This is a genomic window from Polynucleobacter sp. AP-Reno-20A-A9 (genome assembly GCF_018882085.1).
Lineage (GTDB): Bacteria > Pseudomonadota > Gammaproteobacteria > Burkholderiales > Burkholderiaceae > Polynucleobacter.
In genome coordinates, this window is the sequence record NZ_JACVPB010000007.1 from 1 (window position 1) to 111,888 (window position 111,888).

General features: G+C 45.9%; 125 protein-coding genes, 1 other RNA gene and 2 pseudogenes (1 of these 128 only partly in view). 40 read left to right on the plus strand and 88 right to left on the minus strand.

Annotated elements, in window-relative coordinates:
- From ICN39_RS07320 to ICN39_RS07335, 4 genes are all read left to right on the plus strand, one after another.
- Window positions 1-1,178 (plus strand): hybrid sensor histidine kinase/response regulator (locus ICN39_RS07320; protein WP_216233404.1); only part of this gene is annotated, 1,178 nt, incomplete at its 5' end.
- Window positions 1,179-1,203: 25 nt separating this feature from the next.
- Window positions 1,204-1,908: an outer membrane protein gene (locus ICN39_RS07325; RefSeq protein ID WP_216233405.1), complete on the plus strand. Its 705-nt coding sequence runs from the start codon at window positions 1,204-1,206 to the stop codon at window positions 1,906-1,908.
- A 190-nt stretch (window positions 1,909-2,098) separates the two neighbouring features.
- The gene (locus tag ICN39_RS07330; protein ID WP_216233406.1) at window positions 2,099-2,257 is read left to right on the plus strand and encodes a hypothetical protein; all 159 of its coding nucleotides are present in this window, start codon (window positions 2,099-2,101) and stop codon (window positions 2,255-2,257) included.
- A 188-nt stretch (window positions 2,258-2,445) separates the two neighbouring features.
- Window positions 2,446-2,622: a hypothetical protein gene (locus ICN39_RS07335; protein WP_216233407.1), complete on the plus strand. Its 177-nt coding sequence runs from the start codon at window positions 2,446-2,448 to the stop codon at window positions 2,620-2,622.
- Between the two features lie 46 nt (window positions 2,623-2,668).
- Here the strand turns inward: ICN39_RS07335 and ICN39_RS07340 are convergent, their stop codons facing one another.
- The 7 genes from ICN39_RS07340 to ICN39_RS07370 form a co-directional block, all read right to left on the minus strand.
- Window positions 2,669-3,604: a hydroxymethylglutaryl-CoA lyase gene (locus ICN39_RS07340; protein ID WP_216233408.1), complete on the minus strand. Its 936-nt coding sequence runs from the start codon at window positions 3,602-3,604 to the stop codon at window positions 2,669-2,671.
- Between the two features lie 49 nt (window positions 3,605-3,653).
- Window positions 3,654-4,847, minus strand: a complete 1,194-nt coding sequence (locus ICN39_RS07345) for a CaiB/BaiF CoA-transferase family protein (RefSeq protein ID WP_216233409.1) — start codon at window positions 4,845-4,847, stop codon at window positions 3,654-3,656.
- Between the two features lie 118 nt (window positions 4,848-4,965).
- On the minus strand, window positions 4,966-5,571 hold the full coding sequence (locus ICN39_RS07350; RefSeq protein ID WP_216233410.1) for a glutathione S-transferase N-terminal domain-containing protein: 606 nt from the start codon (window positions 5,569-5,571) through the stop codon (window positions 4,966-4,968).
- A gap of 6 nt (window positions 5,572-5,577) precedes the next feature.
- Window positions 5,578-5,889, minus strand: a complete 312-nt coding sequence (locus ICN39_RS07355; RefSeq protein WP_216233411.1) for a hypothetical protein — start codon at window positions 5,887-5,889, stop codon at window positions 5,578-5,580.
- 110 nt (window positions 5,890-5,999) lie between these two features.
- The gene (locus tag ICN39_RS07360; protein ID WP_216233412.1) at window positions 6,000-6,155 is read right to left on the minus strand and encodes a DUF2256 domain-containing protein; all 156 of its coding nucleotides are present in this window, start codon (window positions 6,153-6,155) and stop codon (window positions 6,000-6,002) included.
- A 7-nt stretch (window positions 6,156-6,162) separates the two neighbouring features.
- Window positions 6,163-7,710 (minus strand): cryptochrome/photolyase family protein, encoded by a 1,548-nt coding sequence (locus ICN39_RS07365; protein WP_216233413.1) that lies wholly within the window; start codon window positions 7,708-7,710, stop codon window positions 6,163-6,165.
- Window positions 7,707-7,976 (minus strand): TIGR03643 family protein, encoded by a 270-nt coding sequence (locus ICN39_RS07370; protein WP_216233414.1) that lies wholly within the window; start codon window positions 7,974-7,976, stop codon window positions 7,707-7,709. The genes ICN39_RS07365 and ICN39_RS07370 overlap by 4 nt, the downstream gene beginning before the upstream one ends.
- Window positions 7,977-8,017: 41 nt before the next feature.
- On the opposite strand from ICN39_RS07370, the gene ICN39_RS07375 reads away from it, so the two are divergent.
- From ICN39_RS07375 to ICN39_RS07380, 3 genes and pseudogenes are all read left to right on the plus strand, one after another.
- Window positions 8,018-8,365, plus strand: a complete 348-nt coding sequence (locus ICN39_RS07375) for an HNH endonuclease (RefSeq protein WP_216233415.1) — start codon at window positions 8,018-8,020, stop codon at window positions 8,363-8,365.
- Window positions 8,366-8,379: 14 nt separating this feature from the next.
- Window positions 8,380-8,639, plus strand: a pseudogene (locus ICN39_RS11190) (Crp/Fnr family transcriptional regulator); the annotation flags it as partial.
- Between the two features lie 136 nt (window positions 8,640-8,775).
- A complete protein-coding gene (locus tag ICN39_RS07380) occupies window positions 8,776-9,468 on the plus strand; it encodes a Crp/Fnr family transcriptional regulator (protein WP_216233416.1) in 693 nt (230 codons plus the stop codon).
- 1 nt (window position 9,469) lies between these two features.
- Here the strand turns inward: ICN39_RS07380 and ICN39_RS07385 are convergent, their stop codons facing one another.
- Window positions 9,470-9,973 carry a hypothetical protein gene (locus ICN39_RS07385; RefSeq protein ID WP_216233417.1) on the minus strand — a complete coding sequence of 168 codons (504 nt, stop codon included), beginning with the start codon at window positions 9,971-9,973 and terminating at the stop codon, window positions 9,470-9,472.
- A 158-nt stretch (window positions 9,974-10,131) separates the two neighbouring features.
- On the opposite strand from ICN39_RS07385, the gene ICN39_RS07390 reads away from it, so the two are divergent.
- Both ICN39_RS07390 and ICN39_RS07395 read left to right on the plus strand, forming a co-directional pair.
- Entirely contained in the window at window positions 10,132-10,287 is a 156-nt protein-coding gene (locus ICN39_RS07390; protein ID WP_216233418.1) for a DUF3309 family protein, read from the plus strand.
- A gap of 310 nt (window positions 10,288-10,597) precedes the next feature.
- Complete coding sequence (locus ICN39_RS07395; protein ID WP_216233419.1) at window positions 10,598-10,816, plus strand: hypothetical protein; 219 nt, start codon at window positions 10,598-10,600, stop codon at window positions 10,814-10,816.
- Window positions 10,817-10,825: 9 nt separating this feature from the next.
- Here ICN39_RS07395 and ICN39_RS07400 read toward each other — a convergent pair whose 3' ends face one another.
- The 3 genes from ICN39_RS07400 to ICN39_RS07410 all read right to left on the minus strand — a co-directional run bounded on the left by ICN39_RS07400 (window position 10,826) and on the right by ICN39_RS07410 (window position 12,745).
- Window positions 10,826-11,203, minus strand: coding sequence for a hypothetical protein (locus tag ICN39_RS07400; protein ID WP_216233420.1), 378 nt, complete (start codon window positions 11,201-11,203; stop codon window positions 10,826-10,828).
- On the minus strand, window positions 11,203-11,430 hold the full coding sequence (locus ICN39_RS07405) for a hypothetical protein (RefSeq protein ID WP_216233421.1): 228 nt from the start codon (window positions 11,428-11,430) through the stop codon (window positions 11,203-11,205). The genes ICN39_RS07400 and ICN39_RS07405 overlap by 1 nt, the downstream gene beginning before the upstream one ends.
- An 85-nt stretch (window positions 11,431-11,515) precedes the next feature.
- Window positions 11,516-12,745: a dicarboxylate/amino acid:cation symporter gene (locus ICN39_RS07410; protein WP_216233422.1), complete on the minus strand. Its 1,230-nt coding sequence runs from the start codon at window positions 12,743-12,745 to the stop codon at window positions 11,516-11,518.
- 128 nt (window positions 12,746-12,873) lie between these two features.
- Here ICN39_RS07410 and ICN39_RS07415 point away from each other — a divergent pair, with 128 nt between their 5' ends.
- Window positions 12,874-13,539, plus strand: coding sequence for an alpha/beta hydrolase (locus ICN39_RS07415; protein ID WP_216233423.1), 666 nt, complete (start codon window positions 12,874-12,876; stop codon window positions 13,537-13,539).
- Here ICN39_RS07415 and ICN39_RS07420 read toward each other — a convergent pair.
- From ICN39_RS07420 to pmbA, 4 genes are all read right to left on the minus strand, one after another.
- The gene (locus tag ICN39_RS07420) at window positions 13,532-14,317 is read right to left on the minus strand and encodes a sulfite exporter TauE/SafE family protein (protein ID WP_216233424.1); all 786 of its coding nucleotides are present in this window, start codon (window positions 14,315-14,317) and stop codon (window positions 13,532-13,534) included. The two genes, ICN39_RS07415 and ICN39_RS07420, sit on opposite strands and share 8 nt — an antisense overlap.
- A gap of 9 nt (window positions 14,318-14,326) precedes the next feature.
- Window positions 14,327-15,604 carry an NRAMP family divalent metal transporter gene (locus ICN39_RS07425; protein WP_216233425.1) on the minus strand — a complete coding sequence of 426 codons (1,278 nt, stop codon included), beginning with the start codon at window positions 15,602-15,604 and terminating at the stop codon, window positions 14,327-14,329.
- 112 nt (window positions 15,605-15,716) lie between these two features.
- A complete protein-coding gene (locus ICN39_RS07430) occupies window positions 15,717-16,799 on the minus strand; it encodes a TRAP transporter substrate-binding protein (RefSeq protein WP_216233426.1) in 1,083 nt (360 codons plus the stop codon).
- A gap of 73 nt (window positions 16,800-16,872) precedes the next feature.
- Window positions 16,873-18,219: a metalloprotease PmbA gene (gene pmbA / locus ICN39_RS07435; protein ID WP_216233427.1), complete on the minus strand. Its 1,347-nt coding sequence runs from the start codon at window positions 18,217-18,219 to the stop codon at window positions 16,873-16,875.
- A gap of 26 nt (window positions 18,220-18,245) precedes the next feature.
- Between pmbA and mog the strand changes: the two genes are divergently transcribed.
- Window positions 18,246-18,878, plus strand: a complete 633-nt coding sequence (gene mog / locus ICN39_RS07440) for a molybdopterin adenylyltransferase (protein ID WP_216233428.1) — start codon at window positions 18,246-18,248, stop codon at window positions 18,876-18,878.
- Window positions 18,879-18,942: 64 nt separating this feature from the next.
- Here mog and orn read toward each other — a convergent pair whose 3' ends face one another.
- Window positions 18,943-19,539 carry an oligoribonuclease gene (orn, locus tag ICN39_RS07445; protein WP_216233429.1) on the minus strand — a complete coding sequence of 199 codons (597 nt, stop codon included), beginning with the start codon at window positions 19,537-19,539 and terminating at the stop codon, window positions 18,943-18,945.
- 15 nt (window positions 19,540-19,554) lie between these two features.
- On the opposite strand from orn, the gene ICN39_RS07450 reads away from it, so the two are divergent.
- Together ICN39_RS07450 and rsgA are read left to right on the plus strand one after the other, a co-directional pair.
- Window positions 19,555-20,808 carry a M48 family metallopeptidase gene (locus ICN39_RS07450; RefSeq protein ID WP_216233430.1) on the plus strand — a complete coding sequence of 418 codons (1,254 nt, stop codon included), beginning with the start codon at window positions 19,555-19,557 and terminating at the stop codon, window positions 20,806-20,808.
- Window positions 20,809-20,810: 2 nt separating this feature from the next.
- Window positions 20,811-21,824, plus strand: coding sequence for a ribosome small subunit-dependent GTPase A (rsgA, locus tag ICN39_RS07455; RefSeq protein WP_216233431.1), 1,014 nt, complete (start codon window positions 20,811-20,813; stop codon window positions 21,822-21,824).
- On the opposite strand, the gene ICN39_RS07460 is transcribed toward rsgA, so the two are convergent.
- The 6 genes from ICN39_RS07460 to rpsP all read right to left on the minus strand — a co-directional run bounded on the left by ICN39_RS07460 (window position 21,769) and on the right by rpsP (window position 25,729).
- On the minus strand, window positions 21,769-22,728 hold the full coding sequence (locus ICN39_RS07460; RefSeq protein WP_216233432.1) for a CobD/CbiB family protein: 960 nt from the start codon (window positions 22,726-22,728) through the stop codon (window positions 21,769-21,771). The genes rsgA and ICN39_RS07460 overlap by 56 nt on opposite strands.
- Window positions 22,725-23,462, minus strand: coding sequence for a CoA pyrophosphatase (locus ICN39_RS07465; protein ID WP_216233433.1), 738 nt, complete (start codon window positions 23,460-23,462; stop codon window positions 22,725-22,727). The genes ICN39_RS07460 and ICN39_RS07465 overlap by 4 nt, the downstream gene beginning before the upstream one ends.
- Before the next feature lie 64 nt (window positions 23,463-23,526).
- Window positions 23,527-23,919 carry a 50S ribosomal protein L19 gene (rplS, locus tag ICN39_RS07470; RefSeq protein ID WP_216233434.1) on the minus strand — a complete coding sequence of 131 codons (393 nt, stop codon included), beginning with the start codon at window positions 23,917-23,919 and terminating at the stop codon, window positions 23,527-23,529.
- 136 nt (window positions 23,920-24,055) lie between these two features.
- Window positions 24,056-24,802, minus strand: coding sequence for a tRNA (guanosine(37)-N1)-methyltransferase TrmD (gene trmD / locus ICN39_RS07475; RefSeq protein ID WP_216233524.1), 747 nt, complete (start codon window positions 24,800-24,802; stop codon window positions 24,056-24,058).
- Between the two features lie 22 nt (window positions 24,803-24,824).
- On the minus strand, window positions 24,825-25,391 hold the full coding sequence (gene rimM, locus ICN39_RS07480) for a ribosome maturation factor RimM (protein ID WP_216233435.1): 567 nt from the start codon (window positions 25,389-25,391) through the stop codon (window positions 24,825-24,827).
- Between the two features lie 92 nt (window positions 25,392-25,483).
- A complete protein-coding gene (rpsP, locus tag ICN39_RS07485; RefSeq protein ID WP_011902362.1) occupies window positions 25,484-25,729 on the minus strand; it encodes a 30S ribosomal protein S16 in 246 nt (81 codons plus the stop codon).
- Between the two features lie 224 nt (window positions 25,730-25,953).
- Between rpsP and ICN39_RS07490 the strand changes: the two genes are divergently transcribed.
- Both ICN39_RS07490 and ICN39_RS07495 read left to right on the plus strand, forming a co-directional pair.
- On the plus strand, window positions 25,954-26,484 hold the full coding sequence (locus ICN39_RS07490) for an META domain-containing protein (RefSeq protein ID WP_216233436.1): 531 nt from the start codon (window positions 25,954-25,956) through the stop codon (window positions 26,482-26,484).
- Window positions 26,485-26,522: 38 nt separating this feature from the next.
- Window positions 26,523-26,969, plus strand: a complete 447-nt coding sequence (locus tag ICN39_RS07495; RefSeq protein WP_216233437.1) for a hypothetical protein — start codon at window positions 26,523-26,525, stop codon at window positions 26,967-26,969.
- Between the two features lie 56 nt (window positions 26,970-27,025).
- Here ICN39_RS07495 and ICN39_RS07500 read toward each other — a convergent pair whose 3' ends face one another.
- The 5 genes from ICN39_RS07500 to ICN39_RS07520 form a co-directional block, all read right to left on the minus strand.
- On the minus strand, window positions 27,026-28,813 hold the full coding sequence (locus ICN39_RS07500) for an acyl-CoA dehydrogenase (protein WP_216233438.1): 1,788 nt from the start codon (window positions 28,811-28,813) through the stop codon (window positions 27,026-27,028).
- A gap of 62 nt (window positions 28,814-28,875) precedes the next feature.
- Window positions 28,876-29,811: an electron transfer flavoprotein subunit alpha/FixB family protein gene (locus tag ICN39_RS07505; protein WP_216233439.1), complete on the minus strand. Its 936-nt coding sequence runs from the start codon at window positions 29,809-29,811 to the stop codon at window positions 28,876-28,878.
- Window positions 29,812-30,561 carry an electron transfer flavoprotein subunit beta/FixA family protein gene (locus ICN39_RS07510; protein WP_216233440.1) on the minus strand — a complete coding sequence of 250 codons (750 nt, stop codon included), beginning with the start codon at window positions 30,559-30,561 and terminating at the stop codon, window positions 29,812-29,814.
- 55 nt (window positions 30,562-30,616) lie between these two features.
- Entirely contained in the window at window positions 30,617-32,269 is a 1,653-nt protein-coding gene (locus ICN39_RS07515) for an acyl-CoA synthetase (protein ID WP_216233441.1), read from the minus strand.
- Window positions 32,270-32,315: 46 nt separating this feature from the next.
- On the minus strand, window positions 32,316-33,236 hold the full coding sequence (locus tag ICN39_RS07520; protein ID WP_216233442.1) for a histone deacetylase family protein: 921 nt from the start codon (window positions 33,234-33,236) through the stop codon (window positions 32,316-32,318).
- An 89-nt stretch (window positions 33,237-33,325) separates the two neighbouring features.
- On the opposite strand from ICN39_RS07520, the gene ICN39_RS07525 reads away from it, so the two are divergent.
- A complete protein-coding gene (locus ICN39_RS07525) occupies window positions 33,326-34,576 on the plus strand; it encodes a lytic transglycosylase domain-containing protein (RefSeq protein WP_216233443.1) in 1,251 nt (416 codons plus the stop codon).
- Here ICN39_RS07525 and cysM read toward each other — a convergent pair.
- The 15 genes and pseudogenes from cysM to gyrA all read right to left on the minus strand — a co-directional run bounded on the left by cysM (window position 34,573) and on the right by gyrA (window position 51,839).
- Window positions 34,573-35,484, minus strand: coding sequence for a cysteine synthase CysM (gene cysM, locus ICN39_RS07530; protein ID WP_216233444.1), 912 nt, complete (start codon window positions 35,482-35,484; stop codon window positions 34,573-34,575). The genes ICN39_RS07525 and cysM overlap by 4 nt on opposite strands.
- A 41-nt stretch (window positions 35,485-35,525) precedes the next feature.
- Window positions 35,526-35,900 carry a helix-hairpin-helix domain-containing protein gene (locus tag ICN39_RS07535; RefSeq protein WP_255532375.1) on the minus strand — a complete coding sequence of 125 codons (375 nt, stop codon included), beginning with the start codon at window positions 35,898-35,900 and terminating at the stop codon, window positions 35,526-35,528.
- A 142-nt stretch (window positions 35,901-36,042) separates the two neighbouring features.
- Window positions 36,043-37,062 carry an ADP-glyceromanno-heptose 6-epimerase gene (gene rfaD / locus ICN39_RS07540; protein WP_216233446.1) on the minus strand — a complete coding sequence of 340 codons (1,020 nt, stop codon included), beginning with the start codon at window positions 37,060-37,062 and terminating at the stop codon, window positions 36,043-36,045.
- The gene (gene rfaE1 / locus ICN39_RS07545) at window positions 37,059-37,988 is read right to left on the minus strand and encodes a D-glycero-beta-D-manno-heptose-7-phosphate kinase (protein WP_216233447.1); all 930 of its coding nucleotides are present in this window, start codon (window positions 37,986-37,988) and stop codon (window positions 37,059-37,061) included. Before rfaE1 ends, rfaD begins: the two co-directional genes overlap by 4 nt.
- Window positions 37,989-37,999: 11 nt before the next feature.
- A complete protein-coding gene (locus tag ICN39_RS07550; RefSeq protein ID WP_216233448.1) occupies window positions 38,000-39,364 on the minus strand; it encodes a UDP-glucose/GDP-mannose dehydrogenase family protein in 1,365 nt (454 codons plus the stop codon).
- 17 nt (window positions 39,365-39,381) lie between these two features.
- The gene (gene lapB / locus ICN39_RS07555) at window positions 39,382-40,593 is read right to left on the minus strand and encodes a lipopolysaccharide assembly protein LapB (RefSeq protein ID WP_216233449.1); all 1,212 of its coding nucleotides are present in this window, start codon (window positions 40,591-40,593) and stop codon (window positions 39,382-39,384) included.
- A gap of 66 nt (window positions 40,594-40,659) precedes the next feature.
- Window positions 40,660-40,998: pseudogene (locus ICN39_RS07560) on the minus strand (integration host factor subunit beta); the annotation flags it as partial.
- A 52-nt stretch (window positions 40,999-41,050) separates the two neighbouring features.
- A complete protein-coding gene (rpsA, locus tag ICN39_RS07565) occupies window positions 41,051-42,724 on the minus strand; it encodes a 30S ribosomal protein S1 (protein ID WP_072583667.1) in 1,674 nt (557 codons plus the stop codon).
- Window positions 42,725-42,861: 137 nt separating this feature from the next.
- Window positions 42,862-43,524: a (d)CMP kinase gene (gene cmk, locus ICN39_RS07570; RefSeq protein WP_216233450.1), complete on the minus strand. Its 663-nt coding sequence runs from the start codon at window positions 43,522-43,524 to the stop codon at window positions 42,862-42,864.
- A gap of 16 nt (window positions 43,525-43,540) precedes the next feature.
- Window positions 43,541-44,869: a 3-phosphoshikimate 1-carboxyvinyltransferase gene (gene aroA, locus ICN39_RS07575; RefSeq protein WP_216233451.1), complete on the minus strand. Its 1,329-nt coding sequence runs from the start codon at window positions 44,867-44,869 to the stop codon at window positions 43,541-43,543.
- The gene (locus tag ICN39_RS07580) at window positions 44,869-45,750 is read right to left on the minus strand and encodes a prephenate dehydrogenase/arogenate dehydrogenase family protein (protein WP_216233452.1); all 882 of its coding nucleotides are present in this window, start codon (window positions 45,748-45,750) and stop codon (window positions 44,869-44,871) included. Before ICN39_RS07580 ends, aroA begins: the two co-directional genes overlap by 1 nt.
- Window positions 45,750-46,868, minus strand: coding sequence for a histidinol-phosphate transaminase (hisC, locus tag ICN39_RS07585; protein ID WP_216233453.1), 1,119 nt, complete (start codon window positions 46,866-46,868; stop codon window positions 45,750-45,752). The genes ICN39_RS07580 and hisC overlap by 1 nt, the downstream gene beginning before the upstream one ends.
- 53 nt (window positions 46,869-46,921) lie before the next feature.
- Entirely contained in the window at window positions 46,922-48,001 is a 1,080-nt protein-coding gene (gene pheA / locus ICN39_RS07590) for a prephenate dehydratase (RefSeq protein WP_216233454.1), read from the minus strand.
- Window positions 48,001-49,098, minus strand: coding sequence for a 3-phosphoserine/phosphohydroxythreonine transaminase (serC, locus tag ICN39_RS07595; protein WP_216233455.1), 1,098 nt, complete (start codon window positions 49,096-49,098; stop codon window positions 48,001-48,003). Before serC ends, pheA begins: the two co-directional genes overlap by 1 nt.
- A 26-nt stretch (window positions 49,099-49,124) precedes the next feature.
- Window positions 49,125-51,839: a DNA gyrase subunit A gene (gene gyrA / locus ICN39_RS07600; RefSeq protein ID WP_216233456.1), complete on the minus strand. Its 2,715-nt coding sequence runs from the start codon at window positions 51,837-51,839 to the stop codon at window positions 49,125-49,127.
- Between the two features lie 159 nt (window positions 51,840-51,998).
- Between gyrA and ompA the strand changes: the two genes are divergently transcribed.
- The 4 genes from ompA (at window position 51,999) to ssrA (ending at window position 54,462) form a co-directional block, all read left to right on the plus strand.
- The gene (gene ompA / locus ICN39_RS07605) at window positions 51,999-52,568 is read left to right on the plus strand and encodes an outer membrane protein OmpA (RefSeq protein ID WP_216233457.1); all 570 of its coding nucleotides are present in this window, start codon (window positions 51,999-52,001) and stop codon (window positions 52,566-52,568) included.
- Between the two features lie 96 nt (window positions 52,569-52,664).
- Complete coding sequence (ubiG, locus tag ICN39_RS07610; protein WP_216233458.1) at window positions 52,665-53,354, plus strand: bifunctional 2-polyprenyl-6-hydroxyphenol methylase/3-demethylubiquinol 3-O-methyltransferase UbiG; 690 nt, start codon at window positions 52,665-52,667, stop codon at window positions 53,352-53,354.
- Between the two features lie 8 nt (window positions 53,355-53,362).
- Complete coding sequence (locus ICN39_RS07615; protein ID WP_216233459.1) at window positions 53,363-54,043, plus strand: HAD family hydrolase; 681 nt, start codon at window positions 53,363-53,365, stop codon at window positions 54,041-54,043.
- A gap of 60 nt (window positions 54,044-54,103) precedes the next feature.
- Window positions 54,104-54,462, plus strand: a transfer-messenger RNA (tmRNA) gene (gene ssrA / locus ICN39_RS07620).
- A 70-nt stretch (window positions 54,463-54,532) separates the two neighbouring features.
- Here ssrA and ICN39_RS07625 read toward each other — a convergent pair.
- The 7 genes from ICN39_RS07625 to ICN39_RS07655 all read right to left on the minus strand — a co-directional run bounded on the left by ICN39_RS07625 (window position 54,533) and on the right by ICN39_RS07655 (window position 61,263).
- Window positions 54,533-56,611: a TonB-dependent receptor domain-containing protein gene (locus ICN39_RS07625; protein WP_216233460.1), complete on the minus strand. Its 2,079-nt coding sequence runs from the start codon at window positions 56,609-56,611 to the stop codon at window positions 54,533-54,535.
- A gap of 84 nt (window positions 56,612-56,695) precedes the next feature.
- Complete coding sequence (gene hemP / locus ICN39_RS07630) at window positions 56,696-56,875, minus strand: hemin uptake protein HemP (protein ID WP_370623706.1); 180 nt, start codon at window positions 56,873-56,875, stop codon at window positions 56,696-56,698.
- Between the two features lie 3 nt (window positions 56,876-56,878).
- A complete protein-coding gene (locus ICN39_RS11270; protein ID WP_370623710.1) occupies window positions 56,879-57,370 on the minus strand; it encodes an energy transducer TonB in 492 nt (163 codons plus the stop codon).
- A gap of 234 nt (window positions 57,371-57,604) precedes the next feature.
- Window positions 57,605-58,777: a methyltransferase gene (locus tag ICN39_RS07640; RefSeq protein WP_216233462.1), complete on the minus strand. Its 1,173-nt coding sequence runs from the start codon at window positions 58,775-58,777 to the stop codon at window positions 57,605-57,607.
- Window positions 58,778-59,632 (minus strand): pirin family protein, encoded by an 855-nt coding sequence (locus ICN39_RS07645; protein ID WP_216233463.1) that lies wholly within the window; start codon window positions 59,630-59,632, stop codon window positions 58,778-58,780.
- A gap of 30 nt (window positions 59,633-59,662) precedes the next feature.
- Window positions 59,663-60,214, minus strand: a complete 552-nt coding sequence (locus ICN39_RS07650) for a carboxymuconolactone decarboxylase family protein (protein ID WP_072583683.1) — start codon at window positions 60,212-60,214, stop codon at window positions 59,663-59,665.
- Window positions 60,215-60,249: 35 nt separating this feature from the next.
- Complete coding sequence (locus ICN39_RS07655) at window positions 60,250-61,263, minus strand: tripartite tricarboxylate transporter substrate binding protein (RefSeq protein WP_216233464.1); 1,014 nt, start codon at window positions 61,261-61,263, stop codon at window positions 60,250-60,252.
- Window positions 61,264-61,352: 89 nt separating this feature from the next.
- Between ICN39_RS07655 and ICN39_RS07660 the strand changes: the two genes are divergently transcribed.
- From ICN39_RS07660 to ICN39_RS07690, 7 genes are all read left to right on the plus strand, one after another.
- Entirely contained in the window at window positions 61,353-62,129 is a 777-nt protein-coding gene (locus ICN39_RS07660; RefSeq protein WP_216233465.1) for a sulfurtransferase, read from the plus strand.
- A gap of 76 nt (window positions 62,130-62,205) precedes the next feature.
- Entirely contained in the window at window positions 62,206-63,210 is a 1,005-nt protein-coding gene (locus tag ICN39_RS07665) for a tripartite tricarboxylate transporter substrate binding protein (RefSeq protein ID WP_255532376.1), read from the plus strand.
- Window positions 63,211-63,265: 55 nt separating this feature from the next.
- Window positions 63,266-64,639 (plus strand): MmgE/PrpD family protein, encoded by a 1,374-nt coding sequence (locus tag ICN39_RS07670; protein WP_216233466.1) that lies wholly within the window; start codon window positions 63,266-63,268, stop codon window positions 64,637-64,639.
- A 24-nt stretch (window positions 64,640-64,663) separates the two neighbouring features.
- Window positions 64,664-65,641, plus strand: coding sequence for a D-2-hydroxyacid dehydrogenase family protein (locus ICN39_RS07675; protein WP_216233467.1), 978 nt, complete (start codon window positions 64,664-64,666; stop codon window positions 65,639-65,641).
- 23 nt (window positions 65,642-65,664) lie between these two features.
- A complete protein-coding gene (locus ICN39_RS07680; RefSeq protein WP_216233468.1) occupies window positions 65,665-66,204 on the plus strand; it encodes a chromate transporter in 540 nt (179 codons plus the stop codon).
- A complete protein-coding gene (locus tag ICN39_RS07685; protein ID WP_216233469.1) occupies window positions 66,201-66,722 on the plus strand; it encodes a chromate transporter in 522 nt (173 codons plus the stop codon). The genes ICN39_RS07680 and ICN39_RS07685 overlap by 4 nt, the downstream gene beginning before the upstream one ends.
- Before the next feature lie 19 nt (window positions 66,723-66,741).
- Window positions 66,742-67,719: a tripartite tricarboxylate transporter substrate binding protein gene (locus ICN39_RS07690; protein WP_216233470.1), complete on the plus strand. Its 978-nt coding sequence runs from the start codon at window positions 66,742-66,744 to the stop codon at window positions 67,717-67,719.
- A gap of 45 nt (window positions 67,720-67,764) precedes the next feature.
- Here the strand turns inward: ICN39_RS07690 and crcB are convergent, their stop codons facing one another.
- The 4 genes from crcB to ICN39_RS07710 are packed head-to-tail and all read right to left on the minus strand — an operon-like array spanning window position 67,765 to window position 69,293.
- Entirely contained in the window at window positions 67,765-68,142 is a 378-nt protein-coding gene (gene crcB / locus ICN39_RS07695; protein ID WP_216233471.1) for a fluoride efflux transporter CrcB, read from the minus strand.
- A gap of 12 nt (window positions 68,143-68,154) precedes the next feature.
- The gene (gene ygiD / locus ICN39_RS07700) at window positions 68,155-68,934 is read right to left on the minus strand and encodes a 4,5-DOPA dioxygenase extradiol (RefSeq protein WP_216233472.1); all 780 of its coding nucleotides are present in this window, start codon (window positions 68,932-68,934) and stop codon (window positions 68,155-68,157) included.
- A 9-nt stretch (window positions 68,935-68,943) separates the two neighbouring features.
- Entirely contained in the window at window positions 68,944-69,081 is a 138-nt protein-coding gene (locus tag ICN39_RS07705) for a hypothetical protein (RefSeq protein WP_169709848.1), read from the minus strand.
- Between the two features lie 44 nt (window positions 69,082-69,125).
- The gene (locus ICN39_RS07710) at window positions 69,126-69,293 is read right to left on the minus strand and encodes a hypothetical protein (RefSeq protein ID WP_158009059.1); all 168 of its coding nucleotides are present in this window, start codon (window positions 69,291-69,293) and stop codon (window positions 69,126-69,128) included.
- Between the two features lie 28 nt (window positions 69,294-69,321).
- Between ICN39_RS07710 and ICN39_RS07715 the strand changes: the two genes are divergently transcribed.
- Window positions 69,322-69,984, plus strand: coding sequence for a site-2 protease family protein (locus ICN39_RS07715; protein ID WP_216233473.1), 663 nt, complete (start codon window positions 69,322-69,324; stop codon window positions 69,982-69,984).
- Between the two features lie 69 nt (window positions 69,985-70,053).
- Window positions 70,054-70,506 carry a cytochrome c gene (locus tag ICN39_RS07720; protein WP_216233474.1) on the plus strand — a complete coding sequence of 151 codons (453 nt, stop codon included), beginning with the start codon at window positions 70,054-70,056 and terminating at the stop codon, window positions 70,504-70,506.
- A 17-nt stretch (window positions 70,507-70,523) separates the two neighbouring features.
- Here the strand turns inward: ICN39_RS07720 and ICN39_RS07725 are convergent, their stop codons facing one another.
- Window positions 70,524-71,204: a cytochrome b/b6 domain-containing protein gene (locus ICN39_RS07725; RefSeq protein WP_216233475.1), complete on the minus strand. Its 681-nt coding sequence runs from the start codon at window positions 71,202-71,204 to the stop codon at window positions 70,524-70,526.
- 43 nt (window positions 71,205-71,247) lie between these two features.
- On the opposite strand from ICN39_RS07725, the gene ICN39_RS07730 reads away from it, so the two are divergent.
- A complete protein-coding gene (locus tag ICN39_RS07730; protein ID WP_216233476.1) occupies window positions 71,248-72,453 on the plus strand; it encodes an MFS transporter in 1,206 nt (401 codons plus the stop codon).
- 22 nt (window positions 72,454-72,475) lie between these two features.
- Here the strand turns inward: ICN39_RS07730 and ICN39_RS07735 are convergent, their stop codons facing one another.
- The gene (locus ICN39_RS07735; RefSeq protein WP_216233477.1) at window positions 72,476-73,417 is read right to left on the minus strand and encodes a 3-hydroxyacyl-CoA dehydrogenase family protein; all 942 of its coding nucleotides are present in this window, start codon (window positions 73,415-73,417) and stop codon (window positions 72,476-72,478) included.
- 85 nt (window positions 73,418-73,502) lie between these two features.
- On the opposite strand from ICN39_RS07735, the gene ICN39_RS07740 reads away from it, so the two are divergent.
- From ICN39_RS07740 to ICN39_RS07755, 4 genes are all read left to right on the plus strand, one after another.
- Window positions 73,503-74,432 (plus strand): 2-hydroxyacid dehydrogenase, encoded by a 930-nt coding sequence (locus ICN39_RS07740; protein WP_216233478.1) that lies wholly within the window; start codon window positions 73,503-73,505, stop codon window positions 74,430-74,432.
- A 13-nt stretch (window positions 74,433-74,445) separates the two neighbouring features.
- On the plus strand, window positions 74,446-75,372 hold the full coding sequence (locus ICN39_RS07745; protein WP_216233479.1) for a dihydrodipicolinate synthase family protein: 927 nt from the start codon (window positions 74,446-74,448) through the stop codon (window positions 75,370-75,372).
- 28 nt (window positions 75,373-75,400) lie between these two features.
- The gene (locus ICN39_RS07750; RefSeq protein ID WP_216233480.1) at window positions 75,401-76,351 is read left to right on the plus strand and encodes a TAXI family TRAP transporter solute-binding subunit; all 951 of its coding nucleotides are present in this window, start codon (window positions 75,401-75,403) and stop codon (window positions 76,349-76,351) included.
- Window positions 76,352-76,448: 97 nt separating this feature from the next.
- Window positions 76,449-78,461, plus strand: a complete 2,013-nt coding sequence (locus tag ICN39_RS07755) for a TRAP transporter fused permease subunit (RefSeq protein WP_216233481.1) — start codon at window positions 76,449-76,451, stop codon at window positions 78,459-78,461.
- 86 nt (window positions 78,462-78,547) lie between these two features.
- Here ICN39_RS07755 and ICN39_RS07760 read toward each other — a convergent pair whose 3' ends face one another.
- Window positions 78,548-79,681 carry a mandelate racemase/muconate lactonizing enzyme family protein gene (locus tag ICN39_RS07760; RefSeq protein WP_216233482.1) on the minus strand — a complete coding sequence of 378 codons (1,134 nt, stop codon included), beginning with the start codon at window positions 79,679-79,681 and terminating at the stop codon, window positions 78,548-78,550.
- 360 nt (window positions 79,682-80,041) lie between these two features.
- Between ICN39_RS07760 and ICN39_RS07765 the strand changes: the two genes are divergently transcribed.
- Window positions 80,042-81,493, plus strand: a complete 1,452-nt coding sequence (locus ICN39_RS07765) for a M23 family metallopeptidase (protein WP_370623707.1) — start codon at window positions 80,042-80,044, stop codon at window positions 81,491-81,493.
- Between the two features lie 69 nt (window positions 81,494-81,562).
- Here the strand turns inward: ICN39_RS07765 and ICN39_RS07770 are convergent, their stop codons facing one another.
- Window positions 81,563-82,003 (minus strand): universal stress protein, encoded by a 441-nt coding sequence (locus ICN39_RS07770; RefSeq protein WP_216233483.1) that lies wholly within the window; start codon window positions 82,001-82,003, stop codon window positions 81,563-81,565.
- Between the two features lie 86 nt (window positions 82,004-82,089).
- Between ICN39_RS07770 and ICN39_RS07775 the strand changes: the two genes are divergently transcribed.
- Window positions 82,090-82,491, plus strand: a complete 402-nt coding sequence (locus ICN39_RS07775) for a DUF2177 family protein (RefSeq protein ID WP_216233484.1) — start codon at window positions 82,090-82,092, stop codon at window positions 82,489-82,491.
- Window positions 82,492-82,511: 20 nt separating this feature from the next.
- The gene (locus ICN39_RS07780; RefSeq protein WP_216233485.1) at window positions 82,512-84,137 is read left to right on the plus strand and encodes a SulP family inorganic anion transporter; all 1,626 of its coding nucleotides are present in this window, start codon (window positions 82,512-82,514) and stop codon (window positions 84,135-84,137) included.
- A 7-nt stretch (window positions 84,138-84,144) separates the two neighbouring features.
- On the opposite strand, the gene ICN39_RS07785 is transcribed toward ICN39_RS07780, so the two are convergent.
- On the minus strand, window positions 84,145-84,864 hold the full coding sequence (locus ICN39_RS07785) for a sulfite exporter TauE/SafE family protein (RefSeq protein WP_216233486.1): 720 nt from the start codon (window positions 84,862-84,864) through the stop codon (window positions 84,145-84,147).
- A gap of 76 nt (window positions 84,865-84,940) precedes the next feature.
- Here ICN39_RS07785 and fnr point away from each other — a divergent pair, with 76 nt between their 5' ends.
- The gene (fnr, locus tag ICN39_RS07790) at window positions 84,941-85,711 is read left to right on the plus strand and encodes a fumarate/nitrate reduction transcriptional regulator Fnr (protein ID WP_216233487.1); all 771 of its coding nucleotides are present in this window, start codon (window positions 84,941-84,943) and stop codon (window positions 85,709-85,711) included.
- Here the strand turns inward: fnr and ICN39_RS07795 are convergent.
- From ICN39_RS07795 to ICN39_RS07840, 10 genes are all read right to left on the minus strand, one after another.
- Window positions 85,708-85,968 (minus strand): hypothetical protein, encoded by a 261-nt coding sequence (locus ICN39_RS07795; protein WP_216233488.1) that lies wholly within the window; start codon window positions 85,966-85,968, stop codon window positions 85,708-85,710. The genes fnr and ICN39_RS07795 overlap by 4 nt on opposite strands.
- A complete protein-coding gene (locus ICN39_RS07800; RefSeq protein WP_216233489.1) occupies window positions 85,965-86,168 on the minus strand; it encodes a FixH family protein in 204 nt (67 codons plus the stop codon). Before ICN39_RS07800 ends, ICN39_RS07795 begins: the two co-directional genes overlap by 4 nt.
- A 26-nt stretch (window positions 86,169-86,194) precedes the next feature.
- Entirely contained in the window at window positions 86,195-87,652 is a 1,458-nt protein-coding gene (gene ccoG / locus ICN39_RS07805) for a cytochrome c oxidase accessory protein CcoG (RefSeq protein ID WP_216233490.1), read from the minus strand.
- Window positions 87,653-87,664: 12 nt separating this feature from the next.
- The gene (ccoP, locus tag ICN39_RS07810; RefSeq protein WP_216233491.1) at window positions 87,665-88,588 is read right to left on the minus strand and encodes a cytochrome-c oxidase, cbb3-type subunit III; all 924 of its coding nucleotides are present in this window, start codon (window positions 88,586-88,588) and stop codon (window positions 87,665-87,667) included.
- Window positions 88,585-88,752, minus strand: coding sequence for a cbb3-type cytochrome C oxidase subunit 3 (locus ICN39_RS07815; RefSeq protein ID WP_072583709.1), 168 nt, complete (start codon window positions 88,750-88,752; stop codon window positions 88,585-88,587). Before ICN39_RS07815 ends, ccoP begins: the two co-directional genes overlap by 4 nt.
- Before the next feature lie 19 nt (window positions 88,753-88,771).
- Window positions 88,772-89,422, minus strand: a complete 651-nt coding sequence (ccoO, locus tag ICN39_RS07820; protein WP_216233492.1) for a cytochrome-c oxidase, cbb3-type subunit II — start codon at window positions 89,420-89,422, stop codon at window positions 88,772-88,774.
- 10 nt (window positions 89,423-89,432) lie between these two features.
- Complete coding sequence (gene ccoN, locus ICN39_RS07825) at window positions 89,433-90,875, minus strand: cytochrome-c oxidase, cbb3-type subunit I (protein ID WP_216233493.1); 1,443 nt, start codon at window positions 90,873-90,875, stop codon at window positions 89,433-89,435.
- Between the two features lie 166 nt (window positions 90,876-91,041).
- Window positions 91,042-91,221 (minus strand): cbb3-type cytochrome oxidase assembly protein CcoS, encoded by a 180-nt coding sequence (gene ccoS, locus ICN39_RS07830; RefSeq protein WP_216233494.1) that lies wholly within the window; start codon window positions 91,219-91,221, stop codon window positions 91,042-91,044.
- A 9-nt stretch (window positions 91,222-91,230) separates the two neighbouring features.
- Window positions 91,231-93,699 carry a heavy metal translocating P-type ATPase gene (locus ICN39_RS07835; RefSeq protein ID WP_370623708.1) on the minus strand — a complete coding sequence of 823 codons (2,469 nt, stop codon included), beginning with the start codon at window positions 93,697-93,699 and terminating at the stop codon, window positions 91,231-91,233.
- Window positions 93,696-94,931 (minus strand): MFS transporter, encoded by a 1,236-nt coding sequence (locus ICN39_RS07840; protein ID WP_216233496.1) that lies wholly within the window; start codon window positions 94,929-94,931, stop codon window positions 93,696-93,698. The genes ICN39_RS07835 and ICN39_RS07840 overlap by 4 nt, the downstream gene beginning before the upstream one ends.
- Before the next feature lie 85 nt (window positions 94,932-95,016).
- Here ICN39_RS07840 and ICN39_RS07845 point away from each other — a divergent pair, with 85 nt between their 5' ends.
- The gene (locus tag ICN39_RS07845; protein ID WP_255532381.1) at window positions 95,017-96,000 is read left to right on the plus strand and encodes a tripartite tricarboxylate transporter substrate binding protein; all 984 of its coding nucleotides are present in this window, start codon (window positions 95,017-95,019) and stop codon (window positions 95,998-96,000) included.
- Between the two features lie 11 nt (window positions 96,001-96,011).
- Here the strand turns inward: ICN39_RS07845 and ICN39_RS07850 are convergent, their stop codons facing one another.
- Genes ICN39_RS07850 through ICN39_RS07860 form a run of 3 tightly spaced genes read right to left on the minus strand, consistent with a single transcriptional unit; the run spans window position 96,012 to window position 99,080 of the window.
- A complete protein-coding gene (locus ICN39_RS07850) occupies window positions 96,012-96,767 on the minus strand; it encodes a 2OG-Fe dioxygenase family protein (RefSeq protein WP_216233497.1) in 756 nt (251 codons plus the stop codon).
- 32 nt (window positions 96,768-96,799) lie between these two features.
- On the minus strand, window positions 96,800-97,765 hold the full coding sequence (locus ICN39_RS07855; RefSeq protein ID WP_216233498.1) for a tripartite tricarboxylate transporter substrate binding protein: 966 nt from the start codon (window positions 97,763-97,765) through the stop codon (window positions 96,800-96,802).
- Window positions 97,766-97,778: 13 nt separating this feature from the next.
- A complete protein-coding gene (locus tag ICN39_RS07860; RefSeq protein WP_216233499.1) occupies window positions 97,779-99,080 on the minus strand; it encodes a TAXI family TRAP transporter solute-binding subunit in 1,302 nt (433 codons plus the stop codon).
- A 114-nt stretch (window positions 99,081-99,194) separates the two neighbouring features.
- Between ICN39_RS07860 and ICN39_RS07865 the strand changes: the two genes are divergently transcribed.
- Complete coding sequence (locus tag ICN39_RS07865) at window positions 99,195-99,956, plus strand: SDR family oxidoreductase (protein ID WP_370623711.1); 762 nt, start codon at window positions 99,195-99,197, stop codon at window positions 99,954-99,956.
- 4 nt (window positions 99,957-99,960) lie between these two features.
- Here the strand turns inward: ICN39_RS07865 and ccmI are convergent, their stop codons facing one another.
- The 17 genes from ccmI to ICN39_RS07950 all read right to left on the minus strand — a co-directional run.
- Entirely contained in the window at window positions 99,961-101,151 is a 1,191-nt protein-coding gene (ccmI, locus tag ICN39_RS07870; protein WP_216233501.1) for a c-type cytochrome biogenesis protein CcmI, read from the minus strand.
- A gap of 5 nt (window positions 101,152-101,156) precedes the next feature.
- A complete protein-coding gene (locus ICN39_RS07875; RefSeq protein ID WP_216233502.1) occupies window positions 101,157-101,627 on the minus strand; it encodes a cytochrome c-type biogenesis protein in 471 nt (156 codons plus the stop codon).
- Window positions 101,624-102,154 carry a DsbE family thiol:disulfide interchange protein gene (locus ICN39_RS07880; RefSeq protein WP_216233503.1) on the minus strand — a complete coding sequence of 177 codons (531 nt, stop codon included), beginning with the start codon at window positions 102,152-102,154 and terminating at the stop codon, window positions 101,624-101,626. Before ICN39_RS07880 ends, ICN39_RS07875 begins: the two co-directional genes overlap by 4 nt.
- Entirely contained in the window at window positions 102,151-104,070 is a 1,920-nt protein-coding gene (locus ICN39_RS07885; protein ID WP_216233504.1) for a heme lyase CcmF/NrfE family subunit, read from the minus strand. Before ICN39_RS07885 ends, ICN39_RS07880 begins: the two co-directional genes overlap by 4 nt.
- Window positions 104,067-104,501 carry a cytochrome c maturation protein CcmE gene (gene ccmE / locus ICN39_RS07890; protein ID WP_216233505.1) on the minus strand — a complete coding sequence of 145 codons (435 nt, stop codon included), beginning with the start codon at window positions 104,499-104,501 and terminating at the stop codon, window positions 104,067-104,069. The genes ICN39_RS07885 and ccmE overlap by 4 nt, the downstream gene beginning before the upstream one ends.
- On the minus strand, window positions 104,498-104,686 hold the full coding sequence (gene ccmD, locus ICN39_RS07895) for a heme exporter protein CcmD (protein ID WP_216233506.1): 189 nt from the start codon (window positions 104,684-104,686) through the stop codon (window positions 104,498-104,500). Before ccmD ends, ccmE begins: the two co-directional genes overlap by 4 nt.
- Window positions 104,686-105,456 (minus strand): heme ABC transporter permease CcmC, encoded by a 771-nt coding sequence (gene ccmC, locus ICN39_RS07900; protein WP_216233507.1) that lies wholly within the window; start codon window positions 105,454-105,456, stop codon window positions 104,686-104,688. Before ccmC ends, ccmD begins: the two co-directional genes overlap by 1 nt.
- The gene (gene ccmB / locus ICN39_RS07905; protein ID WP_216233508.1) at window positions 105,453-106,118 is read right to left on the minus strand and encodes a heme exporter protein CcmB; all 666 of its coding nucleotides are present in this window, start codon (window positions 106,116-106,118) and stop codon (window positions 105,453-105,455) included. The genes ccmC and ccmB overlap by 4 nt, the downstream gene beginning before the upstream one ends.
- Window positions 106,115-106,762, minus strand: coding sequence for a cytochrome c biogenesis heme-transporting ATPase CcmA (gene ccmA, locus ICN39_RS07910; protein WP_255532382.1), 648 nt, complete (start codon window positions 106,760-106,762; stop codon window positions 106,115-106,117). The genes ccmB and ccmA overlap by 4 nt, the downstream gene beginning before the upstream one ends.
- 194 nt (window positions 106,763-106,956) lie before the next feature.
- Complete coding sequence (locus tag ICN39_RS07915; RefSeq protein ID WP_216233509.1) at window positions 106,957-107,529, minus strand: YceI family protein; 573 nt, start codon at window positions 107,527-107,529, stop codon at window positions 106,957-106,959.
- A gap of 70 nt (window positions 107,530-107,599) precedes the next feature.
- Window positions 107,600-108,187, minus strand: coding sequence for a YceI family protein (locus ICN39_RS07920; RefSeq protein ID WP_215320687.1), 588 nt, complete (start codon window positions 108,185-108,187; stop codon window positions 107,600-107,602).
- Window positions 108,177-108,725: a cytochrome b gene (locus tag ICN39_RS07925; RefSeq protein ID WP_215320689.1), complete on the minus strand. Its 549-nt coding sequence runs from the start codon at window positions 108,723-108,725 to the stop codon at window positions 108,177-108,179. Before ICN39_RS07925 ends, ICN39_RS07920 begins: the two co-directional genes overlap by 11 nt.
- Window positions 108,725-109,279, minus strand: coding sequence for a flavodoxin family protein (locus ICN39_RS07930; protein ID WP_216233510.1), 555 nt, complete (start codon window positions 109,277-109,279; stop codon window positions 108,725-108,727). Before ICN39_RS07930 ends, ICN39_RS07925 begins: the two co-directional genes overlap by 1 nt.
- Before the next feature lie 28 nt (window positions 109,280-109,307).
- Entirely contained in the window at window positions 109,308-109,721 is a 414-nt protein-coding gene (locus ICN39_RS07935) for a MarR family winged helix-turn-helix transcriptional regulator (protein ID WP_216233511.1), read from the minus strand.
- 118 nt (window positions 109,722-109,839) lie between these two features.
- Window positions 109,840-110,694, minus strand: a complete 855-nt coding sequence (locus tag ICN39_RS07940; RefSeq protein WP_216233512.1) for a metal-dependent hydrolase — start codon at window positions 110,692-110,694, stop codon at window positions 109,840-109,842.
- Window positions 110,695-110,785: 91 nt separating this feature from the next.
- A complete protein-coding gene (locus ICN39_RS07945) occupies window positions 110,786-111,196 on the minus strand; it encodes a carboxypeptidase regulatory-like domain-containing protein (RefSeq protein ID WP_216233513.1) in 411 nt (136 codons plus the stop codon).
- A gap of 77 nt (window positions 111,197-111,273) precedes the next feature.
- Window positions 111,274-111,888: the 3' portion of a zinc-binding dehydrogenase gene (locus ICN39_RS07950; protein WP_216233514.1), read on the minus strand. 366 nt of this gene lie beyond the right edge of the window; the window shows 615 of its 981 coding nt (coding positions 367-981); its start codon lies off the right edge, out of view — the gene reads right to left on this strand; the stop codon is at window positions 111,274-111,276.

A 111,888-nucleotide genomic window follows, 5' to 3' on the forward strand; every position in this document is an offset into this window, starting at 1 on the left:
ATCTGCCTCTTGCAATATCCGAACAATCTGTTCGTCTGAAAACCGTGCTCTCTTCATACCTGCTCCTTAGGTTGAAGGAGTCATTATCTCTAAAAGCTTTTGGTCTGAAAATCCCAGGACAGGTCACCGTCAATATTTATCTTGATTTGTTTGAACCAAATAAACTGAGTCAAAAGGAAAAAATAAACTTCCTACAGATTAGAAAAAGCATTCAAACCTTAAACTCGATGTTTAAGTCACTACTAGATTTAAGTAAGTTAGATGCAAATAGCTCAGACAATCATGAACAATCATTTGAACTGATAGAGCTTGTTGGATTTTTATCAAATACCTACACCCCTATTGCCTCAAACAAGAACTTAGTTCTGCAATTTGACTTTATGAACATGGGGATTAATGGGGATAAGTTGCTATTACAGCAGCTACTTGGAAACCTGATCTCTAACGCGATCCAATACACGGCTTCTGGAGCAATATCCGTCAAGTTTTCAACTCAAAATCATTGTCTTCATGTTTTGATAGAAGACACTGGCTACGGAATTGAGCCTGCTCTACTGGATAGGATTTTTGATGAATTTTTTAGAGTAGACAGCACCAGGAATATGCATGACGGTCTTGGTCTAGGCCTCTCCATTGTGAAAAGGCTTTGCAAAATATCCAATACCGAGCTCACTGTTAAATCCACCCCAGGGGCTGGAACCATCTTCACACTTCAAACTCAATACTTAGCCCTTACTTTGTATGATGCAGCGGAGTCCTCCACCCACAATACTTTAAATGAGCATTTAAACCCACAAGAGACACTTTGGGAAACTAAAACCATCGCCGTATTCGAAGATGACCATACTATTTTTGAAGCCTACAAACAGGCTTTAACCCAAAATGGCTTTGAAGTTCTCTCGCTATCTGAAAACAGCCAAGACTTAATGAAACAGCTAGCGAACATTAATCATATTGATTGCATCCTGAGCGACTACCGCCTTGAAACTACGACAGGCGATTTCATTATCCAACATTTAAGAGATAGTTTTAGTGTGGATATACCAGCCATCATCATTACCGCCGATACCTCTCCTCAGCATATCCAACTTTTCAAAGAGCTTGATATAGAGGTGCTCTATAAGCCAATCGGCTATAGCGACATTGTCAATGCCATTAAATTACTTTTAAACAAATAACTCGTAAAAAAACAGAAGGTCTCAAATGAAAGTTTTCCAATTTAGTCTCATAGCATCCATAGTTTCCTTATTGTGTTTAGCAAACGCAAATGCCCAATCTAAAGCCAACCCTTGGGAAGGTGCTTACGGACAAGTTGGCTTAATTGGATATGAGAGTTATATCCCCAAAGGAGCAAGTGGAACAACTACAGCGGGTGGCATCACCTACCCCAACACCTCAACAGCAAATCATGCTAATGGTCCCGCTGCAAATATTGGAATTGGCTATAACTTTGATATTGGTAAAAACTATTTGCTGGGTATTGGTGCGGCGCTATATCCAGGACACTCTAGATCTGCTAGCTCAACGCTGGTAACAACTACACCTGCCGGGGCTTCAGTGAAAACCGGCACGTACGATGTTTCCAACCTCTTTAGCTTCTCCATACTCCCAGGTTATGTGATTGATGAAACACGCTTAGTCTATGCAAAGATAGGGTACGCAGGATCAACAATCAACGCCAATTCACCCGGAAACTACCCTCAGCAATCTAATCGAGTAAATGGAACGGTTTATGGCATTGGATATAAGCAATTCATCACAGGATCAATCTATGCCTTTGGTGAAGGCAACTACGCCGTGAATCGAGCAAAGGCAGTCACTGTTCTTACAGATAGCGGCGCTACAGTGAAATCGACTGCCGATGCCACTGGTTATGACATTATTTTTGGAGTTGGCTACCACTTCTAAAGCCGCGCTGATTGAATAAAAAAAACCACCCCGAGGGGTGGTTGTCAATATTCAAAAGACCGTCATGGACATTTGAATAGCTACTGGAAATCATTTATAAAAGCTGTTATCAAGATGATGCTTGACATAGATCAAGTAATCAACAGCGCTAGTACTAAAGTACTAGTCCTGATTTTCTACAGCATTTCCCATGGCATCCGTCTTAACGATTGATGTCAGCTTCATTAAGCCGTCAGAACCAATCTGGTTCAATGCCGAAGCACTTGCTAAGCCCATTAAAAATGCTGCCAACGCTACGATTAAATTAGTTCCAAATCTTTTCACTGAATTTCCCTTTGCAAATTATTAAATAAAGCTAATCCTGTTTAGCCAGCGAGATCTTAATCCAAGAATCTCTATAAATTATTCAAAATAGGTCTTCATAGAACCAAAGTATTAGAGAAGAAATAAAATCTTTAGAGCTAAAGTTTTATATCCAAATGATTTTGGGATTCTTATGATGAATCACGATCTAGTCATCAATAAAAGGAGCGCTCAATGCATATTAAAGATGAACCGAATCAGGAATTTTATTTATCCCGAATGATGATGAATCCACGCCTTCATGAGCTAACTCGTGTTGTTGAATTAGACACTCAAATAATTGCGCAAAAAGAAATTGCCCCAATAAATCAAATTGGAATTGCTGAGCTGAACTTAGCCGTCCTTGTTTAACTTTCGCCATCTCAATAGACGGTAAGCCAATCATTTCATGTGGCGCTTATTGTGCACGGCGTAATGCATCTACGTAATCCGGCTCTGGATGTAATGTGTAGATGGTGCCGGCCTTTGCTACCTGTCCAGGGACCTCGTGCCCTACAATCTTTGGCAATTCTCTAGCTAGTTGTATTAACTTGGGGATATTCATGCCGGTGTCATAACCCATGGCATCGAGCATATGGATCGCATCCTCACTAGAAATATTGCCACTAGCTCCAGGCGCGTATGGGCAGCCACCTAAACCACCCAGCGAGCCATCAAAGCGGACGATGCCAGACTGTGCTGCAGCCAATACATTGGCCAAGCCCATTCCTCTGGTGTTATGGAAATGCAATGTCAGCTGAATGCCGGGGAATTGCTTTTGCAAGGAGTCGCACATCTTCTTTACTTGATCAGGATTTGCCATGCCTGTGGTGTCACAGATTGTCAGGCCTCTTACGCCTAGATCTGCAAAACGTTTCGCGTATTCTTCGACCACCGCTTGAGGCACTTCACCCTCCATGGGGCAGCCAAAACTGGTAGATAGCGAAACATTAATGGGCGTTCTGCCATCAACATATTGAATGACTTCTGCCAATCCTGAAAAACTCTTTTCTCTGCCCATTCTGAGATTAGCTAAGTTATGCGTCTCTGAAGTCGACATCACCAGGTTGAACTCATCAGCTTTAGATTCCAAGGCACGCTCTGCGCCCCTTAAATTAGGAACTAAGACTGTGTATTCCACTCCAGGCACGCGCTTAATTCGCCCCATGACTTCCTCAGCATCTCGCAGCATCGGAATAGCCTTAGGCGAGGTAAATGAGGTCACCTCAATTTTGGCAAAACCACATTCACTAAGTTCATCAACCAGACTCACCTTATCGTCTGTTGGTACAAAATTTGGCTCAATCTGAAAGCCATCCCGCATTACGACATCATTGAAATAAATTCTAGTCATGTTCTTCGCTTATTCTCTTGATTGATTCTATTTTTCTTCTAATGTTTATTTATTTGGTAAATGCAATACCGCGCTCTTTTAAAGAGGCGACCTGATCATCACTCAAGCCAATGCTCTTTAATATTTCGTCAGTATTCTGACCGATCTCTGGGGCAAGCGTCTTGATGGACCCTGGTGTGCGAGATAACTTTGGAATCACGCCAGGTACATCCAACTTGGTACCATCTGGCATCTGAATCGTTTGAATATTATCTCTAGCCTTGTAGTGGGGATCGTTTGCAATATCGGCAACGGTATAAATTCGACCGGCCGGTACCGCTACGGAATCAAGCACCTCTAGCGCCTTGGAAGTGCTGACTGTTATGGTCCACTCACCAATAGCCTGATCAAGCTCAGCGACTCGCTTTACACGACCATCATTGTTTTCTAACTGTGGATCGCTACCCAAGTCATCACGCCCAATGACTGTCATGAGGCGCTTGAATATGCTATCTCCATTACCAGCAACCAATACATAGCCGCCATCCGCACACTGGTAGGCATTGGTTGGGGCAATGCCAGGCAAGGCGCTACCCGCTGCTTGGCGAATTTCACCAAAGGCGCTGTATTCAGGCAAGAGGCTTTCCATGCAATTAAAGACTGCTTCATACAGAGCGATATCAATGATCTGACCTTTGCCACTGTTATGACGCTCTTGCAGGGCCAGCAAGATACCAATCACACCATGCAATGAAGCTAAGGTATCGCCAATGCTGATACCTACGCGTACAGGCACTCGGCCTGGCTCGGCAGTGAGGTGACGTAAACCACCCATGGCTTCTGCAACAACTCCAAATCCTGGTTTATCTCTGTACGGCCCAGTCTGACCGTAACCGCTAATGCGAAGCACAATCAACCTAGGATTAAGTTGGAGTAGTTTTTCTGGATCAAGACCCCACCCTTCTAGCGTTCCAGGACGAAAGTTTTCGATCAATACATCCGCCTCAGATACCAAGGTTCTCACAATGTCTTGAGCTTCTGCTTGCCTCAAATCTAAGGAGAGTGATTTCTTATTCCGTGACTGCACTTGCCACCAAACTGAAGTGCCATCTTTTAGAAGACGCCACTTACGTAATGCATCACCCTCTTTAGGCGGTTCGATCTTGATAACATCAGCACCAAAATCAGCCAAGGTCTTAGCGGCAAATGGCCCGGCAATGAGTTGCCCCATCTCCACGACTTTTAACTTTGATAACGGCTCCATCAAATCCCCTGAAATATGCTTTTATGCCCCAAACAAGTACTTTAAATCAATCGGCAATTGATCTAAAAAAAGGCCATTATCCGGTTCTAAAACTTCGCTATTTGTATGTTGGGGCAGCTCAATCTTTCCAGATTGGATGTTTTTGCATCACCGAATCAAATAATTCAGATTCAAGGCGCTCAGTGAGCCATCTTTTAACTGCAGGTATGGGCAACTTCTCAAACCTGTTTGGATTAACCATTGAAAACTGCCTAATGAATGGGAAGATAGCAATATCTACCCAAGTTAACCTGCTCCCCAATAGGTATTGGGATTGTTGCAGAGCCTGCTCCATTGGAAACAACATGAGTTGTAATGCTTCATCAAGAACCGCCTCTGGCTCTAGCTCCAGAAATCGATTGGGGTATTTGTATTGATCCAATAGGATCTTAAATGGTCCATCATTTTTTTCAATCCAAGCTTTCGCAATAGACTCATCAATATCCGTCCACCCATGAGGGTCAGACTGCTGTAATGCCCAGCGCATAATATCCAGACTTTGATCTAAAACGAGATCATTAATACATAAAACGGGAACCGTTCCCTTGGGAGAGATCTGCAACATAGACTGCGGCTTATTACGCAATTCAATCTCTCGGTGCTCAACCTGAATGCCCGCATACTTCAATGCCATACGAGCTCGCATGGCATATGGACAACGGCGGTATGAATATAAGATGGGCATTAAGACTTAATAAGTTACTCGTTGCCAACCACTTGGGCAGGCCTGTGTTTGTGGATAGTAAAGCCCATTCTCAGGGCAATACGCAGCAGTTTCAGGTTGTGGCGGATAAACGTATTGTGGGGCGTAATAAACACGTGGAGGCCTGTAGTACGCATTGGCAACAGCCACTCCCGCTACAGCACCAACCGCAAAAGGCGCCCAACCACCACGCCAACCGCCATATCCACCATACCAACCTCTACCACCATGAGCGCTGGCTGATGTAGCCATGCCTGCAAGCATGATTCCTGTAAGCAGGCTTATTAGCATCTTTTTCATATAGACCCCCATTTATAAAGGCATTAAGCCCTTTACTACATAACGGATCAGCTTAAAGGTGGGTTGACGCTACCAAATTAAATACTTTCGTAAGTAATTATGATCAGGTCTTATGGGAGTTTTTTCTTCCTACAAGCATCAGAACAATATTTGACTGATTCCCAATTTTTGGCCCAGGACTTTCTCCAAGTCATTTCTTTTTTGCAGACCATGCAAATCTTGCTTGGGAGAGAACTTTTATTCCCCTTAAATGTTAGCTTCGTCATGAAGTCTCTACAGATCGTTGAGATGATTCAGAATGTATTGAGCATGCAACACAATCTCTTTTTGATCTTCATCACTAATTCTTTTGAGATTTGCCGTCATTAACTTAGTTCGAGGGCTAGATTCAAATTGAGTGCGATGCTTGATCAAGAAGTTCCAATACAAATTCGTGATAGGGCATGCCTCTTCCCCATAACGTATCTCAGGCTTGTATTTACACGAGCCGCAATAATTACTCATTCGCTTAATGTAAGCACCACTAGCGATATAAGGCTTACTAGTAAACCGCCCACCATTGGCAAATAGGGCCATCCCAGCTGTATTGGGCAACTCAACCCACTCAATCGCATCCACATAAATTGCCAAATACCACTCACACACTTCCTGGGGAAGTATTTCTGCTAGAAGTGCAAAGTTACCTGTCACCATTAAACGCTGAATATGGTGCGCATACCCATATTGCAGTGTTTGACCAATAGCATCTTTCATGCAAGCCATCTGGGTCTGCCCAGTCCAATACCATTTGGGTAATGAGCGCTGATGTTGATAGTAGTTATCCTGAGCCATCTTTGGCATATCTAGGTAATACATACCCCGGACAAATTCACGCCACCCTAATATTTGTCGAATAAAGCCCTCTACCGTCGAAAGATCTAAAGCATACTTTTTCCAAGCAAGAATGGCCGCTTCAATCACCTCACGTGGATTTACTAGCTTCAGGTTTAATGCGCTCGACAAGATGGAATGCCAGCCAAATGGGGTGTCTGTCCACATTGCATCTTGGTAAACACCAAAGTTTCTGAGGCGATATTCGACAAAATACTCAAGAGCTTGGAGGGCCTGGTCTCGGGTAACGGGCCAGTTAAATGACTCCAGAGATCCAGGATGCTCTGGGTAAGTCTTTGCAACGAATTCTAAAACGTCTTTTGTTATCTCATCAACCTCAAACGCTGCAGGAGCATCGATGATGCCAGGCCCTTTTTTTGGATAGGGCTTGCGATTATCTTGATCAAAATTCCACTGCCCACCCTCGGGGTTGCCATCTATATCGACCAACACATGGTGCTTCTTACGCATTAAGCGGTAAAAATACTCTAGCCTGAGCTCTTTCTTATTTTCGACCCACTCAACAAACTCTTGGCGCGAGCAATAGAAATGCTCATCCTCAAGCATCTCCAGCCGGATATTGAGCTCTTCCGCCAACGCTTCAAGGGCCTGCTTAAGGCGCCATTCCCCAGGCTCGATACAAACTAGATGCTGGATATTCTTTTGAAGGATGTGCTCTTTGAGGACCCCAACAATCGGGAGAGGTGAGCCTTGAATATAGGTCAGCGGGTATTTCAGCTTCTTAAGCTCTACTGCAAAGTGACGCATCGCCGAGAGAAATAAAGCAATTTTGGCTTTATGAGACCAAACATACTGAGCTTCATTGGCCGATTCAATCATGATGATTTCATCTGCGCTGGGATCAAAGCTTCGTAATGCGGCACTCTGTAAATCGAGCTGATCACCCAGGATCAGAATAAAACGCTGAGGTCGATCCTTTGGTTGCTTCATTTGTTTTTATATTGAGTGGGGCAATAGGCCCGAGTCACATCTTCGCTACGTAAGGCGCTATGTTTTGTTGCTCGTCCAGCAACCCTCTTGCGCCAAAGCTCGAAGGAGCCGCGCTTCAACTCTTTGCGCATGATGGCTATAACCTGTGGCTCACCCAGGCCAAAGGTTTTTTCGATAGCATCAAATGGCGTGCGATCTTCCCAGGCCATTTCAATAAGGCGGGATAAATCGGGTTCTGCGAGGGTCTTGGGGGCTAGTTTTTGCACCCTGCAAGTTTAAGACTTATTTAATAAACTAGCTTGAGCCCATGATTGGAAAAATTCGTCAAAAACTGATTTCTCAAGAGATTCCGGCCATACAAAAGCCGGAAGCAATCATTTGCCCAATCTGTGATCGATGTATTCCAGATTCACAGAGGGATGCCCACCACCTTATTCCCAAATCCAAGGGCGGGAAGATTACTGAATACCTTCACCGTATTTGCCACAAGCAAATACACGCCTTGTTTACAGAATCAGAATTAGCCCAGCAATACCATCACGCTCAGATCCTGAGAGAGCATCCGGAAATGAAGAAATTTATTCAATGGGTAGAAGGTAAACCGGATGCCTTCTATGAAAAAACACGCAAAAGTAGTCGAATCAAATCTACCTAAAAGGTAAAAAATAGCGCCCATTGCTTTTTAGTCTAGATCGCTTATCTAGCAATCAGTTGAATATGACTCAAGAGCTCATCGCTAATATGCTTGGCGTTCGCAGAGAAGGGGTTACTGAAGCAGCATTCAAGGTTCAAAAGCTGGATTGATTCAGTACTCCCGTGGGCACATCACCATCTTAGAGCGTGCAGGCCTAGAAAAACGCACTTGTGAGTGCTACCAAGTTGTCAAAACTGAATATGAACGGCTACTTCCAAGTAAGTTGGCGATTTAGTTCGATCTATAGTTCGTTATCAGACAGACAAATGATTACAATTTCTAGAAACTGAACTTGGGATAGTTATTACTTAAGTCATTTGGACCCTACTGCCCGGGCAAGGGTTCCGCAATGAACTACGGGGTTAAGGCTGATGAATAAAAATAGGTTAATAGAATTACTTCCAAAGAAGATTCAAGAGTCAATTTTTTACAAGGGTGAGCTCATTGAGCTTACCCTATCAAAGATTGTCTGTATTGCGGATGAGCCCATTGAATACATCTACTTTCCAACGGATGGGTTTATATCGCTAGTTCAGAGGCTGGATCAACACCCTCCCCTAGAGATTGGAATGATTGGCAGAGAGGGTGTATTGGGAGCAGAGGTTGCCATGGATATTCAAAAAAATCTTTTTGGTGCGCTGGTTCAAGGCTCTGGTAACGCCTGGAAATTAGAAAAAAATGATTTTCTAGACATTATTGGCACCAACATAGAACTTAAGAACATCATTATGTCTTACATGGCCGTGCGAATAAAACAGCTCAGCCTCTCAGCAGCCTGCGAACACTTTCATGAGATAGGTCCTCGACTTGCAAAGTGGCTTCTGATGAGTGAAGATCGCGCCCAATCTCCAACCTTCCTCATGACTCATGAATTTATTTCGCTCATGTTGGGAGTAAGACGCGTTGGAATTACTACCGCTGCTGCAGAATTTAGAAGAAATGGCCTAATTGAATATCATCGAGGCGAAATGAAAATTCTCGATAGACCCGCTTTAATGGCGGCATCGTGTAGTTGCTATCTACAGAATCGAAAGATTTACTCTACGTTTATTGGCGAACCTTGACTTAATCAAACGCTTTAATCTTCAGTTGAAATGATAGAGATCCTGCTACTCTATCTGCTATGGAGGGAATAACAATGAGATTGAGGCCAACCCGCTCACCTTCAAGTGAAATTACCGGAAGAATTGCCGGAAACCAGCCACCATTTTGAGTGTTAGGGTACCCATTAAATCCTCCCGCTACCATCCCAACGTGAAAGGGCCCTACAGCCAATGGCATCCAGTAGGCACCCACATAATTCGATGTCTGGTAATAGCTATTGCGATAGGTGCCAACGGTTATAGAAGCTACTGTTGAAAATTGATACTCTAGTCCCAATCCATAATTTACCGAATTGAAACCCCTGCCCTGATCAAAGTGATATGAATAGAGCCCTGGATTAATCCATAGAGAATTTTTCTCGGCAGGAGTAATGACTTCTACTGGGCCATATGATTGACTAAAGCAGCTCGGACTTGCTCCAAGCGTGATTCCTAAGGCAAGAGTTAAAACCAGAATCTTAGACATTTTTAGATAAGACATCTATTGAAAGTTCATCCTACTTCAAGATTAGATAAATGCTTTATTCGATATAGAGAAATATTTACATAGGTCTGATACCGAACAGTCAAACGAGAATTAATTCAGTAGATTAGTGAGTAGGAATTTACCAACAGGAGCCCTACATGTTAGGAACCATTATTTTAGTCATTTTGATTTTGATGCTAATCGGCGCCATCCCCACCTGGCCTCATAGCAAGAACTGGGGCTACGCACCAAGCGGCGGCTTAGGTCTAGTGCTAGTGATCCTCATTATTTTAATTTTGACCGGTCGCATTTAATATTTTTTATGAAAGAAACAAAATGAAAAATTGATAATAGCTTTAAAGCCATTTTTTATCTCGATGATGGTTGTGTCTAGATTGGCAGCTCATCTTGAAACCCTCATCAGAAATGGTGGGGGTTTTTCTGATGGAACAAAGATTGCACTACTAGAGTGCACACCTTCATCATCCAAAGCCCTATTCAAGCTAGGCGGCCTGTTTTTATGAGCCTTATTGAATCCAATACCAAAACACCCTATTGGTGCATGAATTTGTGAACTTGTGCAAAGCCAAATATCCTTCTAATTATTAAAACTTAAGATACGGCATGCGTATAAAAATTACAAAGAGCCTGGTATTACCGGCCCAAATACTTGAGACTGAAAGAATCCCTGAGGCCCTGTTTCCTGAGGGGGATTATCTTGCCAATCTGACCCCCGATGGGAAGATTGAGGTGATCAATACGCGGAAAATAAAAGCCCTTTTCTCCTTCTCGCAATTTAGAGAAAGAGTTTCGCTAGGGGAGTTTATTGTGATGGAGACTTAAGCTCGGATTTCAGTGTGCCAAATCTAAACTCACCACTACCGCCGTCAGCGCGGCAACAGATTCAAAAGCTTTTGAATTGACACCACTGGCATCAACATCTTCCCAGTTGAACTCCAGGGAAAAATGGGCGGACTCAACAATAAGCTCATAACTAGCAGACACCTTATTGCCCATGCCGGCTTTAGACTCATCACTTACAGGAACGCGTAAGGACTCAATAGCGGCAATTAATGTACTGACCTCATTACCCGTTAGCTCTCGGGTGCGGAGCACATCATCTGTGCGCTTAATAGAAATCTTAGAGGCCTCGTCAATCGTAACCTCGTATTGGTTAAGGCCTAAATCTTCCCAAACGGTCAACTCCAGAGCAATCGGATATGTTTTCATTAATCTACCTCGTCAACATGGGGTTCATCGAAATGCGTCTTGTAAGGCCTGCGCTTTACTGCCAACTGAGTCCATTTGCTTTCATGAATTCGGTAATCGCAATGTTCAGCGTGATTCTCTAGCAAGCCAAAAATGATGGTGGTTGGGATTTTGCAGTGAAGACATCGATAAGCATGTTGATGCTCATCAATCTTCTCTTGGGGATAGTCGATATAAAACGGCTTCATTGCAACCCTCTATAACCAGATCAAGTCAATGAAACCATCTTACACCCGTGCTTTATTCAGGTGGGATTGATTTGGGGGTGCTTAACTACCCCTCAAGCTCACCCTCCCATTTAGAGATAACGGCCGTTGCCAAGCCGTTGCCCAATACATTGGTTGCTGAACGCGCCATATCCAAGAAATGATCAACCCCAAGGATCAATAAAACGCCTGCCTCTGGCAAATTAAATTGGGATAGGGTTGCGGCAATAACTACCAAAGAGGCTCGCGGTACGCCTGCTATCCCTTTAGAAGTGATCATCAACACTAGCAACATTAAGAGTTGCTGACTGAGTTCCATTTCAATACCGTAAACCTGTGCAATAAAAATTGCAGCAAAGGTGCAATACATCATTGACCCATCTAAATTAAATGAATATCCAACCGGTAAAACAAAAGAAGCGATTTTGTTTTTACAACCAAAGCGCTCTACTCTTTCCAGAGTCATTGGATAGGCAGCCTCAGAACTCGCAGTCGTAAACGCAAGTAATGCTGGCTCACGCAGCATCTTCACTAAAGTCCAAGTGCGTTTTTTTAAGACTAAGGAGCTAATCAGAATGATGACGATCCATAAGGTGAAAATAGCCGCATAAAAGCTGAGCATGAATTTCCCATAAGTCATTAATATGCTGACGCCATTTTCTGCAATGACAGAGGACACCGCCGAGAAGACTGCGATAGGAGCAAGCTTCATCACTGCAGTCGTAATCTTCAACATAATGTGAGAGAGCATATCTAGATTACGAATGAACTCATCTGCTCGCGCGCCCATACCCGCTGCTCCAACACCAAAGAAAACAGCAAAAACCACAATCTGTAATATCTCGTTTTTAGCCATCGCATCAAAGATGCTGACAGGGAATATATGCCTTACAAACTCCGGAAGATTTAAGCTGGCCTTATTTAATCCCGTATTAGCCGCAATCTCTGGCAAAGTTAACTCCACCCCAATGCCTGGTTGCAGAATATTGACCATAACCAAGCCAAGCAACAAAGAAACCAGTGACATGGAAATAAACCAGGAGAAGGTTTTTAAACCCACTCGACCGATCGTCGAGGCATCACCCATCTTAGCTATACCAACAACCAAAGTAGCAAATACCAGTGGCGCAATGATCATTTTGATCAAACGCAAAAAGACATCTGTCAAGATTGAGATGTAAGTAACGTACTGATCTGGAAAGGAGGATCCTGCGCCGTACAGGTTAACAAGATAACCAACCAAGACACCCAAGACCATTGCCCCTAGAATAAAGTTAGTTAGCTTTTTGGAATTCATGGATGGCCTAATAAATGGGGGAACATCAAGATTCTACCCATCTTTAGACCCTCCGGGCTTCTACCTACAATGAAGAAATCCGGATCCGTCGATAATCGTCTACTAAACATACTTTAGAGAAAGTAAATATGCTCCCTTGTATTGAATTAGAAACCAGCCCAAATCCAACAGCAGCCGTGATCTGGTTGCATGGTCTTGGAGCTGATGGCAATGATTTTGTACCCATCATCCCTGAATTAAAACTAGCTGGATGCCCTGGCATTCGCTTTGTGTTTCCTAGCGCCCCAAGCATGCCTGTTACCGTCAATGGCGGCTACGTCATGCCAGCCTGGTATGACATCATCGGCAGAAATCTCATGGATCAAGAAGATGCTGCAGGCATTCAAAAATCAGCAGCGGCTATCATTCAGCTCATTGAGAAAGAAGCTGAGCGCGGTATTGGCTTTGATAAGATTGTTTTGGCTGGTTTTTCGCAAGGATGTGCAATGGCCCTGCATATTGGCTTACGCTTTCCACACAAGCTTGCTGGCATCATTGCGCTATCAGGCTACTTACCACTAGCAATGACTGCCAATATTGAAAAGCATGCGGCCAATGCCAATACGCCCATCTTTATGGCACATGGTACTTATGATCCAGTAGTTACCCTTGATCGCGCCCAAGCATCGCATGCTTTGCTAGAACAAATGGGTTATCAAGTGGATTGGAATGAGTACCCCATGGAGCACTCCGTCAATCATGAAGAGCTCATGAATATCTCGCGCTTCTTACAAGAAGTATTAGCGACTAAATAAGTCCATCTGCTATTAACTTAATACTGGCAATCAGCAAAAAGAATCTCACTGTTCGGTAATACCATTTCATTGAGATTCTTTTGGCCAGATAAAAGCCAAAGTAGACCCCCACTGGTACGCAAGGTAACAGGATGATTGAAGTTGCCAGCTGCTGTTGATTCAGTAAGCCCAAATAGGCATAAGGGCCTAGCTTCCCAAAGTTCATAATCGTGAAAAAGACCCCCAGAGTCGAGGTGTATGCCATCGGCATGAGTTTTTCTCTCAACATATACACCGTGATCGGCGGTCCGCCAATATGTGCCACAAAAGCAGTGAAGCCAGACGTTAGGCCCATTGCACGCCCAAGCCACGGATAAGACTTTGCCTCTTTTAAATCCATGTGTGACATGGCGAGATTCTGAATCAGAAAGAGCAAGGTAAAAATACCAATTGAAAGCGTTAACACCTGAGGCGTGATGGCGGTAAAGAAAATCATTCCCAATAAAAGACCCGCTATGGCTGGCGGAATGATGATTTTGAGAATGCGCCAATTGGCATTACGAATAAAGCGACGTAGGCCAACTAAATCGATGGCAATTAAGAGTGGCAATAAGATTGCAAGAGCTTCATTAACGCTTGACTGACTTGCCATTAAAGGCAAAGAGAGAATGCCAAGCCCAGCGCCAAAGCCACTTTTGGATATACCGACAATGATGATGCTGATCACCGCGCATACAAAAAATATCGAAGAATGCGCGTGAAAAGATTGCGCCAAGGAGGCAAAGGGTAAATCAAACATCCAGAGATCTTACCAAGCTATGAATAAATAGGCGGCGGCTAAGGCCATAAAGCCTGTAGCTAGCCATCCGAGGATCCTCATACTCAAAGAGGCGACATGAGCCCCCATCACAGACTGTTTTGATGACAAAACCATAATTGCCACCATGAGTGGTACAGCGACAATCCCATTGATTACCGCGCTCCAAAACAAGGCCTTCATCGGACTAATGGGTGAGTATTGAATCGCCAAAGCAACCAACACACTCAAGGCAATGATGGCGTAAAACTTACTTGCCTGAGTGGCACTATCTTCCAGGCTAGAGCGCCAACCAAACACTTCTGACAAAGCATAGGCAGCTGAACCAGCAAGCACAGGTACACCCATTAGCCCAACACCCAAGATTCCTAATGCAAAAAGTAGAAAAGTAAACTCGCCGGCGAGAGGCCTCAGAGCTGATGCAGCTTGGGCGGCAGTATTGATATCACGTATACCTGCAGCATAGAGAGTCACTGCGGTAGCGAGAATAATGCAGTATGCCGCTACATTAGAGTACAACATACCACTCCATGTATCCCAATGAATTCTTCTTAGTTCTGAAGTTACTATCTCAGGGTTTTTTTGTTCGAGCAAACTAGGTTGCCTACGCAAGTTCATATCCTCGACTTCCTGCGAGGATTGCCAAAAAAATAAATAGGGACTAATGGTAGTCCCGAAGATACCGACTACTACTGCAGCCGAATCTGCACTCCATGTCATTTGAGGAAAGAAGGTGCTCCAGATCACATCGCCCCAAGAGATATGTACTGTGAAGAGAACTGCGCCATAGGCCAATAGAGATAGGGATAGCCACTTCAAAAAGAAAACATAGTGACGATAAGGAATCAGTATCTGCAATACCAAGGTTAGCAATACAAACATGCTGGTCATGATGTGCCAATTAAAACCCGTAACCAACTGTGCCACTTCACCCATCGCAGCAATATCCGCAGCGATATTGAGAACGTTTGCAATCAACAGTAATAGCACTAGAGCTACCAGTACGACCGGTGGAAAAGCTAACTTCATATTGGCCGATAAACCACGGCCAGTTACCCTGCCGATTCGAGCGCATAAGACTTGAATTGTCGACATCAAAGGATATGCAAATGGCATTGTCCAGAGCATATTTAAGCCAAATTGAGCACCTGCTTGGGAGTAAGTGACGATCCCACTAGGATCATCGTCCGCAACTCCCGTAACCATTCCTGGACCTACCCGAGATAAAGGGTGTTGCTTAATGCGAACCCAGATTTCCGAGAGATTCATATAGATTGCAGTAAAAAGATCATGCTTTAAGTGTAGTCTTTAATAGAGAATCCAGGAGGATCCACTCAAAAGAAAAGGCTCACACAGAGCCTTTTTTTAGATGATTTAAATCTCAAAGTTTTTTGCTAAAACTATATTGAGAAAATGCTTGTTCAGCCACATTAAACCACTGCGCCTCCATGTTTCTAAATGCACGGTAGTCCTCAAAAATCTTTTTGAACTGCGGATTTTTTGCGGACTCTTCCGCATACGTTTCTTGACTTGCTTTGAAGCACGCATCCAGGATGGAGGTATTGAATTTGCGAAGTACGGCGCCATTTTGCAGGAGACGTTGTAATGCAGGCGGATTGAGCGCATCGTATTTGGCGCACATATCGGTATGCGCTTCGAAACAAGCAGCCTCCCATGCGGCCTGGTAGGCGGGCGGCAAAGAATCCCACTGCTTTTTATTGACCAAGAAAGAAAGTCCAGCAGCGCCCTCCCAGAAGGCGGGATAGTAGTAATTCTTGGCCACTTTTGCCAGACCTAATTTTTCATCATCATAGGGCCCAACAAATTCAGCGGCATCAATTGTGCCTTTTTCCAAAGCTGAATAAATTTCACCAGCGGGAAGCTGCTGTGGCACTACACCGAGTTTTGCAAGCACTTGCCCTGCAAATCCAGCGATACGAAATTTCAGACCCTTTAAGTCTTCTGGTGATTTAATTTCTTTACGAAACCAGCCACCCATTTGGGTACCAGTTTGACCGCCTAAAAAATTCACAATGTTGTAGCTGGCATAGAGTTCGCGCATTAACTTCATGCCATTGCCATGCAGCATCCAAGCGGATTGTTGGCGGGCTGTTAAGCCAAACGGTGCAGCGGTATCGAATATGAAAGCGCTGTTTTTACCAACATAGTAGTAACTTGCAGTGTGCCCACACTCTACGGTACCGTTTTGCACAGCATCCAATACCTGAAGGGCCGGAACCACTTCCCCGGCAGCAAATACCTTGACATTGAATTTACCGTCTGTGGCTTTACGCAAAGCACTGGCAAAGACTTCGGGTGTACCAAATAAAGTATCTAATGATTTAGGAAAGCTTGAAACCAGACGCCAATTCAGGGTTGGCAAACTTTGTGCAATGGATGGGGCAGCTAAGGCTGCGGCACCAGCACCAATAGTGGCTTTCTTTAAAAATGAACGTCTTTGCATTTCAGTCACCCCTTTAAAAAATAATAGATTTATATATCCAGACTATTTTTAGAGTCTATATTTAGTGTTGTGTTTACTTTCCACCAACCGTCATCGAACCCAGCAAAATCGACCCTGTTTCCTTGGTGCCGCGAATGAGGGTATCGCTGCCAATCAGCTGAATATCCATCAGCATATCGCGTAAATTACCAGCGATAGTGACCTCTTCGACTGGATATTGAATGACTCCATTTTCAACCCAGTAGCCAAATGCACCTCGTGAATAATCACCTGTCACGTAATTAACACCCTGGCCCATTAATTCTGTTACCAGTAAACCGGTACCCATCTCTTTTAATAATGCAGGTAAGCCACCTTTAGGCGTTTTCTTACTTTGTAAAGTCAGATGATGTGACCCACCAGCATTACCTGTGGTTTTCATACCTAGCTTGCGAGCAGAATAAGTCGATAAAAAATATCCTTCGAGTATTCCCTTATCCACAACTGTTCTAGCAGAAGTTTTGACGCCCTCTTCATCAAATGGCGCACTACCAGTCATTGACTTCAGATGCGGGTCTTCAAATAAGCTGATGTGTTTCGGTAATACCTGCTTTCCCAAGCTGTCGAGCAGAAAGCTGGAGCGGCGATATAGGGCGCCGCCTGAAACGGCTTGGACTAGACCACCCAATAAACCTGCTGCTAGGGGCGCTTCGAAGATCACCGGGCAACGTCGAGTTGTCAAAGATCTAGCTTTAAGACGCGACAAGGCTCGCTGAGCTGCATACGCTCCGATTGCAGCAGGATCAGCCAACTCTTCAGGAATGCGGGAGCTGGAGTACCAATCGTCACGTTGCATGTGAGCCTTCTTGCCACCTTCGCTAGCGATTGGCGCACAAGAAATATAGTGGCGAGAAAATGGATAGCCCCCCATAAATCCGTGCGATGTTCCCATCATGAAATGCGCATGGTGAGCGGATACTGATGCGCCATCACTATTTTGAATTTGCTTGCTCACTGAAAATGCAGCACCCTCAGCAATACGGGCGATTTCTACTGCACTTGCTGCATCAATATTCCATGGATGAAACAAATCCAAATCCAGCGGATTTTTTTCTAAGAGTTCAGCCTCAGCCGGACCCGCACACAAATCCTCTGCGGTATGTTGTGCTATGTGATATGCGGCATCCACCGTCGCCTTTAAAGACGCCTTAGAGAAATCACTGGTGCTGGCGTTACCGCGATGATGGCCCAAAAATACGGTGACCCCCACTTGCTTATCCAGACTTTGCTCGATAGTCTCGACCTCACCCTTGCGAACGGTAACGGAAAGGCCTTGCCCTTCTGAAACCTCTGCTACGGCATCTGAGGCACCTCTTCTTTTGGCCTCTTTAAGCATGAAATCAATGATTTCTTGAAACTGGTTGGATGTGTATGTAAACATACCCTAATAATAGCTAGAATAGAAACATGAAGCATACAGAAGCCCTAAAACGAAACAGCCCCAATGAGGTCAAAATTGGTCTAATTTCCATCTCCGATCGCGCCAGTAAAGGCGTCTATCAGGATGAAGGCATTCCCACCCTAAAAGCCTGGCTTATTAAGGCCATGAGCAATCCCTGCGTTTTTCATGAGCGCCTGATCGCCGATGAGTCTGAGAGCATCACTGAGACGATTGTGGAGCTAGTAGACGAGTTAGGATGCGACCTAGTCCTTACAACAGGCGGTACTGGCCCCTCCAGAAGGGATGTCACCCCTGAGGCCACTCGTGAAGCCGGCACTCGTGAGATGCCTGGTTTTGGCGAGCAAATGCGTCAAATTAGCTTGAGTTTTGTGCCAACCGCCATACTGTCCAGACAGACCGCTGTCCTTAGAGAAATTGATGGTCATGCCGCTCTGGTCATTAACCTGCCCGGACAACCTAAGGCGATTGCAGAAACGCTTGAAGGCCTCAAGAATGAGAGCGGTAAATCGATTGTTCCCGGCATCTTTGCTGCAGTGCCTTATTGCATTGATTTAATCGGCGGCCCCTATATCGAGACTAATGAAACTGTCATTAAAGTCTTCAGACCGAAAAGTGCCATTAGGAAATCGGGAGTTTGATTTGTTTTAACTAATAAAAAGGTCCGCATTGCGGACCTTTGTCTTTTGGGATCTTTTTAAATGACTACTGAGGTAGCGGTACGATGAACTTCTCGCGGTAATACTTCAGCTCTTCAATAGACTCTTCAATGTCCGCCAATGCTGTATGAGCCTGGTTCTTGGTGAATCCTTTAACCAGCTCTGGATGCCAACGCTTGCAAAGCTCCTTCAAAGTAGAAACATCAATGTTTCGATAATGAAAGTAAGCCTCTAACTTCGGCATGTACTTCGCCATAAAGCGCCTGTCTTGTCCAATCGTATTGCCGCACATTGGGGCGATGCCTGCTTTAATATATTTTTTCAAGAAGGCGATGCATTCCGCCTCCACCGTTGCCTCGTCCAAAGTGGATGCCTTCACTTTATCGATCAAACCAGAGCGGCCATGTGTCCCTTTATTCCAGGCATCCATCGCATCCAAAAGTGCGTCGTCTTGATGCACCACCCAAACTGGCGCTGTAGCGATGGTATTGAGGTGGGCATCCGTCACAATGATGGCAATTTCCAGAATCCGCTCGGTTTCCGGGTTTAGACCTGACATCTCCATATCCACCCAAATAAGGTGTTCATTGGCTGGTGCTGCCTTGGTTGCTGGTGTGACTGTAGTGTTGATTTGCTCGCTCATATCTATAATGATCTCATGACATTCACAATTGTTTTTCTAATTGCCTTTATTGCTAGTTTTGGCTTACGCCACTGGCTCTCTCAACGTCAAATTCGCTACGTGGCGCAGCATCGTAATGCCGTCCCCGCAGATTTCGCTGAAAAAGTGACTTTAGCCGAACATCAAAAAGCAGCTGACTACACCATCGCTAAATTACGTCTTGGTATTTTAGAGAATGGGGTCAGCGCAATTATTTTAATTGGCTTCACTTTATTGGGTGGTCTACAGATTCTGAACATGGCATTACTGCAATTTTTGGGCGAAGGCATTGCTCAGCAGATTGCGCTACTGGTTTCTATCGTAATCATCTCCGGCGCAATTGACATGCCCTTCTCTTGGTACAAGCAGTTCCACCTTGAGGAACGCTTTGGCTTTAATCGCATGGACAAAAAACTATTCTTCTCGGATATGGTTAAAGGGATAGCAGTGGGCGGCGCCATTGGTATTCCACTACTCTGGGTCATCCTCACTTTGATGTCTAAGGCTGGTGATTTATGGTGGCTTTGGGCATGGGCAGTGTTGACTGCATTTAGCTTGCTCATGCAGTGGATCTTCCCGACGTTTATTGCACCGCTCTTTAATAAGTTTCAAGCTCTAGAAGATGGTCCTTTAAAAACACAGATTGAAGCGCTACTGAAACGCTGCGACTTTGCGAGTCAAGGGCTGTTTGTGATGGATGGCAGTAAACGTAGTGCACATGGCAATGCATTCTTTGCGGGCATGGGCAAAGCTAAGCGCATTGTATTTTTTGACACTTTGATTGAAAAGCTCAATCCTGGTGAAGTTGAAGCAGTACTCGCACATGAGCTTGGCCACTTCAAATGCAAACATATTCGTAAACGTCTCTTGGTCTCATTCGCCCTCAGTTTTGCGATGTTTGCTCTCTTGGGCTGGATCAGCACTAAGGTCTGGTTCTACACAGACTTAGGCGTGATGCCTAACCTCAATGGCCATAACGGTGGCCTCGCATTGGCACTCTTTATGTTGGTCTCACCTGTATTTAGTTTTTTCTTCACGCCACTTTCTAGCCTGGCCTCTCGTAAGCATGAGTACGAAGCGGATAGCTTTGCCGCTGAGAAATCTTCCGCAAAAGATTTAATCGCTGCGCTAGTGAAGTTGTATCAAGATAATGCTTCGACCCTGACGCCTGATCCGATCTATACCGCTTTCTATAGCTCGCATCCACCTGCTCCCTTGCGTATTGCTAACTTACAGCGGTTTAGCTCGTAACGATGGAGCAATTTCATGCGCTACTCATTGCCTCCTACGGAAGGCATTATTTAGCGCAGCGTTTAATTGCAGATGCCGCTGGCCTTGAATCACCTGATGGTCCATTAATACAAGTCAGCACTCCAGCTAAGCAACATATCGGCGCTGTGGGTGATCGTATGTTGCTTGAAATGACCTCGGCCGATCAAGCACGCATTATCAAAATTGAGCCCCGAGAAAATCTCCTCTATCGATCGGATGCGTTTAAGAGCAAGCTGATTGCATCGAATGTGGATCAAATCTTGGTAGTACTTGCTACTCAACCCGCCTTCTCACCTGATCTTTTGGGTAGAGCGGTTGTGGCTGCAGAAGCCAATCAAATTGGTCTCCATATTTTGCTGAATAAGTGTGACCTGAAAGATAATTTAGAGCACGCTCGTAAAATCATCGCGCCCTATGCACGCATGGGCTACCAAGTCAGCGAAGTCTCCGCCAAATTTGATCCCGCCTCAATCGATTCCCTGCAGACCGCCCTGCAGGGCAAGGTCTCAGTCTTTGTAGGTCAGTCTGGCATGGGTAAATCTAGCCTACTGAATGCTTGGATACCGAATGCTGCGGCACTGACCCAAGAATATTCTGTGCGCCTAGATACCGGCAAACACACGACTACTGCCTGTCGTTACTTTGAACTGCCAGAAGCCTGGGGCAGAGATGAAACAGGCAAGCTTGGTGCCCTCATTGATTCACCAGGCTTTCAAGAGTTTGGTTTAGCCCACATGTCTGTAAGTGAATTGCAACACGCCTTCAGAGAATTTAAAGACTTGCTAGGTAAATGCCGCTTTCATAATTGCGCTCACCTATCAGAACCAGATTGCGCAGTACGAGAAGCGGTAGACAGAAATGAAATAGCGCCAGAAAGACTGGCGCTATTCAGACAGCTGCACTCGGACTCAAAAACAGCTGATGTACAAATCCAGGGTATTAGCCAAGCCAAAGAGCGATGGTCAGCATTAGCAACAAAGCCATCCAAGCGATAACCAGGCGCCATACCAATCCGACTGCAGAGCGCATCGTACGCTCGGTGGGCTCAAGACCTACTTCATAGATAACCGGTTCACCAGCTTCAGCCATACGCAAAGCTTCATCACTATTAGGCTCACTCATTGGCTCGCCAAGGCGTACGCCTAATGCACCGCTACCCGCCGCCAAAATCACTGCAGACAAAGAGTCCGACCATTTTTGCGTGAGATAGCGCCAGCCGTATACAGCGCCTTCGAAGTTGCCAACAATGGCAAAACCCATCGCAGTAATACGTGCAGGAACCCAATCTAAAACGTAGAAGAAATGACGAGCAGATTCACTGAGGTTGAAGTCACCACGCTCTGACCAGCGTTGAGAAGCAATATCCGCCAAGCGGTAGAGCACAACACCTGCCGGGCCCATTGGCATCATGAACCAAAACAACACACCGAACACATGATGGTGTGAACCGATAATGGCTCGCTCGAGCGCCAAAGAAATCACATCCGTCTCTGAAAGATTGGAAGTATCTAATTCTGGGCCATACCACTCACCCAAGGCAGCACGAGCAGCAGGCAAGTCATGCGCTTCAATTGCTTCATGTACCGCCGTGAAAGAATGACTGAACTGACGAAAGCCGAAAAACAAATACGCAATGACGATGTTCCAAATGAATCCCAGAATTGGGTAAGTCACCATACAAGTGACATACACAATAAAAACTAAAAAGGTTGGGAGTATGAAGGCTACCAAGCAGGCCATACGTGCGCCCACTGGACTTGCGCCATCTTCAGTTTTGCCACCAAATTCAGCGGCGACCCAATCCAACCAGCGAGCGCATAAGCGCGCAATCCAATGACTTGAGGTCACCGGGCGATATTGCTCAGCAATGAGGGCGAAGAGAATAGAAAAGAAAGTCATACTTTTAATAAATGATAAAGGTTACGTAACATCCCCGCAGTGGCACCCCAAATAAAGCGGTTCTCATAAGGCATTGAATAAAAACGTCGTCCACCCTGCTCACTTTGCCACAATCTGACCTGATGATTAGCGGGATCCAACAAAAAACTCAGGGGCACTTCAAATACATCGGCCACCTCAAACTCATCTAAGACATATTCTGCCTGAGCTTGAACCAATCCTACTACTGGTGTAACGCTGTAGCCAGAAACCGTTAAATACTGTGGCAAATGGCCAATAATCTCGACGCGCTCAGGATCCAGGCCGATTTCTTCTTTGCTCTCACGCAAAGCAGTGTCATTTGGGCTTTGATCTTCGGGATCCATGCGACCCCCTGGAAAGCTAATTTGCCCCGCATGATCGCGCAAATGATTGGTTCTTTGCGTCAGCAATACTGACAAGCCATCCTCCTTCAATAGAAGTGGAATGAGCACTGCCGCTTTAGTAACTTTTCCAACGGCTTGCCGCTTGGCAATAATGTCAGCCGCAATCACATGACGATTTTCATCTGTAATCTCAGGCTCCCATTGGGGAGGTGACTTCAGCCTAGCCCTTAAACCCGCCGGCTCCAAAAATTCTCTTGCTACCTTTTTTTCACCGGCACACACTGCATGAATCGGAATCGCTTGCGCATCAAATCCTGGGGGCGCAGCAACATTGATTGCATTGTCTTCATGCGTTGAGTTCTTGGGCATATTCATATTCTAAGGTAACAAAAAAGGCGACCGAGGCCGCCTTTTTAAATCAAGCCAGCATTAATTATGCGACTGGAGTTGCTACTGCTACCTTACGCGCAGGAAGCTTCTCTTTAATACGTGCAGACTTACCTGAACGATCGCGCAAGTAGTACAACTTGGCACGACGTACATCACCGCGACGCTTCACTTCAATGCTAGCGATCAATGGTGAGTAAGTTTGGAATGTACGCTCTACACCTTCGCCAGATGAAATCTTACGAACGATAAAGCTGGAATTGAGTCCGCGATTGCGCTTTGCAATCACAACACCTTCAAACGCCTGAGTACGCTTACGCGCACCTTCAACAACGTTCACGCCAACAACTACTGTGTCGCCAGGAGCAAAGCTTGGCAAAACCTTGTTAGCACTTAAGCGAGCAATTTCTTCTTGCTCAATTTTTTCAATTAAATTCATTTTTAATCCTTAAACATCATATTAGCGTTTAATCCCGAGATAAAAATCAACGGACCCAATAGAGGATGCAGTTAAAACAATTTCACTAAACCAAAAACCAAACCACTCAATCACTTCTGAACACTAATGAAAGCATTTACAGCGAGCGAAGAAATTGTTCATCTTCTCGGGTTAGCAACCCTTTGGCTCTAGCCGATTCAATTAAGTCCGGCCTTAACCTGAACGTCAGCTCTAAAGACTTCTGCCGACGCCAATCTGCTATTTTAGCGTGATGTCCGCCTAAAAGCACGTCTGGGACGGATAAATTTTCATATATTTCAGGGCGGGTGTAGTGCGGATAGTCCAAAAGACCGTTCATAAAGCTATCCTGAGTGGCAGATTCGCCATCCCCAAGCGCCCCTGGTATTAGTCTTATTACCGCATCCATCATCGCCATAGCGGGGATTTCACCCCCAGAAAGCACAAAATCCCCAATAGAAAGCTGTAAATCGACGTTTCGATCCACAAAACGTTGGTCTATGGCCTCATATCGACCACAAATAAAGCTTAAATTCCCATAATTAAGGACATCAGCCGCTATCTTCTGGGAAAAACGCTCGCCCTGGGGTGCTAACAAGCAAATGGGGCCACTGTTGATGCCTGCCGCTTGATGGGCCGTCTTAATTCCGGCGACCGTATCCTCTAAGGGTTTCGCCATCATGACCATTCCAGGGCCACCGCCATAGGCACGGTCATCCACCGTTTTACGAGGATCCGAGCAAAAGTCTCGAGGATTCCAAAGATGAACGCTAGCTAACGATTGTTCACATGCGCGACCAGTAATGCCCCACTGCGTTAAAGCAGAAAACATTTCAGGAAACAAGGAGACAACATCAAAGCGCATAGCGGTAATTGTTTTTGAATTCTTATTGCCAGTCAGACTGCCAATCAAGGGTAATCGTTTTATTTGGTAGATCGACGTTTTGCACTACCTCTTTTACAAATGGCACCAAATACACAATCGTTTTAGTTTCTGCATTGCCAATCGCAATCACACCATGCGCGCCATTCTCGGTAACGTCAATCACTTCACCAAGCACTTCGCCTTGCAAATTGATTGCCTTGCACCCAATCAGATCAACCCAATAATAGGAATCACTATCTGCTTTTGGAAAAGCATCGCGCGCCACCAAGATACGAGAACCTTTTAAGGCGAGCGCCTGATCGCGATCACTTACACCCTCTAGCGCCATCACAACATTGCCGCTGTGCATCTTGGCGCTTTTCACTTGGTATTGCGTCAAGGAAGCCTGTTCTAGAGACGCAGAAACGCCCGCATCCCTACGAGGGATCAGGGACAACCAAACCGATTTAGAAGAGAGGAGTGCTACAGGCTCTGATGAGTGAGGCCTTACCTTCACCTGGCCTTGCAAACCTTGGGCCTCAGATATGGCGCCAAGTTCAATCAAATCATTTAGGGAAGGCGTACTCATTTGCAAGACACCTTATTTTCCCGAAATAGAACTACTAGAAATTCTGTCACTAAAAACTTCATCACTTCAATGAAGCTTTTAGCAATCGAATATTAAACAGCTGGATTGTTTTTGATCAAACGCACTACTGTTGGGGAAATCTGCGCGCCAACACCAGTCCAGTAAGTCAAACGATCTTGAGCAATACGCATTGCTTGCTCAGTCGCAGCTGCTTGTGGATTGAAGTAACCAATACGCTCGATAAAGTTCGAGTCACGACGGTTGCGTTTATCAGTAGCAACGATGCTGTAAAAAGGGCGCTTCTTAGAACCGCCGCGTGCCAGTCGAATGACGACCATACTTATTCCTTAAAATCTAAAATGAAAACAGGTTGATTACAACCCAATGAAATTTCTACAAAAAACCTTGGGCTCCAGCTCACCGAATAAAGATACGGTAGAGCGGAAAACCTCATATTCTAGACGAAAACCCCTACTTCTTCCACCTATTTAAGCATCTAAGACAGTAGAATAGAGTATGTACTTAGACAAAAAATACATTAAAAACAATAACTTAGGTAAATATGGTCCTTAAATCCAGACTTTTAGACTTCCTCAGAAAGCCTTCAAAAGGGCTCTTTCTGACACTTTCTTGCCTAAGTCTTGGACTTTTAAGTGGCTGCGCGAATGTCATCCCCCCTTGCGGAGCCAAAATAAGCCCGCCAAGCAGCGAACTCAAGAATACCAAATGGGAGCTGACTCGCTGGAACCTGCCTCCCAATAGCAACGGGGAGGTGCGTGCCCGCCCAATACCCCAGGGTGATGCTGGTAACCCCATACAGATCATTTTTGATCCCAATGGGCAACGTCTGAGTGGCTCGACAGGATGCAATCGGTTTACTGCAACCCTAGATGAAGACGCTCGCGGTTTTTCTCTCAAGCAAATCGCTAGCACCAAGATGGCCTGCAGCCCTCAGCGCATGGAATTGGAAAATGATTTCCTCTACGAGCTAAACGACTATCGCAGCATTGTGCGCAATGGCGATCAGTTGTTGATGATCGGCACAGATCGTGAAGTACTCAGCTTTATCCAAAAGCCAAACAACAGTAAATAAACATTCAATTATTCATTAGCAATATCACTGAAAGATTCATGAAAAAATCCAAACTCCTTTTTTGCGCACTCGGATTCCTCCTTCCTGGTAGTGGCCTCAATTGTTTTTATCTACAAGGACTTAAATCTTTTTGGGCATGGGTTCAGCTATTTGCCCTGATAGGTGGCGCAGCAGGATGGTTCATTCTGAAAGATGCCCACTTTCATTCAGCGCCAGGATGGGTACTCGTTACTTTTGGCTTTATTGCTATTGAAGCAAGTTGGTTAACCACCATTGCCTTTGGTCTTCGCCTAGATGAGAAGTGGGATGCCCAATTTAACCCTGGGATTGAAGAGCATCGACGCAGCCGCTCTGGCTGGCTAGAAATATTGACAGTGATTTTCTCTTTGGTATTTGGCGCTGGTGTGATGATGACTTTTTTAGCAATTTCATTTGAGCAATTCTTCATCTCTCAAATCCATGAAGCAAAAAAGCTATCCCAATAACTGTAGATAGCTTTCTTACTGCAAGAGCCGCTCTTTGGAGCGGTTTTTTATTGTCTTTAGAACTGCTCTACCTCTAAGGCATTGGTAGAGTGGCCACTTTCAACAATCGAAGTTGCTAATGCTTGCACTTGAGGCATGAGATTCTCAGCAAAAAAACGTGCCGTAGCAATCTTCGCATCATAGAATTTTGGGTCGCTATCACGCAAACGTTCAGAAGCTAAAAGCGCTCTCGCCATTTGCCAGCCACCCAATACCAAACCAGATAAGCGCAGGTAAGCAAAGCTACCAGCATAGACAGCCTTGACGTCAGTCTTTGCATTGGCTAAAACGTAAGCAACCGCCTGCTCGAATGCTGCGCGCGCCAAAGTAAGCTGCTTCAACACTGCTTTAGCATCATCGGTTCCACTGGCAGCCAAATCTTTTTCAGTAGCAGCAATTCTTTGGGAAAGCTCCTTTGCAATCGCCCCACCATCACGCACTGTTTTTCTACCAACCAAGTCATTGGCCTGAATTGCAGTAGTGCCTTCGTAAATCGTCAAGATACGGGCATCACGGTAATGTTGAGCAGCACCTGTTTCTTCAATAAAGCCCATACCACCATGAACCTGAACTCCCAAGCTAGCAACTTCAATCGACATTTCTGTTGAGAAGCCCTTAACGATGGGGACTAAAAATTCATAAATAGCTTGATTGGCTTTGCGAACCGCCTCATCAGGGGCCGCATGCTGAGCATCGTATGCAGAAGCGGCGTAGTAAGCCAAGGCACGTGAAGCTTCCGTGTAGGCACGCATGGTCATCAACATCCGCTTCACGTCAGGCTGATGAATAATCGCAACTGGGCCGGGCGAGCCGGCTAAGTCACGGCTTTGCACGCGATCCTTTGCGTACTGAACGGCCTTTTGATAGGCGCGCTCTGCCACCGCTACACCTTGCATACCAACCGCAAAGCGAGCTGCATTCATCATGACGAACATATACTCAAGACCGCGATTTTCTTCACCAACTAAATAGCCAATCGCGCCACCGTGATCACCAAATTGCAGCACGGCTGTTGGGCTCGCCTTGATTCCAAGCTTATGCTCAATCGAAACACAGTGAACATCATTGCGCTCGCCTAATGAACCATCCTTATTCACCATAAACTTCGGCACTACAAATAATGAAATCCCTTTTACGCCCTCTGGCGCATCAGGTGTTCTGGCTAGTACCAAATGGATAATATTCTTAGCCATATCGTGCTCACCATAGGTGATGTAAATTTTGGTACCAAAAATCTTGTAAGTACCGTCACCCTCTGGAACAGCACGCGAGCGAACCATTGAGAGATCAGAGCCTGCTTGAGGCTCAGTGAGGTTCATCGTGCCAGTCCACTCACCAGAAATCATTCTCGGGACATATTGCTCTTGTAGCTCTGGACTCGCAGCTGTCAGCAAAGCTTCAATGGCGCCATCAGTCAGCAATGGGCAGAGCGCAAAAGAAAGATTGGCTGCATTAACCATCTCTAAACAAGCAGTTGAGATGAGCTTTGGTAGGCCTTGGCCACCAAACTCCGCAGGATGAATCACACCTTGCCAACCTGCGGCAGCATATTGCTCAAAAGCCTGCTTAAAACCAGGAGTAGTTGTCACAACGCCGTCTTTTATAAAGCTTGGATTTTGATCTCCAGCCCAGTTAAGAGGCGCTACAACGTCTTGATTAAATTTGGCAGATTCTTCCAAAATGGCAGGCGCTAAATCTACATCCGCACCCGCGTCAGCATATGAGGGATAGGCAACGACATCTGATAGCCCAGCTAATTCGTTCATTACAAACAACATGTCTTTCACTGGGGCTACATATGGCATCACAACTCCTCTTTATCCTGTTTGATACTCAATTCATCGACTGACTTGATTAACTAAGTTAATCAAGTCAGTGCTTTTGTTAACTCAGGCACGGCGGTATTCAAATCAGCAACCAAGCCATAATCAGCAACACCAAAAATTGGCGCTTCAGGGTCTTTATTAATGGCAACGATCACTTTGGAATCCTTCATACCCGCTAAGTGCTGGATAGCTCCGGAGATACCAACAGCGATATAGAGCTGAGGCGCCACAATCTTGCCTGTTTGTCCAACTTGGTAGTCATTAGGCACATAACCCGCATCAACTGCTGCACGCGATGCACCTAGGGCAGCACCCAATTTATCTGCCAATGGCGTGATGAGCTCTTGATACTTCTCACCGGAACCTAAACCACGTCCGCCAGAAACAATAATCTTGGCAGCAGTCAACTCCGGACGATCAGACTTAGTGAGTTCGCGACCAACAAAGGAAGATTGAGCCTTACTGTCAGCAACGGCGGCTTTCTCTACGGCAGCAGAACCACCTATGGCAGCCACCGGATCAAACCCAGTAGTACGAACAGTAATGACTTTTACTGGATCAGCCGTTTGCACGGTAGCAATTGCATTGCCTGCATAAATTGGACGCTCAAAAGTATCCGGTGATATTACTTTCGTGATATCCGATAACTGAGCCACATCGAGCTTAGCAGCAACGCGTGGGAGTACATTCTTGCCATTCGCAGTAGCTGGCGCCAAAATATGGCTATAGCCACTAGCGATCGACAGAATCTGGGCAGCCAAAGGCTCAGCCAATTGATCGGCCAGATTTGGAGCATCGATTTGAATGACCTTACGAACGCCAGTAATTTGCGCAGCAGCCTGAGCAGCAGTATCCGATCCATTACCAGCAACTAAAATATCTACTTCTGGAGAGCATTGCAAAGCAGCCGCTACAGCGTTGAGTGTTGCAACTTTTAAAGATTGATTGTCGTGTTCAGCAATAACAAGTGCGGCCATTTAGATCACCTTCGCTTCATTTTTGAGTTTTTCTACAAGGGCTGCCACATCAGCAACCATCACCCCAGCAGAGCGCTTTGGCGGCTCTTCTACTTTAAGTGTTTTAAGACGTGGGGTGATATCGACACCTAATTCTTCAGGCTTCACAATATCGATCGTTTTCTTCTTAGCCTTCATGATATTGGGCAAAGTGACATAGCGTGGTTCATTCAAACGCAAGTCAGTGGTAATCACTGCTGGTAAAGATAGTGCAATCGTTTCTAAGCCGCCGTCCACTTCACGAGTCACAGTGGCCTTGCCATCCGCAATCACAACCTTAGATGCAAATGTAGCCTGCGGAATATCGAGAAGACTTGCCAACATCTGACCCGTTTGATTGCTATCGTCATCAATCGCTTGTTTACCGAGGATGATGATTTGTGCTTGCTCTTTATCGGAAAGCGCTTTGAGAATCTTCGCCACAGCTAAAGGTTGTAGCTCAGCATCTGTCTCAACGAGAATTGCGCGGTCAGCACCAATCGCTAAAGCGGTACGAAGGGTTTCTTGGCATTGGGTTGCACCAGCAGTAACCACTACCACTTCAGTTGCTACACCTGCCTCTTTTAAGCGCACCGCTTCCTCTACTGCGATTTCGTCAAAGGGATTCATGCTCATTTTGACGTTCGCTAAATCAACACCAGAGTTATCAGATTTCACCCGAATTTTGACGTTGTAATCAACAACGCGTTTTACAGCTACTAAGATTTTCATTTGGAATTCTCAATAATGGTTAACGATCTATTTTATCCGCCCTTAGGGCCTAACCCTAGACATCAATTGCAGTAGCCGAACCCGCTTGTTTACGCAGCTCAAACTTCTGAATCTTGCCAGTCGAGGTCTTTGGCAGCTCACAGAACACAATGGCTCTAGGAACCTTAAAGCCCGCCAAATGCTGCTTGCAATGGGCAATGATGTCCTCAGCAGTCACTTCTGAGCCAGGCTTAATTTCCAAGAAGGCGCAAGGCGTTTCACCCCACTTAGGGTCGGGTTTAGCAACTACTGCGGCGGCATTAATGGCTGGGTGGCGATACAGCACATCCTCAACCTCTACGGAAGAGATGTTTTCACCACCAGAAATAATGATGTCTTTGCTACGGTCCTTCATCTTGACGTAGCCATCGGGATTCATAACCGCCAAGTCGCCCGAGTGGAACCAGCCACCTTCAAATGCCTCTTGGGTAGCTTTTTCGTTCTTCAAATACCCCTTCATGGCGATATTGCCCTTGAACATAATTTCGCCCATGGTCTCACCATCCGCAGGTACAGCCTTCATGGTTTCTGGATCAAGGACAGCAATTGCTTGTTGCATGTGATAGCGCACGCCTTGACGAGCATTTAAGCGAGCACGCTCACCGATATCGACATCATTCCACTCGTCTTGTTTAACGCACACAGCTGCCGGTCCATAGGTTTCAGTTAAACCATAGACATGAGTTAAATCAAATCCTAACTTTTCCATACCCTCAATAATGGATGCAGGAGGAGCAGCTCCCGCGATCAAACCTTTAACACCTGCAGGCACTCCAACCTTCAGCTCATCCGGCGCATTGACCAATAAGTTATGCACAATAGGTGCCGCGCAATAGTGGGTAACGCCATGTTCTTTAATGGCCGCAAAAATATGTTGCGCATCAACGCGACGCAAACAGACATTGACGCCAGCGCGAGCTGCGATCGTCCAAGGGAAACACCAACCATTGCAATGGAACATCGGCAGAGTCCAGAGATAGATGGGGTGTTTATTAATATCCCAATCTAATACATTAGAAACGGCATTGATTGCAGCGCCACGATGGTGATACACCACACCCTTAGGATTACCAGTAGTGCCAGACGTATAGTTCAAGCAAATCGCTTGCCACTCATCCGCAGGAACTTGCCATGCAAAATTGGGGTCACCTTCAGAAAGCAATTTCTCATAAGTAAGACTGCCCAACTTCTCACCAGGAACATCAAATTCTTTTTCCTCGGCATCAATCACTAAAAAGTCACGGCCTGACTCTTTCTTCGCGATCTCGAGAGCTTTTTTCATCACCCCTGAAAACTCAGGATCAACAATCACCACTTTTGCTTCACCATGATTCAGCATAAAGGCCACTGTCTGTGCATCTAAACGAGTATTAAGAGCATTCAAAACCGCGCCAGCCATAGGGATACCGAAGTGGGCCTCTACCATTGGAGGGGTATTGGGCAACATCACCGCTACCGTATCACCCAAGCCAATCCCGTGTTTTTGCAAAGCACTAGCTAAGCGACGGCAACGCTCATAAGTTTGCTTCCATGTCTGACGCAACTTCCCATGAATAACGGCAGTTTTATTGGGATAAATTTCTGCTGAGCGCTCTAAAAATAAGAGCGGAGTAATTGGGGTGTGGTTAGCTGGATTGCGATCCAAACCTTGTTCATAGATATTTGCCATCTTCAGCTTTCGATTTCTGTTTTACTCAATTACAAAATTTGTTTTATTAAATATCTGCCAAAGCTTTAATGTGGGCCACTACGCTGCGACCCAAAGCAGAGAGGTTGTAACCGCCCTCTAAGCAGCTCACAATGCGTCCTTGCGCATACTCATTAGCAATATCTTTTAAACGTTTGGTAATCCAGACATAGTCATCCTCTACCAAGCCCATCTGCCCTAAATCATCTTCGCGATGAGCATCAAACCCTGCTGAAATCATGATGAGCTCAGGCTCAAAATTACGCAAAGCAGGTAACCATTGCTCCTCTACAATGGAACGCACCACATCGCCCCGAGTAGCAGCAGGCAAAGGCACATTGACCATATTGTTCGCGTGATCAAGACCGCTGTAGGGATAGAAAGGGTGCTGAAAGAAGCTGCACATTAAGACATTGGGGTCATTGAAGAAAGCAGCTTCAGTGCCGTTGCCATGATGGACATCAAAATCAATGATGGCGACACGCTCAATACCGTAGGTTTCCATTGCATATCGCGCAGCAATCGCTACGTTATCAAATAAACAAAACCCCATAGAGCGCGTTGGTTCAGCGTGATGTCCTGGCGGCCTTACAGCACAAAACACATTTTCAACCTCACCCTTCATTACAGCATCCACACCTGCAATCGCAGCGCCTGCAGCTCTAAGCGCTACTCTGTAGGTGTGAGGATTCATAATGGTGTCGCCATCGAGCATGAAATACCCGCTCTCTGGGGCACGATCTCGAACAAAAGAAACATGGTCGGGACTATGTACTAATTCAAGCTGGTCTTCAGTTGCCAATGGCGCATCTAAATGATGCAAAAATTGATCGACACCACTGCGTATCAGTTGATCATTGATCGCCTGAATTCTCTCTGGACACTCTGGATGATGGCTTCCCATCTCATGTTTCAGAAAGTCTGGATGAGTTATGTATCCTGTTGTCATTACTCGAAATCCTTAATAGCAAATTTGTAATTTTTATAATCTAATTAAACGTGCTCAACACTCGAAAATCCAATACAAATACTTTAGGCATGAACTTTCGCGTCTCCTACATACTGCTTGCTGTTGCGCTAGCGGGGTGCTCTAGCACCCCTACGCTGCCAATCCAATCGCAACAGTCCATCGTAAACCAGACTGATGATGCTGCTACCGAGGCGCGTTTTAGCCAGAACCTCAACGAACTCCTTACCCAAGTCTCCCAAAACCAGGAAATCCCACTCCCAGCCTTAGAAATGGGCTTCCTAGATGCTAAAACGGTTCCCTCAATTCGGAAATTGGTATTACCCCCATCGGGCACGTTTAAGAAAAACTGGTTGGCTTATCGCAAACGCTTTATAGAGCCTGTCCGCCTCAAGGCTGGCAGGGCCTTTTGGGACCAAAACCAGGCCTTTTTAAGCCAAGTTGAGCAAGAATCAGAGGTGCCCGCTGAGATTATTGTGGCCATTATTGGCATCGAAACCATCTATGGTCGCCAAACCGGCAATTTCAGAGTGAAAGACGTTCTGTCCACTCTCGCCTTTAGTTACCCAGACACCCCTAACAAACCAGCACGCGAACAGCTTTTCAAAGATCAACTCAAAGAACTCATCCTATTGTGCTGGACTGGGGCGGGTGGCAAGTTACCCTCCAAGAACAGCAATCAAGGCATCAATAGCGCACGCTTTAGCGCCTGCCTAAATCAGAACAGCTCCTACGCTGGTGCGATCGGTCTACCGCAGTTCATGCCCAGCAGCATTCGCAGCTTTGCAGTCGATGGTGACGGCGATGGTCAAATTGATTTAAAGCAAAGCCCTAAAGATGCTATTGCGAGTGTTGCCAACTTCATGAAAAAACATGGCTGGCAACCGGGGATGCCGATTTCGTTTCCAGTTCAGGCTAATGGCATCAGCGCTGCCAAAGCATTGGCTGATGGTGAACCGCAATTGAAATACACAGTTCAAGAGCTCATTCAAAAAGGGATCTTGACTCAGCAACAAGGCGACCTACAAAGTGGTGGCGTTGATCCACAAAGCAAAGCTTTCATCGTTGACCTACCCTATCCAGATAAAGATGGTGTAGACCAGGTGCAATATTTTGTTGGCTTAAATAATTTTCTGACGATTGTGCAATACAACCGCAGCTATTTTTATGCGCAAAGTGTTGCTGAGTTTGCCGAAGCCTTAGGATATAAAAACCAAAGTGTTGTGCCGGTAGAAAACCCAACCAAAACCAGTGGGTCAAAGGCAGCTACTGAAAAGTCTAAATCTAAGAAATTCAGCCCAAAGAAAAAGGTAAAGTCTTAAGCTGGAAAAACACCGGTGGATAAGTAGCGGTCACCACGATCACAGACAATAAAGACGATCGTGGCATTTTCAACTTGACGGGCTATCCGCAAAGCCACTACCAAAGCACCTCCAGCAGAGATGCCACAGAAAATACCTTCTTCAGCCGCCAAGCGACGCGCCATCTCCTCCGCATCCGCTTGCGAAACATACTCAATCAGATCTACCTTATCGCCTTGATAAATCTTGGGTAGATACTCTGGCGCCCACTTCCGAATACCGGGTATTTGAGAACCATCCTCCGGTTGCGCACCAATAATCTGAATCGCAGGATTCATGGATTTTAGATAAGTGGAGACTCCAGTAATGGTGCCAGTAGTACCCATGGCAGAAACAAAATGAGTAACCTGCCCATCAGTGTCTCGCCAGATTTCTGGCCCAGTACTTTCTATATGCGCTCTTGGATTATCTGGGTTAGCAAATTGATCGAGCAATCTGCCGCGACCTTCTCTTTGCAACTGCAAGGCATAATCTCTGGCAAACTCCATGCCACCAGAGGCTGCAGTCAAAATAAGTTCAGCACCATAAGCCGCCATGCTTTGACGACGTTCAATGCTTTGATTTTCCGGCATCACTAGAATCATTTTGTAACCGAGCATAGCTGCGGTCATTGCCAATGCAATACCCGTATTACCGCTAGTTGCCTCAATTAATGTATCGCCAGGTTTAATCTCGCCGCGCTCTTGTGCGCGCGAGATCATCGACAGCGCAGGTCGGTCCTTCACCGACCCGGCTGGATTGTTTCCTTCTAACTTACCTAAGATCACATTATTGCGATTATCGTTTTCCAAGCCAGGAATACGCTGCAAACGAACTAAGGGCGTATTGCCCACAGTCTGTGAAATAGTAAGGTAGGAAGGTTTGCTCATAAAGCCATTTTAGCCATAAGCAAGCCTACATACGATAGGGTTTAATTTCTGCGACTTGCTCCCGAACGCTCTTGCTGATTGCGAGGACTAGCTTGATTGCGAGAATTACGTCGGCCAGAGGCGCCGCCCTCTTTCTTTGTTCTGCCGTTGGGCTCTCGAAATGAGCTGGGTGCTTCAATCGTTAAACCGTTATCAACCATTTTTTCAACTGATTTCATGCCGATGCCACGAACCCGCTTCTGAAGGTCATTAGCATCCTGAAAATGGCCGCCATCCAAACGCTCAGCAATAATCGTTTTTGCTTTAGCCGGACCAATACCCTTAATGCTCTCGAGCTCCGTTTGAGTGGCAGTATTAACGTTAATAGGTGAAGCATTTGCTACCCCGAAACCAGAAATAAAAACGGTCAAAGCCAAAGCGCTTGCTCTTACTAAACTCCTCAAACTTACCAAATTGAAATTTCTTGTCATCTTTTCTCCTGTAGTAAATAAAAAATCCACGGACACAAAGTGCGCGTGGATTGTTTACAACGAGGAGAAACTAATTCTGTTGACTGACTTACAAAGGGTTTGCCAAGAAACCAGAATTGGCCTCTAACCACTCAATATATCTTCCTACGCCTTGCTCCACACTAAGGAAGGGTTCCACATAGCCAGCAGCCCTGAGCTTAGTCAGGTCGGCTTGTGTAAAGCACTGGTATTTTCCTCTGAGCGCATCCGGAAATGGAATGTACTCAATCGCTTTTTCTTTAACCAATTCTTGTAGGGTTGCAGGCGCCGCTTTGTCTAGCTTACGCATAGAGTTAGCCACGGCATGAGCTACATCATTAAACGGTTGCGCACGACCGCTACCTAAATTGAAGATGCCACTGATTTCTGGGTGATCCAAGAAGAAGAGGTTCACTTTTACTACATCCTCAACAGAAACAAAGTCACGACTTTGCTCACCAGGGCCATAACCACCATACTCACCAAAGAGTTTTACATGGCCATTAGCTTTGTATTGATGGTATTGATGAAAGGCAACTGAAGCCATACGGCCTTTATGTGACTCGCGTGGTCCATAAACATTGAAGTAACGAAAGCCAACAACCTGGGCCGTATTTACTTTCTCAGCAAAACGTTTACGCATCACTTGATCAAATAAGAACTTGGAGTAGCCATAGATGTTCAGTGGTTTCTCGTGCTCGCGACTCTCCACAAATACGTCTGAACCACCGTAAGTTGCAGCAGAGGAAGCGTATAGAAGCTGTACTTTTTGCTCAGTGCAAATATCCAATAGATCCATGGTGTAGCGATAGTTATTCGCCATCATGAAAATACCATCAGTCTCCATGGTATCGGAGCACGCCCCCTCATGAAACACTGCCTTGACCTTACCAAAACGACCGCTTCTAAAAGCCTCTAGAAACTCGTCCTTATCAAGGTAATCAATGATGTCTAAATCGGCGAGATTGCGATACTTATCTGCAGGACGAAGATCATCAACTGCGATGATGTTTTTCTCACCACGTGCATTGAGCGCCTGAACAATATTGGCACCAATAAATCCAGCTGCGCCGGTTACGATAATAGTCACTGTAATTCCTCTGAAGTAACAGTTGCAGTTCCTAACTTGCCAACGACAATGCTGCCTGCACGGTTTGCAAGCGCCATGGCTTTTTCTAAAGGCCACTTTGCAGCCAAGGCCACAGCCAATGTTGCAATCACAGTATCACCAGCGCCAGATACATCAAACACCTCACGCGCCTGCGCCTTGACATGACTGACGCCTGCATCGGTATACAGACTCATGCCCTCTTCAGAACGCGTTAGGAGAAGCGCCTTCAAATCTAGCGACTTCCTAAGTTCTTGAGCTTTCTTAGTTAAATCTTCTTCGCTGGTCCATTGGCCAACGACTTGACGCAACTCGCTGCGGTTCGGCGTTAAGACAGTAGCACCACGATACTTCTCGTAATCTTCGCCTTTAGGGTCAACCAAGATCACTTTATTTTGGGCTCGCGCTTGCTCAATCATATGGGCCACCTGACCTAATGCGCCTTTGCCATAGTCAGAGAGAATCACCACATCAGCAGCGCCGACCAATTTTTCAAAACGCTCTAATTTATGAGCAAGCGCTTTTTCACTGGGGGTTTCTTCGAAATCTAAACGAATAAGCTGTTGTTGACGTGCAATCACCCGGAGTTTCACGATAGTGGGAACGTCCGCATCGATTTCTAACTGACTATCAACACCACCTGCTTTGAGTAACTCCACTACACGCTTACCAGGTTCGTCATTACCGACAATACCCAAAATAGTTGCTTTAGCATCGAGCGCAGCTACGTTACGAGCCACGTTAGCAGCACCGCCGAGACGTTCATCAATCTTGCCTACCTGCACCACTGGTACTGGCGCCTCAGGAGAAATGCGGTTGGTATCGCCGAACCAATAGCGATCCAGCATGACATCACCCACCACTAATAAGCGGGCTTTAGAAAACTGTTCTCGATTCGCTTTTTCCATATGCATCTACTTTAATTATGTCTACCAATACCATGGTACTCAATACCTAATTCTTGCATAGAAGCTGGCTCATAGAGGTTGCGGCCGTCAAAAATGATTGGGCGTTTGAGTTTCTCCATGACTTGCTCGAAGTCCGGACTTCTAAATGCTTTCCACTCAGTCACAATGACTAGGGCATCAGCGTCATTTAGGGCGCTCATTGGGTCAGCAGTCATTGAAACTTGCTTCAGGCCTTCTGGATTGCTTTTAAAGTCCAGGTCGAGAGCATGTTGGGCTTCTGGCATGGATACCGGGTCGTGGGCGATTACCTGGGCGCCGCGCTTAACAAGTTCTTGAATAATCACGCGACTAGGCGCTTCGCGCATGTCGTCAGTATTGGGTTTGAAGGCTAGGCCCCAGAGTGCAAACTTCATACCTTTGAGGTCTTTACCAAAGCGCTTTTCGATCTTTTCGACCAGGATGTACTTTTGCAGTTCATTGACGGCTTCTACGGCATCGAGGATCTTCAGATCACGACCATGTTCTTTAGCGGTCTTGGATAAGGCAGACACGTCTTTTGGAAAGCAAGAGCCTCCATAGCCCGTGCCGGAATACAAAAAGCCATAACCAATGCGTGAGTCTGAACCAATGCCTTGGCGTACTGCTTCAATGTCAGCGCCTACTAAGTCAGCCAAGTTGGCCAGCTCGTTCATAAAGGAGATGCGGGTGGCTAACATCGCATTAGCGGCGTATTTAGTGAGCTCAGCACTTTTGACATCCATATAGTACGTACGCTCATGGTGGCGATTAAAGGGTGCATAGAGCTTGCGCATTTGCTCCTTAGCATGCAATCCCGCTGGCGTACTTTCTGTACCGATCACAATGCGGTCTGGGCGCATGAAGTCTTCCACTGCTGCGCCTTCTTTGAGGAACTCAGGGTTAGAGACCACTGAACAGAGTTCTGGAGATAAGTTTCTTTTTTCTAATTCTTCGGTAATGGCTGCCGATACTTTATCGGCGGTGCCTACTGGCACGGTGGATTTATCGACAATCACCTTAGGAGTGGTCATATGAAGACCAATATTGCGAGCAGCCGCTACGACATATTGCAGATCGGCTGAGCCATCTTCATCAGGGGGTGTACCAACAGCGATGAACTGAATCTCGCCATGGGCAACTGAAGCAGCAATGTCAGTAGAGAACTGCAAACGGCCAGCAGCTCTGTTGCGCTCAATCATCTCTTTAAGACCAGGCTCGTAAATGGGAACGCCGCCAGAATTGAGGATCTCAATTTTTTTGGAGTCTACATCGACACAAAAGACGTTATTACCCTGCTCAGCTAAACAAGCGCCAGTAACAAGACCTACGTAACCGCTACCGATGATGGTGACTTTCAATCTCTCTCCTATACTCTTTACATTGAAGGGCCACTTGGCGCAGCACCCTCACTACGTCTTGGAGAGTATGCCTCCCAATGATTACAACCAGGGCATTGCCAATAAAACCTTCTCGCCCTAAAGCCACAATTACCGCAAGTGTAACGAGCTAGGCTAGTAGTGCGTTGACGCAGGAGCTTGAGTATGGACTGTAACTCCAAGAGTCTTTCTGGGCTGGCGCTACCTTCCTCTAATGCAAGACGGGTTTCAGCCATCTTGGACAAAGCAATCAACGTTGGAGAATGTTGCATCACATCAGACAACATCGCATTTGCTGCTTGTGGGCCCCGAATTTTCATCAGATGCTTATGCACAATGTCGAGTAACTCACCAGTGGCTTGAGTTTTTAGCAATTCGCAGAGGCGATCTAAACCCTCCCCCTCTTTATTAATTGCTATGTGAGCAAGCATCCAACGATCAGCCAACAAATGCATATAAGCAGGGTGGGAACTAGCAATCAAACTCCAAGCCTCAATTGCTTGAGCGGGACGATCCATTGCCATCCAATAATCGCCCTGCAAGATCAAAGCACGTGCATGATTCGGCACAGCTTGTAGGGCACGTTGTATGGATTGCTCCGCCTCAACTAAGTCTTTGCGACGCAAGGCTTCTTGACCAAGCTCACAGTGAAATTGAGCGATTTCAGTATGGTGTGATTTTCCCTGTAGACCTTCAAGCTCGCTTGCAGCAATGATGGCTTTTTTCCAATCATGCTCAATTTGATACATCTCCAACAAGCTTTCTTTGGCAGGCTCAGCATACTTACCATTACCTACACGATTTAATGAGGCTTCTGCTCGATCAAGCAATCCGGCGCGCAAAAAGTCACGGCCCAACTCATAGGCAGCATGATCACGATCGCGCGGCTTTAAGTCATCACGATTAGCCAGGTGCTGATGAATACGAATAGCGCGTTCTGTTTCACCACGACGGCGAAATAAATTACCCAATGAAAAATGTAGCTCAACAGTCTCTGGGTCTAATTGCGCAATTTTGACCAAGGTTTCAATCGCTTGATCAGGCTGCTCGTTCAGCAAAAGACTTAAGCCTTTAAAAGTAGAGCGCTGCTGACGCATGCGCTCACGTTCATCCATCCGATTTTCAAGACGCAAATCCCAGCGCGCCGCTAACCAACCGATGCCAAATATTACTGGCAACAGCAATAACCAAGCGGTAGCTATCTGAATCATAGTGCGCAGAATTTAAATAAAAAAATGGCCCGAATGGACCACTGAGGTTGAGCCTGAATCTTAGGCACCAGAACCCTCTTTGGGGCCCGCCTGCTTCAAAGGCTTGTAATCTACTCGCTCACGCAACTCTTTGCCAGGCTTAAAGTGCGGAACGCGTTTTTCTGGAATCAAGACTTTCTCACCAGACTTTGGATTGCGACCAGTGCGTGCAGGACGATGGTGGAGCACAAAGCTACCCACGCCACGCAGCTCGATACGCTTGCCCTCAGCCAAAGCATGAGTCATTGTGTCCAGCAAAGTTTTTACCGCTAACTCTACATCCCTAGGCAAAAGCTGCGGAAACTGTTCCGCGAGACTCTCTACTAGTTCGGAGCGGGTAATTGCTTGTTGCTCTTGATCGGTCATGATCTATCAATAAAAAAACGCCGCCTCCCTCACGGAAAGCGGCGAATTTGATTTAGCCTTGATTGTCCAATTTTGCTTTTAACAAAGCGCCCAAATTGGTTGTGCCAGACTGCGCATCACCTTGGAGCTTGCTCATTGCATCTTGTTGATCAGAGCTGTCTTTTGCTTTGATTGAAAGATTGATAACACGTGACTTGCGATCAATATTAATGATCATTGCAGTAACGCTATCGCCTTCTTTCAATACATTGCGTGCATCTTCAACGCGATCGGTTGAGATCTCAGAAGCACGTAAGTAAGCTTCGACTTCATCAGCCAAGTGAATTGTTGCACCCTTAGCATCAACAGCTTTCACAGTACCAGTAACGAGGCTACCCTTGTCGCTGACAGATGTGTAGTTGTTGAATGGGTCGCCAGACAATTGCTTGATACCGAGAGAGATACGCTCTTTCTCAACATCAATTGCCAATACAGTGGCTTCAACTTCATCACCTTTTTTGTATTTCTTAACAGCTTCTTCACCCGGCTCATTCCATGAGATGTCTGAGAGGTGAACTAAACCGTCGATGCCGCCAGGCAAGCCAATGAACACACCAAAGTCAGTAATAGACTTGATTGCGCCAGTTAACTTGTCGCCTTTTTGCTGTGCACGTGAGAACTCTTCCCATGGGTTTGCTTTGCACTGCTTGATGCCCAAGCTAATACGACGCTTGTCTTCATCAATGTCCAGAACCATTACTTCAACTTCAGTTCCTAATGCAGTAGCCTTGCTTGGAGCAACGTTCTTGTTGGTCCAGTCCATTTCAGAAACGTGTACCAAACCTTCGATACCAGATTCGATTTCAACGAATGCGCCGTAATCAGTCAAGTTAGTTACTTTGCCGAATAAACGGGTGTTCGGTGGGTAACGACGAGCGATACCAACCCATGGATCATCACCTAATTGCTTCACACCGAGTGAAACACGGTTCTTCTCTTGATCGAACTTCAAAATCTTAGCGGTAACTTCTTGACCAACAGTCAACATCTCGCTTGGGTGACGCACACGACGCCATGCCAAGTCAGTGATGTGCAAGAGGCCATCGATACCACCGAGGTCAACGAATGCGCCGTAATCAGTGATGTTCTTAACGAGGCCAGTAACCACTGCACCCTCTTTAAGGTTCGACATCAACTTAGCACGCTCTTCACCTTGGCTAGCTTCAACCACTGCACGACGTGACAACACTACGTTGTTACGTTTACGGTCAAGCTTGATAACCTTGAACTCCATCGTCTTACCTTCGTAAGGGCTGGTGTCTTTGATTGGACGTGTGTCAACGAGTGATCCAGGCAAGAATGCGCGGATACCGTTAACCATCACAGTCAAGCCGCCTTTGACCTTACCAGTAACAGTACCGGTAACGATCTCAGCTTGCTCGAGTGCTTTTTCCAAATTCATCCATGATGCCAAGCGTTTCGCTTTATCACGGGAAAGGATGGTGTCGCCATAGCCGTTCTCAAGAGCGTCAATAGCAACAGAAACGAAATCGCCAGGAGCTACTTCAATCTCGCCAGCGTCGTTATGGAATTCTTCAACAGGAATAAACGCTTCAGACTTTAAGCCAGCGTTAACAACGACGAAGTTATGGTCGATGCGAAGAACTTCAGCCGAAATAACTTGGCCGGTCTTCATATTCGATCGGGTTAATGATTCTTCAAATAGTTCTGCAAATGATTCAGACATGTATATTCACTTTTTGCCGCCAGAAGGCCTGACGGGTTAGATTAAAAAAGTCTTCAAGAAACACGCTAATGAAATGATCGCGTTGTGGAGCTTCTTAAGACACCAAAAACTACTACTTACAGCCAACTACATACAAACTAAGCGATTGTGGATTGATACCAATCTAAAACCGTCTTAACTGCTTGATCTATCGACAAATCTGATGTTTCAAGCACTTTTGCACCATCTGCAACTAACAAGGGTGCGGCACCTCGACTACTGTCTCTGGCATCGCGCTCCTGCAAATCTTGCAGCAAGTCGTCAAGTTTAGCAGAAATTCCCTTAGCTATCAATTGCTTATAGCGACGCTCGGCTCTGGCAGCAGCGGTTGCCGTGAGGAAAACCTTCAAAACAGCATCTGGGAATATGACGCTTGCCATATCCCTACCATCGGCCACTAGCCCTGGAAATTGCCGAAAACTGCGCTGCAGACCCACTAAAGCAGCCCTTACCTCTGGATGAACAGCCAATCCCGAGGCTCTTAATCCAATGGCTTCAGTGCGAATAGTGTCTGTGACGTTCTCGCCATTAAGCAAAATCTGCCCACTTTTGAATGAAATCAATAACTTAGGAACTAAAAGCCCTAATTCTGGGCCATTTTTAACATCAATTCCCTGCTTTTCGCTGGCTAAAGCCACTAAACGATAGAGGGCGCCACTATCCAAATAATGAAAGCCAAGCTTTTGCGCCACAAGTGAGGCAACCGTACCTTTGCCCGAGGCAGTAGGTCCGTCAATAGCAATGACTGGTGGAAGACTCATAAAAAGTGAGGGTAAGTTAACTAACTACCTTCGCAAATTCTGCGAAGTAGGTTGGGAAGGTTTTCGCCACGCAATTAGGGTCGTTAATCTTTAGCGCATTCGAGCCAAATGCGGCAAGCGAAAAGCACATCGCCATACGATGATCATCGTAGGTATCAATACCTTCGCTTGGAGACTTCCAATCACCTTGTGATGCGGGAGCCTGCACAATAATGTAGTCGGCACCTTCTTCAACGCTTGCACCAATTTTATTCAATTCTTTTGCCATCGCCGCAATGCGATCAGTTTCTTTAACGCGCCAGCTAGCAATGTTGTTTAAGCGCGTTGGGCCTTCTGCAAATAAAGCAGCAACAGCCAAGGTCATCGCGGCATCCGGAATTTCAGTGCAATCCATGGTGATGCCATTGAGCTTGCCATTAGCATTTTTCACACCAGATACTTCGATCCAATCTTCACCCGCATTAATGTTCGCCCCCATGAGCGCAAGCGCATCAGCAAAAGCTACATCACCTTGAATACTGTCTTTACCGACACCCAATACCCTCACTGGGCCGCCGCCAATAGCGCCAAGAGCCAAGAAGTAAGAGGCCGAAGAAGCATCGCCCTCTACTGACAACTGACCAGGACTTTTGTAAACCGCATCAGAATTTTTTGCAGGAATAATGAATGACTGTCTATCAGGGCAAGCGACATTCACACCAAAGCGCGCCATCAACTTTAAAGTGATATCGATGTATGGACGTGAGATAAGCTCGCCAATCACTTCAATACGCACTGGCTCTATCGCAACTAGAGGCAAAGCCATGAGCAATGCCGTTAAGAATTGGCTTGATACATCACCGCGCACTTTGACCACATCTTTAATCTGAATATCTGCGGCTGATATCTTGATAGGTGGATAACCTTCCTGTAGTTCATAGTCGATCTTTGCGCCCACTTGACGCAAACCATCCACCAAATCACGTATCGGTCTCTCATGCATGCGAGCAACGCCAGATAAACGATAGTTGCCGCCTTGCATTGCTAAAGCTGCGGTTAATGGGCGCATCGCCGTACCGGCATTGCCCATAAAGAGATCCGCTTCTTGTGCTGGAAACTTGCCACCACAACCCTCGACTACACATACTTGATTGGGCTGATCGGTAACGTTCAACCCCAGTTGACGCAAGGCACTACGCATAACTTGGGTGTCATCTGCATCTAATAAATTCTTGAGGGTGGTTGTGCCAGTAGAGAGCGCTGCAAGTAGTAATGCTCGATTCGAAATACTCTTGGACCCTGGCAACATAATTGAGCCTTGAGCTCGCTTGAATGGGCCGACACTAATATTTAGTAAACCACTCATCAAAGCACATCCAAATCTTGACGCGCTTTACTTGCCTTATTGAATAATTTTTCCAGGCCGGGGCCATCGTTTTCAGCAATCAATTTACGCATGTGACTCACAATCAACAGATACTGGTCCAACTCTTTCAGGATAGCGGTGCGATTGCCTAAGCAAATATCGCGCCACATCTCTGGACTGGAAGCTGCAATACGAGTGAAGTCTTTAAAGCCCGCACCTACATGACTGAGCTTTTGATCGGCATCCTCAGAATTCACTACGCTAGCCATTAAGGCGTAAGACAAGATATGCGGCAGATGTGAAACGGCTGCATAAATCGCATCGTGTTGCACAACGCCAATCTTTTTCACTTCAGAACCAACAGATTCCCAAAAGCCAGTAATCAAAGCCGTATCTTCGGGTGAGTTTTCTTGCAGAGGGCAAATGATGGTTTGCTTGCCTTTGAATAAATCCACCTTAGCAGCACTCGCCCCATGCTGAGCACCACCCGCAATAGGGTGGGCTGGCACAAACTGACAGGCTTTCTTGCCCAATACTTCCTTGGCAGCCAAAATCACATCACCCTTAGTGCTACCTGCATCAGTAATCATTGTGCGAGGCTCAAGATGTTGCTCCATCACTTCAAATGCAGCACGCATCTGCGCGACCGGCACACAAAGAACGATGACATCGGATTGTTTAGCAGCCTCAACTAAATCCACCACGCCATCGATTGCACCCATCTTTTGCGCTTGCTCTAAGTTTTTTTTGCTGCGACCAACTCCTAAAACTTTAGTCACCACACCGGCCTGTTTAAGCGCTAAACCCAAAGAGGCACCGATCAAACCAACGCCAACAATGGTGACAGTGCCGTAATTACTTGCTGGATTAATGATGGTCATCAGGAAAGTATTTCTTTTAAAGCGGCAATGAAAGCTGCATTTTCTTCTAGCAAACCAATCGAGATACGTAACCATTGCGGTAAGCCGTAGTTACCTACTGGACGAACAATAATGCCGCGCTTGAGTAGCTCTAAGTTCATGCGCGCGCCCGCTTGATCATCATCACCAACCTTCACGAGAACAAAATTGCCCGCGGATGGTAGGTAACGCAAACCTAATTCATCAAAAGCTTTGGTGAGCTGGGCATAACCTGCGCGATTAAGCTCAAAACCTTGCTGCAAAAATTCTTTATCCTGAAAGGCTGCAATAGCAGCAGCCTGAGCCAAGCTATTCACGTTAAACGGCTGACGAATACGATTCAGTAGATCGGTTAAGTGGGGTTGTGCAACACCATAACCAATACGCAGACCGGCTAAGCCATAAGCCTTGGAGAAGCTGCGCGACAAAATCATATTAGGGAAGCGCTTTACCCAAGCAATGGCATCGTAGCGTTGCTCAGATGTGAGGTACTCGTTATAGGCTTCATCCAGTACAACGACCACATTCGATGGAACAGCAACTAAAAAATCTTCAATCTCTTTGGCTGTCAAATAACTACCAGTCGGATTGTTCGGGTTGGCCACAAATACCAACTTCGCCTTGTCGCCAGATGCTTTGATTGCCGCCAACATAGCTGGTAGGTCGTGGCCATAAATATCCGTAGCAGCAACTTCAATTGCCTTAGCACCAACAGCCTGGGTAGCTAGTGGATAAACAGCAAAGGCATGTTTGGAAAAGATCACCTCATCACCAGACTGCGCCACCGCACGCGCAGCCAATTCCAGGATATCGTTACTACCGTTACCTAAGGTAATCCAATCTGCTGGCACGCCCAATTGAGCGGCTAAAACATTCTTCAACTCAAAACCATTGGAATCCGGATAACGACCCAAATCACTCGCGGCCTTGAGCATGGCATCTTGTGCAGACTTAGGCATGCCCAATGGATTTTCATTGGAGGCCAGCTTCACAATTTTGCTCTCATCCAAACCATACTCACGAGCAACTTCACTGATTGGACGGCCACCAACATAAGGGGCAATTGCGTGAATATGTTTTAAGCCAATCTTGGAAGTCATTCGTTTTTTTACTTAATAAATTTACTGATTGAGTTATCTGTTTTTTAACTAGATTACGCAGAGTGAGGATAAGAGCCCAGGTTCTTATAGAAAGCCGCAACCCCTTTAAGCTCTTCAAGCGCCTTCACTACTTTCGCATCATCTGCATGGCCAGCAATATCAATGTAAAAGTGATACTCCCAAGTGCCTTTGCGTGCAGGACGAGATTCAAAGCGATTCATGGAGACGCCATGCTTTGCCAACGGTGCCAATAAGCGATGGACAGCACCAGGCTGATTATCAACAGAGAGTACCAAAGAGGTCTGATCTTTACCGGTTGGCTGGCAGGCATAGTTACCAACCACAACAAAACGCGTGCGATTGTGCGGATCATCCTGAATTTGTGCGGCTACTGATTGCAAACCATAAGCTTCTTGAGCAGGATCACCGGCGATCGCAGCCAAGCTAGGATCACTCGCCGCCATGCGAGCCGCTTCCGCATTACTACTCACTGCTTGACGCTTTAATTGTGGGGCGTGCACGCTTAACCATTGCTGACACTGTGCTAATGCTTGAGCATGAGCACAAACTGTAGTTACACCATCAAGCTTGCCACTCTTAGTTAATAAATGATGACGAATTGGCAGCACTACTTCGCCGCTAATACTCATAGAAGAGTCGAGCAATAAATCTAATGTGCGAGAAATTGCACCTTCACTGGAGTTCTCAACAGGCACTACGCCAAATTGCGCCGCGCCCTTCTCTACCGCCTTAAATACTTCATCCAAGCTTGCACAAGGCAAGCCAGCGATAGAGTGACCAAAATAGGTTTGCGCTGCTTGTTCAGAAAATGTTCCGATTGGACCAAGATAAGCAATAGTTTGGCGAGCTTCCAGAGCTCTGCATGCGGACATGACTTCGCGCCAGATGGCAGCAATACCGTCTGGAAGTAATGGGCCGGCATTGATATCTTGAAGACGCGCTACAACTTGGCGCTCACGCTCAGGACGAAACACTGGTGATGAGAAGCCGCCTTTAACATGGCCCACTTCTTGCGCTGCTTTTGCACGCTGAGTGAGCAAATCTAAAATCTGTGCATCGAGTGTGTCAATTTTTTCCCGCAAGGGAGCTAAGCGCTGTTCTTCAGTACTCATTAAGCCCGCCTTTCAAAGTCGCGCATAAATTCAATCAAGGCTTTTACACCTTCAATAGGCATTGCGTTATAAATGCTAGCCCGCATGCCGCCTGCAGCTTTGTGGCCACGCAAGGCAACCAAGCCAGCCGCATTCGATTGCGCCAAAAACTCTGCGTTCAGACTCTCATCCTTTAAGAAAAAAGTCACGTTCATGCGTGAGCGATATTCTTTGGAGACGCGATTCTCATACAAGCTGCTTTGGTCTAAAAAGCTGTAGAGTAAATTCGCTTTTTCTTGATTGCGCTTTTCAATGGCTTTTACTCCGCCTTGCTTCCGCAACCACTTAAAGCCTAGGCCGGCCATATAAATCGAGAATGTTGGCGGAGTATTGATCATCGATTGGGTATTAGCTTGCACGGCCCAATCCCAAATCGTAGGGGTGATACTCATGCTGTGGCCAATTAAGTCCTTACGCACAATCACAATCGTCACGCCAGATGGACCAATATTCTTTTGCGCACCACCAAACCAAACGGCGCACTTGTTCACATCCATTTCTTTAGAAAGAATGTTGCTAGAGATATCCGCAACTAGTGGAACATCGCCAACGTCTGGCACGTCAGGGAACTCAACACCGCCAATCGTTTCATTGGCACAGTAGAGAACATAAGCAGCATCGCTTGATAAGTTCCAAGTTGATCTTGTCGGAATCGTATTGAATTTTTCTGCAGCTGAAGATGCGGCTAAATTTGCAGTTCCGTACTTCTGCGCTTCTTTATAAGATTTTTCTGACCATACGCCAGTAACGATGTAATCCGCCTTTGGTCCATTCTTGGCCAAAGACATTAGATTCATTGGAATGGCTGCGTTTTGTCCAAGGCCACCGCCTTGCAAAAGCAAAATGTCGTAGTTTTCGGGAATGTTCATGAGGGTGCGCAAATCTTGCACTACCTCCTCATACACTTCCATGAACTCTTTGCTGCGATGGCTGATTTCCATCACGCTCGTACCGAGTCCACGCCAATTCAGCATTTCATCGGCAGCCTGCTTCAACACCTCTTCAGGCAAAGTAGCAGGCCCCGCAGCGAAATTGAAAATGCGGCGGTCAAAAGTCATGATGTGGTCTAGTCCAAAGGTGACGCTTAAGCGTCACCTGCCGTATCGTCATTAGTTCCGGCTGTTGGATCAGCAGCTACATCACCCTCTTCTGCGCCATCCACATCACCTTCGTCATCCGAATCGCTCTCAGCAATGCGCTGCAGACCAGATAAGCGCGTACCTTCATCCACATTGATCAAAGTAACGCCTTGAGTAGCGCGTCCCATTTCACGGATTTCAGATACACGAGTGCGGACCAAGATACCGCCAGTAGTGATCAGCATAATTTGATCTTCTGGAGATACCAAGGCAGCAGCAACTACCTTGCCGTTGCGCTCTGAAGTCTGAATAGCGATCATGCCCTTAGTACCGCGACCATGACGCGTGTATTCAGCGATTGGCGTACGCTTACCGTAACCATTTTCTGTAGCCGTCAATACGCTGCTCGGAATTGCAACACCGTTTGCATCCACCACGGCCGCCTCAGCACCTTCTGCAGCTTCTGCTGGAGCAACCAACATAGCGATCACTTGATGACCTTCGCCTAAGTTCATGCCGCGCACACCGCGTGCGGTACGACCCATCGGACGAACATCGTTCTCGTCAAATCGCACTGCTTTACCAGCGTCAGAGAACAACATGACGTCGTGCTGACCATCCGTAATCGCCGCGCCAACTAAGAAGTCACTTTCATTCAAGTCCACCGCAATAATGCCGGCCTTACGTGGGTTAGAGAAGTCAGACAAGCGAGTCTTTTTCACGGTACCCAAGCTAGTAGCCATAAATACATACTGATCGTCTTGGTAGCCTTTAATCGGCAGAATCACAGTAATTTTCTCGCCTTCAATCAGCGGGAACATATTGACGATTGGCTTGCCACGGGAGGTGCGACTACCTTGCGGCACTTCCCAGACTTTGAGCCAGTACATACGACCGCGATCGGAGAAGCACAAAATAATATCGTGGGTGTTCGCAACGAAGAGCGTATCAATCCAATCTTCATTCTTAGTAGCTGCAGCTTGTTTGCCTCGTCCACCACGTTTTTGTGCGCGGTATTCACTCAAAGGCTGACTCTTCATGTAACCAGTATTCGAAAGAGTCACCACCATATCTTGCGGGGTGATCAAATCTTCTGTGAACAGTTCAGTGGCATTCATTTCGATGAATGAACGACGACCTGTATCACCACCAGCAATACCAAACTCGGATTGAACTTCTTTCAACTCAGATTCAATGACTTGAGTTACGCGCTCTGGCTTTGCCAACAAATCCAATAAATCAGAAATCTCTGACATCACTTCTTTGTATTCATTAACAATCTTGTCTTGCTCAAGACCAGTCAAGCGTTGCAAACGCATCTGCAAAATTTCTTGCGCCTGACTATCAGAGAGGCGATACAAGCCAGTAGTCTGCATGCCGTACTCAGGCAACAATCCCTCTGGGCGATAAGCGTTACGGCCGCCTGGCGTATCAGTCTCAGCACGCGCCAGCATCTCACGCACCATCGAAGAATCCCAAGCTTTGCCCATCAATTCTTGTTTAGCAATCACGGGGTTCGCGGCAGCTTTAATAATCGCAATGAACTCATCGATGTTTGCCAACGCAACAGCTAAACCTTCTAGGACGTGGCCACGATCGCGTGCTTTACGTAATTCGAAAATCGTACGACGTGTCACCACTTCGCGACGGTGTTGCAAGAAGTACTCAAGCATTTGCTTCAAGTTCAACAAGCGTGGCTGGTTATCAACCAAGGCCACCATATTCATACCGAAGTTATCTTGTAACTGAGTGCTCTTATATAAATTATTGAGAACAACTTCAGGCACTTCACCGCGCTTCAGCTCAATCACAACGCGCATACCGGATTTATCTGACTCATCACGCAAATCAGAAATGCCCTCTACTTTTTTCTCATTCACCAACTCAGCGATACGCTCGAGCAAGTTCTTTTTGTTTACTTGATATGGCAACTCATCAACGATGATGGCTTGACGCGCGCCCTTATCCAAATCTTCAAAGTGAGTCTTCGCGCGCATCACAACACGGCCACGGCCAGTGCGATAGCCCTCACGAACCCCTTGAACGCCATAAATAATGCCGGCGGTCGGGAAATCTGGGGCTGGAATGATTTCAATCAGCTCATCAATCGTGCATTCTGGGTTGTGGAGCACGTGCAAACAGGCTGTAACCACCTCATCCAAGTTGTGGGGAGGGATATTGGTCGCCATACCTACAGCAATGCCAGAACTGCCATTTATGAGCAAATTAGGCACTTTAGCCGGCAGAATCAGGGGTTCCTTCTCACTACCGTCGTAATTTGGCCCAAAATCGACCGTTTCCTTGTCCAAATCGGCCAAAAGCTCGTGAGCTATCTTGCGGAGACGAATCTCCGTATATCGCATCGCGGCGGCATTATCACCGTCTACGGAGCCAAAGTTACCCTGCCCGTCAACCAGCATATAGCGCAGAGAGAAATCCTGGGCCATCCGAACGATCGTGTCATACACCGCAGAATCACCGTGCGGATGATATTTACCGATTACATCGCCAACTATACGGGCAGATTTTTTGTAAGCTCGGTTCCAATCGTTGTTTAATTCATACATTGCGAATAAGACCCGGCGGTGAACCGGCTTGAGGCCATCACGCACGTCTGGCAGGGCTCTGCCGACGATGACGCTCATTGCGTAGTCCAAATAGGACCGCCGCATTTCGTCTTCGAGGGATATTGGTAGTGTTTCTTTAGCGGCTTGTTCCATCTGGAAATAATATCATTTTGATGACAGGTAGGCCCTATGCTAAGATTCTGTCAGTTTGTACGAAATTGAGATGTGTCGCTTTGCAGTTTTTGCATCAAGGTAGGGCGAATTACATTTAAGTTTGACTTTAATTAAAAAAGAGATTTTTGAGGACTAAAAATGAACAAAACCCTAAGAGTGTTGCTCGCTTCTGTTATTACTGTTTCTGCTACTGCAGCGATGGCTTCTGATAACTGGCAAAACGGCGATGGCGCCCTAAACTGGAAAAACGGCGATGGCACATTGTGCTGGCGCGATAACAACTGGACACCTGCTACTGCAGCTAAAGGTTGCGATGGTGCTTTGACTGCTGCTGCTGCTCCTGGCGTTAGCCAAAGCAAGATCACTTTGCAAGCTGACACACTTTATGACTTCAACAAGTCTGACTTGAAACCAGAAGGTAAAGCTACTTTGGACAAGATCGCTGCTGATTTGAGCAAGATCAAGTTAGAAGTAATCATCGCTGTTGGTAACACTGACAGCGTTGGTACAGATGCATACAACATGGCCCTCGGTCAGCGTCGTGCGCAATCTGTTAAGACATACCTCGTAAGCAAGGGTGTTGACGGTAGCCGTATCTACACAGAATCTAAAGGCAAGAGCAATCCAGTTGCATCAAACGCAACTGCTGAAGGCCGCGCTAAGAACCGCCGTACTGACATCGAAGTTGTTGGTACAGCAGCTAAGTAATTCACTTTACTTGTAAAAAAGCCCGCTTCTAGCGGGCTTTTTTATTTCCGCTATATTCATAGACTCCTCCAATAGCTTTCCAATGAGCCAATTCATATGAACGTCGACCAGTCAGAAATCGCCAAATTTAGCGCCCTAGCCCATCGTTGGTGGGACCCTAATAGCGAATTCAAACCCCTACACGCCATTAATCCCCTGCGTCTAGGCTGGATAAAATCCTTTGTGAGCTTAGAAGGCAAGAAAGTGGTGGATATTGGTTGTGGTGGTGGCATCCTAGCTGAGTCCATGTCCCAGTCAGGCGCAGACACTACCGGTATTGATCTATCTGAAAAAGCTCTGAAAGTAGCCGAATTGCATGCATTAGAGGTGGGTGCAAACCTTACCTATCGCTCCATCTCAGCAGAAACGCTGGCTGATGAGCAGCCCGAACAATACGACGTGGTGACCTGCATGGAGATGCTTGAGCATGTGCCGGACCCTGCGTCAGTAGTACGCGCCTGCGCCAAACTTTGTAAGCCTGGCGGCACTTTATTTTTCAGCACCCTCAATCGCAGCCCAAAGTCCTATTTATTTGCCATTATTGGCGCTGAATATATTCTGAAATTGCTTCCCAGAGGCACCCACGAATACGCTAAATTCATCAAACCTTCTGAGCTGGTCGCCTTTACTCGTCATGCGGGTTTAGAGATGCTGGGCATGAAAGGCCTTAGCTACAACCCACTCACCCAGGTCTATAGCTTGAGTGATGATGTGGATGTGAACTACATGATTGCCGTTCGTAAATAATTCAAGATATGAGCAATCTTTTCAGCCCTTATGCCGGAATCTTTTTTGATTTAGATGGCACATTAGCCGATACAGCACCCGATTTAGTGGCAGCAACTAATCTATTACTCGTTGCGCGTAATCTTGCACCTAAGCCCTATGAATTTCTGCGCCCTTATGCTTCGGCTGGTGCCCGCGGATTACTTGAGGGCGCCTTTGGCATTAGTCCCGATCACGCAGATTTCATCCTATTGCGCGATGAGTTTTTCAGTAATTACGAAAAAGCATTGCTGGTAGAGAGCAAGCTATTTGATGATATGGGCCATCTGCTGGATCAAATGGATGAAGCGAGACTCCCCTGGGGCATCGTTACCAATAAAAGCGAACGCTTTACCAACCCCCTCACTGAATTAATGGGTTTGCGCCAAAGAGCTATTTCCACTGTTTCCGGGGATACAACACCGTATTCAAAACCCCACCCTGAACCTATTTTGCATGCTGCCAGAGTAGCTAAAGTAGATCCTACAAAATCGCTTTATGTAGGCGATGATATTAGAGATGTTTTAGCAGGCAAAGCAGCAGGGATGAAGACAGTTGCAGCCGCCTACGGTTACTGTGGCTGCAAAGAGCCTCCAGAAGCTTGGGGAGCCGATTACATCGTCAATCAACCCCTCGAGCTATTGCAAATCATCTTTCCCAACAGGGGATAAAAGATATTCAACAATTTAAAGCTAGCGGCTTTAAAATAGACTTTCCTAAGCATGCAATCTGGGACCGACATGGTTTCGACGTGGGTTACAAAGCATCAAGGGCATACCGAGGACCCGTTATCTCGTAAATCAATGGGAATGTTTTAACTGCAAACGACGAACGTTTCGCACTAGCCGCTTAATTGCGGTTGCCCCTGAACTGATTCTCTCTTGGGTCAGCTAGCGCAAGCTAGATCAGGGTCATTTACAAGAGATAAGATCATTTCATGTCACGGGGAATGATTCGAAAACTTAGTGAATCGTCAGCGTGGAACGTGTCAATCTGTGCCTAGCTGGCTAAATTAAATGATATGACTAAGTATGTAGAACTTGTTGTGGAGGATTTGCGGACGCGGGTTCGATTCCCGCCGGTTCCACCATTTTGAAGTAACAGTCAAACGCCACCCATCAGGGTGGCGTTTTTCTTTATTCAAGAATCAATCATTCTTATTAATTAAATTGATAGCTCATGCCAGCTTGGAAATTGAGGGGTGCCCCTGCAAAGATGCCATCTGGACTCCGACTGGATATATATCGCCTATCAAATATATTATTAATCACTCCGAATACTTTCCAATCTTTGTTGATAGCATAGTTTGCACTCCAATTCACTGTTGTAAAGGCGGGGACCTCGCCTAAAGTTCCAATGGCATTTTGCGCAACTGTATTTGCTGAATCCGCATATTGAGTAGAAACATAATTTAGACTGACCAAAGTGTTGAACCTATTCTTTTCATAACTAACACCGAGATTGGAAGTTAATTTAGGCGTGTACGGAATGCGATTACCATCCCGCCCCAGAGAACTAGTACCAACAAACTTGGCTACCGGGATGTAAGTAGCATTGCCATTAATACCCCACCCTCTTCCTAGCGCATAACCCAGGGACATCTCAGCACCTTGATGCAAACTTTTACCGCCATTGGCTTTAGAAATTCCGGCAGCCAAACTTTGGTTCACAATTTGATTGCTGAAGTTCATGCTAAAAATTGCCGAATCATAGGAGAAGGCACCTGATCGTCCACGCAGACCGAGCTCCGTATTGGTTGAGCGCTCTGGCGCCAACTGTTGATCAACTCCTTTGTCATCAATTGCGGTGGTTAATTGCGCTGGTGCAAAGCCTTTATAAACACTACCGTATGCTTGGGCTTGAGGAATAAGCTGCCAGGTAGCACCAATTTGCGGAATAGTTTCTACATTCTTAGCGCTTCCCGCTTTACCAGTAGTCGCATTTGAACGAGTCTGGTTATAACTTTCCACTCTCACCCCAGGAATGAGAGCAAAGTCTTTACTCAACAAGAAACGGTTTTGCGCATAGACGGCCACTGAATTCGCCCTATTATCTTCTTGAGAAGTAAGTCGACCGGAATAGGCTAAAGTTTTAGAGCTCACCAATTGATTAATCTGAGATTCGGTATGCATGCGCACGCCAAACTCTGCTTCATTTGAAATCCCCAAAGCCTTATAGGCATGACTTACGCGAGAATCGATGCCCAACATTTGAAACTCTCGATTCCGCCCAATCAGACAATCAGCGCCTACATTGCAGGCCCTAAAGACCGTCGAATCCTGTGTACGCTTAACAATACTTTGCCGCCAATAATCTCTAGATAACCTACTCCAATACATCAAGGTGTTGATTTTGGTGTCTGGGCTAATTTCGATAGCATGATTGAGATCTACAGCATTTCTTTGGGTAATGAAGCGATCGTTGGGCGCTGGATTATCTTTTGAGCGAGTACTGTACTGAGTTGGGCGCAGACCCACATATGAGGTATTGATATTGTTATCGTAATGGGTGTATTTCAGACTTAACCACTGATTCTGCGCAATCTCCATTCCACCCTTCACCAAGATGTCATACATCTTAAATCCGTTACCTTGGTATCCATTGGACTCAGATTGAATCAAGTTAATTCCTCCGATAGCACCATTCGATGAAGATTTGCCTCCCGCCTCAAGCTCTGCCAACCGATATCCGTAGTTACCCACTTTGCCGGTTAACTTAAATCCGGGGGAAGGTGTTTTGCTAAGGTAATTCACTACGCCACCAATATTGGATGGGCCGTATTTCAGGCCCGATGCGCCCTTTAAAACTTCAATTCCTCCAATGCGCTCAACAGGTGGGCTGTAATAGGAAGCATTGGAAATAAAGAGGCTTGGTTGAATTGGGGCGCCATCCTCCAGAAGGAGGACCTTGGAGCTACGACTTGGATTTAATCCACGAATGCCAATATTTGGAATAGACCCTAGGCCACCCTCATCTCCACGGACATTGACGCCAGGAACCGTCTTTAATACATCTTGTAGCGACTGCGGTTGTAGCTCTTCCATCTTCTGCTGATTAATGACATCAACAGTACCGGGAATTTTATACAGGGCATTTTCCTCGCGGCCAACAATATCAATCCTAGGCAACTCAATATCTTGAGTATTAGCCCAAACTGAAAAAGACCCTCCATATAACAATGCAAATGATGAAAACCAGGCCAATCGATTTCGAGGGCGAAAAAATTCTTGATGCTTCATATACCATCTCCAGTGATAACAACAAAAAATCGCTGGCTATATGCATATGAAAATGCTCTTGCTGGCTAGTAAGTTAATTCATATTTACTTTGTCAAAATGAGCTTCCCTAATTTAGTGATACGCAATTGATATGAATGACCATCATGCAAAATGAAAATCTGCTTTGCATGGCCCAATAAAGCCTCGCTTGGAATGCATTTAGGCAAAAGCTGGGTTGGTTGAATGCAGCTTGAATCAAAATCTAAGATATTTTTCTCGCTCAAGCACTAACCTTCCAAGGTAAATTGAACAGGTGTTTGAAAGCATTGCAAAGACAGGTGGGTGGGACTTATTGCAATGGGAGCAAATTTCCACTGGGCTAAGGTCTTGATGGCCGAGAGATCTAAAGCTTGAAAGCCTGAGCTCTTGGTGATGCCAACTTCTTGCACAAGGCCTTGATCACTCACACATAGTCTTGCGATGACCAAACCCTGTTCCTTAAGCTGTCTGCTGGCTAAAGGGTAATGGGGTTTGGGGCTATGTATGGCATGCCTTGCCCTACCTACCTCTAAACGCCCAGCTCCTCCACTATCACTAAATGCATGGGATTCATTTACAGGACTGGAGCTATTGGACCCACTACTAGAGGGGGTCGATATTTGGGATGGGGCCAAGGATTTTTTCTGCTGAGATGGTAAGGCACTCTTACCCACTAGATTTACCATCAGAGAATTCGGTGCAGATGATTTTTCCCCCGAAAAAGATCCAATGAGAAGCATCAGCAGAGCCAATACATGAGAGATAGTTACCGTCGAAATTAGCAATACATTTCTAGACAATGCACCAGAAAACAAATGACACCCTTAAAATATAAATGAGAAAAACTATATTTAACTTACCGAAAAAATAGGTAGTAAGTTAACTACTGCTCTCAATGATTTTAAGGATGATGTAGTTGATTAACAACCATGACCCCAATGGGGGTGGGTCTTGTAGGGCTACTTAATGTGGTACTACTTTTTAGTCAAGCGCCAAAGTGAGGTGACTTCTTTTGATCTCGCTGCATGTAATGCATCGGTTTTATCAAATGCTTTTGGGTGTGTTGGTTTGGCATCCAAATGCGCAATGACTTGCAGGCCCGCTTGCTCAACCCAATTGAGAAGTTCTTGTCTAGTTCTCAAACCTAAGTGTTCTGCTAAATCAGATAGAATGAGCCAACCCTCACCATTGGGTAGCAGATGATCTTTTAACCCGCTCAAGAACCCTTTCAGCATCTGACTCTCAGGGTCATACACCGCATGCTCTAGCAAGGAGCTTGGTCTTGCTGGTAGCCATGGTGGATTACAAACAATGAGTGCCGCTTTGCCGTCTGGAAAAAGATTGGCCTTCTGAATTTCAATTTGTGAATTTAAGCCTAAGTGGTCAATATTTTCTTTGGCGCAAACAATCGCTCGATCATTTAGATCGGTCGCAACAATCTTCCGAACATCCCGCAGCGCCAAAACAGCCGCCAATACACCCGTACCCGCACCAATATCAAAGGCTATAGAACTTTGTTTTATTGCTTCTGGTAACGGGGCTTTTAGCACTAAACCAATATATTCACTGCGTACTGGAGAGAAAACACCATAGTGCGGATGAATTCGAACCTCTTGATCATCTCTAGTGAGAACTTGAACACCTGTCTTACGCCACTCATGGGCGCTAATGACGCCAAGCAACTCACGCAAGGAAATAACATAAGAATTTTCTTGTGTGCCATAAGCCTCAAGGCAGGCCTGAGCAACATCCGGCGCACGCCTTAAAGAGATGCCATGGTCGGCGTTAACCTGTATCAAAATCATTCCCAGAATACGTGCGCGTTGAGATTGGGCAAGGCGATGCAGGTTGAATGCATCTAAGGGACTTTTGGTTTTCTCTTTGGCAACCCTGTCAGCTCTAGTGGATTTCTTGGAGGGTTTGTCTACCCTTCTTACCAAAGCCTGCAAGAGTTGTTTTGCATTCTGAAAGTCACCTTTGTATAGCATCGCAGTACCTTCACAAGCTAAGCGATAAGCAATATCAGCAGTCAGCGTGTCATCAGCGATCTGAATCTTTTTATGAGGGGCAATGCCGTTTTCAGAATGCCATTGAGCACTATGAGCTTGTCCATCGACCTCCCATTGAAGGGTTGTTGATTGAGTCACCTAGGAAACCACAAACCGATTATTTTGATAATCATCGATGGCTTGCTCAATTTCAGCACGAGTATTCATCACAAATGGGCCGTACTGAACGATGGGCTCGTGTAAGGGTAATGCTGCCAGTACGATGAACTGCGCACCCAACTCCCCAGACCTCACCTTTAATAGATCGCCGTCCCCAAGAACGATAGCTGCCTGCTTTGGCGCAGCCCTCATGGGGCCACCCACCTCCAGATCGCCTTCGTAAACATAGACGAATGCATTCAGCTCTTTTGAAATACGGTGCTCGAACTCACCATTAGGCGGTAAGTGCACATCTAAAAATAGAGGCGCAGTGGTAATTCCCTGAATTGGACCTTGAACTGCTTTGCCCTCATCATCGTATGCGCCTGCAATCACCTTCACCGAGCCGCCGTTTGCCAAAGCAGTCTTCGGAATATCTTCAACTTGGATATCTTTATAACCAGCCGGCTTCATCTTTTCTTTAGCGGGTAAGTTGATCCACAACTGAAAGCCACGCATGGCACCACTCACTTGCTGCGGCATCTCAGAATGAATAATGCCGCGCCCTGCTGTCATCCATTGCACACCACCGGTCTTGAGGTGACCTTGGTTACCTAAGTGATCCTCATGCAGCATATGACCTTCCAGCATGTAGGTCACCGTCTCAAAACCGCGATGGGGGTGGGCCGGAAAGCCTGCTACATAATCATTAGGATCGTTGGAGGAAAACTCATCGAGCATCAAGAAAGGATCCAACCTGACTTGATTTTGACCACCAAGACTACGGCGCAATTTCACACCCGCACCATCAGAGGTGGCAATACCAGGAATGATGGTTTGGATGTTGCGGATCATATTGATAAATGGCTTGGCTTAGTTTTGACTTTAAGCCGGAGGATGATCTTCAGGATTAACGTCAAGCGCTATCAAGAATCGAGACACCATGTTGTAAGCGGCGATTACCGTTACCAATTCCACAGTATCCGTACTTCCCAAAGCCTTTTGCAAGCGCTTCATTAATTCAGGATCCACCTTGATATTGCGCGTCATCTGAAAAGTGAGCTCAGCAGCGTCGTTTTCCACCGGCGAGTACAAATCTTTTGGGAAATTCGGTTGTCCAATGAGTCGCAAGCCTTGAACCTGCTCCTCTGTGCCACCCGCCTTCTTAAAAGGCGGCGCATGGTGAAAGAACTCATACTCGGCGCCATTCAACACAGCGACGCCACACATGGCCAACTCACGCAACTTCGGATCCAAAGAGAGGTTATTGCGAATCTCTCCAATGAAATGATTCCAGCCCTCTGCAATAGGAACGCTATGCAAGAGCATGCGGTCTAAATTAATAAACTGACCACCACGTCTTTTGCGAATAGCAGCAACCAACTCTGCTGGCTCTGCTAAATCCATTGGCTGATACGGAATTAAACGTTCTGACATAAATACCTTTTATTAATACTGCTTATCAAAAACTCTTACTGAGCAGTTTCTTTAATATTGTTTTCAATTACGAACTTGCCCCAGATACCAATTTGCTTGCCGATAAACTCTTGTGCAGCTACAGGGGTACCGCCAACAATTTGAATGCCTTGCATTTTGAACTTCTCAGCAACAGCAGGCGTCTTCAAGGCTTTATTCAAGGCCTTGTTCATTGCATCAATCACTGCCGGTGATGTCTTACCAGGGGCCAATACTGCCCACCAAGCTGGTGCGCTAAAGCCTGGGAAGCCACTCTCAGAAATCGTCGGTACATTAGGCAAGGATGGTGAACGCTTAGCAGTAGTAATGACCAATGGAATGACCCCGCCGCTATCAATATGTGGCTTGACCAAAAATTCTGAGCCAACCGCCAACTCCACTTGACCACCCAAAGCATCTTGCATCAAAGGGCCGCCGCCACGATATGGAATATGGTTCCAATCAAAGCCCGCTTGTTTTGCAAGACGTGCCATTGCTAAGTGACCTAAGCTACCAATTCCAATGGAGCCGTAACTGAATTGCTTGCCGGTCTTAGAAAGATCAACCAATTGCTTAAAGCTGGTGATGCCAGATTTTTTACTAGCAACCAACACCATCGGTGATGTACCAACCAAAATCACAGGAGCAATATCTTTAATCGTGTCATAGGGAAGTTTTTCTTTAAGGCTAGGATTCACGCCATGAGTATCAAATACCACCGCAAAGGTGTAACCATCTGGATCCGACCGAGTCATTGCAGAAGTACCGATCACACCTGAAGCTCCGCCAACGTTCTCAACAATTACGTTCTGCTTGAGTTCTGCTTGCAAGGCAGGTGCCAATACACGAGCAACCTGGTCAACGGAGCCGCCCGGCGGAAAGACCGCAATTAAACGAATAGGCTTTTGAGTGGGCCAGGTGCCAACACCCGCATTTTGGGCCAAAGCAAAACCGCTTATTCCCAAGGCCATCAATGTAGCTAATATACTGTTTTTAAAGGCTATTTTAGCGATTTTTGCTAATTCCAGCATGGATTTTGTCTCCCTTGAATAAGACCTCAAGATTAACACCCCCTCAGCCTATTTGCTCGATAATGCTGCTGTAGCCCAGTGAGAGAAAAATGAAGTCGATTCTAAATATTGCCGCCTATTTATTTGTCAGCCTAGATGGCTTGCCAGACCTGCGCGCCAAAATGCTGGACGAATGCAATGCCCGCCAGCTGAAGGGCACCATCCTATTGACTGGTGAAGGCATCAACATGTTCCTTGCCGGCAAAACAGATGAGCTACGTGGATTTCTGGATTGGCTCCGCACCGACCCCCGCTTTACCCCGCTTCAAGCAAAAGAAAGTTGGTCTGAGGATCAGCCCTTTAAGAAGATGTTGATCAAACTCAAAAATGAAATTATCCGCATGAATCACCCGGCGATTCGTCCCGAGGAAGGTCGCGCCAATTTCATTAACCCCAAAAAACTGCAAGAGTGGTTAGATCGCGGCACCGACGATCTAGGTCGCCCTGTTGTCATGGTTGATACGCGCAATGCCTTTGAAGTCGACTACGGCACTTTTGAGAATGCATTGCATTTCAATATAGAAAAGTTTACTGAGTTTCCAGCGGCAATTTCTGCACATAAAGATGAGTTGGCCGATAAAACACTGGTTAGCTTTTGTACAGGCGGCATTCGCTGTGAAAAATCTGGCCTGTATATGCGGGAGATTGGCATGCAGCACAGCTACCAATTAGAAGGGGGTATTTTGAAATATTTTGAAGAGGTAGGTTCTGCGCATTACCAAGGCAGCTGCTTTGTCTTTGATGAACGTGAAGCGCTGGAGCCAAACCTTGATTCCATCGCCGTAGAGCATTCTATTCGCAAGAAACTTAAAGCCAGCCAAGCCTGAGCAGTATTAGAACGATAAATAGTAAAATTATCTTGCTGTACAAAATTAACATATAACAATAATTCGGACTCGAGACATGTCTAATAAGATCAATCGGCAAAAGCCGATTTTTTTGTCATCCCTCCTCCTTGCATTTCTGGGATTGGCTTTTCACTTCAACGCACAGGCGCAAAGCGCTGCAACGGCCTATCCAACCAAACCTATCAAGCTGATTGCTCCAGTGGCTGCTGGTGGTGGACTCGATAATATTGCGCGCGCTGTTGCGGAAAAACTCTCTCGATCCATTGGTCAAACGGTGGTTGTAGAAAACATGGGTGGTGGCGGCGGATCAATTGCCTCACAAGCAACCGCTAAAGCGCAAGCTGATGGCTACACACTCATGATTGCTTATGTAGGAACCCATGGCACCAACCCTGCCGTCCGCAAATTGCCTTACGACGCCATTAAAGATTTCACACCGATTGGCATGATTGGTGCAACACCGAATGTACTCATCATTAATCCCGATCTACCGATCAAGAGCTTCAAAGAGTTTGTGGATTACGCCAAAAAGAATCCCGCTAAGTTAAGTTATGGATCTGCTGGACCCGGTACCTTGACCCATCTCGGCATGGAGCAACTGAAGCTAGCTGCTGGAATATTTATGGTGCATGTACCTTATCGTGGCGTAGGTCCTGCTTATACGGATTTACTCGCTGGACAGACTCAGGCCATGTTCCCCACGCTATTTGCAGCGCTCCCTTATATCAATACCAATAGAGTTCGCGGGCTTGCCGTTACTGGCGCCAAACGAAGCTCAGTAGCACCCAATATCCCCACTTTCAAAGAACTTGGCTACAACGGTTTTGATGGACAGCAGTGGTATGGCTTAGTGGGCCCTGCAAATTTACCGCCCGCTATTGTTGCAAAACTGAATGCTGAATTAAACAAAGTTCTCGCATTGCCAGACTTTTCAGAAAAAATGACCAGCGAGGCTTTGACATTGATGCCGATGACGCCCCAACAATTTACCAATTACATCAAAGAAGATATTGCACGCTGGGCGAAGGTTGCCAAAGACCGCCATATTGAAATCGATTAATTTTTTAACCTTCGCTTATTTAAAAAATATTCACACTTATTCATAGGAAATTTATATGTCTCACGCTATTGCTGCAGCAGCCGATCTCAATGCCCCACCAGTTACCAAAATTTTGGCGGAGTTTGTTAACACTCACCCAAGCCAAGGCTGGACTTCAGAGGTTGAACACGAAGCGCATCGTACATTCTTAAACTGGCTTGGTTGTGCGATCGGCGCAGCCAATCATGAGAGCGTTGAATCATCATTAGCCGCTATTCGTGAATTTCAGCCAGCACCGCAAGCCAGCATCCTTGGTCGCAAAGATAAGGTAGATATGGGCGGAGCGGCATTGATTAACGGCATCAGCTCACATACTTTTGACTTTGACGATACCCACCTCAAAACCGTGATTCATCCAGCAGGCCCAGTAGCATCTGCAATCCTAGCCTTAGGCGAACATATTGGCGCTAATGGTCGTCAAATGATTGACTCTCTTGTTCTAGGTATTGATGTTGCTTGTCGAGTAGGTAATGCAATGTATCCAGACCACTACCATCGTGGCTGGCATATCACCGGCTCTACTGGCATGCTGGGTTCTGCTGCTGCATGCTCACGCTTAATGGGTCTTGATCTGCAAAAAACAACTATGGCTCTGGGTATTGCTGCCTCACAACCGGTTGGCATGCGCGAGCAATTTGGCACAATGACCAAACCCTTTCATCCGGGTGGCGCTGCACGTGCTGGTCAACTTTCTGCTTTGCTGGCAAAACATGGCTTCACGGCTAGCCCTAAAGCGCTTGAAGCTGGTCGTGGCTATATGCAAACAGTTTCTACTAAGTGCGACTGGTCCGAAATTGATCGCGCACTCGGAAAATCTTTTGAGATTTCCTTAAATACTTACAAACCATTTGCTTGTGGAATTGTGATTCACCCAGCTATTGATGCTTGCGCCCAATTGCGCGCCCAAGGTGTCAAAGCGGAAGAAGTCGAACGCATTGAGCTACGCGTTCACCCACTGGTACTTGAATTAACTGGCAAGAAAACACCTAAAGATGGACTGGAAGGCAAGTTCAGCGTGTATCACGGCTGTGCTGTGGGCTTGATGTTCGGTCAAGCAGGTGAAGGTGAATATGCCGACGACATCGTCAACCGCCCAGACGTTGTAGCATTGCGCGCTAAGGTAAATGCGACTACCGATACTTCTATTAGCGAAGCATCCGTTGACGTTAAAGCCTTCCTTAAGGATGGCAAAGAAGTGCATATCTTTGTAAAGAATGCGATTGGCTCCGTAGAAAACCCAATGAGCGATGCTAACTTGGAGCAGAAATTTACAAGCCTGGCTGAGCCGGTGATTGGCAAAGAGAAAACCCGTCAACTAATTTCCGCACTCTGGAAATTAGGGCAAGCGCCGGACCTTAAGCAAATCTTAAACCTGTGCACTCCTGATTAATCTCACCTGAAAGTTTTTTCATTTATGGCTTCATTACCGAACATCGTTATTCTTGGGGATTATGAGCGCGCTCTACGTCGCTTCTCTAACTGGGATAAGTTAGACCAACAAGCTAAACTCACCATCCACCACGAGCCCTTGCGTGATGAAGCCTTATATGAAGCAGTAAAAGATGCCGACGCAATTGCTATTGTGAGAGATCGCTCGCCCTTCAATGAGGCGATGATTGCACGCTTACCAAAACTCAAGTTTTTAATGTTTACTGGTGAACGTAATGGCACTCTCGAAGCATCTGCCCTAGTTTCCAGAAACATCCCTATGGGTTGCACACCTGGCGGGCCCTCTAAAGAAACTACCGCCGAGCTTACTTGGGCTTTGATTCTGGGCGCCTCCAAGCGTCTGATTGAAGAAAATAAACTCATTGCCTCTGGTGGCTGGCGGGATGCATTTTCTCTCCTACCAATGCTCTCTGGCGAACGCTTGGGCATTATGGGTTTAGGTGCTATTGGTAGTCGCGTGGCACGCGTTGGCGCTGCCTTTGGTATGGAAGTTGTAGCCTGGAGCCCACGTATGACTCCAGAACGTGCAGCCGCTGAAAATGCAAAAGCTGTTAGCTTAGATGAGCTACTAAAAACCTCTAAGGTCGTATCCATGCATTTGGTAGCGGGCCCTGGCACTAAGGGATTGATAAGCGCCGATCAATTAGCACTCATGCGCCCAGATTCGATTCTGATCAACACTTCACGTGCGGCACTGATCAATATGCCTGATCTCCAAAAGGCTCTGGCCGCAGGCAGACCAGGACAAGCGGCAGTGGATGTATTTGATGTTGAGCCCCTTCCAGAAAAAGATGCACTTCGCAATACTCCCAATCTTTTAGTGACGCCTCATTTAGGCTTTATTGCTGAACCAATTTTTGAGACCTTCTCAAAAGGTATTACAGAAACTCTAGAAGCATGGCTAGAAAACAAGCCTGTACCGCACCCCTTTAAGCCTCAATAATTGATTCACCAAAATCGATATCGATGAATAGCCTAACGCCGTCACAGCTATTTATTAGCTTTAGCAAAATTGGCATGTCAGGCTTTGGCGGCGTTCTTCCTTGGGCTAGACGAACCCTGGTTGAGCGAGACAAAATTCTGACGTCTGAGGAATTTAGCGCCATCCTCGGCATTTGCCAAATCGTCCCAGGCCCCAATATTGTTAACCTGGCTGTTTGTGTTGGCTCTCGATTTGCAGGAGCAAGAGGAGCGCTTGCGGCAGTTCTTGGCCTGACTCTCGGACCCATTGCCATAGTGCTATTACTCGCCACACTCTACCAACACTACAGCTATTTGGAGACAGTAAAAGGGCTATTGCGCGGCATATCTGCCGTAGGGGTAGGCCTTATCGCCTCAACCGGTTTTAAGATGCTGCGCGATGAGTTTCGCTTTCCTCTGATGCTGGTAGTAGTTGCCATCACCATCTGTGCGGTTACCTACTTTCATCTTGGACTGGGTTGGGTGGTGCTCGTAGTTTTACCGTTGGCACTTTTCTTAGCCCGCAAGAAAGCACTTGGTTCATGAGCATGCTTTTAAGCATCTTTCTAAAACTATCCGCCTTCTCGCTGGTTGCTTTTGGCGGTGTCAATGCGTTGCTACCAGAGTTATTGAACTTAGCTGTCTATCAAGAACGCTGGATTGATCTACAAACTTTCTCGGATTACTTTGCCATAGCGCAAGCGGCGCCTGGCCCTAACTTTATGACTGTCACGCTATTAGGCTGGCATATTTATGGCGTCCTTGGTGCATTAGTTGCCACACTAGCAATTGCATGGCCCTCATCTATCCTAATTTATTTTTTGCAACGCTTTATCTTAGGTATTCAAGATCCCATCAAAAAGAAATCGATTCAATACGCAGCAGCAGCACTAGCTATTGGATTGGTTCTCTCTTCCGCATGGCAAATTGCTATTCAAATTAACCACAGCGCTGCAGCCTACGTCTTGACCCTCGCTACCATCGGCTTTACATTATTCACACGCTGGCACCCTCTATATTTAATTGTCATAGGTGGGGCGTTAGGCGTTCTGGGATTTATTTAGTCTGCTTTAAGGAAAAGATATGCGACTTATTCAACAAGCTTCAACCTGTCTAGTGTGTTTGCTCGCTATTTTTTCAGCTGCAGCTTCCGCTCAAAGCAATTACCCCAGTAAGCCGATTAATTTCATCGTACCTTATGGTGCTGGCGGTAGCGCTGACTCTAGAAGTCGCCAAATTGCTCAAAAGATGAGCGTCATTCTCAAGCAACCGATTGTGGTTGATAACAAACCAGGGGCCGGCGGCAATATTGGTACGGAAGCTATTGTTCGTGCTGCGCCGGATGGGTACACCATCGGCATGGGTAACTTCGCCCCCATGGCAGTCAATAAAACCCTTTTTGGAAATTTGCGATATAACCCAGAGACAGATTTAACACCCATCATCTTGATTGAAAAAGGCCCTTTGGTATTGGTAGTCAATCCAAACTCCCCTTACAAATCCGTACAAGACATTGTTGTTGCTGCTAAAGCAAAGCCAGGGGTGCTGACATTCTCTTCTGGCGGCATCGGAGGAAGCCACCAACTGTCTGCTGAACTCTTTGAACAAAATGCAGGCATTCAGATGATTCATGTGCCGTATAAAAGTGGCTCTGCAGCACTGACCGACCTCATGGGTGGCAATGTTGACCTCATGTTCGATCAAATGTATTCAGCCGTTCCCAGTATTAAGGCAGATAAAATTCGCCCACTTGCTATTACTAGTAAAAAGCGCTCGCCCCTGCTACCCAATGTTCCAAGCTTTGCAGAACTAGGCTACCCAAAAGTAGAGGTTCTCAATTGGCAAGGTCTAATCGCGCCCAAGGGCACTCCTAAAGCCATTATTGATAAATTGAATGCAGCCGCAAATGAAGCGCTCAAAGATCCACAACTGCGTGAACTCATGCTTTCACAAGGCAATGAGATTGGCGGAGGAAGTCCAGCTGAGTTCGCCAGCTTGATTAAAGCTGAGAGCGCCAAATGGAGTGCCGTTGTGAAAACAGCAAACATCAAGCCGGAGTAAGAAATTAAATTTTGAATGGCATTGGGGGCTTAAAGGCCCCCGATCTTATTTGAGAGCTTGGTAAGTCAGAATACCCAAGAAAGTTAAAGCGAGGGAGCCAACGAGGTTCAGTAGCGCCGTGCCCAAAGCCCAAGTAAATTCCCCACGTTGCATAAAGCCAACTACCTCGGCAGAAAAACTTGAGAAGGTAGTTAGACCTCCTAAGAAGCCGGTGACTACTAAAAGTTTCCACTCGGGAGAAAGGCTTGGATTGTTGCCGAAGAAAGCAACCGCAATACCAATTAAATATCCACCGACCATGTTCGATATAAAAGTACCCAATGGCAACGAAGAAGCCATACCTACGGTGGCGTAATTAAAGCCAGCTCTTAATAAAGCGCCGAAACCTGCTCCAAAAAAGATTGCGAAGATAGGAAGCCACATAATTTACTCTTGTTATTGAATTGAAAAACCGAGCATGCCAATTGAACTCATCTCAATTCCGTCTGTATAGATTTTGACCTGCTCTCCAGCTCCCTGCAAGGCTAAGGTATACAACGCTGGCCAATAGTGCTCAGCGGTTGGAATGGAGAGGTGAGCTGCATCACCATAACGCTCCCAATCAATCAAAGTCTCATGATGATTGGCGCGAATTTCTGAAACAAAAAAATCATTAAACTCTTTTGCCCAAGGGTAAGGCTCAGCCCCCTCTTGCCAATGAATGGTGCGTAAGTTGTGCACTACATTACCGCTAGACAAAATCAGAATATTTTCGTTACGCAGAGGACGCAATTGTTTGGCAAGCTCATAGTGCTCACGGGCTGACATCGCACCATCGAGACTCAACTGCACTACAGGTACATCCGCATTGGGGTACATGTATTTCAGAACCGACCAAGCTCCATGATCAATGCCCCACTCATTCTCTTCGAGCACAACGGGGACGTTCAATAATTCTTGTATGCGATCCGCTAACGCAGGACTACCTGGTGCTGGATATTGAATATCAAACAGCGCTTGTGGAAAGCCACCGAAATCGTGAATTGTTTTTGGTTTGGACATTGCAGTAACCCAAACTCCGCGGGTTACCCAATGTGCCGAAATCACCAATATCGCGTCAGGACGCTTTAATGATTTTCCAAGAGCCGACCATGCCGCTGTATAACGGTTGGGCTCTATGGCATACATCGGACTGCCATGGCCAGCAAATATTGCAGGTTGGCGATGGCTAGTCATTAATACCGATTAACCGAATACGTAACCTGTATGAGCCGCAACCAGTGCAAACAAAATAGCCAAGCTAGTAGCAGCAGCCAACATCACGACCAATGTAATGATCTTTTTGTTGATTTCTTCTTTAGATTCGTTATGCCATTCGTTCATGCTAAATCCTCTATAAACACATTATTGAATAGGGTAATTATCCACTATCGACCGCGACCGGCCTTGCGCATCATGCCTTTCCCTCCGCCAAAGCCTGCCTGAGGCCTGCCGGCTGGGCCAGATGGTCCTTTTGGGACGGGTGGACGTGCTGGCGGCTTCGCTGCTAGCGCTTTTGCTGGGGTTTTTGAATCAGGTTTCTTTTCGTCAGTCACTTTGAGCTCCTATGGATATCATATTGCCATGATTACTGACTATTCTATCCAAGCTGTCGCAATTAATGCGATTCCCCTGATTTTTGCCATCACTATCCATGAGGCAGCCCATGGCTATGCTGCCCGCAGATTTGGTGATAACACTGCCTACATGTTGGGACGAGTGAGCCTTAATCCCGCTAAACATATAGATCCTGTTGGTACCCTCTTGATTCCGCTGGTCTTAATTCTGACGGGATCCCCTTTTTTGGTGGGGTATGCCAAACCAGTGCCGGTGAATTTTGGGCGACTCAGAAACCCCAGAATTGACTCAATTTGGGTTGCCTTGGCGGGACCGGGATCGAATTTCGTGCAAGCAATCATTTGGGCAGTCTTTTGGGTCATGGTCCAGGGCTTTGGAATTGAGGAGCCCTTCCTGACCTCAATGGCAAAAGCTGGGGTAATGTGGAATATTGGTTTATTGGTATTTAATTTATTCCCACTGCCACCTCTCGATGGCGGAAGAATTTTGGCTGGCCTTTTACCGGCGCGCCAATCTATCGCCCTGGGTAGATTGGAACCTTGGGGATTCTTCATTGTGCTTGGACTCGTCTTTACTGGAATTATTGGCGCCCTGTGGATGGAGCCCCTCAGCAGCTTTTTCCTAGGAATCATTAATCTACTCATGACACCCCTGAGAATGATTTTTTAAACCGGGCAAAAAATACTATTCTGGGATATGCTGAAAATATGTGGCCCAATTGATCAACGGAGAGCAAACATGAAACTACAAAAATTTGTTTTAGTAGGTACTGCAACTGTTTTAGCGATTGGCGCAGGTTCGGCATTTGCTCAATTTCAAAATGCAGAGAAAGCAATTGAATATCGTCAAAGCGTGATGACAGTCATTGGCACTCATTTCGGACGCATTGGTGCCGTAGTAAAGGGTGCAGCACCGTATAACAAAGACGATGTGAGTAAAAATGCAGAGATCGTAGCAATGATGTCCACGCTCCCGTGGCAAGCTTTTGGTCCTGGCACTGAAGGCGGCAAAGCAAAGCCTGAGGTGTGGTCAGACAACGCAAAGTTCAAAGCTGCCGCAGACAAAATGCAATTAGCTGTTGTTGATCTCAATAAGGCCGCTCAGTCAGGCGACTTAGAGAGCATTAAGAAATCTTTTGGCGCAGCAGGAGCAACCTGCAAAGGCTGCCATGACGATTTCAAAAAGAAATAAGTGATTTTTACTGATCGTTATTTCGTAATCAAGTAACCCACTACTACCGCGATCACGCTTAAAAGTAGCAAAGCAAAACCGCGCTGTAGCACTCCATCTTTGGAGGCCCGACCCAAGTCAGCAGGCAAGTATTTTGCCTCTTCGCTTGGGTCGATTTCTTTATCGCCACTAATCATTGGCTTAATTAGATCCTCCCCTTTAAATTTCTTGTAGAAAATAATTGCGGCTACGTGAATAGCGATCAGCGTAAGTATCACCACTTGATTGCCTTCATGAATCTCTGACAAAAATGAAGAGATCGAACTAGGCACATACTTTGCTAAGGGCCCCTGAAAGGACACCTCATCATCGACAAATAAGCCAGTCAGCACCTGAATACTTAAGACAAAGAGAAGGGCAAATACAGAAATAGCACCGATAGGGTTATGCCCAAGAACGCGAGATGAGCTTCCGTTCAAGTACTCAAAAACCGCTTTTTTAGTTGGCAAGAATGATGCGAAGCGCGCATGGGTAGATCCCACAAAACCCCAGACGACTCTAAATATCAATAAGGTCAAAATGCTGTAGCCGAAATAGGCGTGCCATTGAATGAATTCATCCCCCAAATTGATGGTCACAAAGCTTCCAGCTATACAAACCACCAGCAACCAGTGAAATAAGCGGATTGGCAGATCCCATACTCGAATAATTTTCTTCATCCCTTAAGGATAATCTTCTTCTCCTCTAAAATGGAGGGAATTCATGAATCCCGGCAAAGCCTTTAGAACCCTACTGCTGTACCGCATCGGCGCAACCCTAAGCTATCAAATTACGATGGTAGCGGTAGGCTGGCATCTTTACGAAATCACCAATAGCGTAGTGTCACTCGGTCTGATTGGTCTCGCAGAACTCATTCCCTACTTTGCATTGGCTCTATATTCAGGCCATGCGGTTGATCACTACTCCCGAAAATGGATTGCTGCAATCGCCTGCCTCATTCATATTGCGGTCGGATTATTTTTAATGGTCATCGCATTGGGTTGGCTTACACCACCGATACCATTGATTTACACCGCGGTGGCATTTATTGGAATCGGACGTGCTTTATTAAGACCTTCTTATCAAGCGCTTTTCGGACAAATCATTCCAAGAGATCAACTGCCGCGTTACACCGCTTATGCATCTTCAGCTTTTCAGATTTGCGTAGTGGCTGGCCCAGGACTAGGTGGACTCATGATTGGCTTTGCTGGCCTTGAGTGGACGTATTTACTTGCCGCCTTCTGTGGCGCAGTCGGTTTATATGGAATTACTTTCATTACCGCTGTCCAAGAGAAATCGAGCAGTTTATCTAAGCACTTTCTCAAGAGCTTTTTAGAAGGCTTTCATTACGTCAGAAAACATGAACTCATTTTGAGCATCATGGCACTCGATATGTTTGCCGTACTCTTCGGTGGTGCAGTCTCTATTCTTCCAGCCTTTGTGAAGGAGGTGCTCAATGCAGGCCCGGAAACCCTGGGTATATTGCGTACAGCGCCGGCGGCTGGAGCGGTACTTACCGGAATCTACCTAGCTCGACGACCTGTGTTGAATGACTCAGGAAAATATCTTCTGATGTCAGTAGCTGGATTTGGTGCGGCGATTATCGCCTTTGGAATCTCCAGTAATTTATGGCTCTGCGCATTCTTTCTGTTTATTTCTGGATGCTTTGATTCGATATCAGTAGTGATTCGGGGCAGCATCATGCAGCTCACTACACCAGATCATATGCGCGGCAGAATTAGCGCCATTAATGGTATCTTCATTGGCTCATCAAATGAATTAGGTGCGCTTGAGTCTGGCATTGCTGCCAGCATGATCGGTTTAGTGCCGTCCATCATATTTGGCGGGGTTGCGACGATTGCTGTCGTCCTAATTACTTATCGACTCGCCCCGCACCTTGGCAAACTGCATTTGAAAGATATTTCTTAGCTACCGACTTAACTACTGGTTGCTATTTAATTTCAGGAAGATCTTTCTGAATAATCTTCAGCCCAGCACGCAATGCTTTTTGATAACGTTCACGTTCAGCCTTAATCGTTTCAGCAGTCCAAGTAAAGAAGCCTTCGCCGGTTTTCATACCAAACTTGCCGCTAGCAATACGGTCACTCAAGCACTTCGCTATCGTTGGTGAGTTGTTTAAGGTTGGGTAAATAGTTGCACCTCCAGCACCGTGCACCTCGAGGCCAGCATGATCTCGCTGCATGGCTGGGCCTGCCGCAATATAGCGAAAGCCAAAACCAAAACGAACAGCCTTATCAATATCTTCCGGCGTGCAGATGCCTTCATCAACCATTGAAAAAGCCTCGCGCGATAGAGCATGCTGCAAACGATTTGCCAAAAATCCTGGAAGATCTTTTTTAACAGTAACTGGCACCATGCCACATGCAGTCATCAAACGGGAGAGGCTTTCACCCACCATCGGCGAAGTCTTCGCACCATAGACTACCTCTACACAAGGCACTAAATGGGCGGGCATAAAGAAATGTAAACCAATCATGCGAGCCGCTGTTTTGAGGCCGTTGGCAATTTCACTAATTGGGAAGCTCGTACTATTGCTCGCCAATACCGCTTCAGGCTTTGCATATTGCTCTAGCTTGGTAAATAACTCGCGCTTGATGTCTAAACGTTCTGGTACACACTCAATCACCAAATCAATATCAGACCAATCCACCTCTTCGAGCGAACCGGCAACAGACAACAAATGAATGCGATGCTCATAACCAAGATCCGTCATGGTGTTTGCAAAGTAATCAGGCAAGAGGGCTCGCCGCTCTGTAGTAGGCTCAACCACTTGGACCGCACAGCCACCGCGCGCACAAACGGCAGCAACGTCTGCACCCATAGTGCCGCCACCGACAATGACTACCTTGGTTTCAGCTGGGGTAAATAACATGAATACTCTCCTAAAAGGGGAAGGACTTTTAATGAAAAATCCTCTTACAATGGGGTCATTATTTCAATAAAAAAGTTAGTGAGACATGATCCCCGTCAATTCGGTGCTACAGGTTGGCCATTTCCCTGAAATTATGCAGGCAGAAATAGATCGGCGCTTTACCCCCCTCCATCATCCTGATCCACAAGCGCCCGCCCCTGCCGGTAACTTTCAGGCGATTTTGATTCGCTCCAACACCAAGTTGCCCGAGGCCCTGGTTAAACAGATTCCTAGCATTCGCATGGTTGCTACTTGTGGAGTTGGCTATGACAACCTTCCTTTGGCTTATTTGAAAGAACAAGGTATTAAGGCAAGCAATACTCCTGGTGTTCTTAATGATGCCGTATGCGAACTGGCTATTGGCATGATGCTCGCCCTACTTCGCCAACTACCCGAGGCTCAGGCATACGTTAAAAGCACCGCTTGGTCAAAAGCGCCCTTTAGACTCACCACCACCTTGGCTGGTAAACGAGTGGGTATCGCTGGCATGGGTCGTATTGGGCAAGACCTTGCGAAACGTTTAGAACCATTCAAGGTCGAGATAGCGTATTCAGGGCCCAATAAAAAATCTTTGCCCTATGCCTATTACCCAGATGTTCAGGAATTAGCCAAGGCCTGTGACCTCTTATTTTTAGCTTGCCCAGCTACCCCGGATACGGACAAGATGGTTGATGCCAAGGTTCTAGAGGCTTTAGGGCCATCTGGGTATTTAATCAACATTGCCCGAGGAAATGTGGTGAACGAGGAAGCACTTTTATATGCGCTGCAACATAAAAAGATTGCTGGTGCGGCTTTAGATGTTTTTGAGAACGAACCTAACCCAAGTCATGAATTTTTAACGCTTGATAATGTATTGTTAACACCGCATATTGGGAGCGCTACCTCGGAAACACGGATAGCTATGACCAACTTAGCCGTAGATAATTTAGAAGCCTTCTTTAATCACCAAACACTTCCATCTGAAGTAAATAACTAAAAACGGAGCCAGCATGACGATTTCTCTGCACCCTTCCACCTTGCCAGCGGTGTTATCCCCTGTCATTACACCATTTAAGGCGGACGGCAGTCCAGATGCTCCCAAGTTATTAAAGCAATGCCAATGGCTAGAAGCTAATGGTGTTGGGCAGGCCATCTTTGGTACGAATTCAGAAGCAAACTCGATGTCGGCTCCGCAGAAGATGAGCACCTTAACAGCATTAGTAGAGGGCGGATTAAATCCTGGGCACTTGATGCCAGGTACCGGCGCAACATCGATCGATGCCACAGTGAATATGACGCGTCACGCCGTCAACCATAAGTGTGCGGGCGTATTAATGTTGCCACCGTTCTATTACAAAGACGTCACTGATGATGGCCTATTCGCTTACTTTTCCGAAGTGATTCAAAAAGTAGGTAGTGCAGCTCTACAGATTTATATCTACAACATTCCACCCGTTACTAAGGTGAACTTAAGCCTCTCTTTACTTGAGCGCTTAGCAAAAGAATATCCAAAGACCGTTGTAGGCATGAAAGATAGTTCTGGCGATTGGGCTTATACGGAATCAGTCATTAAATTACTAGCTCCTTCAGGATTCCGCGTCTATGCGGGTAGCGAAGTATTCCTCTTGCGTGCCTTGCGCGCTGGTGGTGTTGGCTGCATCTCTGCTACTGCCAACGTCAATCCAAAAGCAATTGCTGATTTGGCGGCGAATTGGAAAGAATCAAATGCCGATGATCGTCAAGCAAGCTTGGATCAAGTACGCGGAATTTTTGCCAAGTATCAAATGATTGCAGGCATGAAGACTGCCGTAGCCCATTACACCAAGGATTCTGAGTGGCTCAGAGTGCGCCCACCATTGATGCAGTTAAGCGCTGAGCAACAAGCGCAACTGCTCAGCGAGCTGAAAGCGATTAACTTCAGCATGCCAGGTTTGTAATTTACAAAAAAATAATTAGGAGACAACAATGAAACTACTTAAAGCCATTGCCTTATCGCTTAGCCTTCTTTGCGCGAGTGTTAGCGCCCAAAACATCTCTATCGCAACTGGCGGTACAGGTGGCGTGTACTACCCTATGGGTGGTGGTCTCGCTTCCGTTCTATCAAGCAAGGTGCCTGGGATGTCCGCTACCGCAGAAGTGACTGGAGGCTCGGTAGATAACCTAAACCTCATCGGTACAGGCAAGCCCTATGTTGGCTTCTCTATGGCTGATGCCGCTAAAGATGCGCAGATTGGAGAGGGTAAGTTTGCCGGGAAAAAAGTTGATCTGCGTACCCTCGTGGTTCTTTATCCAAATCTGATGCACGTAGTAACCGTCGATTCCACTGGCATCAAGTCTATGAAAGACCTCAAGGGCAAGCGTATTAGCACTGGCTCCCCTGGTAGCGCAACAGAAGTCATGGCGTTTCGCTTGCTGGAAGCTGCTGGTATTGACAAGGATAAAGATGTCAAGCGTGAGCGTTTAAGCGTGGCTGAATCTGTCAATGCCGTGAAAGATCGTAAGATTGATGCTTTCTTCTGGGTTGGCGGCCTTCCGACTGCAGCCGTAACTGATTTAGCCAATAGTCCTGGCATGAAAATTGTCATGGTAGACACCTCCGATGAGGTGCCCATCATGAATAAGAAATATGGCAATTTGTATTTCACGGCCATTATTCCTAAAGCCATGTACAGCGGTATGGCCAAAGACAATAAGGTTGCAGCAGTTGCTAATATCTTAGTAGTGAATGCCAACATGCCTGATGATCAAGCTTATAAGATTGTCAAAACCATGTTTGAAAACAAGCTTGATCTGGTCCGCACGCATCAGGAATACATGAACGTCAGCTTGGAAAACCAAAAAACAAAAGCAACCCCGGTTGACTTTCATCAAGGCGCACTCAAGTACTTCAAGGAAAAGAACGTCAAACTAAATTAAGTTGACGTTCTATCGGGGGTGAGTAAATCTCACCCCTTTTGTTTTACGGTAGTGGAAAAATAAAGCAGTGCATAAAAATTAATACAGAGGTTGAGACATGAATCAAAACGTTATCGATAACGAAACCCAAGAAAAACTAGACGCCTTTATCAAGCAAGAAGAAGGCGATTCCAATGACTACAAGGGGCTGCTAGCCAAATTTATTACACTAGTGGCGGTAGGCATGTCACTCTTTCATTTATATGCCGCCTATTCGATTGTGCCAACACAAGAGTTGCGAGTCATTCACGTTGCTCTGGTTTTATTTTTAGTATTCCTAAGTTTTCCCATTGCTGCTCGATTTAAAAACAAGCTTATGCCCTGGGATATCGTCTGCGCACTCGTCTCGGTAGCCATCGCGTATTACATTCTGAGTGGTGGCGACGACTTTATGGACCGCAATACTGCGCCCAACTCTACGGATGTCATGGTAGGTATTGCATTAATTATTCTGATTTTAGAAAGCGTACGAAGAACCAATGGCATGATCTTGGTCACAGTGACCGTTCTGTTTCTGCTCTATGCGTTATTTGGTAACTACTTACCAGCACCCTGGACTCACAAAGGTTATGGCCTTGATCGTTTAGTCGGGTATATGTATATGACTCTTGAGGGCATCTATGGCACTGCTGTTGATGTTTCTGCAACCCTCATCATTCTTTTCACTATCTTCGGCGCCTTCTTGCAATTTACTGGCGCAGGAAAATTCTTTATTGATTTCTCATTCGCAGCAATGGGTGGAAAATCTTCTGGGGTTGGTAGAACTATCGTGATGTCCTCCTTCTTGCTTGGTGGGCCATCTGGATCAGGTGTTGCGACCACTGTTACTGTTGGCTCAGTTGCAGCCCCTATGCTGGATAAAGTGGGTTACGAGAAAAATGCTGCCGGCGGACTTTTGGCGGCAGGCGGTCTTGGCGCCATCATCTCACCTCCAGTATTGGGTGCGGCCGCATTCCTGATTGCGGATTTTCTCAAGATCTCCTATTTGGATGTGTTGCTAATGGCAACCATCCCAACTATTCTTTTTTATCTTGGCTTATTTGTGATGGTAGAAATTGATGTACGCAAATATGGCATGAAAAACATTCACTTTGAGTCCGCTGAAACAGCCTGGCAACTCACCAAGAAATATTGGTTCCACTTTTTCTCCCTGATCTCCATTGTGGTGTTTATGTTGATGGGCTTCTCTCCTGTCATGTCCGTATTCTGGGCAACAGTAGTTTCGGCTCTATCAAGCATGTTGCGTGAAGATACCGCCATCATTCCTTGGGCGTGGTTTAAGGGCAAAGAACCTATTCTGTCTGGCCTATATAACTCCAATCTGACTAAAGCCCTTGCATCCGGCTCAACTGGCGTTTTGGCAATTGCTGCTACCTGCGCTGGCGCAGGCCTGATAGTGGGTACCGTTACCTTAACTGGTCTTGGTCTGAAATTTAGCTCAATTGTGATTCAGTACGCTGGCGGCTCACTCTTGCTAACAACTATCTTTACCGCCCTCGTAGTTTGGGTAGTTGGTCTTGCTGTTCCAGTAACGGCCTCTTACATCATTTGCGCGGTGATTGCAGCGCCTGCCTTGATCAATTTAGGCGTCCCTGCATTTGCTGCTCATATGTTTATCTTCTACTACGCCGTACTTTCTGAAGTATCCCCACCGACCGCACTCTCGCCATTTGCAGCGGCTGCGATTTGTAAAGGCAATCCCTATAAGACCACTTTGCAAACTTGGAAGTATGTTGCTCCAGCCATTCTGGTTCCATTCATGTTTGTTTTAGATAAGTCAGGCGTCAGCCTGTTGTTGATGGGATCAACCAGCGCTCTAGAGCAAGCAGACTGGATGCAAATTGCTTGGGTATCCTTTACAGCAGTTGTTGGGATTATTTGCTTAGCCGGCGGACTACAAGGTTGGTTCATTGAGAAAACCAAGATCTTTGAACGCATCATCATGGTGATCTCAGGAGTTGCGCTTGCCTACCCATCCACAGAGGCAGACTTAGTTGGATTTGTTGGGTTTGGTTTGGTTCTGGTGACCCAAACGATTACCCATTTCAAACTCAACCCTAGATCTTCTTAAGGCGCACCTGATAAGAGGATAAATCTAATCTTCAAAACAATAAGGCCCGCTAAAGCGGGCCTTATTGTTTATAGCAATTGCTCAACTTAAGAGATCTTGCTCCAAGCAGCTTTACCCGCATACTTCTTCACAGCAGCCTCATCAAACTCAAATCCTAAGCCGGGGGTTTTATGCAAAATCAAATCCCCATTTTTGAAAGTGAGTTGCTTATTGATCAATCTGCGGAAGTTGAGCACCTGATCATCCAAGAAGAATTCAACAAAGCGTGCATTGGGTGTGGCCGCCACCAATGGCGCATGCAAATCATGCATCCAGTGCGGACAAACAATGACACCCTTCAAATCAGCATACGCAGAAATTCTTCTCCACTCGGTAATCCCGCCACAGACAGCTGCATCTGATTGCAGAATGGCAGCACCACCGGCGTCAATCAACTCTCTAAAACGCCAACGTCCCGCCTCCATCTCACCGGTAGCAACATTAATTTTGGTTTGACGTGCTAACGCCGCATGCAAATCAATGGCGTCTGGCGAGAAAGGTTCCTCAATCCAATAAGGGTTATAAGCCTCAAAGCGACGCACATACTCGAGAGCAGTGGGTAGATCGCGCCAGGCATTATTGGCATCCAGCGTGAGTAATACATCATCACCTACCGCCTTACGAGCCGCCTTCACACGCGCCTCTTCTTCCGACGGGGATAAGCGCCCTACCTTCATCTTGACCGCCTTAAAGCCCTGCTTTACGTAAGACTCCATTTCTTTGCCTAACTTGGCAGGAGTTTTACCCTCAAGATAGTAGCCGCCACTAGCATAGGCCGGCACCCGATCATCCACCACTGAACCTAAATATTGATGCAAAGGTAAGCCAACTGAGCGCGCATTTAAGTCCCATAAAGCTGTATCCAAAATCGAGATTCCGCGCATTACTGCACCTGCACGACCCTGAAGAATGGATTCGTTATACATCTCCATCCAGAGGCCTTCACTGCGGTGACTATTTTGGCCAATAAGTTTTGGCGCTAACAATTGCTCAACAGCAAGCTTAGCAATATCTCCGCCGGCACTGCCGACATAACAAAAGCCGATGCCTTCGTTACCATCTTTGCCACGCACTTTTACGAGGCAATAATGACGCTCGGAAACAGTACGGGTAGAAAATGAAGTGACTTTATCCAATGGTACTGCTACAGAAGCTACTTGGATGGATTCAATAATCGGCATCAAAACTCCTTAATCAAAAATTGATTGTATCGAGAATTTAATTTACCGGCAGGAGCCCGAGCAAGGAATAATCAACCCATTCCACTACAAATGCTTAAGGTGAAAATGAGCAAAGTTTTTGTCATCCGAACAGGCGCTATGAGAATGAGATTCGCAACAGAGTTAATATGCCTCTTCCTTTCCAACATCATTAAGCCGCCAAGCTGTGCGAGGAGTTTGGATAGACGTGCCAAAACTGGCATTGCTAAGGGATCGGGTTTTAGCGCCTTTCAAGATAGCTCCAGATCAAGATTCAATCTGAATTGCTGCGGTACAGCATATTTATTCAGAGACGCTCTCACATTATTAGATAATTGAGGGGTGAATAAAAAAGTATCTCTTGGCTCCCTGTTTACTAAGGGAGTAATCATTTTGTCTGGCTGCGCCTTTCTTAGCTCAACCCCGGGTTTGGCTTATGCGGCCCAAGCTCAAAGTAGCCAAACTCAAAATACGAACCAAGCGCGTAAGAAGATCACCGTTCAAACCAGCAGGCAGGTTGGCTTTAAAGATAAATCAGCGGGTGCTGGCTCAAAAACCAATAGCATGAGCCTGAATCCATCGCTATTTCAGCGCAAAGCCCCAGATGAGCTGATGCTTGATAGTGATGCAAACCTTGACTATCGTGTAGCTCAAGGATGCCTACGACGTAACTTTAATGAAGATAGCCTACCCGCTAGCGTTGGAATTGATAACCGTCAATTTGCTGAATTCTTCAAAAATCAGACCAAAACATTTTTTGACCATATGCGTGGAGACTGTATTCCTTACGCAGTTGCTTTTGGTAGTCGCAATCGCTTCGATTCATTGAGCATCATGAATGGTCCAATCCAAGATAGCAAAACTGAAGTGTGGACATTCACACCATCAGCGGTTGGTGGGTTTTTAATTCAGCAGGACTATCTCAAAGATGAGTCTAAGCGCTTAACCGAGATTCGCATCCCTTTAAGAGATGTCTTGTATGACACTCGAAAAGTAAGCGATCAATTACCAGTAGAACTAGTTTGGGAATTGAATTCCTTGATCAAGCAAATTTATCCTGAAGAAAATAATTCTCTCGAAAACACAAATAGCGTTGTGCGCTTAATTGTGGACTTTGGAGATCGAGAAAGATGGGCGCAAATTTGGGCTGTAGAGATTATTGATCCGACTTCCAAAGAGGTCTATGCAAATGCCTTTTGGATGGAGCGCAACGACATTCCTGGAGGCTTCTTTACTGGAACCGGAGAATCGCTGGAGCGTTCCTTTTGGACCAATCCATTAAGCTATCGCCGCATTTCCCGTGGAGTTGGTATGGTAAAAGCCTCCTCCAGTAAGCGCAGTAAGAGCCCTTCGCCAGCAGCTCCAGCCCAGGCGCCAGCAACAAAGCAACGTTACCGCGCCCATATGGGAATTGACTATGCCGCACCTATCGGTACGCCCGTCTTTAGCGTTGCCAATGGAAGAGTGGCTCATATTGGTTACAGCGGCGCCTTTGGTAATTTGATTGTTTTAGAGCACCCAGGCAACTACCACACCTATTACGCCCATCTGAGCAATTACAACGTAGAACTTGAGTTAGGCAACGAAGTGCGGCGCGGTTTAGAAATTGGCTACGTAGGATCAACCGGTAGATCAACGGGACCACACTTACATTTTGAATTAAGAAAAAATGGAGTTTATGTAGATCCCTATGGCTCCAAAACACAACTTGATTTATGGTCCATGCGTGATAACGAAAGCGGGCAATTGACTAGAGAGATGCTTCTACTGGGTAGCCCCATTAAATACAACTAAACCAATTTAGGAATGCTGCTGCAATAAAAAAGGGTCCAACTGGACCCTTTTCACTTGATGCCGAGTAAATTAACCCAGAACTAATACTGGCAATGTGGAATGCACAATGACCTCATGTGTCTCGCTACCCAATAAGATACCTTTAATACCCGTACGCTTATGAGATGCCATGACGATTACATCGGCTTTCGCTTTTTTTGCACCAGCCAAAATGCCTTCAGATAGATTGCTATTTTCAATATGAAGACTTTTCACTTTGGCACCAGCTCCCAGCGCAGTTGTCGACTTCTTAAATACATCCTTAGCATATGCCTGGCAAGCTTCTGCGTGCTGTTTCTTTGAAATTCCGTAGCCCATGGTGCTATCTGAATAAACCATCGGAGGCGTAGGATCAGAAACATACACCAATGTAACCGCAGCTCCGTCAGCCTTGGCAAGTGCAGCGACTTTCTTCAAGGATTTTTTGCTGATATCTGAACCATCTACTGGCACCAATAAATGCTTAAACATATTGACTCCCTTTAAATTGAACTACTAATTTACTCTTTCCATCATAATACTTATTATTAATCTATAAAAGAATAAAGGTAACTTAATTGCTCAAGAATTTTGCTATCTACCTCTCGTTTTTAATCGCCCTCATTGCAATCGATTTAGTGTGGCTATTGGGGGTCGCAAAGAACCTCTATCGCAATGAGATGGGCGATCTCATGGCCAGCGAACCCAAACTTCTAGCTGGGCTTGCCTTCTACCTGCTTTACGCGCTAGGTGTCTGTATTTTTGTCATTGTTCCGGCACTATCAAAACAGTCATGGATATATGCACTGCAATATGGTGCTTTGTTTGGTCTATTTTGCTACATGACATACGACCTCACCAATCTCGCTGTTGTCAGAAACTTTCCAACGCAATTAGCTTTCGTAGATATTGCATGGGGTAGTTTTGTGACAGCCTTGTGTGCGACTTTTGCCTACTGGGTTGGTAACCGCATTTCTTAGGCCATTGAAACATACATCTTATGTTTTTTCGTCCCCGACTTTTTGACTCATTTTCTGGCTATAGCCGCACCCTTTTCACAAAGGATGTTTTTGCCGGATTAACAGTTGGAATTGTTGCCCTCCCATTGGCCATGGCTTTTGCAATTGCCAGCGGACTCAAACCCCAGGCAGGCATTTTTACCGCCATTATTGCTGGCGGGCTTATTTCCTTGCTTGGAGGTAGCCGCGTACAAATCGGCGGACCGGCTGGGGCCTTCATCGTCATTGTTTACGGCATTGTGGAGCGCTATGGCGTCCCTAATTTATTGCTGGCAACAGCCATATCAGGAGTATTTTTATTTCTGATGGGGGTATTCCGCCTTGGAACGCTAGTACGCTTCATTCCGATTGCGGTCATTGTTGGTTTTACTAATGGCATTGCCTTTCTGATTGGGCTATCTCAAGTCAAAGATTTCTTCGGACTTCAAATTGAAAAAATGCCGGCTCAATTTTTTCAATCAGTACATACGCTCTACTTAGCCGCAGATACCTTTAACCCAATTGCGCTGGGTTTAGCTTGTGGAAGCCTTGCATTGTTAATTCTGTGGAAGGTTTTTCAGAATCGCTTAGGCTGGCTCTCACATCTTCCTGGCACAGTTGTAGCAATGGTGGTAGCAACGATCGTCACCAGCATTTTTAATTTACCGGTAGATACAATTGGCAGTCGCTTTGGCGGGATTCCATCTGGACTCCCCGCTTTTGAATGGATTCCGGTGAGCTGGGATAACGCTCAATATATGGTGGCTCCAGCTTTGACACTCGCCTTATTGGGCGCAATTGAATCCTTACTCTGCGCACGTATTGCTGACGGTCTCATTCATGATCGCCATGAGTCAAATCAAGAGCTGGTAGCTCAGGGTATTGCTAACTTCACCATTCCATTTTTTGGCGGCATGCCAGCGACCGGCACAATCGCCCGCACAGTAACCAATGTAGAAAGCGGTGCCTCCACACCAATCGCCGGTCTCGTGCATGCGGCAACTTTGCTGGCGATCGTCTTGTTTGCGGCACCACTTGCTAAAAACATTCCTTTAGCTAGCCTTGCTGCCATCTTGATGTATGTGGCCTGGAATATGGGTGATTGGCAGAAATTTATCGATCTGAAACAATTCCGCTTGCCATATCGAGTCACTATTTTGAGTGTCTTTATTCTTACTGTTGTACTAGATCTCACGATTGCAGTGGAAGTAGGTTTGCTGCTCGCCTTTATTACCTTTATTTATCGTATCTCCAGCCTATCGCGCTGCGAGCCCGCTCTGAGCAGTGATTACCCGGAACTGAGTAATCAGCAGGGTCGAATTGATGCTTATCGTATTCATGGTGCCATCTTTTTTGGAGCAGTAAAACTCCTCGAAAAGATTGAAGCAAACTTGCCCACGCAAACACTCCTGCTGGATTTAAAGAATGTGATTTATATCGATACTTCTGGCATGGATACGATTATGGAGTTAGCGCATCTGTGCAAGATTCGTAACATTCAATTAATCATTTGCGGCTTAGCGCATCAACCACTAGAAATGGCGGAGCGCAGCAACTTTCTGTCGACGCTACCGCAAGATGCCTTCTATCCAGATCTGATCTCCGGCATAGAAGCAGCAACAGCTTAAGAGCGACTTAAGAAACACAGAAGCCACCTTTTAATAAGGCCTCTGGCAAAACCCAAGCGCGATATAAACCAAAGCCGCCTGCAATCAATAGAAGTGCGGCAGCCAAATATCGTACCCATAAATATTGTCCAAACTGAGTGAGTGCCGCTGAAAATTTAGAGATCAGTAATAAGTTAGGCAATGTACCCAAACCAAATGCCAACATCAGTGCGGCACCAGTGATTACGTCACCCGATAAAAATGCGATTGGTAATACGCTATAGACCAATCCACACGGCACTAAACCCCACAACATGCCGCTAAACCAACGCGAAGGACCGCTGGCCATACCACCCAAGTATTTAGCCCAGTAAGCTGCAATTTTTGCGCTTAACCATTTGCCACCAAGCAAGCCTTCCGATCCGCCTATTCTGAGCAGACGCACTCCCATCAAAATGAGGATCAGGGACGTCAGAGCAAATAAGGGGCGCTGGATTGGAATCAGGCTTTGTTGCCAAACCACCACCCCCAATGAGGCGGCAAGAGCGCCCAATAAGACATAAGTTGTTACACGCCCCAAATGCATGATCAATTGCAGGCAAAAAAGCTCTGATTTAGGCCTTAAAGGGGCCTCTAGGGTATTGGGCCGCTCTATGGCAGCCGCTATCCCACCACACATCAGAGCGCAGTGCCAACCGCTCAGAAGGGCTCCCAAGAAAACAGCTAAAAGCAGACTGATTGTTAGCATGAAATCAACAGAAAATAGGTGAAAGCGATAATCCTCATACTTATAGAATAAACTGATCCCATAGACCAGACCGAATATGAATTACAAACCTACCGATAGCCCAACTAGCAAATGCTCAGTATGCGTATTGGGTCAGTTTTGCCTTCCGGTTGGATTAAACAGTAGTGAAGTTTCCCAGATAGACACCTTGGTAAAAGAGCGTGTTCACCTACAAAAGGGAGAAAGCCTTTACCGTCATGGCGATCCACTCAGCTCCGTATATAGCGTTCGCTTTGGCACCCTTAAAACAGAATTCTGTCTGCAAGACGGTCGACAACAAGTGATTGGCTTTCATCTGCCCGGTGAAATCCTGGGTCTTGATGGTATAGGTGAAGGTCATTATCAGTCCGATGCGATTGCACTTGAAGAAAGTGAAGTCTGCATTATTCGTTACGATGCTTTTGAAGATTTGGCTCGACAGATTCCTGTATTACAACATCAGTTCCATAAAATTATGAGTCGAGAGCTGACTCAAGATCAACGCCACCTACTATCACTTGGCACGATGCGTGCAGAAGAAAGATTGGCCACCTTTTTATTAAGCCTCTCGCAACGTCTTGCTGCACGCGGCTACCTTAATAATGAATTCGACTTGCGTATGAGTCGTAATGATATAGGCAGCTATCTTGGCATTCAAATTGAAACCGTCAGTCGCATGCTGTCACGCTTTGCAGAGTCAGGCCTGATTCAAATCAAACAGCGCCATATTAAACTCATCGATATGGGCGGACTATACGAACTGGCGGGCATTCCAAATCCGGATCGCCACGGCTGCGCAAGCCCAGAAATCCCAATCAAACAGGTTTAAATTAAGCCGCGGTCGACTTCCTTGCTATCGGATGACTCAATCCCAGGCAAGATATAAGCAGTCAGCGCACTAGAGATGGCGCAGAAGGTCCAAATCACAAAGAACCCGATTGTATAAATACCCTCATCAGAAACATCAGGGTGATAGCCAAAAAATAAAAGTTCTTGTGGGTGGATTACGGTAAATAACAAGCCTTCTGCCATGCCAGCCACCAAAAATGAGGGCCACAAAATCCAGATTAGTAGGCGGTACTTCATTTTGTTGCCTGCGCATCTTTAAGCTGCTCAACTTTAAGGCCCTGCTTCACTACGCCATCACGCAATGGTTTATCTGCATACAGATTCACAGCCAAGTAAATAGTAATAGCGCAGCCAATCATGGCGACAGCTGGTCCACTAATTAAAAGCCATGGCCACAATTGCTTAAACCAGGGTTTAGTAGTTTCTTGCTCTGTCATATCCATCCTCTCCATTGCCGTCTAGCTTAACGGGGAATAATAAAAGTAGATTTCTCTTCACGGGTTCTAATGACTTCTTTATCCCCCGTTAATTCTTGCGCAGTAACATCAAAATGAATTGGGTAATTTCCAGATTCATGCTCACCAATAGTAGTACTGACTTTAATTGGGAGCAACTGATTGCTTGCTGGCGCAACTTCAATCTCGTGAATTTCTTTACCTTGTGAATTCAAAATCCTTAAATCATCTAAACCCGTAGCTTTGACCTGTACCTTCATTGGATGCTCAGAGGCATTCATAATTTGAATGCGGTAAATATTTTCGATACGAATACCCTCTACTTCACGAGCTAAAGCGCCACGATCGCGCATCACATCAACTCTTAATGGATTGCGCGTGACCAAGGAAATCAGAAATGCGGAAGCAAGAACGGTAATAAAGGCTGTATAGATTAATACTCGCGGGCGCAATATATGGCGGATGGCGCTTTGATTGGATTCCTTATCCTCAATTGCACGCTCAGTCGTATAGCGAATCAATCCTTTTGGATAATTAACCTTCTCCATTACTTGATTGCAGGCGTCAATACAGGCGCCACAACCAATACACATGTATTGCAAGCCATCACGGATATCAATACCCGTTGGACATACCTGCACACAAATACTACAGTCAACGCAATCACCCAAACCTAGGGAAGCTTTATCTGCGGATTTACTACGACTGCCCCTTGGTTCGCCGCGCACTTTATCGTAGGTAACCAAGAAAGTATCCTTATCTACCATCACGCTTTGAAAGCGGGCATATGGGCACATATATTTACAAACTTGTTCACGCATAAAACCTGCGTTACCCCAAGTTGCAAAGCTATAAAAGCCTAACCAGAAGGTTTGCCATGGGCCCAGGGAAAGGTGCAGCAATGATGCACCCAATGTTTCTATAGGAGTGAAGTAGCCAATAAAGGTAAAGCCGGTCCAGAAAGCGATGAGCAACCATAGGAAATGTTTTGTGATCTTGATGCGCCATTTACGAAACCCCCATGGCCACTCCTCACCATCTAAACGAATCCGTGCAAATCGGTCTCCCTCGACCTTGCGCTCGATCCACATAAAGATTTCGGTGTAGACAGTCTGTGGACATGCATAACCACAAAATAAGCGCCCAGCCACCGCAGTAAATAGGAATAGAGCTAACGCAGAAAGAATGAGTAAGAGCGTGAGATAAATCACGTCTTGTGGCCAAAGAACTAGGCCGAAGATATAAAACTTACGCTGAACTAAATCAAAGAGAACTGCTTGACGGTCATTCCAACTCAACCAAGGCAAGCCATAAAACAATAGTTGAGTTGCAAAGACTAAGATGAAACGCCAGCGGGCAAAGAGCCCAGATACAGAACGCGGGTAAATCTTTCGCCGGACCTCGTAAAGAGATTCCTCAATGACTTCTATCGGAACAGGTTTCCCACCCGGCAAAATATCTGACACTGATGACTGATCTTATTTGGCTGCTGGTTGTTTATTATTAGATAAACCCCAGACATATGCTGTTAATAACTGGATCTTCTCAGGGCTCAATACCTTGTCCTGCGCAGGCATCATAGCCATACGGCCTTTAGTGACAGTTTCCACAATGGTTGCTTCTGATGCACCATATAACCATACTTTATCGGTTAAATTCGGCGCCCCTAAAGCAATATTGCCTTTGCCGTCAGCACCATGGCAGGCTACGCAATTTGCACTGAATACTTGCGCACCACGAGCTGCTTTAGCGTTATCTGCTGGTAAGCCTGAAAGGCTACGAACATAGTTAGCAACATCCACAATTTGATTGGCATCCAATTGTGGGAATGGTGGCATTACACCGCCGCGACCATAGGTAATAGATGCTTTGATATTTTCTGGTGAACCACCATAAAGCCAGTCGCCATCAGTCAAATTCGGGAATCCTTTTGCGCCACCTGCATCAGAGCCGTGACACTGTGCGCAAGAATTCAAGAAGAGGCGTTGACCCATCTCACGCGCCTTAGGGTCGGCCGCCACTTGCTCAATATCCATCTTGACGTACTTGGCATAAACAGGCTTGAGCTCATCATTTGCAGTAGTCATCGACTTCATCAAAGCACCATCTGTACTGTAGCCTAAGAGACCTGGGTATGAACCGAGACCTGGATAGAGAACTAAATACACTAAAGCAAAGATGCAAGAGATCAAGAACATCCACATCCACCAACGTGGCAATGGATTATTTAACTCACGTAGATCGCCGTCCCAAACATGCCCAGTATCAGCCACTTGGCCATCAGGCTTCAGTGTTACTTTGGTCTTACGTTGAGAAAATAATAGCCAGATGCACCAAAAAATACCGACTAATGTTACTAAGGCGATATAGGCACTCCAACCGGCACTAAGAAAGTCACTCATGATTTATCCTTACTGAATTCATCGGGAAGATCGAACGGAAGTTCGGCGGATTCTTGATTAGCGGGCTGTCTTTTTGCAGACCAAGCCCACCAAACGATTCCAATAAAAACTACCAAGCCAAGCACAGTAGAGATTGCTGAGAGGTAAGGGGCAATGTTTTGCATAGTTCTCTATTGCTAAGAATTACTTAGCAACCACCTCATCAACAGTGATGTATCTACGATTAATGCCAAGACCTTGCAAGTAGGCAACCAGCGCATCTAATTCGGTTTTACCTTCCAGCTCTTTAGGCGCATTAGCAATTTGCTCATCAGTATATGGAACACCTAAACGACGCATGGCAACCATATGTGATTGAATGCTACCTGCATCAGCAGCGCTCTTAGTTAAATATGGATAAGCCGGCATATTGGACTCTGGCACTACGTCACGCGGATTATTTAAGTGAATTTGATGCCATGCATCTGAATAGCGACCACCTACACGTGCTAAATCTGGGCCAGTACGTTTGCTACCCCATAGGAATGGATGATCAAACACTGATTCACCAGCCAAAGAGTAAGGGCCATAGCGCTCCACTTCTGAACGCAGTGTACGAATCTGCTGTGAATGGCAACCCATACAGCCTTCTCGTTGATAGATATCACGACCAGCTAAACGCAAGGCTGAATATGGCTCGACGCCTGGGCTTGGCTCAGTAGTTGAGTGTTGGAAAAATAAAGGCACGATCTGCACCAAACCGGCAATCGAGATTGCCGCAATGGTAGCAATGATCAACCAACCAACATTACGCTCAAGCGTTTCGTGGGAGAAAAATCGACGTTGTTCTGACATGTTCTTATCCTTAATGAGCAGCTACAGACGCTTGTGGAATCGCAGCGTCAATGAATTTTTTACCGACCACTGTTTTGTAGACGTTGTAGGCCATTACAAACATACCGCTTAAGTAGCACAGGCCGCCTAACAAACGAATGACATAGAAGGGATAAGTTGCTTTTACAGACTCAACGAAGCTATAAGTCAAAGTTCCATCTGGCTCGAATGCTCTCCACATCAAACCTTGCATTACCCCAGCAATCCACATTGCGGCGATGTAAATCACCACGCCGATAGTTGCAATCCAAAAATGCACTTCAATTAACTTGGTGCTGTACATATCCTTCTGACCCACTAAACGTGGAATGAGGTAGTACAGAGAACCAATCGTAATCATGGCAACCCAACCTAAAGCACCGGAGTGAACGTGCCCAATAGTCCAGTCTGTGTAGTGAGACAAGCTATTCACTGTCTTGATAGACATCATGGAGCCTTCGAAGGTGGACATACCGTAGAAGGACAAGGCCACCACCAAAAATTTCAGGATCGGATCACGGCGTAATTTGTACCATGCCCCAGATAGTGTCATGATGCCGTTAATCATGCCGCCCCAAGATGGCGCCAACAAGATCAATGAGAACACCATACCTAAAGACTGAGTCCAGTCTGGCAAAGAGGTGTGCTGTAAGTGGTGAGGACCTGCCCACATATAAGTAAAGTTCAAAGCCCAGAAATGGACAATCGACAAACGATATGAGTAGATTGGACGCTCGGCCTGCTTTGGAATGAAGTAATACATCATGCCCAAGAAGCTCGTAGTTAAAAAGAATCCTACTGCGTTATGACCGTACCACCACTGAATCATTGCATCTTGTGCACCAGCATATGCTGAATAAGACTTAAAGAGGCTTGCTGGCATTTCCAAATTGTTGACGATATGCAATACCGCAATCGTCAGAATGTAAGCACCAAAGAACCAGTTAGAGACATAAATATGTTTAGTCTTGCGCTTGATCACAGTGCCGAAGAACACAATCGCATAAGCAACCCAAACGATCGTTATCAAGATATCAATTGGCCACTCTAATTCAGCGTACTCTTTGGAAGTGGTAATGCCTAATGGCAAAGTAATCGCAGCAGAAACAATAACTGCCTGCCAACCCCAGAAAGTAAATGCCGCTAACTTGTCGCAGAAGAGTCGTACCTGGCAGGTGCGCTGCACAATGTAATAGGACGTTGCGAATAAGGCTGATCCACCAAAAGCAAAAATCACGGCATTGGTATGCAAAGGACGCAAGCGACCATAACTCAACCAAGGAATATTAAAAGTGATTTCAGGCCAGATCAGCTGGGCTGCAAGGATAACTCCCACGAGCATGCCAACAATTCCCCAAAGCACAGTAACGATGGCAAATTGGCTGACAACCTTGTAATTGAAGGTATCTTGATTACTCCCCACGGTAAGTCCCATGGTTTCTCCTTTTTTGTGACCAAACAGCGACATAATCCAAATAGACTGGATTGATTATCAAAGTAGACCCCCGAGGGAGATTTGATCTATATCAAAAAGGGTAGGGCAAATTCAGACGATGCCTCTAAGGGAAACCCTAGATTTCTTGAGCTATTTAGTTATATAGCTATTTTTGAGAGTGCTTACTAACTTCTTGGGGTGCTGGAGTGTCATCATCCATCAAAATCGCGTGCCCAGGACCATCCAAATCATCAAATTGCCCACTCTTGATAGACCAGCGCAAAATCCAAGCCAAAAGGCCGACTAGCACCAGCGATAAAGGAATGAGAAGAAATAGACTTTCCATGCCTACAGTCTAAGCTTTTCGCAAGCGCCAGGCATTCAAAGTCACCGCCAACGAAGAAAGCGACATTCCAATTCCAGCCACCCAGGGATTTACCAAACCCATCATTGCAGCAGGAATGGCGAGCAAGTTGTAAGCTAAGGCCCACCATAAGTTTTCTTTAATGATTGCCTGGGTTTTATCAGCCAACAATAAAGTCTTAGCTAAAGACTCTAAAGAGCTAGCCGTCAAGATTGCATCGGCGCCAGCGGAGGCTAAGGGTGCACCTGCGCCGACCGCAATAGAGATATCTGCACGAGCAAGCAAAGGCGCATCGTTCACACCATCACCAATAGCCCAAACAAATCGATTTTCTTTTTGCAATCTTTCAATGTAGTCATACTTATCTTCCGGCGTGCAGCCGCCTTGATAGTGCTCGATGCCAACATGATGAGCCCACCATGCAACCGTAGCGCGGTCATCACCGGAAACTAAATGCACTGCAATCTTTCTGGACTTCACTACTTTTAAGAAATGCTCCAATCCTGCTCTAGGCGTATCCAAAAATATAAAGCTGGCTATCAATCCCTGCGCGTCCGCTAAATGCACCTGACCATATTGCCCCAATTGGGGGCCCTGCTCTAAGCCCAGCCATAAAGCACTTCCCAGGCGATACGTACCCGAACTTAACCCTTTTCCTAGTTGATTAATCACTGGCTCACTCAATGCGGGTAAGGATATATTTTCAGAGGCAGCGGCACGCATTAAAGAAAGCGCCAACGGATGTCTTTGCCCTGCTTCTAATGCCGTAGCTAAAGCTAAAGCATCTTCACGGCGATAGCCTGGTCGTAAATTAATGATCTCTTGAAGCTCTGGCTGACCCATCGTTAAGGTGCCTGTTTTGTCTAATACTAAGTCGGTGGCTTTTACTAAACCCTCCATCACATGACCGCGCACAATCAGCAAGCCCAATTTAGTGACTGCACCTTGAGCTGCTGCCATAGCAGTGGGTACTGCGAGCGATAAAGCACATGGGCAACTGGCAACCAAGACAGAAACTAAAACCGTCCATGCGCGACTGGGGTCAAAATACAACCAGATGGCAGAAGAGGCAAATGCACTAAGCAATAAGAAGGCGACAAAGTATGCCGTCCACTTTTCAGCAAGACTCACCATGACTGGTTTAGCAAGCAATGCTTGATCTAATAATGAGGCAATTCCAGCAATACGCGTTGATTGCCCTACTGCCTCGATTCGCATGAGTAATGGGTTGAGAATGTTATGAGTACCAGCGTACACACGGTCACCAATTTTTTTCTCAACCGGCTTGGATTCGCCTGTGAGCAAAGACTCATCTAAGGCACTCGCATTTTCGATTAGGATACCGTCAGCCGGCACCACTTCACCAGGAGAAACTCGCAATACTTCTCCAGGATTGCAATTGACAACAGGCACCACTTCAATTTCTTGTGATGAAGGGTAATTAAATGCCCGCTCACAGGTTGCGGGTAGTTGTTTAGCCAAGGCCTCTGCCCCACCTTGCGCATCTTGTCTTGCTAATAGCTCTACATATCGCGCCGCCAAGATAAAGGCGACAAACATGGTGATGGAATCAAAATAACTATGTCCAACGCCAGTAATTAAATTAATGGTTCCCGCAACAAAAGCTAAAGCTAAAGCCAATGCAATAGGAACATCCATTCCCAACAAATGCGTTTGCTTAAAGGACTGAACACTTCGCCAGGCTGACTGAAAGATAGGTCCCGCAGAATAGACCATCACAGGGACAGTCAACAACCAGCTAGTCCAACCCAAGAGAATCTCAAATTCCAGCGTGATATCAGCACCGACATACGTAGGCCAGGCATACATCATGACCTGCATCATGCCCAGCATTGCTACGCCTAGTCGCAAAAGCAGGTGGCGCCTTTCCTTTTTTGCTCGGTCTAATGATTGGGAAGGCTCAAATGGCCATGCCTCATAACCAATGCGCTCAATTTCAAAAAGCAATCTTGCTAAGCTCGTTTGATCTGGGGAAAAACGCACTATTACTTTTTGCGTGACGTAATTAATTTGCACATCTTTAACGCCTGCATTACGACGCAAATGTTGTTCACACAGCCAAACACAAGCTGCACATCGAATTTTTTCTAAGCGTAGAGTAGTTTCAAGATCGCCCTCCCCTCCAGACGGGCGAGTAAAGCGACCCCGTAACGAAGGGTCGTCATAAGGCTTGAGTTTTTCTGGAATCTCATCACCTGCAAGATAGGCTGCCGGCTTATCACCTGACTGAGAACGCCTAGCGTAGAAAACTTCTAGGCCTTCGCCATGAATGGTTTGCGCAATTGCCATGCAGCCCGAACAACAGAATGATCGGAGCTCGTTCGCCAGTTCCGCCTCAATTAAATCGCCCGGGAGAATCTGGCTTGAACAGTGGTAGCAGACTAAAAAATTCTTCTTATTCATCTGCTCATTTATCCGCTCATTTCTCTGATTACTCATGCGCGCACTGAACTACCCCAACCTCTACGCCGTTCGTAAATCACAAATAGAACGCCCCAGATGACTACGGCAACGTATGCCCATACCCAGGCAACTTGCGAAGTGCGAGAACCGGAGATATCTAAAACGAAACCAAAAATAGCGGGGCCCAATAAGCCGCCACCAAACCCCATCAACGAGTGCAGGCCCATTGCGGCACCCTTGATATTTTCTTGCGCGCTAATCACCAAGCCTGCAGTGAGGGTTGAGGAATCTGCCATGATGAAAATAGCATGTCCGATAGCCAGAGCAACAATCAACCACCATGATTGGCCTGTTGAACAAGCGAATGCAATACCCAATACCGCACTAGTCAGCATCACAATACACACCCATTTTTGACGCCCCACTCTCAAAGCAATTTCATTGCCCAATATAGAGGAAGGCACGCCAAAGAAATTAATCACCCCAGCTAAAGTCGTGGCTGTTAGAAAAAAATCTTCGCCAGAAGCAATTGCACAAAAAACAAAGAAGGCAACAATCCAACTTCTCGATGCAAATAGCTCTAGAGTGTGAGCGGTATAGCCAAAAATAAAGCCTGCTGCATTTTTGTCCTGCAAAACCAATTTCCATTTATCCACCGGAAAGATATCGTGTAGACGAATGTTGATTGGCCCCTTCCATTTTTCATGCTGAAGTGCTGGGATAAGCAATAAGACAATCAGAAATGCGCTCAGTGGGCCCAAGGCGATCAGGCCAAATACATAGTGCCAACCTAGCCCACTCAAAATCCAACCTGAGCATAAATATGAAAATCCAGTACCAATACCAAAGAAAGCGGTATAGAACGCAATGTGCCTCGTTAACTCTCCCGACTGGATGCGATCAGACAAAATCTTGAGACCAGGCATATAGGTGCCAGCAAGACCAGCACCATTCAAAGCCATAAAAAAGAGTGCTGTCCAAAAGTTATAAGCCAATAGACCCATACCTAAAAGTCCGCAGCTTGCTGTGAGGCCCCCTATTAGATAGACCTTACGTGCATCCACCCGGTCCGTTAAAGCCGTGGCCAAAGGAACCGCAAGCATGTAACCAAAGAAAAAGGCGCTGGCAATCAGGCCCGATTGCAAATTACTGAGATGCCACTCTTCTTGCAAAGTGGTTAATACAACGGCATAGCAAGCAAAACCCAATAAAGCACAGGTTTGTGCCAGAAGCATAAGAGGGGTATAGCCAGCTGAACGAAAGCGCATAAATAGTCAGTAGAAACGTGGACTCATTCTACTCGCCCAGAACGAATTAGACCCGCTACACTACTGAGAACAAGATGGAGACAGTATGAATAGCAAATCCTTGACAGTTCGTTTATTGCAGATCGTGGCCGGCCTCATGATTGGCATCACAAGCCCCCTGGTAGCGGCAGATAGCTACCCCTCCAAACCCATTAAAGCGATTGTTCCCTTTGCCCCTGGAAGCACAACCGACCAAATTGGGCGCGCTTTTGCGGCAAAAATGTCTGAGTCATTAGGTCAACCTGTAGTTGTTGAAAATCGCCCTGGCGCAAATGGCCTGATTGGCGCAGATTTTGTAGCCAAGGCTCCCGCAGATGGATATACGATTCTCTTCGGGACCAACAGCACCAATGCGGCTCTTAAGAGTTTAGTTAAAAATTTACCTTACAACCAAGATACCGCTTTCACTCCCATTGGATTTTTTGGTTCCGCCCCACTTATTATTGCCATCAATAATGATGTGCCCGCTAAATCACTAAATGGATTTGTCTCTCTAGCTAAAGCCAATCCAGGAAAAATGACTTTTGCTTATGCAAGTACATCACAGCGTGTTTCATCAGAAATGCTTGCAAGCTTTGCGGATATCAAAATGATTGGGGTCTCATACAAAAGTGGGCCCAATGCAATGACTGATTTAATTGGCGGCCAGGTGAATATGTTTACATCTGACTTTGGAGTTTCTTTGCCGCAGGTTCAAGCAGGCAAAATCCGCGGCTTAGCCGTCACCTCTCTGAAGCGCTCGCCGGCTATTCCGGAGCTACCTACGGTAAATGAAGCATTGGGCATCAAGGGTTATGAACTTATCGCCTTTTTTGCGGCATTTGGTCCGGCGGGTATGCCAAAAGATGCTGTCCTAAAGCTTAATCAAGCCATTAATAGTGCAGCCAAGTCAAAAGATCTAGTAGAACGACTTTCTGCAAATGGTTTTGAAACCCAACCAGGAACGCCTGAAGCCCTAGGTCAAAAAATCAAACTAGAAACCGCTAAGTGGGCCAAAGCTATTAAAGAAGCCGGCATGGAACCAGAGTAATTCAAGGAGCCTTATTGCTGACTTCGATTTGGAGAATCTTGGAACCCATTAGAGCGGTAAGTGAGAACTAAGGTATCTCGATAGCCATATTTTGCTATTGGTTGAATGGGTGTTGATTCATGAATCATGCGCTGATCATTCATTAACAATAAAGACCAAGGTTGTGTAAGGGTGAAACGTAATCCCGCAGAGCCAGAGGTATCAAATATTCTGGTCTCACCACCCTTAATACCTTCTCGATCCAACAAAAAGACTGCTACAAAATCAACACCATCGCGATGGGCGCCTTCAGGTGTTGGACGTCCGATACCATCAGTAGTGTCAATCCGAAATTGATGCGCTTCAACAAACCAAGTATTCACAGACTTTAGGCCATTCAAGATATGCGCAAGTCCGAGCAAAACAGATTGCCAAGCAGAACTGCTTACTAACTCACCCTGTATAGGCTCAAACCAGCGCTCAATCCCACCATGCAATGCGTTGTAATCCAGTGATTGCCAGTGTGCGCGATGCGGAACCAAGGTGAGCTCATCGCCCTTAATCTCATAGCTAGCATGTCGACGAAAGCGGTAGCGCCCACCATCTTTTAAATAAGGATCGCGGGGCAGGTTTTCCCAATACTTCGTGAGATCTTGAAGCTTAGATAGCTCTGTATTACTAAATTTAGCAACCGTCTCAGCAGATACCACAGCAAAGCCGTCATCACGCAAAGCTTGATCGATCTGCTTTAGAGGGGTCAGTGTAGGCGCAAGGCCTGTAATCGTCATAGGTCTATTTTAGGTCATGCAGCAAAAATGCGTTAATCCAACTGAGCTCCGGATGCTTTCACAATTTTTGCCCACTTTACCAACTCGTCCTTAAGTAAAGAGCTCAACTTATTAGTAGAGACTGGTGCAAGATCCAAGCCTTGTGCGGATAGCTTCTCACGTACTTCTGATTTCGACAAGGTCTTCTCCATCGCTAACTGCACCTTCTTGACTACATCCGCACTAACACCAACAGGGGCAAAGATTGCTACCCATACCTCGCCAACACAATCAGGATAAGTTTCTGCAATAGTCGGGATTTCGGGCGCAGCACTCGAACGCTTAGCAGAGCTAATCGCGATCGCCTGAAGTTTTCCTGCCTTAATGTAATTGAGGGCTGATGGCAAACTCGCAAATGCCAGTGGCACTTGTCCACCTAATACATCATTAATTGCTGGGGCCACTCCCTTATAAGGGATATGTTGCATTTCAATACCAGCGCTCGCATTAAGCATAGCGCCCAATAAGTGACTAATCGTGCCATTACCAGCCGAGGCATATGACAACTCCCCAGGCTTCTTCTTGGCCGCAGTAACGACGTCTGCTAGTGTTTTATAAGGAGATCCCGGTGGAGACACCAATACATAAGGTGCTGCTCCAATGTAATACAAAGGCACAAAATCATTTACAGGATCAAAGCCAGGATTTTTATACAAGGAAGGATTGATGGCTTGTGCACTATTGATAGTGAGCAGTAAGGTATAGCCGTCCTTGGGTGAGCGTGCAACACTTTGTGTGCCTATGTTGCCACCGGCACCAGGTCTATTTTCAACCACAATAGAGGCCCCAATTGCTTCACCAAATGATGGCGCAATTAAACGCGCCACAATGTCATTAGTGCCGCCCGCCGCCTGAGGAACCACCATAGATATAGGCTTGCTTGGGTAGGCTTGTGCCTGAACCCCAATAGAGGCAAGCAATCCTAAAGCTAAAAATATATGTTGAATTAACCTACTCATATCCACATCCTTTTTAATGAACCAAATTCAGGCGGTGACGCACTTCACCCACATGCCCTTTGAGGTCATAAAGCTCTTTAGCATCCAACATGGATACCTTAATATTTCCAACACGCCTCTCGATATCTACAAGATCCTTAAAGTTCTTTTCTTTTAACGCTGGATTTTGCGCATTTCTCTCGATCACCTTAAGCTCTTCATATACCTGGGCCAACTTCAATCGTAAGAAGAAGTTCTTAGTCGAAGGAATATAAGTAAATAGTGGAATCAAAATCACCAGCAATGGAATCACAATCTTGACAAAACGCCCAGCCCAAACTGCCGTCCAGAATGGCAAGTGACGATGTAAGAATGAAGGTCCATCCTTTAAATAGATTTCCGCATCCACATGCAAAGGAAAATCCAAACCCGAGCTCGACGGAAACTCGCCCACTTTTTGTAAGCGTGAATAGGTTTTCAAAATATCGTATGAAGCCCCAAGCAAAAGTGACACCAAGGCCGGGCTGACATCATCATGAGCAACCAATGTTGCAGTGGCTGCCATCACTTGGATATCTTGACGTGGCTGATCAAACTCAATGCTCAATAAACCCCTGGGAACTACCACTTTAGATAGGTAGGTTAAATTGCGGGTGTAAGCATCTGCTTGATCAAAACTCATCAAACGAAGACCAGGAACAGAGTAAAACTTATGCAAAATCGGCGCCTCAGCTGCGGCGACAATAAATACCGCATCTAATTGGCCATTATTTAATTTTGCGATAGCCTCATCTGGCTTGAGCTTTTCTAGTTTGATCTCATCTTCAGAAATACCGCTTGCTCGCAATAGATCTTTAGCAAGCACTAAAGTACCGCTTCCTTCATTACCTATCGAAACTCTTTTACCTTTTAATTGATTCAAGATAGTGAGTTGCCCACCATCATTCTTGAATGCGGCATCACGATACCAAACCCAAATCGGCTCATAAAACATGCCTGCAATTGACACTAATTTTGGATATTCATTCAGATTAGCAACACCACCCTGCACCATTGCAAAATCAACTCCGGACTTGGGATCATTCAAAAGAGCTAGATTATCTAATGTTCCACCAGTAGATCGCACCTTGAGATCAACACCCTCTTTGGCTATTTCTGTTTTCAGGCGCTCACCAAACTGGTAATACAGCCCTGTAGGAAAGCCGGTAGCCATTTCGATCGACTTGGGGGGCGGGGGAACCAAGATCCAGAGTACGGCAAAGAAAATGATTAGTAACGCAAAAAAGCCAGTTACTAGCGCTATAGGGTTATAAATTTGTCTTTTGATGAAATTCATTGAAATCTCTTATGTTTTTTGCATTATGCCCCGAGCAAAGCATTAGGCAAAGGTTTCAAACAGGTCGAATAAATCACGATAAGATGAGGCTTTTAAGCAGCCCTAAAGAATATGATGAATTCAGCAAAAAACAAAGTGGCCCTAGTTACTGGCGCAGGTACTGGCATTGGACGGGCTGCCGCCAAGGCTCTTCTCAAGGGGGGCTATCAAGTAGTACTCACCGGACGTAATCTGGATAAATTAGAAAAGGCTATTCTTGATATTGGCGGCAATCAAAGCAACTGTCTTGCGGTTGCTTGTGATGTTGGGAAGCCCGATGAAGTCAAAAATCTATTTACAGCGCTCAGCAATAAATTTGGTCGTATTGATGTGCTCTTTAATAACGCTGGTATGGGAGCGCCTGCCATACCAATGGAAGACTTAAGTTACGAGCAGTGGATGAATGTAGTCAATGCCAACCTCTGCGGTGCATTCTTGTGCTCACAAGAAGCGATTCGAATGATGAAAGCACAATCTCCACAAGGCGGCAGAATTATCAATAACGGCTCAATCTCTGCACATGCACCACGTCCAATGTCGGCACCTTATACAGCCACTAAACATGCCATCAGCGGCTTGACTAAAACCATTGCATTAGATGGGCGCCCTTTCAATATTGCGTGCGGTCAAATCGATATCGGCAATGCTGCAACAGAGATGACTGAACGGATGGCTGCTGGAATCATGCAGGCAGATCAGTCTATTAAAGTGGAGCCACGCATGGATGTAGATCATGTTGGCGAAGCCGTACTGCATATGGCCCAACTTCCATTGGGGAGCAACATTCTGTCGATGACCATCATGGCAACCAATATGCCATTTGTAGGCAGAGGCTAAAACGTTACTGGCGAACTTGGTCGACTAGTAGACGAATATTGCTCGTACCAACCTTAATGGTCTGCACTGAAGAGATTAAATCTCCCGGTTCAGGCTTAGCCATCCCTGTCTTAGAAATGCGTACCTCGATACTCGCCTCAGATAATTGAGAGAGAGGCGCACTGGGATTCATGGCCAAGGAATCATTCAATGTAAAGCTCATTGGAAAGTCAGCTACAGGCACCTTCAAGACAGCCACGGGCACACGCTCACCAGGTTTACGTGCAATCACCATCAGAATATCGCCAGGCTTAATCTTGGATTTAAGATCAGCAGACAATTCAATCTTCCCACTAATGCCTTTTGCAGCTGAAGCAACTGGCGCAGAAGTAGGCAGACCACCCTTAGAACGCGCCTCAGCAATAGACCCTTGAATTGCGCGTGCCTCATCTGTATTGGGCGGGAGTTGCTGAGCGAGCCTTTCCCAAGACTGTACTGCTGCCTTATAGTTTCCAGAACTATACGATGCGGTTCCAGAAAGCCAAAGCGCCATTAAGTTATTGGGGTCCAGCTTTAAGGCTTGATTAATCAACTGTGAAGGCTTGCCAACAAAGCTACCATTTGCATTACTAGCTAATACATCGGCGTAGTCAGCCAACAATTGCGGATCAGAATCAATAAAGCTACCAGCGCGCGCATATGCTTTAGCAGCATCTTCGTCGCGACCCAAGATTCGATAAGAACGAGCCAACATCGCCCAGCCCTTTAAGTTGCTAGGATCTTTTTCCATTTTGATGGCAAATTCGGCCACCATTTTTTCAACACCTTCTTGGGTGACGGGTTTTTCAGAATTGTTTTGGGCTATGCGGACAACATCCCCCAAAGAGAAATACAGAGCCGAAGATAGCAAGACAACAAAGATGCACAGTCCGACTGCAGTCTTCTTTGAGAAGCCGGCAACTTCACGATCATCCTCTTCGATGGTGTCTTGAAAAAGTCTCTGACGCATTTCAGCATGAGCAATCTCATAATCCGCTGAAGTGATTACACCGGCCGTATGTTCGACCTCTAATTTATCTAACTCTTCTCGGTATATGACGGCATTCATCTGACGGCGAGATACCGCCGAGCTCTTCGCAGGGAAAATGAAGGGGCGCAGCAGCAATACCAATGCCAATACCATAAGCAGAAATGCGGGAATTAAAAAGCTAGCCACTTATCTCATCCCTCTTTCTTATCGCTTGCATCTAATAATGCATCGATTTTTTGATTGTCAGCTTCAGTCAGAGTCACATTAGGCACACTACTATTTCTGCGTCTTAAATACATTAATAAGCCAGCAATACCCAGACCCAAAATAACAAATGGACCAATCCACAGCAACCAGGTCACCGGCTTCACTGGCGGGCGATACAGTACAAAATCGCCGTAGCGCTCGACCATAAACGAGCGGATTTGATCATCGCTCTTACCCTCTTGAATCAATATCCGGATTTCACGGCGCAAATCATTGGCTAAATCCGAGCGTGAGCCAGCCAAAGACTCGTTCTGACAGACCAAGCAGCGCATTTCTTCCGAAATACTTATGAGACGCTGCTCTGTTACGGGATCATCCGCAAGTGGTGCAGCATCTTTGGAAAATGCGCTCCCTAAACTAAATATGCAAACAGCGATTAAGAAAATTCGCCTCATGATTTCTTCAGCTCACTCAGCATGGGATAGATTTTTTGATTCAATAAATCCATTGTCAACGGACCAATGTGTTTAAAGCGAATCACCCCGGCCTTATCAATGATGTAAGTCTCAGGCACACCATAGACGCCATAATCAATACCAACTCGTCCATTACCATCAAAGGCCGAGAGTAAATAAGGATTACCTTGTTTTGCCAGCATCGCTAAAGCATCTTCACGTTTATCTTTATAGTCCAAACCAACCACTGGCGCCATTTGTGACTTAGCTAGCTCAACCAATACAGGATGTTCTTCACGACAAGCTACACACCAGGACGCCCAAACATTCAGAACCCACACTTGACCCTTCATGCTTGTAGGTGAAAACGTTTTATTAGTATCGGCCAATTGAGAAACTTCAAAGGCAGGGGCGGGCTTATTAATTAATGGTGAAGGGACTTCATGCGGATCACGATTTAAGCCAATAGCCAAAAAGACTACCAGGCCTACAAACAAGATCAGAGGGATTAAGAATTTTGCTTTCATGCGAACTTGCTCTTTAACTTCAGTCGATAGCGCTTATCCGACATAGCCAACACGCCACCTAAAGCCATCAACAAGCAGCCGCCCCAAATCCAATCTACAAAAGGCTTGTAGTAAACACGCACAGCCCAGGATTGATCGCCTAACTCTTCACCTAGCGATACATAAATATCGCGGGTAAGCCCAGCATCAATCGCTGCTTCCGTCATCGGCATCGTTGATGAAAAGTAACTTCTCTTCTCGGGATAAAGACTAATCTGATCACTGCCATTTTTAGATAGCAAGAATGTACCGCGCATTGCCTGGTAATTCGGGCCACGAGCAGCACTAACACCCTGCAGCTGGATTTGATATCCGCCAACACTAACTGTATCGCCAGCAGACATACGCACATCTTTTTCTTCTTGATAAGCGCCGACCATCGTAACGCCAATGACAAAAACTGCAATACCTAAATGCGCCACCTGCATGCCAATAAAAGAACGGGTTGGTTTTCCGGCTTTAGCTTGGCGAATAATTTGCATACAGCCCGAAGCGATTACCCAAAAAGCCAACATGAAGCCCATGCCTGCAAGCCAAGTAAATTGACCCATGATCAAAGGGATTGCAACGCCTGCAATGAGAGCGACCGCACCCGCAAGCCATAAACGTTTGATGATGCTAATTAAATTACTCTGTTTCCAGCTCGCCCAGGGACCAATACCCATTAATATCAATAATGGCACCATGATGGGAACAAATACACTATTGAAATATGGAGGACCTACAGAAATCTTGCCTAGATGTAAGGCATCAATCAATAATGGATAGAGCGTTCCCAACAAAACAGATCCGGCAGAGACCACTAAGAAAACATTTCCTAGCAAGATCAATGTCTCTCGTGAACTTAAGCTGAATTTACCACCCATCGAACTCTTAGGCGCGCGCCATGCGTAAAGCATCAGAGACGAACCTACTACCAGTGATAAGAAGATGAGAATAAAAATGCCACGCCTTGGATCGGTTGCAAATGCATGAACCGAAGTCAGGACACCCGAACGAACCAAGAAGGTTCCTAGCAGCGACAAAGAGAATGCGGTAATTGCCAACAGCACAGTCCAGCTCTTAAAGCCGCCACGCTTTTCGGTAACCGCTAAAGAATGCAATAAGGCAGTACCCACGAGCCAAGGTATAAAAGAGGCGTTCTCAACGGGATCCCAAAACCACCAACCACCCCAACCTAATTCGTAATAAGCCCACCATGATCCTAGAGCAATGCCGAGGGTCAGGAAAACCCAAGCAGCGGTTGTCCAAGGACGCGACCAACGAGCCCAAGCTGCATCCAACCTTCCGGACAATAAAGATGCAATCGCAAATGCAAAGGCTACTGAAAAACCGACGTAGCCCATGTACAACATTGGCGGATGAAATACTAAACCTGGATCTTGCAAAAGTGGATTTAAGGAACGGCCATCTTGCGCCGCAGGCAATAGGCGCTCAAACGGATTGGAGGTTGTTAAAACAAACAGGAGCAGACCGCTAGTGACCAAGCCCAGAACACCAATCACTCGCGCCACCATAAAGTCATCTAATGCTTTAGAAAGCTGTGCAACCAAAATGGTCCAGGTAGCTAGCAAGAAGATCCATAACAAGAGCGACCCTTCATGACCGCCCCATACTGCGCCCAATCGATAAATCACCGGCAGCTGTGAATTCGAGTGCTCAGCAACATAAAGTACAGAAAAATCATTAGCGTAAAAACTCCAAGCCAAGATTCCAAAAGCAATCGCCAGCAATAAGAAAACCGTTTGCGCAGCAGGTCTAGCTAGCACCAACCAATCACGTCGGCCATAGTACGCACCTAGTAATGGCAAAACCCCCTGAATGCAAGCAACACAGAGCGCCAGAACTAACGCGTAATGCCCAAACTCAGGAATCATTTATTACTTCCATTTTTTTGAGCTTGCTCTAAAGCATGCTTGGCTTCAGGAGGCATATAGTTTTCGTCATGCTTAGCCAGCACTTCGCTAGCAATAAATTCACCATCCGTATTCATGCGGCCTTGGATCACAGCACCTTTACCCTCTTTAAATAAATCAGGAAGAATGCCGGTATAGGCCACAGGGATATCTTTTACGAGATCAGTAATCACAAAGTGCACGGTTAAGCCGTCACGCTTTAATGAGCCATCTTTTACCATGCCACCAATTCGGAAAGCCTGGCCTTGAGGTGCTTTGCCTGCTGCCACCTCACTTGGGGTGACATACAAAGCAATATTGCTATTGAGGGCATTCAAAATTAAGAGCGCAGCTACACCGATCGCGATCAGGGCTGCAACAATCATCAATGCACGTTTATGTCTAGGCTTCACTTACCAATCTCTTTATCAAACTGCTCTGCTAATTGCTCTTGCTTCAACCGACGTACGATTGCTCTAAAACGAGCACGCACCATTAAGGGTTCTAGTATTAATACCAGCGCACAAACACCAAAACTGCTCCACACATACAGCGCGTAGCCACCCATGGCAAAAAACTCAGAAGGGCTATTCCACATCAGATTTTCACCTCAATTGATTGTCTCACCCAATCAGCATGGGCTTCACGCTCCAGAATGATTGCCCTCACTCGCATTAAGGTGACTGCAATGGTGTACATCCAAAGACATAAGGCCATCAACAGCATTCCCCAGAGCATGGTTTGTGCCATTGCTGGAGCTTTTGTGAGAGAAACGGAGGCGCCTTGATGCAAAGTATTCCACCATTTCACTGAGAAATAAATAATCGGTACGTTTACAACGCCTACCAAAGCCAAAATGGCACTCGCCTTGTCCGCACGTCGCGGGTCATCAATAGATGCTCGCAAAGCAATAAAGCCCAAATACAGAAATAAGAGAATCAGTTCTGAGGTTAGGCGTGCATCCCAAACCCACCAGGCGCCCCACATAGGCTTGCCCCAAAATGCGCCAGTCCATAAAGACAGAAATGCCATCCAAGCACCTATTGGAGCAAGAGCCTGGGCCATCATGGCAGATAAACGGGTATTAAAAACCAGTCCTAGTCCTGCCCACGCAGCCATAACTAAATAAATGAACATCGACATCCAGGAAGCGGGCACATGAATAAAAATGATGCGATAGCCCTGCCCTTGAACAGCGTCCACCGGTGCAACAAAAAAGCTAACCCAAAGACCAGCAGCACCAAACAGAAAAGCCAAGACCCAGAAGAACGGAGTAAGCTTACCCGCCACCGGATAAAAAGTGCTGGGGCTAGATAACTTAAACCAGTTAACCAAGCGGTGATTAGAAAAATTATTTATCAGATTCATTCAATCGCAATCTTTACAGCTGCACTACTTACCCAAGGAACAAATGCTAAAGCCAAAATCAATAATGCGCCTAACAAAGAAAAATGGCCTGACGTTTCCAAACCCACACTATTGGCATATACAGCTCCGGCGCCAAAAATGAGAACCGGAATATATAAAGGCAGTATCAATAAACTTAATAAGAGGCTGCCACCTCTAACACCTAAGGTCAACGCCGCACCTATTGAGCCCAGCAAGGATAGCACTGGAGTACCCAATAATAGAGTTCCCATCAGCACATACAAAGAACTAGCATCTAAATCAAACTGAATACCGATGATCGGGGCCAAGAGCACAAGTGGTAGCCCGCTAACCATCCAATGAGCAATAATTTTTCCAGTCACCAACAAGACCATGGGTTGAGGTGACAAGGCAAGCTGCTCTAAGGCACCATCTTGATAGTCTGCGGCAAACATACGCTGCAATCCCAATAGGGTCGATAGCAAGGCCGCAACCCAGAGAACCCCGGGCGCAATCTTACGCAGCAAAGCAGCATCCGCACCAATACCCAATGGAAACAAACTCGTAACCACGACAAAAAAGAAAAGGGCTGTAAGCACCTCACTCTTGCGGCGCATAACCAAGAGCAAATCACGGCGAATGATAGCGAGCAAGGCATTCATAAATCTAGCACCCTCACACGTGGAAGATCAACTTCTTGATGACTAGTCAGAATTGCTAAACCACCTTGCTCTACATGCTCAGTTATCAGTCCTTGTAAATCTTGTACGGCATGAATATCAAGTGCATTGAATGGCTCATCTAAGATCCATAACTTGGCTTGACGCGTCAACATACGCGCCATTAATATCCGACGTTTTTGTCCAGCCGATAAACAGCTAACTGGTAAGTTCTCACGCCCACGAAAACCAAAACGCCAGAGAGCTGCTAAGGCCTTATCGCCTGGCAAATGAAAATCATCAAGCACTGCATACAGCTGCAGATTTTCTAATGCAGTGAGATCTTCTTTAAGAGCATCACGATGCCCCAGGAATAAAAGTTCACGATGATAAAGAGAAGGGTCCTTAGCGATTGACTGATGATTCCAAAGAACCTCTCCCGCTTCTGGTTTAGCTAAACCCGTCAGAAGCCTTAAGAGACTCGTTTTTCCAACCCCGTTCTCGCCACGTACATGCAAGCACTCTCCAGCCGTCACTGTGAGATTCAGACCCTGAAATAACTGTCGCTCACCACGGATACAACTCAGCGCACGGGCTTCGAGCATCAAAAGCGGTTTATTGAAGGAGGAGTAAGTATCAACTGTCATGAGGGCTTAGGGCTTGAATCAACCACCCATGGCATTGTCCAAGAGCCCCTGAGAGCTGTCAAACCAGCAAAAGTGGAATTAAAGGAATAATCCCTTTTAATTCAATTACTTATGCAATTATAAACCGAGTCGACTAAGAATGAAAAAACCACCCGTAGGTGGTTTTTCAGATGCCATCAGCCCTACAAAAGGAATTACTCCTTTTTAGAGCCCTCAATGGCGATCATGATGGTCACATCGTCACCTACGTTCGGGGCGTATTTGCCCATATTGAACTCTGTACGCTTAACCTTAGTTTCGGCATTAGCTCCGCAATAATCAACACCAGACATTGGGTGTTTTTTGCACTCAAAGTTAGTAATTTTTAGTGTAACTGGCTTGCTTACGCCCTTCAATGTCAGCACACCTTTTAGGGCAACCGGTTTGTCACCTTTAAAAATCATGTCGTTTGATTGAAAGCTAGCAGTAGGAAATTGAGTGGTAGATAAAAAGTCTTCGCTTTGAATATGGCTATTAAACAAAGTAGATCCTGTATCAACAGATTTCGTATCAATAGTGATATCTGCACTGCCTTTTTTCGCGGCTTGATCAATTGTTACAGTTCCAGCAACTGCATTAAAGCGGCTAGTCTGCGTAGAGAATCCTAAATGGTTATATTCAAACTGAGCAAAGGTATGGTTAGCATCAGTAGCATAAGTTACTGGCGCAGCAAAAGCAGAGCTAAGACCAATTGTTGCAAATAAAGCGATAAGTAATTTTGATTTCATGTAATTCTCCTGATTAAAAATTGAATAACTAAGTTAGTAAAAATGAGTTTAGATAAGTTAATTTGTAAAACTATTTTTGATTTAAGACTAAGTGAACATTGACTGGCACCTCATTGGCAACCGCGGAAGTATCTGCCCAATTTCCAGCACCTAAGCCAAAATCTAACCTCAGTACCTGAAAGCTGGCATCAAAGACCATCTGCTTGCCTTGCGGCTGATACTTGACAGAAATCAACAGTGGTACTGCTTTACCCTTAATGATTAGGGTTCCATGGGCATCCAAACTATTAGGGCCTGTGGACTTAACAGAGTCAGTAACATAGCTTGCAGTTGGGAAGAGCTTTGTACTAAACCAGTCTTTTCCTTTTGCTTCTTCTTGTAACTCTTCTCCACCAGCGTTAAAGCTAGAGATCTCAATGATGAGATTGGCCTTCGCTTTTTCTGGCTCGTCCGGGTTAAATACAACCTTCCCTGAAAATTTTCCAAAACTTCCAGAGATCTTTGAGCCCATCAATTTACTTGTAAAAGTAATTTTGCTTTTCGCGGCATCAATAGATGAATACTCCACCGCATAAGCTGAGCTTGCAGCGCCAATAAATAGCATAGCTAATAAAGCTTGTGCCAATATCTCAAAACGTAATGAGAATTTACTTTTCATGGGTAGAGCCTCCAAAGGTCATGCGGCTTATTAAGCCATCTTTATCGATAAATTGATGCTTTAGTGCAGCCAAAATATGAAGCCCAACCAAAGCCATTAAGCCGTTAGCCAGAAACTCATGGATCTCTTTCAGCTGATGGCCAAGTGCCTTATCTTTATCTACCAAATCCGGCAATTCAAATAAGCCAAAGTAGTTGACGGTATAGCCCTTAGCGGAACTCATTAACCAGCCCACAATCGGAATCAGAAGCATTAGTAAGTACAGTGCAAGATGGGTTAGCTTCATTGCACGCTCTTGCCATGCTGGCATTGCGATGTTTAATGCAGGAGCAGGTTGAATTGCACGCCACAACAAACGTAGCACCACCAAAAAGAATATGGTGACACCAAGCCATTTGTGCCAGCTGATTCCTGTAATTCTGACTGGGCTTAATGGCATATCAGCCACAGCAATTGCAATTGACCATGTTGCAAATATCAAAAGCGCCATCACCCAATGTAAGATGATGGCAATTGAGGTGTATCTGACTTTATTCATTAGCCGCGCAACTGCTTGGTAATTTTTGCAATGCGCTCACCGTACAGCCTTGCAGTCTCTAAATCACCCGCATTCACTTCATCAGCACTTGCATCCGATGGTGTTTGCATCATTGCACCTGCAGATGAGCCTACGTAGTTAATGTCATCACGCTTAGCCGCTTTCGAATTCGAAGGCATCAATCCAGTACCAACCCAAAGGCCAGAATGCTGCATAGCCAAAGTAAAGAAGTAATGCAAGGTTGAATGCTTATCCCCATTCATCGTTGCTGAATTCGTAAAGCCACCGAAGACTTTGTCTTTCCACTGCTGTGAAAACCATGGCTTAGAACTAGCATCAGAAAACTTCTTAAATTGCCAGCTAACCGAACCCATATAGGTTGGAGAGCCAAACACAATCGCGTCAGCATCATTAATTGTCGCCCATTGTTCATCAGTAATATTGCCCTCAGCGTCAATGGCAATCAATGTTCCATTAGCGCCTTTAGCAATAGCCTCAGCCTGCTTTACGGTGTGTCCATATCCACTATGAAATACGACAGCTACTTTAGTCATTACATTCTCCTTCAAATTTTCAACTTGATTAAAAGATGTCTTTCAACAACTTGAGTGATTCTTCGAGCTGCTTTAATTCATCTGACGATAATTTTTTAAATGCTTTACTTAGATACTCTAAATGCTCCGGAAATACTTGTTTAAATACAGACTGACCTTCTAGTGTTAATCCAATGAGTTGACTACGGGCATCTTCAGAATTTGTTTCTCGAAGAATAAGACCTTTGGCCCCCAATCGCTCTAAGACACCAGTTAGAGTGCCCTTAGTAACCAATGTTTTTTCTCCCAACTCTTTACAGGTCATTGGCAATTGATTTCCCAATGTGGCAATCACATCAAACTGGGTCATTGTTAAACCCATTGCCGCTATATGCGGAGCTGAATAACGCTCAAATGCTTGATATGAAGAAACGAGGTTTCTCAGGGCGGGTAAAAAGTTCATAAATCCTATTTAAAGTACTAGTTAGAACTAGTTTAGTACTAATACGAACTAAATACAAGTAAATCCAATAAAAAACCCCACAAATTCTGTGGGGTTTAGGCTCATTCTTCGATATTCCTCAGAATTGAACTATTTCACCCTCAGTCATCGGAATAATTTTGATATTGCTACCCTTCATAGCCTCCTGAAACTCGGCTAACGTACCTTTAGTCATCGGGTTAGAGTTGTAGTGCATTGGGATCACCATCTTTGGCTTAATCCATGTGCGTAATGCAAAGGCAGCATCATCAGGAGCCATTGTGAAATTTCCTCCAATCGGAACCATCACTAGATCAGGCTTGTAGTGTTCACCAATAAATTTCATGTCACTAAACAAGCCGGTATCGCCCATGTGCCAAATCTTAAAACCGTTCTCAAGCTCAATAATAAAGCCCATAGGCTCGCCGGCGGGATATGACTCCATTTTGTCTGTAGCCGGATTTTTCCAAACCAATAAAGAAGAGTGCTCTGCTTGAACTGCAGTAACCTTGATTCCAGGCGCAGGTGTTACGCGACCCGTTTTATTAAAGCGATAACCCAAGTCTGCTGGCAGAATTCCCAAAGTAGTTAGTGGCGTCACCATATCAGCCGGACCATATAACTTGATGTTATTCATCTTAGCAATAGCTGGCGCATCACCAAGATGGTCAACGTGAGCATGCGTGACTAGCAATACGTCAATCGGACCAATTGCTGCCAAATCATTCTTATAAATCGGCGGCGTCTTGGGTCCGCCAGTAATCCAGGGATCAATCAGAATCATTTTTCCCTGAGGAGATTTAATCCGGAAACCTGCCTGTCCAAGCCATAGCGCCTCAGCCTTACCCTGAGCACCGACAGCTGGAGAATTCTGCGCATTACTGAGTGAGGCTGTTGAAACTAATATTGCTGAAAGTAATACACCCAAACCGCTTTTAGTTGAAAAGCATTTCATTCATTCATCTCCTGATGATTGTAGTAATCAAGAAACTATAGACCAAATTGAATGTTTAGGCTTTTGACGCAATGCGTCAATTTTCTCAGCGCTATTTCCAGAAAAGGGAAATCTTTTGTGATGAGTTAGCTTTAATAGAAAGCACTCTCTTTTGAATCGCCTCTTGGTAAGATGCCTCAATCACATAGTCACCAGACTCGAGATTAATCAGCATATAAGGTCCATCGGCCTGGGCATCAAAAATGATCTGTTTTTTGGAGTTCATGATTTTGATCGTTGCCCCGAAGATCCAAACTCCTCTGCCGTTTTCTATTTGAGACATTTCCAATAGCAATGGCCATTGCTTTGCATCAGCCAAAATCGCAACAGTCTCACCCTCGCCCACACCACCAGTAATATAAGAAATTCCCTGTGAATACTGCGTCTCAGGAATTTGCGCCAAAGCCCATGGGCTCAATAAAATCAGTTGGGTGGTAATCAGAATTTTGAGAAGTGTTTTCATGCATCTATCTTACGTCCGATTAGTGCATAAAAAAAGCCCCGCATTCACGGGGCTTGTGTGCGCTAAGACACTTAAGCCTATGGCGTCATTACGATAGCGCCTGAAACTTTTCGCCCTTCAGCAGCACGATGCGCATCAGCGGCTTGCTCTAAGGAAAACTTAGCGCCGATTTGTACTTTGACCTGCCCTTTGGCAATTGCATCAAATACTGCTTTAGCATTTTCTTTTAACAAGGCTGGTGTAGCGTTGTGTGGAAATACGGAAGGTCTAGTTAAAAACAGGCAGCCCTTCTTATTTAAGATCTCAGGCTGAATTTCTGGAGCTGGGCCTGAAGCAGCGCCAAATAAAGCAACTGTTCCAAAAGGAGCGGCGCAGTCTAATGAGCCTAAAAAGGTAGTTTTAGCAACAGAGTCATAGACCACATTGGCTTTTTTACCACCAGTGGCCTTAATCACTTCCTCTGCCCAATTTGCTTGAGAGTAATCAACAACCGCATCGCAACCCGCCTCCTTAGCAGCCGCAAACTTTGCTGGCGAACCCACGGTGCCAACAACAAATGCGCCCAAGGCTTTTGCCCAGCCAGCCAAAATTTGACCAACACCACCAGCAGCTGCGTGCACCAGCACTACATCACCGGCTTTTACTTTATAGGTTTTCTGTACAAGGTATTGCGCAGTCATTGCTTTGAAGAA

Coding starts and splice junctions, on each gene's coding strand:
- ICN39_RS07730 (WP_216233476.1), top strand. CDS start 71,248: ATGAATCCCGGCAAAGCCTTTAGAACCCTACTGCTGTACCGCATCGGC.
- ICN39_RS07725 (WP_216233475.1), bottom strand. CDS start 71,204: ATGAAGAAAATTATTCGAGTATGGGATCTGCCAATCCGCTTATTTCAC.
- ICN39_RS07395 (WP_216233419.1), top strand. CDS start 10,598: ATGCGTATAAAAATTACAAAGAGCCTGGTATTACCGGCCCAAATACTT.
- ICN39_RS07685 (WP_216233469.1), top strand. CDS start 66,201: ATGAGCATGCTTTTAAGCATCTTTCTAAAACTATCCGCCTTCTCGCTG.
- ICN39_RS07380 (WP_216233416.1), top strand. CDS start 8,776: ATGAATAAAAATAGGTTAATAGAATTACTTCCAAAGAAGATTCAAGAG.
- ICN39_RS07930 (WP_216233510.1), bottom strand. CDS start 109,279: ATGACTAAAGTAGCTGTCGTATTTCATAGTGGATATGGACACACCGTA.
- cmk (WP_216233450.1), bottom strand. CDS start 43,524: ATGAGTCTTCCACCAGTCATTGCTATTGACGGACCTACTGCCTCGGGC.
- ygiD (WP_216233472.1), bottom strand. CDS start 68,934: ATGACTAGCCATCGCCAACCTGCAATATTTGCTGGCCATGGCAGTCCG.
- ICN39_RS07875 (WP_216233502.1), bottom strand. CDS start 101,627: ATGAGGCGAATTTTCTTAATCGCTGTTTGCATATTTAGTTTAGGGAGC.
- ICN39_RS07390 (WP_216233418.1), top strand. CDS start 10,132: ATGTTAGGAACCATTATTTTAGTCATTTTGATTTTGATGCTAATCGGC.
- ICN39_RS07815 (WP_072583709.1), bottom strand. CDS start 88,752: ATGCAAAACATTGCCCCTTACCTCTCAGCAATCTCTACTGTGCTTGGC.
- ICN39_RS07405 (WP_216233421.1), bottom strand. CDS start 11,430: ATGAAGCCGTTTTATATCGACTATCCCCAAGAGAAGATTGATGAGCAT.
- rimM (WP_216233435.1), bottom strand. CDS start 25,391: ATGAGTACGCCTTCCCTAAATGATTTGATTGAACTTGGCGCCATATCT.
- ICN39_RS07745 (WP_216233479.1), top strand. CDS start 74,446: ATGACGATTTCTCTGCACCCTTCCACCTTGCCAGCGGTGTTATCCCCT.
- ICN39_RS07505 (WP_216233439.1), bottom strand. CDS start 29,811: ATGGCCGCACTTGTTATTGCTGAACACGACAATCAATCTTTAAAAGTT.
- ccoP (WP_216233491.1), bottom strand. CDS start 88,588: ATGAGTGACTTTCTTAGTGCCGGTTGGAGTGCCTATATCGCCTTAGTA.
- ICN39_RS07660 (WP_216233465.1), top strand. CDS start 61,353: ATGAAGTCGATTCTAAATATTGCCGCCTATTTATTTGTCAGCCTAGAT.
- mog (WP_216233428.1), top strand. CDS start 18,246: ATGAAGCATACAGAAGCCCTAAAACGAAACAGCCCCAATGAGGTCAAA.
- ICN39_RS07350 (WP_216233410.1), bottom strand. CDS start 5,571: ATGCCCATCTTATATTCATACCGCCGTTGTCCATATGCCATGCGAGCT.
- ICN39_RS07460 (WP_216233432.1), bottom strand. CDS start 22,728: ATGACTTTCTTTTCTATTCTCTTCGCCCTCATTGCTGAGCAATATCGC.
- rpsP (WP_011902362.1), bottom strand. CDS start 25,729: ATGGTCGTCATTCGACTGGCACGCGGCGGTTCTAAGAAGCGCCCTTTT.
- ICN39_RS07925 (WP_215320689.1), bottom strand. CDS start 108,725: ATGAATAAAGTCAGATACACCTCAATTGCCATCATCTTACATTGGGTG.
- ICN39_RS07345 (WP_216233409.1), bottom strand. CDS start 4,847: ATGGAGCCGTTATCAAAGTTAAAAGTCGTGGAGATGGGGCAACTCATT.
- ccmC (WP_216233507.1), bottom strand. CDS start 105,456: ATGAATCTGATAAATAATTTTTCTAATCACCGCTTGGTTAACTGGTTT.
- ICN39_RS07940 (WP_216233512.1), bottom strand. CDS start 110,694: ATGAAATGCTTTTCAACTAAAAGCGGTTTGGGTGTATTACTTTCAGCA.
- pmbA (WP_216233427.1), bottom strand. CDS start 18,219: ATGTTTACATACACATCCAACCAGTTTCAAGAAATCATTGATTTCATG.
- ICN39_RS07935 (WP_216233511.1), bottom strand. CDS start 109,721: ATGAACTTTTTACCCGCCCTGAGAAACCTCGTTTCTTCATATCAAGCA.
- ICN39_RS07800 (WP_216233489.1), bottom strand. CDS start 86,168: ATGACAGAGCAAGAAACTACTAAACCCTGGTTTAAGCAATTGTGGCCA.
- ICN39_RS07650 (WP_072583683.1), bottom strand. CDS start 60,214: ATGTCAGAACGTTTAATTCCGTATCAGCCAATGGATTTAGCAGAGCCA.
- fnr (WP_216233487.1), top strand. CDS start 84,941: ATGAATTACAAACCTACCGATAGCCCAACTAGCAAATGCTCAGTATGC.
- pheA (WP_216233454.1), bottom strand. CDS start 48,001: ATGAGTACTGAAGAACAGCGCTTAGCTCCCTTGCGGGAAAAAATTGAC.
- ccoO (WP_216233492.1), bottom strand. CDS start 89,422: ATGTCAGAACAACGTCGATTTTTCTCCCACGAAACGCTTGAGCGTAAT.
- ICN39_RS07580 (WP_216233452.1), bottom strand. CDS start 45,750: ATGACCATCATTAATCCAGCAAGTAATTACGGCACTGTCACCATTGTT.
- ICN39_RS07880 (WP_216233503.1), bottom strand. CDS start 102,154: ATGAAAGCAAAATTCTTAATCCCTCTGATCTTGTTTGTAGGCCTGGTA.
- ccmB (WP_216233508.1), bottom strand. CDS start 106,118: ATGAATGCCTTGCTCGCTATCATTCGCCGTGATTTGCTCTTGGTTATG.
- ccoS (WP_216233494.1), bottom strand. CDS start 91,221: ATGGAAAGTCTATTTCTTCTCATTCCTTTATCGCTGGTGCTAGTCGGC.
- ICN39_RS07690 (WP_216233470.1), top strand. CDS start 66,742: ATGCGACTTATTCAACAAGCTTCAACCTGTCTAGTGTGTTTGCTCGCT.
- ICN39_RS07770 (WP_216233483.1), bottom strand. CDS start 82,003: ATGTTTAAGCATTTATTGGTGCCAGTAGATGGTTCAGATATCAGCAAA.
- ICN39_RS07410 (WP_216233422.1), bottom strand. CDS start 12,745: ATGAATTCCAAAAAGCTAACTAACTTTATTCTAGGGGCAATGGTCTTG.
- ICN39_RS07945 (WP_216233513.1), bottom strand. CDS start 111,196: ATGAAAACACTTCTCAAAATTCTGATTACCACCCAACTGATTTTATTG.
- ICN39_RS07490 (WP_216233436.1), top strand. CDS start 25,954: ATGGTCCTTAAATCCAGACTTTTAGACTTCCTCAGAAAGCCTTCAAAA.
- ICN39_RS07780 (WP_216233485.1), top strand. CDS start 82,512: ATGTTTTTTCGTCCCCGACTTTTTGACTCATTTTCTGGCTATAGCCGC.
- orn (WP_216233429.1), bottom strand. CDS start 19,539: ATGAGCGAGCAAATCAACACTACAGTCACACCAGCAACCAAGGCAGCA.
- ICN39_RS07860 (WP_216233499.1), bottom strand. CDS start 99,080: ATGAATTTCATCAAAAGACAAATTTATAACCCTATAGCGCTAGTAACT.
- ICN39_RS07795 (WP_216233488.1), bottom strand. CDS start 85,968: ATGAAGTACCGCCTACTAATCTGGATTTTGTGGCCCTCATTTTTGGTG.
- ccoN (WP_216233493.1), bottom strand. CDS start 90,875: ATGGGACTTACCGTGGGGAGTAATCAAGATACCTTCAATTACAAGGTT.
- trmD (WP_216233524.1), bottom strand. CDS start 24,802: ATGCGCTTTGATGTTGTCTCCTTGTTTCCTGAAATGTTTTCTGCTTTA.
- rpsA (WP_072583667.1), bottom strand. CDS start 42,724: ATGTCTGAATCATTTGCAGAACTATTTGAAGAATCATTAACCCGATCG.
- ICN39_RS07495 (WP_216233437.1), top strand. CDS start 26,523: ATGAAAAAATCCAAACTCCTTTTTTGCGCACTCGGATTCCTCCTTCCT.
- ICN39_RS07340 (WP_216233408.1), bottom strand. CDS start 3,604: ATGACTAGAATTTATTTCAATGATGTCGTAATGCGGGATGGCTTTCAG.
- ICN39_RS07400 (WP_216233420.1), bottom strand. CDS start 11,203: ATGAAAACATATCCGATTGCTCTGGAGTTGACCGTTTGGGAAGATTTA.
- ICN39_RS07865 (WP_370623711.1), top strand. CDS start 99,195: ATGAATTCAGCAAAAAACAAAGTGGCCCTAGTTACTGGCGCAGGTACT.
- ccmA (WP_255532382.1), bottom strand. CDS start 106,762: ATGACAGTTGATACTTACTCCTCCTTCAATAAACCGCTTTTGATGCTC.
- ICN39_RS07465 (WP_216233433.1), bottom strand. CDS start 23,462: ATGCCCAAGAACTCAACGCATGAAGACAATGCAATCAATGTTGCTGCG.
- ubiG (WP_216233458.1), top strand. CDS start 52,665: ATGAACGTCGACCAGTCAGAAATCGCCAAATTTAGCGCCCTAGCCCAT.
- ompA (WP_216233457.1), top strand. CDS start 51,999: ATGAACAAAACCCTAAGAGTGTTGCTCGCTTCTGTTATTACTGTTTCT.
- ICN39_RS07655 (WP_216233464.1), bottom strand. CDS start 61,263: ATGCTGGAATTAGCAAAAATCGCTAAAATAGCCTTTAAAAACAGTATA.
- ICN39_RS07885 (WP_216233504.1), bottom strand. CDS start 104,070: ATGATTCCTGAGTTTGGGCATTACGCGTTAGTTCTGGCGCTCTGTGTT.
- ICN39_RS07720 (WP_216233474.1), top strand. CDS start 70,054: ATGAAACTACAAAAATTTGTTTTAGTAGGTACTGCAACTGTTTTAGCG.
- ICN39_RS07920 (WP_215320687.1), bottom strand. CDS start 108,187: ATGAAAAGTAAATTCTCATTACGTTTTGAGATATTGGCACAAGCTTTA.
- ICN39_RS07740 (WP_216233478.1), top strand. CDS start 73,503: ATGATCCCCGTCAATTCGGTGCTACAGGTTGGCCATTTCCCTGAAATT.
- ccmD (WP_216233506.1), bottom strand. CDS start 104,686: ATGTGGAATAGCCCTTCTGAGTTTTTTGCCATGGGTGGCTACGCGCTG.
- ICN39_RS07675 (WP_216233467.1), top strand. CDS start 64,664: ATGGCTTCATTACCGAACATCGTTATTCTTGGGGATTATGAGCGCGCT.
- ICN39_RS07515 (WP_216233441.1), bottom strand. CDS start 32,269: ATGGCAAATATCTATGAACAAGGTTTGGATCGCAATCCAGCTAACCAC.
- ICN39_RS07855 (WP_216233498.1), bottom strand. CDS start 97,765: ATGAGTAGGTTAATTCAACATATATTTTTAGCTTTAGGATTGCTTGCC.
- ICN39_RS07755 (WP_216233481.1), top strand. CDS start 76,449: ATGAATCAAAACGTTATCGATAACGAAACCCAAGAAAAACTAGACGCC.
- ICN39_RS07760 (WP_216233482.1), bottom strand. CDS start 79,681: ATGCCGATTATTGAATCCATCCAAGTAGCTTCTGTAGCAGTACCATTG.
- ICN39_RS07845 (WP_255532381.1), top strand. CDS start 95,017: ATGAATAGCAAATCCTTGACAGTTCGTTTATTGCAGATCGTGGCCGGC.
- ICN39_RS07850 (WP_216233497.1), bottom strand. CDS start 96,767: ATGACGATTACAGGCCTTGCGCCTACACTGACCCCTCTAAAGCAGATC.
- ICN39_RS07670 (WP_216233466.1), top strand. CDS start 63,266: ATGTCTCACGCTATTGCTGCAGCAGCCGATCTCAATGCCCCACCAGTT.
- rsgA (WP_216233431.1), top strand. CDS start 20,811: ATGGAGCAATTTCATGCGCTACTCATTGCCTCCTACGGAAGGCATTAT.
- ICN39_RS11270 (WP_370623710.1), bottom strand. CDS start 57,370: ATGCTTCTCATTGGATCTTTTTCGGGGGAAAAATCATCTGCACCGAAT.
- rfaE1 (WP_216233447.1), bottom strand. CDS start 37,988: ATGGAAAAAGCGAATCGAGAACAGTTTTCTAAAGCCCGCTTATTAGTG.
- ICN39_RS07355 (WP_216233411.1), bottom strand. CDS start 5,889: ATGAAAAAGATGCTAATAAGCCTGCTTACAGGAATCATGCTTGCAGGC.
- ICN39_RS07430 (WP_216233426.1), bottom strand. CDS start 16,799: ATGCAAAGACGTTCATTTTTAAAGAAAGCCACTATTGGTGCTGGTGCC.
- ICN39_RS07365 (WP_216233413.1), bottom strand. CDS start 7,710: ATGAAGCAACCAAAGGATCGACCTCAGCGTTTTATTCTGATCCTGGGT.
- ICN39_RS07385 (WP_216233417.1), bottom strand. CDS start 9,973: ATGTCTAAGATTCTGGTTTTAACTCTTGCCTTAGGAATCACGCTTGGA.
- crcB (WP_216233471.1), bottom strand. CDS start 68,142: ATGTGGCTTCCTATCTTCGCAATCTTTTTTGGAGCAGGTTTCGGCGCT.
- ICN39_RS07325 (WP_216233405.1), top strand. CDS start 1,204: ATGAAAGTTTTCCAATTTAGTCTCATAGCATCCATAGTTTCCTTATTG.
- ICN39_RS07735 (WP_216233477.1), bottom strand. CDS start 73,417: ATGTTATTTACCCCAGCTGAAACCAAGGTAGTCATTGTCGGTGGCGGC.
- cysM (WP_216233444.1), bottom strand. CDS start 35,484: ATGAGCAAACCTTCCTACCTTACTATTTCACAGACTGTGGGCAATACG.
- ICN39_RS07715 (WP_216233473.1), top strand. CDS start 69,322: ATGATTACTGACTATTCTATCCAAGCTGTCGCAATTAATGCGATTCCC.
- gyrA (WP_216233456.1), bottom strand. CDS start 51,839: ATGGAACAAGCCGCTAAAGAAACACTACCAATATCCCTCGAAGACGAA.
- ICN39_RS07520 (WP_216233442.1), bottom strand. CDS start 33,236: ATGACAACAGGATACATAACTCATCCAGACTTTCTGAAACATGAGATG.
- ICN39_RS07785 (WP_216233486.1), bottom strand. CDS start 84,864: ATGCTAACAATCAGTCTGCTTTTAGCTGTTTTCTTGGGAGCCCTTCTG.
- hisC (WP_216233453.1), bottom strand. CDS start 46,868: ATGACTTCCAAGATTGGCTTAAAACATATTCACGCAATTGCCCCTTAT.
- ICN39_RS07705 (WP_169709848.1), bottom strand. CDS start 69,081: ATGAACGAATGGCATAACGAATCTAAAGAAGAAATCAACAAAAAGATC.
- ICN39_RS07415 (WP_216233423.1), top strand. CDS start 12,874: ATGCTCCCTTGTATTGAATTAGAAACCAGCCCAAATCCAACAGCAGCC.
- ICN39_RS07420 (WP_216233424.1), bottom strand. CDS start 14,317: ATGTTTGATTTACCCTTTGCCTCCTTGGCGCAATCTTTTCACGCGCAT.
- serC (WP_216233455.1), bottom strand. CDS start 49,098: ATGACTTTTGACCGCCGCATTTTCAATTTCGCTGCGGGGCCTGCTACT.
- ICN39_RS07510 (WP_216233440.1), bottom strand. CDS start 30,561: ATGAAAATCTTAGTAGCTGTAAAACGCGTTGTTGATTACAACGTCAAA.
- ICN39_RS07360 (WP_216233412.1), bottom strand. CDS start 6,155: ATGACGAAGCTAACATTTAAGGGGAATAAAAGTTCTCTCCCAAGCAAG.
- ICN39_RS07625 (WP_216233460.1), bottom strand. CDS start 56,611: ATGAAGCATCAAGAATTTTTTCGCCCTCGAAATCGATTGGCCTGGTTT.
- ICN39_RS07665 (WP_255532376.1), top strand. CDS start 62,206: ATGTCTAATAAGATCAATCGGCAAAAGCCGATTTTTTTGTCATCCCTC.
- ICN39_RS07750 (WP_216233480.1), top strand. CDS start 75,401: ATGAAACTACTTAAAGCCATTGCCTTATCGCTTAGCCTTCTTTGCGCG.
- ICN39_RS07375 (WP_216233415.1), top strand. CDS start 8,018: ATGATTGGAAAAATTCGTCAAAAACTGATTTCTCAAGAGATTCCGGCC.
- ICN39_RS07615 (WP_216233459.1), top strand. CDS start 53,363: ATGAGCAATCTTTTCAGCCCTTATGCCGGAATCTTTTTTGATTTAGAT.
- ICN39_RS07645 (WP_216233463.1), bottom strand. CDS start 59,632: ATGATCCGCAACATCCAAACCATCATTCCTGGTATTGCCACCTCTGAT.
- ICN39_RS07835 (WP_370623708.1), bottom strand. CDS start 93,699: ATGAGTAATCAGAGAAATGAGCGGATAAATGAGCAGATGAATAAGAAG.
- ICN39_RS07840 (WP_216233496.1), bottom strand. CDS start 94,931: ATGCGCTTTCGTTCAGCTGGCTATACCCCTCTTATGCTTCTGGCACAA.
- ICN39_RS07680 (WP_216233468.1), top strand. CDS start 65,665: ATGAATAGCCTAACGCCGTCACAGCTATTTATTAGCTTTAGCAAAATT.
- aroA (WP_216233451.1), bottom strand. CDS start 44,869: ATGAGTGGTTTACTAAATATTAGTGTCGGCCCATTCAAGCGAGCTCAA.
- rplS (WP_216233434.1), bottom strand. CDS start 23,919: ATGAATTTAATTGAAAAAATTGAGCAAGAAGAAATTGCTCGCTTAAGT.
- ICN39_RS07450 (WP_216233430.1), top strand. CDS start 19,555: ATGACATTCACAATTGTTTTTCTAATTGCCTTTATTGCTAGTTTTGGC.
- lapB (WP_216233449.1), bottom strand. CDS start 40,593: ATGATTCAGATAGCTACCGCTTGGTTATTGCTGTTGCCAGTAATATTT.
- ICN39_RS07425 (WP_216233425.1), bottom strand. CDS start 15,604: ATGAATCTCTCGGAAATCTGGGTTCGCATTAAGCAACACCCTTTATCT.
- ICN39_RS07330 (WP_216233406.1), top strand. CDS start 2,099: ATGGCATCCGTCTTAACGATTGATGTCAGCTTCATTAAGCCGTCAGAA.
- ICN39_RS07525 (WP_216233443.1), top strand. CDS start 33,326: ATGAACTTTCGCGTCTCCTACATACTGCTTGCTGTTGCGCTAGCGGGG.
- ICN39_RS07500 (WP_216233438.1), bottom strand. CDS start 28,813: ATGCCATATGTAGCCCCAGTGAAAGACATGTTGTTTGTAATGAACGAA.
- ICN39_RS07915 (WP_216233509.1), bottom strand. CDS start 107,529: ATGAAATCAAAATTACTTATCGCTTTATTTGCAACAATTGGTCTTAGC.
- ICN39_RS07335 (WP_216233407.1), top strand. CDS start 2,446: ATGCATATTAAAGATGAACCGAATCAGGAATTTTATTTATCCCGAATG.